At 46.6% G+C, this 115,343-nt stretch carries 100 protein-coding genes, 5 tRNA genes and 7 pseudogenes (2 of these 112 running past the window's edge); 54 read left to right on the forward strand and 58 right to left on the reverse strand.

Annotated features, from left to right (window positions below):
* Positions 1-573 carry the 5' end (the start) of an inositol phosphate phosphatase SopB gene (locus NX722_RS14975; RefSeq protein ID WP_262563643.1) on the reverse strand. Its footprint begins 1,935 nt before the window's first position, so only the first 573 of its 2,508 coding nucleotides appear in the window; it begins with the start codon at positions 571-573; its stop codon lies beyond the left edge, outside the window.
* Positions 574-777: 204 nt separating this feature from the next.
* Between NX722_RS14975 and NX722_RS14980 the strand changes: the two genes are divergently transcribed.
* Positions 778-2,358, forward strand: coding sequence for a peptide chain release factor 3 (locus NX722_RS14980; protein ID WP_262563644.1), 1,581 nt, complete (start codon positions 778-780; stop codon positions 2,356-2,358).
* 148 nt (positions 2,359-2,506) lie between these two features.
* Positions 2,507-3,697, forward strand: a complete 1,191-nt coding sequence (locus NX722_RS14985; protein ID WP_262563645.1) for a CD0519/CD1768 family membrane protein — start codon at positions 2,507-2,509, stop codon at positions 3,695-3,697.
* A 62-nt stretch (positions 3,698-3,759) separates the two neighbouring features.
* Here NX722_RS14985 and NX722_RS14990 read toward each other — a convergent pair whose 3' ends face one another.
* Together NX722_RS14990 and NX722_RS14995 are read right to left on the reverse strand one after the other, a co-directional pair.
* On the reverse strand, positions 3,760-4,293 hold the full coding sequence (locus NX722_RS14990) for a copper chaperone PCu(A)C (protein WP_262563646.1): 534 nt from the start codon (positions 4,291-4,293) through the stop codon (positions 3,760-3,762).
* Entirely contained in the window at positions 4,294-4,788 is a 495-nt protein-coding gene (locus NX722_RS14995) for a hypothetical protein (RefSeq protein WP_262563647.1), read from the reverse strand.
* A 41-nt stretch (positions 4,789-4,829) separates the two neighbouring features.
* Here NX722_RS14995 and NX722_RS15000 point away from each other — a divergent pair, with 41 nt between their 5' ends.
* A complete protein-coding gene (locus NX722_RS15000; protein ID WP_262563648.1) occupies positions 4,830-5,624 on the forward strand; it encodes a TatD family hydrolase in 795 nt (264 codons plus the stop codon).
* Here the strand turns inward: NX722_RS15000 and def are convergent.
* On the reverse strand, positions 5,621-6,133 hold the full coding sequence (gene def / locus NX722_RS15005) for a peptide deformylase (RefSeq protein ID WP_262563649.1): 513 nt from the start codon (positions 6,131-6,133) through the stop codon (positions 5,621-5,623). The two genes, NX722_RS15000 and def, sit on opposite strands and share 4 nt — an antisense overlap.
* 87 nt (positions 6,134-6,220) lie before the next feature.
* Positions 6,221-7,258 carry a CNNM domain-containing protein gene (locus NX722_RS15010; RefSeq protein WP_262563650.1) on the reverse strand — a complete coding sequence of 346 codons (1,038 nt, stop codon included), beginning with the start codon at positions 7,256-7,258 and terminating at the stop codon, positions 6,221-6,223.
* Positions 7,259-7,488: 230 nt separating this feature from the next.
* On the opposite strand from NX722_RS15010, the gene NX722_RS15015 reads away from it, so the two are divergent.
* The 4 genes from NX722_RS15015 (at position 7,489) to NX722_RS15030 (ending at position 7,925) form a co-directional block, all read left to right on the forward strand.
* Positions 7,489-7,565 (forward strand) — tRNA-Pro (locus NX722_RS15015).
* 43 nt (positions 7,566-7,608) lie between these two features.
* A tRNA-Pro gene (locus tag NX722_RS15020) sits at positions 7,609-7,685 on the forward strand.
* Positions 7,686-7,728: 43 nt separating this feature from the next.
* Positions 7,729-7,805, forward strand: a tRNA-Pro gene (locus NX722_RS15025).
* A 43-nt stretch (positions 7,806-7,848) separates the two neighbouring features.
* Positions 7,849-7,925: transfer RNA gene (locus tag NX722_RS15030), tRNA-Pro, on the forward strand.
* 158 nt (positions 7,926-8,083) lie between these two features.
* Here the strand turns inward: NX722_RS15030 and NX722_RS15035 are convergent.
* The 3 genes from NX722_RS15035 to NX722_RS15045 form a co-directional block, all read right to left on the reverse strand.
* Complete coding sequence (locus NX722_RS15035) at positions 8,084-8,446, reverse strand: hypothetical protein (protein WP_262563651.1); 363 nt, start codon at positions 8,444-8,446, stop codon at positions 8,084-8,086.
* Between the two features lie 216 nt (positions 8,447-8,662).
* A complete protein-coding gene (locus NX722_RS15040; RefSeq protein ID WP_262563653.1) occupies positions 8,663-9,022 on the reverse strand; it encodes a helix-turn-helix domain-containing protein in 360 nt (119 codons plus the stop codon).
* A 17-nt stretch (positions 9,023-9,039) separates the two neighbouring features.
* A complete protein-coding gene (locus NX722_RS15045) occupies positions 9,040-9,342 on the reverse strand; it encodes a type II toxin-antitoxin system HigB family toxin (protein WP_262563654.1) in 303 nt (100 codons plus the stop codon).
* A 241-nt stretch (positions 9,343-9,583) separates the two neighbouring features.
* Here NX722_RS15045 and NX722_RS15050 point away from each other — a divergent pair, with 241 nt between their 5' ends.
* Complete coding sequence (locus NX722_RS15050) at positions 9,584-10,603, forward strand: HNH endonuclease family protein (RefSeq protein ID WP_265442358.1); 1,020 nt, start codon at positions 9,584-9,586, stop codon at positions 10,601-10,603.
* A gap of 47 nt (positions 10,604-10,650) precedes the next feature.
* Here NX722_RS15050 and NX722_RS15055 read toward each other — a convergent pair whose 3' ends face one another.
* From NX722_RS15055 to NX722_RS15085, 7 genes are all read right to left on the reverse strand, one after another.
* Entirely contained in the window at positions 10,651-11,244 is a 594-nt protein-coding gene (locus tag NX722_RS15055) for a class I SAM-dependent methyltransferase (RefSeq protein ID WP_262563656.1), read from the reverse strand.
* Positions 11,245-11,414: 170 nt separating this feature from the next.
* On the reverse strand, positions 11,415-12,017 hold the full coding sequence (locus NX722_RS15060) for a C-terminal helicase domain-containing protein (RefSeq protein WP_322740976.1): 603 nt from the start codon (positions 12,015-12,017) through the stop codon (positions 11,415-11,417).
* Between the two features lie 49 nt (positions 12,018-12,066).
* Positions 12,067-12,306: a hypothetical protein gene (locus tag NX722_RS15065; protein WP_262563657.1), complete on the reverse strand. Its 240-nt coding sequence runs from the start codon at positions 12,304-12,306 to the stop codon at positions 12,067-12,069.
* 165 nt (positions 12,307-12,471) lie between these two features.
* On the reverse strand, positions 12,472-13,755 hold the full coding sequence (locus tag NX722_RS15070) for a Y-family DNA polymerase (RefSeq protein WP_262563658.1): 1,284 nt from the start codon (positions 13,753-13,755) through the stop codon (positions 12,472-12,474).
* Positions 13,755-14,186 (reverse strand): LexA family protein, encoded by a 432-nt coding sequence (locus tag NX722_RS15075; RefSeq protein ID WP_262563659.1) that lies wholly within the window; start codon positions 14,184-14,186, stop codon positions 13,755-13,757. Before NX722_RS15075 ends, NX722_RS15070 begins: the two co-directional genes overlap by 1 nt.
* 241 nt (positions 14,187-14,427) lie before the next feature.
* Entirely contained in the window at positions 14,428-15,294 is an 867-nt protein-coding gene (locus NX722_RS15080; RefSeq protein WP_262563660.1) for a YjjW family glycine radical enzyme activase, read from the reverse strand.
* Positions 15,260-16,813 carry a YjjI family glycine radical enzyme gene (locus NX722_RS15085; RefSeq protein ID WP_262563662.1) on the reverse strand — a complete coding sequence of 518 codons (1,554 nt, stop codon included), beginning with the start codon at positions 16,811-16,813 and terminating at the stop codon, positions 15,260-15,262. Before NX722_RS15085 ends, NX722_RS15080 begins: the two co-directional genes overlap by 35 nt.
* 433 nt (positions 16,814-17,246) lie before the next feature.
* Here NX722_RS15085 and NX722_RS15090 point away from each other — a divergent pair, with 433 nt between their 5' ends.
* Positions 17,247-17,438 (forward strand): hypothetical protein, encoded by a 192-nt coding sequence (locus NX722_RS15090; protein ID WP_262563663.1) that lies wholly within the window; start codon positions 17,247-17,249, stop codon positions 17,436-17,438.
* A 50-nt stretch (positions 17,439-17,488) separates the two neighbouring features.
* Here NX722_RS15090 and NX722_RS15095 read toward each other — a convergent pair whose 3' ends face one another.
* On the reverse strand, positions 17,489-18,850 hold the full coding sequence (locus NX722_RS15095; RefSeq protein ID WP_262563664.1) for an IS110 family RNA-guided transposase: 1,362 nt from the start codon (positions 18,848-18,850) through the stop codon (positions 17,489-17,491).
* 469 nt (positions 18,851-19,319) lie between these two features.
* Complete coding sequence (locus NX722_RS15100; protein ID WP_262563665.1) at positions 19,320-19,958, reverse strand: TetR/AcrR family transcriptional regulator; 639 nt, start codon at positions 19,956-19,958, stop codon at positions 19,320-19,322.
* Positions 19,959-20,118: 160 nt separating this feature from the next.
* On the opposite strand from NX722_RS15100, the gene NX722_RS15105 reads away from it, so the two are divergent.
* The 3 genes from NX722_RS15105 to NX722_RS15115 all read left to right on the forward strand — a co-directional run bounded on the left by NX722_RS15105 (position 20,119) and on the right by NX722_RS15115 (position 25,432).
* Positions 20,119-21,345: an efflux RND transporter periplasmic adaptor subunit gene (locus NX722_RS15105; RefSeq protein WP_262563666.1), complete on the forward strand. Its 1,227-nt coding sequence runs from the start codon at positions 20,119-20,121 to the stop codon at positions 21,343-21,345.
* A gap of 15 nt (positions 21,346-21,360) precedes the next feature.
* Positions 21,361-24,531, forward strand: a complete 3,171-nt coding sequence (locus NX722_RS15110) for an efflux RND transporter permease subunit (RefSeq protein WP_262563667.1) — start codon at positions 21,361-21,363, stop codon at positions 24,529-24,531.
* 226 nt (positions 24,532-24,757) lie between these two features.
* Positions 24,758-25,432: a type 1 glutamine amidotransferase domain-containing protein gene (locus NX722_RS15115; protein ID WP_262563668.1), complete on the forward strand. Its 675-nt coding sequence runs from the start codon at positions 24,758-24,760 to the stop codon at positions 25,430-25,432.
* 279 nt (positions 25,433-25,711) lie between these two features.
* Here NX722_RS15115 and NX722_RS15120 read toward each other — a convergent pair whose 3' ends face one another.
* The gene (locus tag NX722_RS15120; protein ID WP_262563669.1) at positions 25,712-27,343 is read right to left on the reverse strand and encodes a trypsin-like serine protease; all 1,632 of its coding nucleotides are present in this window, start codon (positions 27,341-27,343) and stop codon (positions 25,712-25,714) included.
* Between the two features lie 129 nt (positions 27,344-27,472).
* Between NX722_RS15120 and NX722_RS15125 the strand changes: the two genes are divergently transcribed.
* The 3 genes from NX722_RS15125 to NX722_RS15135 all read left to right on the forward strand — a co-directional run bounded on the left by NX722_RS15125 (position 27,473) and on the right by NX722_RS15135 (position 28,917).
* Positions 27,473-27,778: a hypothetical protein gene (locus NX722_RS15125; protein WP_262563670.1), complete on the forward strand. Its 306-nt coding sequence runs from the start codon at positions 27,473-27,475 to the stop codon at positions 27,776-27,778.
* 155 nt (positions 27,779-27,933) lie between these two features.
* On the forward strand, positions 27,934-28,521 hold the full coding sequence (locus NX722_RS15130) for a transposase (protein WP_262568676.1): 588 nt from the start codon (positions 27,934-27,936) through the stop codon (positions 28,519-28,521).
* Between the two features lie 42 nt (positions 28,522-28,563).
* Positions 28,564-28,917 (forward strand): hypothetical protein, encoded by a 354-nt coding sequence (locus tag NX722_RS15135; protein ID WP_262563672.1) that lies wholly within the window; start codon positions 28,564-28,566, stop codon positions 28,915-28,917.
* Here NX722_RS15135 and NX722_RS15140 read toward each other — a convergent pair.
* Together NX722_RS15140 and NX722_RS15145 are read right to left on the reverse strand one after the other, a co-directional pair.
* Positions 28,807-32,229 (reverse strand): TM0106 family RecB-like putative nuclease, encoded by a 3,423-nt coding sequence (locus NX722_RS15140; protein WP_262563673.1) that lies wholly within the window; start codon positions 32,227-32,229, stop codon positions 28,807-28,809. The two genes, NX722_RS15135 and NX722_RS15140, sit on opposite strands and share 111 nt — an antisense overlap.
* Before the next feature lie 54 nt (positions 32,230-32,283).
* Positions 32,284-34,644, reverse strand: a complete 2,361-nt coding sequence (locus NX722_RS15145; protein ID WP_262563674.1) for a DNA polymerase II — start codon at positions 34,642-34,644, stop codon at positions 32,284-32,286.
* Positions 34,645-35,300: 656 nt separating this feature from the next.
* On the opposite strand from NX722_RS15145, the gene NX722_RS15150 reads away from it, so the two are divergent.
* The 3 genes from NX722_RS15150 to NX722_RS15160 are packed head-to-tail and all read left to right on the forward strand — an operon-like array spanning position 35,301 to position 40,809.
* Positions 35,301-36,755: a hypothetical protein gene (locus tag NX722_RS15150; RefSeq protein ID WP_262563676.1), complete on the forward strand. Its 1,455-nt coding sequence runs from the start codon at positions 35,301-35,303 to the stop codon at positions 36,753-36,755.
* Positions 36,755-38,551: an Hsp70 family protein gene (locus NX722_RS15155; protein WP_262563677.1), complete on the forward strand. Its 1,797-nt coding sequence runs from the start codon at positions 36,755-36,757 to the stop codon at positions 38,549-38,551. The genes NX722_RS15150 and NX722_RS15155 overlap by 1 nt, the downstream gene beginning before the upstream one ends.
* 5 nt (positions 38,552-38,556) lie before the next feature.
* The gene (locus NX722_RS15160; protein ID WP_262563678.1) at positions 38,557-40,809 is read left to right on the forward strand and encodes a DEAD/DEAH box helicase; all 2,253 of its coding nucleotides are present in this window, start codon (positions 38,557-38,559) and stop codon (positions 40,807-40,809) included.
* Between the two features lie 168 nt (positions 40,810-40,977).
* Here the strand turns inward: NX722_RS15160 and NX722_RS15165 are convergent, their stop codons facing one another.
* Positions 40,978-41,211 carry a hypothetical protein gene (locus NX722_RS15165; RefSeq protein ID WP_262563679.1) on the reverse strand — a complete coding sequence of 78 codons (234 nt, stop codon included), beginning with the start codon at positions 41,209-41,211 and terminating at the stop codon, positions 40,978-40,980.
* Between the two features lie 88 nt (positions 41,212-41,299).
* A complete protein-coding gene (locus NX722_RS15170; protein ID WP_262563680.1) occupies positions 41,300-42,529 on the reverse strand; it encodes a transposase family protein in 1,230 nt (409 codons plus the stop codon).
* Between the two features lie 169 nt (positions 42,530-42,698).
* On the opposite strand from NX722_RS15170, the gene NX722_RS15175 reads away from it, so the two are divergent.
* On the forward strand, positions 42,699-43,172 hold the full coding sequence (locus tag NX722_RS15175; RefSeq protein WP_262563681.1) for a cupin domain-containing protein: 474 nt from the start codon (positions 42,699-42,701) through the stop codon (positions 43,170-43,172).
* Between the two features lie 20 nt (positions 43,173-43,192).
* Here NX722_RS15175 and NX722_RS15180 read toward each other — a convergent pair whose 3' ends face one another.
* Complete coding sequence (locus NX722_RS15180; protein WP_262563682.1) at positions 43,193-43,894, reverse strand: epoxyqueuosine reductase QueH; 702 nt, start codon at positions 43,892-43,894, stop codon at positions 43,193-43,195.
* Positions 43,895-44,092: 198 nt separating this feature from the next.
* Between NX722_RS15180 and NX722_RS15185 the strand changes: the two are divergent.
* The 3 genes and pseudogenes from NX722_RS15185 (at position 44,093) to NX722_RS15195 (ending at position 49,013) form a co-directional block, all read left to right on the forward strand.
* Positions 44,093-44,665, forward strand: a pseudogene (locus NX722_RS15185) (TraU family protein).
* 347 nt (positions 44,666-45,012) lie between these two features.
* On the forward strand, positions 45,013-47,016 hold the full coding sequence (locus NX722_RS15190; RefSeq protein WP_262563683.1) for an autotransporter outer membrane beta-barrel domain-containing protein: 2,004 nt from the start codon (positions 45,013-45,015) through the stop codon (positions 47,014-47,016).
* A gap of 11 nt (positions 47,017-47,027) precedes the next feature.
* Complete coding sequence (locus NX722_RS15195) at positions 47,028-49,013, forward strand: ExeM/NucH family extracellular endonuclease (RefSeq protein ID WP_262563684.1); 1,986 nt, start codon at positions 47,028-47,030, stop codon at positions 49,011-49,013.
* Positions 49,014-49,279: 266 nt separating this feature from the next.
* On the opposite strand, the gene NX722_RS15200 is transcribed toward NX722_RS15195, so the two are convergent.
* The gene (locus NX722_RS15200) at positions 49,280-49,624 is read right to left on the reverse strand and encodes a hypothetical protein (protein ID WP_262563685.1); all 345 of its coding nucleotides are present in this window, start codon (positions 49,622-49,624) and stop codon (positions 49,280-49,282) included.
* A 25-nt stretch (positions 49,625-49,649) separates the two neighbouring features.
* Here NX722_RS15200 and NX722_RS15205 point away from each other — a divergent pair, with 25 nt between their 5' ends.
* The 4 genes from NX722_RS15205 (at position 49,650) to NX722_RS15220 (ending at position 52,322) form a co-directional block, all read left to right on the forward strand.
* On the forward strand, positions 49,650-50,177 hold the full coding sequence (locus tag NX722_RS15205; protein WP_262563686.1) for a conjugal transfer protein TraN: 528 nt from the start codon (positions 49,650-49,652) through the stop codon (positions 50,175-50,177).
* Positions 50,126-51,199: a conjugal transfer protein TraN gene (traN, locus tag NX722_RS15210; protein ID WP_262563687.1), complete on the forward strand. Its 1,074-nt coding sequence runs from the start codon at positions 50,126-50,128 to the stop codon at positions 51,197-51,199. The genes NX722_RS15205 and traN overlap by 52 nt, the downstream gene beginning before the upstream one ends.
* A gap of 107 nt (positions 51,200-51,306) precedes the next feature.
* Positions 51,307-51,927, forward strand: a complete 621-nt coding sequence (locus NX722_RS15215) for a hypothetical protein (RefSeq protein WP_262563688.1) — start codon at positions 51,307-51,309, stop codon at positions 51,925-51,927.
* Entirely contained in the window at positions 51,924-52,322 is a 399-nt protein-coding gene (locus NX722_RS15220) for a hypothetical protein (RefSeq protein ID WP_262563689.1), read from the forward strand. Before NX722_RS15215 ends, NX722_RS15220 begins: the two co-directional genes overlap by 4 nt.
* Before the next feature lie 92 nt (positions 52,323-52,414).
* On the opposite strand, the pseudogene NX722_RS15225 reads toward NX722_RS15220, so the two are convergent.
* The 3 genes and pseudogenes from NX722_RS15225 to NX722_RS15235 form a co-directional block, all read right to left on the reverse strand.
* Positions 52,415-52,660 (reverse strand): annotated as a pseudogene (locus tag NX722_RS15225) (transposase); the annotation flags it as partial.
* 19 nt (positions 52,661-52,679) lie between these two features.
* A pseudogene (locus NX722_RS15230) lies at positions 52,680-53,120 on the reverse strand (IS30 family transposase); the annotation flags it as partial.
* Positions 53,121-53,146: 26 nt separating this feature from the next.
* Positions 53,147-53,440 (reverse strand): hypothetical protein, encoded by a 294-nt coding sequence (locus tag NX722_RS15235; protein ID WP_262563691.1) that lies wholly within the window; start codon positions 53,438-53,440, stop codon positions 53,147-53,149.
* A 433-nt stretch (positions 53,441-53,873) separates the two neighbouring features.
* On the opposite strand from NX722_RS15235, the gene NX722_RS15240 reads away from it, so the two are divergent.
* Entirely contained in the window at positions 53,874-55,226 is a 1,353-nt protein-coding gene (locus NX722_RS15240; protein ID WP_262563692.1) for an AAA family ATPase, read from the forward strand.
* Entirely contained in the window at positions 55,227-56,198 is a 972-nt protein-coding gene (locus NX722_RS15245; RefSeq protein WP_262563693.1) for a hypothetical protein, read from the forward strand.
* Between the two features lie 1,550 nt (positions 56,199-57,748).
* On the opposite strand, the gene NX722_RS15250 is transcribed toward NX722_RS15245, so the two are convergent.
* Complete coding sequence (locus NX722_RS15250) at positions 57,749-58,984, reverse strand: ISL3 family transposase (RefSeq protein WP_262563604.1); 1,236 nt, start codon at positions 58,982-58,984, stop codon at positions 57,749-57,751.
* 86 nt (positions 58,985-59,070) lie between these two features.
* Between NX722_RS15250 and NX722_RS15255 the strand changes: the two genes are divergently transcribed.
* The 5 genes from NX722_RS15255 to NX722_RS15275 are packed head-to-tail and all read left to right on the forward strand — an operon-like array spanning position 59,071 to position 64,127.
* Positions 59,071-59,697: a protein kinase domain-containing protein gene (locus tag NX722_RS15255; protein WP_407647997.1), complete on the forward strand. Its 627-nt coding sequence runs from the start codon at positions 59,071-59,073 to the stop codon at positions 59,695-59,697.
* On the forward strand, positions 59,685-60,518 hold the full coding sequence (locus tag NX722_RS15260) for a serine/threonine protein kinase (RefSeq protein ID WP_262563694.1): 834 nt from the start codon (positions 59,685-59,687) through the stop codon (positions 60,516-60,518). The genes NX722_RS15255 and NX722_RS15260 overlap by 13 nt, the downstream gene beginning before the upstream one ends.
* 10 nt (positions 60,519-60,528) lie before the next feature.
* Positions 60,529-60,969 carry a hypothetical protein gene (locus NX722_RS15265; RefSeq protein ID WP_262563695.1) on the forward strand — a complete coding sequence of 147 codons (441 nt, stop codon included), beginning with the start codon at positions 60,529-60,531 and terminating at the stop codon, positions 60,967-60,969.
* A 20-nt stretch (positions 60,970-60,989) separates the two neighbouring features.
* Positions 60,990-62,693: an IS66 family transposase gene (locus NX722_RS15270; RefSeq protein ID WP_262563696.1), complete on the forward strand. Its 1,704-nt coding sequence runs from the start codon at positions 60,990-60,992 to the stop codon at positions 62,691-62,693.
* A gap of 12 nt (positions 62,694-62,705) precedes the next feature.
* Positions 62,706-64,127, forward strand: coding sequence for an AAA domain-containing protein (locus tag NX722_RS15275; RefSeq protein ID WP_262563697.1), 1,422 nt, complete (start codon positions 62,706-62,708; stop codon positions 64,125-64,127).
* A gap of 66 nt (positions 64,128-64,193) precedes the next feature.
* On the opposite strand, the gene tnpA (NX722_RS15280) is transcribed toward NX722_RS15275, so the two are convergent.
* Positions 64,194-64,625, reverse strand: coding sequence for an IS200/IS605 family transposase (tnpA, locus tag NX722_RS15280; protein ID WP_262563698.1), 432 nt, complete (start codon positions 64,623-64,625; stop codon positions 64,194-64,196).
* A 100-nt stretch (positions 64,626-64,725) separates the two neighbouring features.
* Here tnpA (NX722_RS15280) and NX722_RS15285 point away from each other — a divergent pair, with 100 nt between their 5' ends.
* Genes NX722_RS15285 through NX722_RS15295 form a run of 3 tightly spaced genes read left to right on the forward strand, consistent with a single transcriptional unit; the run spans position 64,726 to position 67,740 of the window.
* Positions 64,726-66,015 (forward strand): DEAD/DEAH box helicase, encoded by a 1,290-nt coding sequence (locus NX722_RS15285; protein ID WP_262563699.1) that lies wholly within the window; start codon positions 64,726-64,728, stop codon positions 66,013-66,015.
* Positions 66,008-67,243: a hypothetical protein gene (locus tag NX722_RS15290; RefSeq protein ID WP_262563700.1), complete on the forward strand. Its 1,236-nt coding sequence runs from the start codon at positions 66,008-66,010 to the stop codon at positions 67,241-67,243. Before NX722_RS15285 ends, NX722_RS15290 begins: the two co-directional genes overlap by 8 nt.
* Entirely contained in the window at positions 67,240-67,740 is a 501-nt protein-coding gene (locus NX722_RS15295) for a hypothetical protein (protein WP_262563701.1), read from the forward strand. Before NX722_RS15290 ends, NX722_RS15295 begins: the two co-directional genes overlap by 4 nt.
* A gap of 12 nt (positions 67,741-67,752) precedes the next feature.
* Here the strand turns inward: NX722_RS15295 and NX722_RS15300 are convergent, their stop codons facing one another.
* The gene (locus tag NX722_RS15300) at positions 67,753-68,346 is read right to left on the reverse strand and encodes an IS630 family transposase (protein WP_322740969.1); all 594 of its coding nucleotides are present in this window, start codon (positions 68,344-68,346) and stop codon (positions 67,753-67,755) included.
* The gene (locus NX722_RS15305) at positions 68,309-68,800 is read right to left on the reverse strand and encodes a helix-turn-helix domain-containing protein (protein WP_262563702.1); all 492 of its coding nucleotides are present in this window, start codon (positions 68,798-68,800) and stop codon (positions 68,309-68,311) included. Before NX722_RS15305 ends, NX722_RS15300 begins: the two co-directional genes overlap by 38 nt.
* A gap of 36 nt (positions 68,801-68,836) precedes the next feature.
* Between NX722_RS15305 and NX722_RS15310 the strand changes: the two genes are divergently transcribed.
* Positions 68,837-69,634, forward strand: coding sequence for a hypothetical protein (locus NX722_RS15310; protein ID WP_262563704.1), 798 nt, complete (start codon positions 68,837-68,839; stop codon positions 69,632-69,634).
* 78 nt (positions 69,635-69,712) lie between these two features.
* On the opposite strand, the gene NX722_RS15315 is transcribed toward NX722_RS15310, so the two are convergent.
* From NX722_RS15315 to NX722_RS28890, 8 genes are all read right to left on the reverse strand, one after another.
* Entirely contained in the window at positions 69,713-70,429 is a 717-nt protein-coding gene (locus tag NX722_RS15315) for a M48 family metallopeptidase (protein WP_262563706.1), read from the reverse strand.
* A complete protein-coding gene (locus tag NX722_RS15320; protein ID WP_262563707.1) occupies positions 70,422-71,708 on the reverse strand; it encodes a type I restriction enzyme subunit R domain-containing protein in 1,287 nt (428 codons plus the stop codon). Before NX722_RS15320 ends, NX722_RS15315 begins: the two co-directional genes overlap by 8 nt.
* A gap of 15 nt (positions 71,709-71,723) precedes the next feature.
* Positions 71,724-72,479 (reverse strand): IS21-like element helper ATPase IstB, encoded by a 756-nt coding sequence (gene istB / locus NX722_RS15325; RefSeq protein WP_262568678.1) that lies wholly within the window; start codon positions 72,477-72,479, stop codon positions 71,724-71,726.
* 10 nt (positions 72,480-72,489) lie between these two features.
* Complete coding sequence (locus NX722_RS15330) at positions 72,490-72,951, reverse strand: hypothetical protein (protein ID WP_262563708.1); 462 nt, start codon at positions 72,949-72,951, stop codon at positions 72,490-72,492.
* Positions 72,952-72,963: 12 nt separating this feature from the next.
* On the reverse strand, positions 72,964-74,598 hold the full coding sequence (locus NX722_RS15335; protein ID WP_262563709.1) for an IS1634 family transposase: 1,635 nt from the start codon (positions 74,596-74,598) through the stop codon (positions 72,964-72,966).
* 46 nt (positions 74,599-74,644) lie between these two features.
* On the reverse strand, positions 74,645-75,787 hold the full coding sequence (istA, locus tag NX722_RS15340) for an IS21 family transposase (RefSeq protein ID WP_407647998.1): 1,143 nt from the start codon (positions 75,785-75,787) through the stop codon (positions 74,645-74,647).
* Between the two features lie 183 nt (positions 75,788-75,970).
* Positions 75,971-78,148, reverse strand: a complete 2,178-nt coding sequence (locus NX722_RS15345) for a type I restriction endonuclease subunit R (protein ID WP_262563710.1) — start codon at positions 78,146-78,148, stop codon at positions 75,971-75,973.
* A 119-nt stretch (positions 78,149-78,267) separates the two neighbouring features.
* Positions 78,268-78,360, reverse strand: a complete 93-nt coding sequence (locus NX722_RS28890; RefSeq protein WP_407647999.1) for a DUF2442 domain-containing protein — start codon at positions 78,358-78,360, stop codon at positions 78,268-78,270.
* A gap of 212 nt (positions 78,361-78,572) precedes the next feature.
* Here NX722_RS28890 and NX722_RS15350 point away from each other — a divergent pair, with 212 nt between their 5' ends.
* Positions 78,573-79,844 carry an AAA family ATPase gene (locus tag NX722_RS15350; protein WP_262563712.1) on the forward strand — a complete coding sequence of 424 codons (1,272 nt, stop codon included), beginning with the start codon at positions 78,573-78,575 and terminating at the stop codon, positions 79,842-79,844.
* 195 nt (positions 79,845-80,039) lie between these two features.
* Here the strand turns inward: NX722_RS15350 and NX722_RS15355 are convergent, their stop codons facing one another.
* Both NX722_RS15355 and NX722_RS15360 read right to left on the reverse strand, forming a co-directional pair.
* Positions 80,040-81,242: an ISL3 family transposase gene (locus tag NX722_RS15355; protein WP_262563714.1), complete on the reverse strand. Its 1,203-nt coding sequence runs from the start codon at positions 81,240-81,242 to the stop codon at positions 80,040-80,042.
* Positions 81,243-81,312: 70 nt separating this feature from the next.
* A pseudogene (locus NX722_RS15360) lies at positions 81,313-81,549 on the reverse strand (IS1 family transposase); the annotation flags it as partial.
* 79 nt (positions 81,550-81,628) lie between these two features.
* Between NX722_RS15360 and NX722_RS15365 the strand changes: the two are divergent.
* A complete protein-coding gene (locus NX722_RS15365; protein WP_322740909.1) occupies positions 81,629-82,669 on the forward strand; it encodes an IS1595 family transposase in 1,041 nt (346 codons plus the stop codon).
* Here NX722_RS15365 and NX722_RS15370 read toward each other — a convergent pair.
* Positions 82,655-83,224, reverse strand: a complete 570-nt coding sequence (locus NX722_RS15370; RefSeq protein ID WP_262563715.1) for an IS1 family transposase — start codon at positions 83,222-83,224, stop codon at positions 82,655-82,657. The genes NX722_RS15365 and NX722_RS15370 overlap by 15 nt on opposite strands.
* A gap of 95 nt (positions 83,225-83,319) precedes the next feature.
* Between NX722_RS15370 and tnpC the strand changes: the two genes are divergently transcribed.
* Positions 83,320-84,873: an IS66 family transposase gene (gene tnpC, locus NX722_RS15375; RefSeq protein WP_262563716.1), complete on the forward strand. Its 1,554-nt coding sequence runs from the start codon at positions 83,320-83,322 to the stop codon at positions 84,871-84,873.
* 30 nt (positions 84,874-84,903) lie between these two features.
* Positions 84,904-85,038: pseudogene (locus NX722_RS15380) on the forward strand (IS701 family transposase); the annotation flags it as partial.
* 55 nt (positions 85,039-85,093) lie between these two features.
* Here NX722_RS15380 and NX722_RS15385 read toward each other — a convergent pair.
* The 5 genes and pseudogenes from NX722_RS15385 to NX722_RS15405 all read right to left on the reverse strand — a co-directional run bounded on the left by NX722_RS15385 (position 85,094) and on the right by NX722_RS15405 (position 93,784).
* Positions 85,094-89,557 (reverse strand): hypothetical protein, encoded by a 4,464-nt coding sequence (locus NX722_RS15385; protein WP_262563718.1) that lies wholly within the window; start codon positions 89,555-89,557, stop codon positions 85,094-85,096.
* Between the two features lie 269 nt (positions 89,558-89,826).
* Positions 89,827-89,964 (reverse strand): hypothetical protein, encoded by a 138-nt coding sequence (locus NX722_RS15390; protein ID WP_262563719.1) that lies wholly within the window; start codon positions 89,962-89,964, stop codon positions 89,827-89,829.
* A gap of 645 nt (positions 89,965-90,609) precedes the next feature.
* Positions 90,610-90,726 (reverse strand): annotated as a pseudogene (locus tag NX722_RS15395) (IS110 family transposase); the annotation flags it as partial.
* Positions 90,727-91,574: 848 nt separating this feature from the next.
* Complete coding sequence (gene tnpA, locus NX722_RS15400; RefSeq protein WP_262563698.1) at positions 91,575-92,006, reverse strand: IS200/IS605 family transposase; 432 nt, start codon at positions 92,004-92,006, stop codon at positions 91,575-91,577.
* Positions 92,007-92,233: 227 nt separating this feature from the next.
* Positions 92,234-93,784, reverse strand: coding sequence for a transposase (locus tag NX722_RS15405; protein WP_262563720.1), 1,551 nt, complete (start codon positions 93,782-93,784; stop codon positions 92,234-92,236).
* A 75-nt stretch (positions 93,785-93,859) separates the two neighbouring features.
* Between NX722_RS15405 and NX722_RS28895 the strand changes: the two genes are divergently transcribed.
* The 3 genes and pseudogenes from NX722_RS28895 to NX722_RS28900 all read left to right on the forward strand — a co-directional run.
* Positions 93,860-94,075, forward strand: coding sequence for a type II toxin-antitoxin system HicB family antitoxin (locus NX722_RS28895; protein WP_407648072.1), 216 nt, complete (start codon positions 93,860-93,862; stop codon positions 94,073-94,075).
* Between the two features lie 103 nt (positions 94,076-94,178).
* A complete protein-coding gene (locus tag NX722_RS15410) occupies positions 94,179-95,171 on the forward strand; it encodes an IS30 family transposase (protein WP_262563592.1) in 993 nt (330 codons plus the stop codon).
* Between the two features lie 25 nt (positions 95,172-95,196).
* A pseudogene (locus tag NX722_RS28900) lies at positions 95,197-95,406 on the forward strand (type II toxin-antitoxin system HicB family antitoxin); the annotation flags it as partial.
* A 170-nt stretch (positions 95,407-95,576) separates the two neighbouring features.
* On the opposite strand, the gene NX722_RS15415 reads toward NX722_RS28900, so the two are convergent.
* The 5 genes from NX722_RS15415 to NX722_RS15435 form a co-directional block, all read right to left on the reverse strand.
* A protein-coding gene (locus tag NX722_RS15415; protein WP_262563721.1) for an IS3 family transposase occupies positions 95,577-96,684 on the reverse strand; the annotation gives its coding sequence in 2 pieces (ribosomal slippage) (positions 95,577-96,417 and positions 96,416-96,684; 1,110 coding nt in all).
* Between the two features lie 71 nt (positions 96,685-96,755).
* Positions 96,756-96,968: a hypothetical protein gene (locus NX722_RS15420; RefSeq protein WP_262563723.1), complete on the reverse strand. Its 213-nt coding sequence runs from the start codon at positions 96,966-96,968 to the stop codon at positions 96,756-96,758.
* Positions 96,969-97,201: 233 nt separating this feature from the next.
* Positions 97,202-97,278, reverse strand: a tRNA-Pro gene (locus NX722_RS15425).
* Between the two features lie 60 nt (positions 97,279-97,338).
* A complete protein-coding gene (locus NX722_RS15430; protein WP_262563724.1) occupies positions 97,339-97,866 on the reverse strand; it encodes an O-acetyl-ADP-ribose deacetylase in 528 nt (175 codons plus the stop codon).
* A 6-nt stretch (positions 97,867-97,872) separates the two neighbouring features.
* Positions 97,873-99,234, reverse strand: a complete 1,362-nt coding sequence (locus NX722_RS15435; protein ID WP_262563725.1) for a class II 3-deoxy-7-phosphoheptulonate synthase — start codon at positions 99,232-99,234, stop codon at positions 97,873-97,875.
* A 590-nt stretch (positions 99,235-99,824) separates the two neighbouring features.
* On the opposite strand from NX722_RS15435, the gene NX722_RS15440 reads away from it, so the two are divergent.
* Positions 99,825-100,061 carry a hypothetical protein gene (locus NX722_RS15440; RefSeq protein ID WP_262563727.1) on the forward strand — a complete coding sequence of 79 codons (237 nt, stop codon included), beginning with the start codon at positions 99,825-99,827 and terminating at the stop codon, positions 100,059-100,061.
* 24 nt (positions 100,062-100,085) lie between these two features.
* On the opposite strand, the gene NX722_RS15445 is transcribed toward NX722_RS15440, so the two are convergent.
* The 3 genes from NX722_RS15445 to NX722_RS15455 all read right to left on the reverse strand — a co-directional run bounded on the left by NX722_RS15445 (position 100,086) and on the right by NX722_RS15455 (position 102,090).
* Positions 100,086-100,937, reverse strand: a complete 852-nt coding sequence (locus NX722_RS15445) for a sulfurtransferase (RefSeq protein WP_262563728.1) — start codon at positions 100,935-100,937, stop codon at positions 100,086-100,088.
* Between the two features lie 81 nt (positions 100,938-101,018).
* A complete protein-coding gene (locus NX722_RS15450) occupies positions 101,019-101,549 on the reverse strand; it encodes an acyl-CoA thioesterase (protein WP_262563729.1) in 531 nt (176 codons plus the stop codon).
* A gap of 205 nt (positions 101,550-101,754) precedes the next feature.
* Entirely contained in the window at positions 101,755-102,090 is a 336-nt protein-coding gene (locus tag NX722_RS15455; protein ID WP_262563730.1) for a hypothetical protein, read from the reverse strand.
* Between the two features lie 172 nt (positions 102,091-102,262).
* On the opposite strand from NX722_RS15455, the gene NX722_RS15460 reads away from it, so the two are divergent.
* The 4 genes from NX722_RS15460 to NX722_RS15475 are packed head-to-tail and all read left to right on the forward strand — an operon-like array spanning position 102,263 to position 106,006.
* Positions 102,263-103,213, forward strand: a complete 951-nt coding sequence (locus NX722_RS15460; protein ID WP_262563731.1) for a glycosyltransferase family 2 protein — start codon at positions 102,263-102,265, stop codon at positions 103,211-103,213.
* A gap of 3 nt (positions 103,214-103,216) precedes the next feature.
* Positions 103,217-103,582, forward strand: coding sequence for a GtrA family protein (locus NX722_RS15465; protein WP_262563732.1), 366 nt, complete (start codon positions 103,217-103,219; stop codon positions 103,580-103,582).
* Between the two features lie 8 nt (positions 103,583-103,590).
* Positions 103,591-104,406, forward strand: a complete 816-nt coding sequence (locus NX722_RS15470) for a ChbG/HpnK family deacetylase (protein WP_262563733.1) — start codon at positions 103,591-103,593, stop codon at positions 104,404-104,406.
* Positions 104,407-104,452: 46 nt separating this feature from the next.
* A complete protein-coding gene (locus tag NX722_RS15475; protein ID WP_262563734.1) occupies positions 104,453-106,006 on the forward strand; it encodes a glycosyltransferase family 39 protein in 1,554 nt (517 codons plus the stop codon).
* A 102-nt stretch (positions 106,007-106,108) separates the two neighbouring features.
* On the opposite strand, the gene NX722_RS15480 is transcribed toward NX722_RS15475, so the two are convergent.
* From NX722_RS15480 to tadA, 3 genes are all read right to left on the reverse strand, one after another.
* A complete protein-coding gene (locus tag NX722_RS15480) occupies positions 106,109-106,579 on the reverse strand; it encodes an outer membrane lipoprotein (RefSeq protein WP_262563735.1) in 471 nt (156 codons plus the stop codon).
* 180 nt (positions 106,580-106,759) lie between these two features.
* Positions 106,760-110,677, reverse strand: a complete 3,918-nt coding sequence (purL, locus tag NX722_RS15485; RefSeq protein ID WP_262563737.1) for a phosphoribosylformylglycinamidine synthase — start codon at positions 110,675-110,677, stop codon at positions 106,760-106,762.
* Positions 110,678-110,860: 183 nt separating this feature from the next.
* Complete coding sequence (gene tadA / locus NX722_RS15490) at positions 110,861-111,430, reverse strand: tRNA adenosine(34) deaminase TadA (RefSeq protein WP_262563738.1); 570 nt, start codon at positions 111,428-111,430, stop codon at positions 110,861-110,863.
* A 320-nt stretch (positions 111,431-111,750) separates the two neighbouring features.
* Here tadA and NX722_RS15495 point away from each other — a divergent pair, with 320 nt between their 5' ends.
* The 5 genes from NX722_RS15495 to sctQ all read left to right on the forward strand — a co-directional run.
* On the forward strand, positions 111,751-112,239 hold the full coding sequence (locus tag NX722_RS15495) for a type III secretion system chaperone (protein ID WP_262563739.1): 489 nt from the start codon (positions 111,751-111,753) through the stop codon (positions 112,237-112,239).
* Positions 112,240-112,330: 91 nt separating this feature from the next.
* Positions 112,331-113,662, forward strand: coding sequence for a type III secretion system ATPase SctN (sctN, locus tag NX722_RS15500; protein WP_262563740.1), 1,332 nt, complete (start codon positions 112,331-112,333; stop codon positions 113,660-113,662).
* 9 nt (positions 113,663-113,671) lie between these two features.
* Positions 113,672-114,133 (forward strand): type III secretion protein, encoded by a 462-nt coding sequence (gene sctO, locus NX722_RS15505; protein WP_262563741.1) that lies wholly within the window; start codon positions 113,672-113,674, stop codon positions 114,131-114,133.
* A gap of 71 nt (positions 114,134-114,204) precedes the next feature.
* A complete protein-coding gene (locus tag NX722_RS15510; RefSeq protein ID WP_262563742.1) occupies positions 114,205-114,942 on the forward strand; it encodes a type III secretion HpaP family protein in 738 nt (245 codons plus the stop codon).
* 2 nt (positions 114,943-114,944) lie between these two features.
* A protein-coding gene (sctQ, locus tag NX722_RS15515; RefSeq protein ID WP_262563743.1) for a type III secretion system cytoplasmic ring protein SctQ crosses the window boundary here: on the forward strand, positions 114,945-115,343 show its start. The gene runs 639 nt beyond the window's last position; the window shows 399 of its 1,038 coding nt (coding positions 1-399); the start codon lies at positions 114,945-114,947; the stop codon falls past the right edge of the window.

Raw genomic sequence — 115,343 nt, forward strand, 5'->3', positions numbered from 1 at the left:
GATGGGCGGCTTCAGCCCTTGATCTTCAAGAACCCGGGCAATCTGCGGCGCCGACCCGGCAAACAGTGTCTGATGAGTCTCCAGACTGGTCACGCCCTCGTGATCAATGTCATCAAAAGTGAGTACGCTCTGTTTTGCCTGCATACTGATCCGGACAGACTCCACCATATACTCCTGCTCATGTTCTGGCAGATAATTCCAGCCAACTCCCGGCTTGTCGTCGTTCGGCTCCGTCTGCAAGAACTCAAACAGCCTGCCAACCCATTCCACAGTGACTTCAGATTGTATCAGCTCCTGGTTTCCACCCCTGACTTCACGAAATATCTTTCTGGCCTGCTTGTCAATGATGGCAACATCCCTGTCACTCAGGGTCTGCATGCCCTCCAGATGCTGCTCTATCTCACGCTTCACAAAAGACCCGTAACGCTCTTCCAGCGCCCCGGTCACATCTTCCACAGCCACTTCATCGCCTTCAGACAGCCCCAACTCCCGCCCAAGAGGGAAAGGCTGGACGCTATGCCCACGCCATACCCCAACGGGCGCATGCTCGTTCTCCCCTGCAATGTCGGCCATACTGCCGACCGGAGTGGTTAACAGTCTCTGAAGTGCGTCCATAAATGCGTATAAAGTCTAGCCACTTTGATTAAACAGGTTATCGGCGCACAGTCTGAAGAAAACAGCCTGCCGGAAACTGGTTATTCAGGACAGGTCACTGGTTTTAGCTGCCAGAGCCTATATAATGCAGCTAGTTTTTTTGAGTATTCTTGGCAGGTATCAATGAGCGCACTGGCTCAGGAAGTGGCAAAACGCCGTACTTTCGCAATCATCTCCCACCCTGATGCGGGTAAAACCACCATCACTGAAAAGCTGTTGCTACTGGGTGGCGCTATCCAGATGGCGGGTACCGTCAAGGGTAAAAAGTCCGGGCGCATGGCCACTTCTGACTGGATGAAGATGGAGCAGGAGCGCGGTATCTCCATCACCACCTCGGTGATGCAGTTTCCATACAAAGGCTGCACCGTCAACCTGCTGGACACACCGGGACACGAAGATTTCTCGGAAGACACCTACCGAACCCTGACTGCCGTAGACAGCTGTCTGATGGTGATCGACGGTGCCAAAGGTGTCGAGGACCGAACCATCAAACTGATGGAAGTCTGCCGTCTGCGCGACACTCCGATTTTCACCTTCGTCAACAAGATGGACCGCGAAGTACGAGACCAGATTGAAGTACTGGACGAAGTAGAAAGCATCCTGAAAATCCAGTGTGCGCCTGTCACCTGGCCAATCAGCATGGGTAAACGCTTTAAAGGCGTCTACAACCTGTACACCGATACCATCCATGTGTTTACACCGGGTCAGGGCCATACGATTCCGGAAGACATCCGCATTCAGGGGCTGGACAGCGACGAAGCCCGGGAACTGCTGGGTGAACTCTATGACGACTTTGTTGAGGAAATCGAGCTGGTTCAGGGAGCCAGCCATGAATTCGACCTGGAAGCCTATCAGGCGGGTCGGATGACACCGGTATTCTTTGGTACCGCACTGGCAAACTTTGGTGTACGTGAAATGCTGGACGACTTTGCCCGCTGGGCTCCGGCTCCCCTGCCCCGTCATACGGATGAACGTGCTGTTGAGCCTGCGGAAGACAAGTTCTCAGGCTTCGTTTTCAAGATTCAGGCCAACATGGATCCGAAACACCGTGACCGTATAGCCTTCCTGCGCATCTGTTCCGGTAAGTACACCCGCAACATGAAGATGAAACATGTGCGTATTGGCAAGGATGTTAAAATCGCCGACGCTGTGACCTTCCTGGCGGGTGACCGTTCTCATGTTGAAGAAGCGATGTCCGGCGATATTATCGGTCTGCACAACCACGGCACTATCCAGATCGGCGACACCTTCAGTCAGGGCGAACTGATGAAATTCACCGGTATTCCGCACTTCGCGCCAGAGATGTTCCGCCGGGTTCGTCTGAAAGACCCGCTGAAGCTGAAGCAACTTCAGAAAGGTCTGCAGCAACTGTCGGAAGAAGGCGCCACCCAGCTGTTTATGCCGCTCAACAACAATGACCTGATTCTGGGTGCGGTGGGTATCCTGCAGTTCGATGTGGTTATGCGCCGTCTGAAAGATGAATACAAGGTAGAAGCCCTGTATGAACCGGTGAACGTTAACACCGCTCGCTGGATTGAGTGCAGCGACGAGAGAAAACTGGAAGAGTTCAAGCGTAAATGCGCTGAAAACCTGGCCATAGATGGTGGTGGTCACCTGACCTACCTGGCTCCAACCCGGGTTAACCTGTCGCTGTCTCAGGAACGTTATCCGGACGTTGAATTCCGTACTACCCGCGAGCACTGATTTCTGTAAAAGGCCGGGACTTCCGGCCTTATTATAAGTATTAAATAACCGCCTGAGTCACTGTTTTATGTAGCATAACTGTTCAAAATTCTGCGTAATCGCCTGTTTTCACCTAATCTTTACTCTCCAGCCCCCTCCCGGAGCCTATATGAATGAATTTGTCTCGGTGTCTGATAAAGACAAAACCCAAACGAGCAGCCTTAGTGCTCGCCAGATCATCGAACCTCTGGGCCTGATACTGTTTCTGGTTCTGTTTTTTGGTTACCTGGGCTCTGAAATGGGGCTCTCCAATATGTTCAACACACTGTTTAACACGGCGCACGACCTGCTTTTACATACGGTTCTGTTCCTTATGGGTATTACCGTACTTGCAGGCGCCCTGAGTCGGCTTCTTACTGAATTCCATGTCATCAGCCTGCTGGAACGCCTACTGATGCCGCTGATGCGCCCTGTGTTCAACTTGCCCGGTCGAGCCGCCATGGCCGCCATGATGACCTTTTTCTCGGATAATCCCGCGATTATCAGCCTTACCAAAGACAAACGCTTCAGCAGCAGTTTCAAGCCCCATGAGCTGATTTCCCTGACCAACTTTGGTACAGCCTTTGGCATGGGACTGATCGTTATTACCTTTATGGCCACACTGGAAAGCGCTCCCGGCCAGAACTTTCTTAATGCGGCACTGGTAGGGCTGGCGGGCGCAATGGTCGGCGCAGTCATTTCCACACGCCTGATGCAGCGACTGACCGCCTCTGATATCAAAGCCATCAACCTGAACAACCTCAACTCAAAAAACTCAGAGCTGCCCGAAGATCATGACAACAGCCCTGTCTGGCTACGTGGCCTGAATTCGATTCTGGACGGGGGAAAAAGCGGCGTAGAAATGGGCATGGCAATCATTCCCGGCGTACTGATTATCAGTACCATCGTAATGGTACTGACCTTCGGCCCTTCTGCGGAAGGTTATACCGGTGCGGCTTACGAAGGCGTCGCCCTGTTGCCGAAACTGGCGGGTGAATTGTCCTGGCTGTTCCAGTTGCTGTTTGGTTTTGACCACCCTGAACTGGTCGCGTTTCCGATTACATCACTGGGCGCTGTCGGTGCCGCCATGTCACTGGTGCCTAACTTTATCTCCCAGGGCATTATCAGTGAAAGCGATATTGCCGTGTTCACAGCTATGGGCATGTGCTGGAGTGGTTATCTGAGTACACACACTGCCATGCTGGACACTCTGGGCTTTCGCAAGCTGACCTCCAAGGCGATCATTGCGCATACCATAGGCGGACTCTGCGCCGGTGTGGCTGCCCGTTATATTTATCTGCTGGTTCAGAATCTGTTCTAAGTCGGTAACAATTTGGCTGTTGGCTTTTAGCTGTTCATACGGCCAAGCCAACAGCCAACATTTTAATGAGAATGACCGTGTGAATCTTTCGACATGGTTTTCATCAACGGCTTGACCGGAGCCATGATATCTATGGCATCTGAGTCAGAAAAATGCAGAGTTAATGGCACTTCTTCGCCTGCCTCCAGCGTTCTTTTTAACCCCATTAGCATAATGTGGTAGCCGCCAGACTTAAGCTCAACCACTTTACCCACAGGTAGCGACAGCTCATCCGCTTTAAACATCACCATTTTGTCTCCCTCATGGCGATGACCGTGTATCTCTACCCTTTCGGCCACGCTGCTGTCTGCGCTGACCAGTTTGATATCGTCCTTGCCGTTGTTTTGCAACGTCATATACGCTGCCGTATTGGTGGATGTCGGCGGTACGGCTCTCACCATCGGGTCGGAGATATCAACAACAGCAGCATGTGCGGAACCGATACAAACAGCCATTGATAAGCCAGCCATCGTCAAGCCGGAAATTGCTAAGCCAGAAATTGCTAAGCCGGAAAAGGATGCTTTAAAAGAGCGAAAGGCAGGTGCCAGATACTTCATTTACTTATTCTCCAACTCAAAAACCATTATTCTTGTTAACTGATCAAACTCAACCACTACCTTTGCCAGCCAGACCATGTTCCGGTCAGCCGGACAAAACGTAATCATTGCCGAACCCTCAAAATGCCATTGACCGGCCGGGTGCTGATCTGCTGAGCCTTGCTGCAGCGATAAATGATACGGCATCAATCCCATTGGCATATCCCGCCCAACAAATTCCAGGCTCACCGATACCGGCTTAGCGCCGTCGACAAGCGCATCAACCTGCAATGGCTGCAATACTGGCATAGTATAAGGCTTAATGACAAGATTGACGGAGCCTTCCTCAAAGTCCAGCAGACAACCCGCTGAAACCCGACAGTTCGAGTGATAATATTCTCTGGATTTATCTTCAGATGAACGAAGAAATGGTTGTTTTAATAATCCGGGCAGCGCTACCAGCACGACAATAAAAATCAGTACCAGCAACACACCGCCATACTGCTTATAATTCATGGCAGCATTATACGCACAATCACCTACAACATTGAACGACAATGATAACTTGCTCCCCCTTGATAGACAGCCACTGCCACCTTGATTTTCCAGAGTTTGACCCGGATCGGTCACAGGTTCTAACGACTGCCTTTGAACAGGGGGTTGAAGTTATCTGCGTTCCCGGAACTGAATCGGAACGCTGGGAACCATTGCTACAAATGTGCTCAGACATACAGAAACCAGTGAAACTGTTTGCCGCACTGGGTATTCACCCATGGTTTGTGGGTCAGCACGAACCAAACGACCTGCAAAGGCTGGCAGAGTATTTTGAAACCAACGAACACATTGTCGCTGTTGGTGAAGCAGGTCTGGACTTTGCCCTGCAAAGCGTTAATCGTAAAGCTCAGATGTTCTGGCTTACCGAACAACTGGAACTGGCCCGGCAATTTGGAAAACCCGTTATTCTGCACGCCCGTAAAGCCCATGACCTGATACTGAAACAGTTGCGACAAAAGCCAGTTAAACAGGGTGGCATAGTACATGCCTTTTCCGGCAGCGAGCAGCAAGCCTACCAGTATATTGAACAAGGATTCTGTCTTGGTTTTGGTGGCGGCATCACCTACCCAAGAGCGAAGAAAACCAGAGCCCTGGCCGCTTCCCTGCCCCTGAGTTCATTAGTACTGGAAACCGACGCGCCCGATATGCCGCTGTGTGGCTTTCAGGGCCAACGCAATGAACCCGCACAACTGACTGTGGTGCTTGAAACTCTGGCTGAGCTTCGTCGGGAACCTAAAGCGGAGATTGCAGAAGCGACTCGTCTTAATACGATCAAAATACTGTCACTGCTCCCCTAACCGCGTCGCTGCTGTTTCTTTAATGCTTTCTTAGCCCGTTGCCGCACCATCTTTTGTTTGAGCGGAGATAGCTTATCGATGAAAAGAATACCATCCAGGTGATCGATCTCGTGCTGAAATGCTTCGGCAAGAATCCCCTCACCTTCCATTTCAAAAAATTCACCATTACGATCCTGCGCCCGGACTTTAACCCAACCAGCACGTTTAACCGCAGCCCAGCAACCGGGTAGCGACAGGCAGCCCATTTCCATATTCTGCTCACTGCCTGAGTCAATAATTTCCGGATTAACCAGAACCAGCGGCTGGCTGCGATCAGAGCTAACATCAATAACCGCTACCCGAATATCCAGCCCAACCTGGGTGGCAGCCAGACCCGCACCGTTTACTTCGTACATGGTTTCAAGCATGTCATCGACAATTGTCTGCAAGCTGTCGCCGAAGTCGGAAACGGGTTGGGTTGGTTGTCTTAAATGAGGGTGAGATTCGTCAACCAGTTGTAATAAAGCCATCTGTTTTCTTCTGATGATTTTCTGAAATGATCACTACACCAATATAGACAGAGCGGCTTTATATGAACAACCCCACCCCATTGTTTGTCAGTGTAATTGCGACGGCAGTCGTTCTGCCCACTTCTGCAGTGCCACCTGCTGCATATCCACCACCTCATCGCTTTCATCAACGATTTCACGACCCAGCAGGGTTTCAATCATATCTTCCAGCGTCACAATACCTCTGATATCGCCATACTCAGTCACCACCATGGCGATATGATTGCGTTGCTCCAGCAGCGTTGTCATCAATCTCGGCAGGGATTCATTTTCAAGCACAGCAATGATAGGACGCTTCAGTTCACCCAGCGTCGCTTTGCCACCCTTCTGATGATAAGCCATCAGGATGTCATTTTTCATTACAAAGCCATTGATATCATCCGGTTCATCGCTATAAACCGGAACCCTTGAGAAGGCATTGTCAGGGTATGTCTGCAGATAAGTTTCTGCATCCATGGATTCAGGCAGAGTGAACAGAACTGAGCGAGGTGTCATGATCTCAACAATTTTCAGATCCCTGAAGCGAAGCATGTTTTTAAGCAGATCCGACTCAATGCCGTGAAGAACACCTTCCTCTTCGCCAATATCTGCCATGGCGCTGATTTCATCACGCAGATAATCACTCTTTTTATGTCTGGGAGTCAGCTGTCGGGTAATCTGTTCAGCCAGCCAGATGAGCGGCATCTGTAACTTGACCAGAAAACTGACACACACTGCCGTAGACGGGGCCAGTTTCTGCCAGCCATTTGCCCCCAGAGTTTTAGGGATAATTTCTGACACAAACAGAATTAACAGAGTCAGAACGGCAACAAACAGGCCAGTCGAACCATCACCAAACACGCTGGCGGCCTGAACCCCTGCCCCGGCTGCACCAACAGTGTGGGCAATGGTATTCAGGATCAGCACGGCTGCCCGTGAACGATCGAGATTGTCGTGCAACCCCCTGACCGCACTTGCCCAGCGACTCTGTTTCTTTTCCAGATTTATGACATAAGCCGGGGTGAGATGATGAAGAACCGATTCAAATACGGAACAGAAAAACGATACCACCAGGGCAACCGCTACAAACGCAATGAGCGCTAACACAAATAACTCCAGAGACTAAGGTTCGGCGGCTATTGTAACGTCATCCAGAAGCAATTGACGACAAGGGAAGTCAATAAAACCGTAAGTGGTAAGATAATCCCACATTCTCCGAAATATTGCCCTGCGGATCTGAAAAATCCATTTTTTCGGTTAATACTTTTGTAATACGCAAATCATTTTGGTAGATTAGCCGCCGTCGTTGAACAGGGCTGGATTCTGTTCAGGCAATTCGGGGTATAGCGCAGTCTGGTAGCGCGCCTGCTTTGGGAGCAGGATGTCGGGAGTTCGAATCTCTCTACCCCGACCACTTTACATACTCATGGTTATGAGTCTAAATAAGCCGCACAATTCGGGGTATAGCGCAGTCTGGTAGCGCGCCTGCTTTGGGAGCAGGATGTCGGGAGTTCGAATCTCTCTACCCCGACCACTTTACATGCTCATGGTTATGAGTCTAAATAAGCCGCACAGTTCGGGGTATAGCGCAGTCTGGTAGCGCGCCTGCTTTGGGAGCAGGATGTCGGGAGTTCGAATCTCTCTACCCCGACCACTTTACATGCTCATGGTTACGAGCCTAAATAAGCCGCACAATTCGGGGTATAGCGCAGTCTGGTAGCGCGCCTGCTTTGGGAGCAGGATGTCGGGAGTTCGAATCTCTCTACCCCGACCAACTTTTTGAAAGTGAAGAAACCTGCAGTTTTGCAGGTTTTTTTGTATGTGTCTTTTGCTCACGGATGTGGTATCAACCTGTTTGAAACGTGACCCGCATTAGACTCCAGATGTACAAAGGTTATCTCAAATGGCTTGGCTTCAAGGCTTATGGGAAGATCAGGAATCGAAATGAAACAAAGAAGGTGTTGGTCGGCGTGAGATCGCACCGCTTTCAATCGCCATATGAACGCTTTCCTCAGCCCAGCGCTTTCTGAAACTGCGGGTAAAGTCTTTAAGAGACTCAAAACCCGGGTTTGAAAATAACAGCACATAACGGCTTCGGGCTTCCACAGCCAGAACATCTGTCCTCTCGCCCAGGGAGGTTTTTCGTTTTACGGCATGACACTGCCAAGCTACACAGTCGCGGGAAGTCTGAACTGGCTGGGTACCAACCCGCTTTCCATCGGGACTGGGCAGCCTGTCCAGTTCGACCTTGAAATATTTGCAAAATGCATTAGAGGCTGAAATCAATACATCCATTCTATTACCTGTAAATTATCTGACTGTCCTGTTCTCTGGCCTTGTAATGTAGCAGATTAATAATGCGTAAAGTCGCCAGCAGCCTGCCCTCTATTTACCAACATGTAGCTGGACGGTGCATATCCCGTATTACCGCCAAAAAACTTCTCTGTCTGTGATCCTGAAGATCAGACTCAGGGCGTTGAGTGCCGGGAGAACAAGGAAGAAAAGAATAATTTATAGCGGTTGCTTTATAAGCGACTCTGCTGGTATACCAAGCATCTGATGCAGTCTCCAGATCATTTTTAACGTCAGCGGGCGTTTACGATTTAATACTTCATAAACGCGATTACGTTTACCTATCATTGGTTCCAGGTCTTTAGCAGACAAGCCTTCCTGCTCCATCCGGAACTGGATCGCAGCAACCGGATCAGGCAAGTCGAGCGGACAGTGACGACGCTCGTAATCCTCTACCAATGTAACCAAAACATCCAGCCTGTCGCCTTCGGAAGTACCAGACTCGGCCATCATAAGTGACTCGATTTCTTTCAGGGTGGACTGATAGTCTTCAGTCGTTTTTATCGGTTTAATATCCATCCTTTTCATCTCCATCGTTAAATAGTCTGCGCATCAATTTTGTCATATTGAGCATGGGTACCCAAAAAACGGACATACACAACCCGGTATGGGTAGTTTACCCAGACGATCAGCCTGTATTTGTTCCCGGCAATATTGAAAACAGCCCTTCCGCCTTTTAGTATGCTGGCGTTACGGTAATCACGCTTTACATCAGAAGGTGAAGACCAGTCAGCCTTTAGGGTCTGTCGATACCAGGCTAAAACCGGCTCAATAACATCGGAATACTCCGGTTTCTTGAGCCAAAAATTCTTTAATGTCGATAATGCAATAATTCTCATGCCTCATTTATAGTCCCAAAACGGGACTATGACAACATTTTTCCAATAACTCCTCTCTCGGATAGCAACTTTCCTTCAGTCACTGTGTCAAAAGGACATATTTTCTTGTTCGTTCGTTCCACTTATAAAGTGGTTTTTACTTATATAAATAAATGAAATTACATATTAATTTTTAATAGCTATAATTATTAAATCATCATGGATTGATAATCGGTTGTCATGGACGATCATTGAGGAAACTTTGTCACGCTTTTACGAAATAGAACCCACTCTGGAGAATTATTGGCGCGGAATTATCCTTTTTGGCAAAAATGTTGCGTCGTATAAATTTGCACTTGCAAAATCACTGCACCAGTTAGCCAGCAGCAATCATCACACTGTTACACTTGAGCAGTTGGCTGTTCCGTTTTCGAGACACATCTGTCAACATCTGGAAACCGCAGAAAAACAAACCACGTCTCGTTCAAGTCGATTTCTCGACGTCTGCACAGCGTTCAATCGGGGAGAAATTGACCATGACAAACTGGTAAGCCAAACAGTGAAGTTTGGTTTTGAAAATGTCATAGATGCATTTCATAACGTCAATAGACAAGAAATCGGTATACGTTTTTTTGAAGATGGCAGAAAAAAAGCAGATAAAAATATTTACTTAACAGATAACTTATTCAAACTGTCAGAAAGTTCTGGATTTAACTGTTTAAACCAAGAAACTGAGGCACGCTGGAAACTAGTGGAAACAGCATGGCAAATGGGTATATCGAAGAATCTCCTGTCAATTAACCATGACATTGAAAATAATAATCTATTTTCCAGAATAAATGACCGACGCATAACTATTACCAGCTCGCGAGATAGCCTGAATGGTTACCAGAAAGGGCGGTGCTTCTACTGTTACGATTCGATTTCAATTGAAACAGGCCACCCTGAATTGGCTGATGTAGATCATTTTATGCCTTGGATGCTACGTAACGAACTCCCATTAATCAATGGAATATGGAACCTGGTATTAGCATGTAAAGAGTGTAATAGAGGCGTTGGTGGAAAGTTTGAGCAACTTCCCTCTATAAACCTTCTGGAGAGGTTGCATGACAGAAATGAATACTTCATTAATAGCCACTTACCTATCAGGGAAACCTTAATAAAACAAACGGGAAAAAGTGAGCAACAACGCAGGGCATTTCTCCAGGATTGTTACAATAAGGCAAAACCAATGATTATCCACACTTGGGAGCCAGAACCAAAGGCTAGTAAACATTTTTGAATTTATATTGAGCAGCTCAGGAAACCCGGAGCTGCTCAATATAAATTCTAATTTTGACTCAGGCTTGCCTTGTAAAATATGGCATTCATCCATTTTTCTGATTTACGATCAGTTCTTAAATCCCTAGTAATCCATTTTTTATGAATCTTAAGACTTGTATTAAGAATTATTTTTTGTAAAGTATTTTCATCAACATTTGTAAACTGCCTTCCATCTCTGCTTGTAACTCCACTCCCGTATTTGAAGGAACAGTAAAAAATGCCTTCAGGCTTAAGAAATGATGCCAAGTGATTAAACACATCTGGAAGGTTAAGGGGCGGAACATGCAGCAAAGAAGCACATGCCCAAATAGCATCAAATAAAATATTACTTTGAAAGTTGGAGAACTCAGCTACTGCAACAGTCTGACCTGTATGCTTGCTGGCCAATTCCGCTAAGTCTTTACTGGCATCAAATGCTGTAACCTTAAATCCCGATTGAATGAACGCTAATGTATCACGTCCGGATCCACACCCTGCATCAAGTATAAGAGACTGAGGCTTTAAAAGCGGTAAAAACTCTTCGTATAAATCAGATGCATCAACTTGATAAGTCGATGAAAAAAACTCTTTTGCATTGTTATCGTAATATGGAACAGACATAGAAATAGGCACCTGATGGCTAATGAAAATGTCTATTTTACACAATTAAGTGCTTTTCTCATTCAGACTCTTTCCAAAAAATAGATTATCCAATCTGCATTCACCATACATTGGATATTATCCAGCAGTTTACAGTGCTAAATGTGCCACCTTGACAACCGCAAACATCTTCAACCAGGCTTCTGCCCATAATCAACCAGAGCGTTATACAGGTTGACAAGCTCCATCTGTTTGACACTGTTGACGTTAAGATTACCCAGCTCCGGGTTTCCGACAACGACAGCCAGTGATTGCGCCCGGCTTATCGCTACATTGATGCGGTTTCTGTTAAACAGAAAATCCATGCCCCTTTTGGATTCACTGGCGTCGCTGGCGCACATGCTTAAAAAGACGACAGGCGCTTCCGGTCCCTGAAACTTGTCGATACTGCCCACTCTGGCTGCTTTTCCGAGAGCATCACTCAGCTTTCGAACCTGATGGTTGTAGGGTGCGACAAGCAGCATATCGTCCCAGCCGATGGGTCTCTCATCACCATTTTCATCCACAAAAGTTCTGCCAATCAGGGAGTGTGCCAGTAATTTAATCTCTGCCACTTCGTCCTCTGAAGCTTGCGTATTGCCTTCATGATCCACCGGAACAAATACAATACCCGCTTCCCGATCCAGAAATCCGGAGCCAGTATCAGGCACTCTAATCACTCGTCGATCATTATCAGGGTTGTGCCGGAGTTTGCCCTCATAAATGAATTGACTGATAAATTCGTTGCAGCACAGCCAATATTGATTTTTTGATTATTCATTCATCAACCCAATAGTAAAGTGTTCAAAACTCTACTGAATTTTGCAACTCAGTATACAGCTCTATAAGCAACTCAATGGCTTTATGATGACCTTTTATGCCCTTAAAGTGCTTATGATGTCTGGCAAAAGTAGGAATATGGGAAGCTGCTTTAAAGCCCGAGAAAGGCTCAGTGATTTCTACCATGATATCGTATGGTTTGCAGTAGGTGACTTTTCCCTGAACAAGGGTTTCATCAATATAGAAGGAAAGTATCTGAGGCATGATTCGATCTCCTGTTTAGCGATATTTGTTAAGCGCCTGCAAGTGGGAATAAATGAGCGCTACACATTTATTTTAGAAGCCCCGAACTGAGTGTCAAATCTATCCGCTCTATCCTGATAGCAAGGGTTGTAAAGGATTGCGATGATGACGAGCATGCAAATATTACTACTTGGCACCCACCGTCATAATATCACTCCACCTCGTCGTGTATTTTGGACTCAACGATTGCTGGCTCATGCACCAGCCTGCGGGCTGAAAACCAATGGATGCCGGTTTCAGCGTCTGTTGCCCAAATCGTTGATTAACCGCATCCAGTACCTTCATTATTTCACTGGCTTCAGGCAGGCTGTTCATACTCAGCAAGTCACCCTGAAAACTCTGGCTGCCGCACAGGTCAAGCAACATAAAGCCTGCTTTTTTGTACACGTAGCCTTGCTGATAGAGTGCGTCTAATGCAGGAGTAATCTGCTGTAACCAGAGACGAGTGTCATTGGTTCGGCTGGGTGCTACTAAACGAATGCTTTGGCAATATTGAGGCGCTTCTTTAAAGGGATCGGTACGAATAAAGACAACGGCTTCACGGGCAAACTTCTGTTGTGAGCGCAGCTTTTCACAGGCTCGGGTGGCAAAGCTGGACAGTGCGGAATGTAAATCGCTTTTTTCTGTGACCCTGCCACCAAAACTGCGGGAGCAGATAATCTGATGTTTATTGCCAGTGTTTTCGTCTTCTCTGGGAATACAGCTTTCCCCCTGAAGCTCACAGACAGTGCGTTCCAGTACCACAGAATAATGTTTTTTAATCCAGCTTCGTTGGCATTTGACCAGGTCTGCCGCTGTGTGAATGCCTTGCCGTTGCAGGCGCTGGCTGATTTTTCGCCCTACACCCCAGACTTCGCCTACCGGCGTGATCGCCATTAAACGTTGCTGTCGTTTGGAGTCCGTTAAGTCCACCACACCACCGGTAGCTCGATATTTTTTCGCGGCATAGTTGGCGAGTTTGGCGAGGGTTTTGGTGGTGGAAATGCCGACGCCGATGGGCAGTCCTGTCCACTGCTGTACCCGCTGTTTTATCTGTTGCCCCATCATCAATAGCTGTTCTTTCGGGAAGCCCGCCAAGTCCACAAACGCCTCATCGATGGAATACACCTCTACGTCCGGGCTGAACTGCTCCAGCACCCACATAAAGCGGGAAGACATATCACCATAAAGGGTGTAGTTGGAGCTTTTCAGAACAATGGCACCCTGTTCAACCAGATGCCTGACCTTAAAGGCAGGCGTTCCCATCTTCACGCCCAATGCTTTGAGTTCAGGGGTTCGGGCGACAATGCAACCATCATTATTACTGAGTACACCTAAAGGGATATTCAACAGAGTCGGATCAAACACACGTTCACAAGAACAATAAAACGAATTGGCATCACAGAGTGCGATGACCTTGTCGCTGCCCATTACGACCGCAACTCATGAATAACCTGTGTAACCACGCCCCATACATCGAGCTCCTGTTCTGCCGTTAATCGTACCGGGGGATAATCGGGGTGTTCCGAATGCAGTTCGGCTTTCTTATTGTTCAGCTTCAGACGTTTAACCAGCAGTTCGCCGTCCAGCAAGGCGATGACAATATCTCCGGAACGGGCGGTCAGGGAACGATCAATTATCAGCAGGTCGCCGTCATGAATGCCCGCACCTATCATCGAATTACCCTGAGCCCGGGCAAAAAAGGTTGCGGCCGGATGCTGAACCAGAAGCTGGTCAAGGGATAGCCGGTCTTCCAGATAATCCGCCGCAGGGCTGGGAAAACCACAGGCAACAGGGCTTTGGTAAAAGGGAAAGGATGTTTTCCCAGACGGGGGTTGCAATAGTTTTGGTGTTATAATCATGCTTTTATCGTATACTGTACATAGATACAGTATACGATAAATTCACAACCCTGTTGCTGTCAACTCGCTCCCGATCTGTTTATGAACACCAGCAGCCACCCCTTCATTCAAAGGCAAGCCTGGTTCCGGTTTTACTCAGGAACTACTGAAAAAGTTGAAATTACCAGATCAGAGTGTTTCTAGCCTGCCCTCCCGGGTCTGAACTAATACCAGGTGCACCAACTTCTGGGTGCATTTTTTATCACCTATTTATTGACTGAAGATACAGTGCTTTCTTTTCCTCAGATAGTGACAGCCAGTCAATAGCTTCACCTTTTACCGCTTTATTACTGAATGCATTTACCTTGATATTAATGTTTGTATTGAGTGATGACAGATAATCTTTTACTGCCATCTTCTCCTCAGCTGTATCATTAATGTTTGGTATTATCAGCAATCTGACCTCTATCAACTTACTCACTGAAGCCAGATATTCAATCGTCTGAAAAACCCTGAAGTTATCTCTTCCCGTCAGCCATTTATGTAGGTCAGCATCCATCGCTTTAAGGTCGATCATAGCGCCATCCATTACAGGCAGTACAGACTTCCAGGCCGATAGCGGCAAGTAGCCATTACTATCGATCAAACAGGTTAAATGATTTAAAGCTGAGTCATTTTTAACAGCGGTAAAGAAAGCTTTCACAAACTTCAACTGAACCGTCGCTTCACCGCCTGAAAGGGTAATGCCATCAATAAAAGGCGACGCCACTCTAATCTGCTGTAGCAACTCCTCAACCGTTTTCTCTTCAACCATTGGGGAGCTGTTAACCGGACAAATATCAAGGCACTGATCACAACTTTCACACTGCCTGCTATTCCAACTAATTTTACCGTCATTTAAACTCAGTGCTTCCGAAGGGCACTGCTCAACACAATCACCACAGTGATTGCAGAAATTGATGGTTTGAGGGTTGTGGCAGTTTTTGCAGTTAAAATTGCAACCCTGCAGGAAGATTACAAACCTGTTTCCCGGCCCGTCAACACAGGAAAATGGTATCACCTTGCTGATCAGGCCGGAAACAGTCGTTCTGCCATTACTCACCCATGGCAACCCAAGGCTGAAACTCATTACTGATAACCCGTGATTTTCTGTCAAGAATGCCACAGTTCTCTGCAGCCTCAGCACCAAATACAGTACTGTTTATTCTGGACCCTTCTTCTTTGTGCTTTTTAATATCGGAACGACGAACCATATAACCTGTGACACGAACCAAGTCATTATTCGCGACATTAACCGTAAACATTCTCAAACCCTGCGCAATAGCACCTTTACAGATAGTAGCTAATGCCTGAGGATTATTCTTAATGGTTTCATCAATAGGGAAAATATCACTGACACCTGCCGTAAAGTGACGATGATGAGGTATAACCGTAAGAATATGTTCAAGAGTACTTGGCTCAACACCATAAGGAATACGACAGCCCGCGCTTGTTGCTGCATCAATACTTATGCCGCTCTGGGAATGAAACAGCGCCCTGCTATGCCAGCAGTTTTCCAACTTTGTACTCTCAACAATAGCGGCTAGTTTTTCAGTAATTCTGATCGCGAATTCTTTCGCTTCAATGGTATGCCCATACCCTTTTTCAGCTTCCACTCCCAGCAAGTGGTTAACGGCTTCAGCCATTCCAAAGACACCGAACATTGCTGTGAACCGGTTTGGATCAATGAATCTTTCCCGAACCAGAAAACTCTCTTTATAAAATCCTGAATCATTAACCAGATAGTTCACTCTAGCCTGAATGATTTCATACATTTTCTCACTGATTTCAGGAATTACACGCTCAAGAAAGTCTTGTTCACTGCCTTCAGATTGTTGCGCCGCTTTCAGCAGGTTCATACGAACCAACGTATGCGCCCCACCCGCCAATGGCAGGCAGTTATAGCAGCTGGCGATACCATAGCCTTGGTAATCCCCAAGCGCTTTAAAATCAGCAACATTTAAAGCTTCATTAGCGATGTGTGGTTTGTTTGTTTTTGAGATATTTTCAATAGCCTGATTCAGCAAACCGTCAGAGGTGATTTCAGGGTCATATCGCAATGTCAGGTTCGGTACAACCTGCTCTAACTCACCGTCAACACTGAGAATGGCTCTGGCTACCCGGTTATCTTCAGGACCTATATTTGCGTGGAGAAAAGCATCCGGCAGGGTTCGGTCAATCATCTGCCACATCAACTTAATTTTCTTTTTCAACTGGTCATCACTGATACCATCATTGACAAACGGCATTAGTAACTTATCAAGCCGCCCAACAAATACCGGCATACCGGTTACCGAAGGAACATGATTGAAGAGAATCAGTAGAAAGTTAATCGCTTCATCAAGATCTTCCGGAGCTTCCAGCTCCAGATAGTCAGACCCCTTCTTTAACGCTTTTTCATAGTCTGGCATCACGTATCTGGGCTTGAAAGGAGCATTCCCCTCAAACATATCGCATACCACGCCAGAATCTAGAAGTTCTTGCGCCCCCTCCGACCACCTTGGGCAATCCAGCATGGATTCAGCCTGCAATGATAAATAGCGAGCTTTCTGTTGAGTGTTTAATCTCGAATCATTAACGATTTGGCGCAGGGCTTGCTGATAACTCACGGAGTCCCTCCAATAGGAAATCAATACTTCGCTAGTCTATTAAGCTATTTTACGATCAGGTATCAGTATTGACCCTGAAACAACCGCTTTTCAGGAATGAAATTATAGAGCTATCCCTATGATGGTCCCCATAAACCGTACAGCTATTCTGTGGCGTTAGTCAGTCACACGTTACAGACAGTTAACGGAGATGTTGATAATAGAACGTTAATAAATACTCACCATGGATAATCAGTGAAATAAAAGGGTAGGACTTACGCATTGATGGCACCTGCTAATTGGGTGAAAGTCTCATATTGACTCTCTTTTCAGGGTCTGCAGCCCAATAAGTATGCAGTAGCAACAAATTTTCCCTGCCCAGCAAGGGTAACGGCCAAACACCGCTATGATGTTTACTGATAAAACGACACCATATTAGTGAGAGGCCGCCCCGATGGAAGTATGTCAGCCACTGACTGAAATCGCCAATTCTTCCTGTCATGCAATTCAGCAGCTTGATCATAAACTGGAAGCTCTACGTCAACAGTTCGACCCCATTCAGCACTTTGAAGACTATGAAGGCGAAGTTCACAAGCTTTTTGCTCAGGCAGAGCGAGGTGTTCTGAAAGAGAAACCGGTCATTTAAGAACGTCTACCTTCTGAGTAACTCCTTCGGGACTAGTTATTTGCATAGAGTCAAGATGGTGAGGCTGTTTCAATTTCGACCAGTTTGTAACCCATGTCTTCAGCGCGCTTTCTCATGTTTTTAATGACTCGGTCACGGTATTGCTCCTCGTAGTAATCCTGACCTCTATCTACGTACTCTGAGCCGTTTTTCAGCATGCTGTAAATCAGCCGGGCAAGTTTATGTGCAGTCGCTGTAATCGCTTTTGGTGCCCCCAGCTTACTTCTCATTCGACGATAATAGGCTCCCAGCGCACTTTTCGAACTCACCAGAGTCAGTGCAGCCATACGCAGAGCAGAAGCGGCCCGGTTAGGGATTCTTTTGGTCTTGCTGCTCAACACTTTGCCTCCTGATATCTTGTTTCCCGGGCTCAGTCCCAGCCAGGAACAAAAGTGCTTCACTGTCGGCCAGCGACTCATGTCTGTACCAATTTCAGAAACTACCTTCAGGGCGGTATTTTCCTCTATTCCCTCAATCGATGTCAGATCTACCCCTGTCACCCGGTAAAGGTGAGTTCTTACATCAAAAGCAGGGGCGCTGGCTGATTTGCGTTTTGCAGGCAGAGAGATACTCTCGGACTTATCATCAAACTGGTTCAACTGGTCTTCCAATGCCTTGTCACAAGCTTCAATTTGCTTTTCGTAAAAATCATAAAGCTCAACAGACTGCTTTAAGGCAAATAGGTGTTCCACCCGGTAATGCCCATGCAGTGACTTAGCAATGACTTTCTCTGATTTTTTACAATGAGAGTCCCGGTGTTTGGCCAGTACCTCTGGGTCACGCTCTCCCGCGAGAATGGAGAGAATGATACCCATCCCCGTTTTGCCAGTGATATCCGCAACGACATTGTCCAACAACAGGTTCATTTGCCGTAAAGCTTTCTGCATGTGCTGTATGTGCGACGCCCGGTAACGGATCAGGGTTTCACGCTGACGCATATAGGCACGCAAGGCACACACCTGATCTTCAGGGCGAAAAGCTCCCTCAAGCAGGCCATGAGTATGCAGTTGTTGTAACCACTGACAGTCCTGCACATCACTTTTACGACCAGGGACGTTTTTAACATGACGAGCATTCACCAGTTTGACGTCAAGGCCGTGCTCTTCAAGCATTTCGAAAGCGGGAATCCAATAGATTCCGGTAGACTCCATGACCACGGTCGTAATTCCGATTTTCACGAGCCATTGAGTCATCATTTCGAGATCAGAGGTAAAGCAGGCAAAAGACCGAACCGACTGTTCATCGAGCTCTTTAGGGACAGCAACAAAGTGGAACTCTGAACCAATATCAATGCCTGCAGCATAGAGGTTCACGGTTTTTAGATGGCCAGATATCCGCTTTTGAACTTTAGCCGGATTTGGGTTGTGTTTCATGACTGCGTTCCTACACTACTGAACGAAGGCATATCCGGGTATGGGGCTGTCGATCATATGCAGTCTTCTGAACGAGATCGCCAGGCGTCATCAGTGATGCGGTCGCCAGCCTCCCGACCACGCTAAACTTCGGGCAAGAGCACCAGTGTGCGTTCGGTCTCTGGCTCGGATATGCCTCCTTCCTTATCGTAGGACGAAGAATTGAGGTTGGCAGCTAAGAGTTACTCTGGGTTGTGTGCCCGCCGGGCGGGCTAGTCCGCTAAACTCGAGTATCATAAATATCCACTCCAAATTCCAAAGCGTTAATCAGCAAACCAATCATAATATCGTGCATCTAAACTCGAGTATCATAAATATCCACTCCAAATTCCAAAGCGTTAATCAGCAAACCAATCATAATATCGTGCATCTTGTCTATTTTGGAAAAACAGGAAATGTGCTTACCCACACATCTGACCCACTAACCAACTTATTCCTGATCCGGGCGGTGAGTTGCGGATACATTAATACAATAAGAGTGTAAGTTTTCGATGGCCATACGGGAGACTGCATGGATCATTTGTTTGGAAGTATCATCTACGGAGTGGACTGATAACCCATTAAGTACAGTGGTAAGATAGTGACACATTACCTTGGGATTTGCTCCATCAACCAGCTGGCCTTCTTTTCGAGCTTTCTCAAAGCGCCGTTGAAGCACTTCACTCATCTCGTTGCGACACTTAATGAGGGCCTGTTTTATGGTGCTGGCTTCCGAACTACAAACCAAAGCTCCTTGAATTATCAGGCAACCTTTGGGTTTCTCTTCACTACAATTTGCCTGTGCTGAGCCTTGTAAAATGCTTGTGATGACTTGATGTATATCATCCAGTTCTAATGCCTGAAAAAAGAATTCAGTTTCGCATCTTATGTACATATCGACAGCTTTAAGAAACAGTTCCTCTTTATTGCCGAAGGTGTCATACATACTGGGCTTGTTAATACCCATAGCCTTAGTCAGGTCTTTGACTGAGGCTCCTTCATACCCTTGACTCCAAAAAATTTTTAATGCTTCTTCCAAGGCTGTCTCTTGGTTAAAAGAACGCGGGCGGCCAGAAGTTCCAACTACCATGATTTTTCTGTCATTTACTATGAAAATGTTTAAATCTTAATGTGGCTGTCATACGTTGTCTATAGATAATAACTACTCATTTTTATAGATTATTCTTGATTTAAATCAATATATATACTTATCATACCGATCGGTACAAAATCAGTCTGAGGATGGTGAGATGATAGGTAAATACCTTGGTTTTCCCCTTTTTCTTATCTCAATTGCAGCACTTTTTGTGCTGTCGGGATGTCAGGATTCACATGCAGTATCATCTGAGAAAACACCTCCGCCTCCAAGGGTTGAAGTGGCTCAGGTGTTAGTTGAAAAAATAACAGAGCTAGATGAGTACACAGGTCGTTTGGAATCTCCGCAGACAGTGACAGTAGTGCCTCGTGTGTCAGGCTACGTTGACAGGGTCGATTTTAAAGAGGGAAGCATGGTTGAAGTGGGTGATGTCCTCTTCTCTATTGATAGTCGATGGTTCACAGCTGAAGTTACACGGATCAAAGCTGAACTAAGCAGCGCTCAAACGAGTTTGAATCAAGCGATTAAAGATTATGAGCGTGTTCTGCGCCTGGGTAAAACTAAGGCTATTTCGCAGGAAACCATTGATGCACGATTTGCTGACAAGCAGCGCAGTATTGCAAGCGTATCAGCGTTAAAAGCAGCCTTGGCCAAGGCAGAGCTGGATCTGGAATTTACACTGGTTCGCGCACCTATCGCAGGTAAAGTATCGAATGCCGAAGTCACTAAGGGTAACTACGTTACGACTGGTCAAACAGTGTTGACCTCTTTGGTATCTACGTCTCATATGTATGCTTACTTTGATGTTGATGAGCGAAGTTTTTTTAAGTATCAAAAGCTTAATGGCTTCCTGCCAACAGGTGGTGAAATGGATAATAATGTAGTGCAAATGTCCCTGGCGAATGATACTGGCTACCCGCACGTTGGTCACATTGATTTTGTCGACAATGCCATTGATGAAGCTACTGGAACCATTCGTGTTCGCGCAGTCTTTGATAATAAAGCACAAAACTTACTTCCAGGTATGTTTGCCAAACTGCGTATCGCTGGATCTGAGAGCTATCAGGGCGTGCTGATCGATAACAAAGCAATTGGCACCGATCTGAACAATAAGTACGTACTGGTTCTTGGTGAAGACAACATTGTTCAGTATCGGGCAATCTCTCTTGGTGAAGGTGTGAATGGCTTGCGTATCGTGTCCTCTGGCCTCAATGCAGGTGACAGGATTGTCGTAAATGGCCTGCAACGTGTGAGACCCAATATGGCTGTGACGCCTGACGAGGTTCCTATGGTTGATGACAACACCTTAGTGAATATTCGTCAGCAACAGGCACTACTTGATAAGCAGCGCAGTCAGCTTCTGACTTTGCAAGGGAACTGATAGGGAATCGTTGCAATGTTTTCTCAGTTTTTTATACGTCGGCCGATCTTCGCTTCCGTTCTATCAATACTGATTTTTATCGGTGGTGCGATTGCTGTGTGGCAACTGCCTGTCACCGAGTACCCGGAAGTGGTTCCACCGACAGTGGTTGTTACAGCAACGTATCCGGGAGCAAACCCTAAGGTCATAGCAGATACGGTTGCCTCTCCACTTGAAGAAGAAATAAACGGTGTTGAAGACATGCTGTATATGTCTTCACAAGCGACTTCAGATGGTGTGATGACCTTAACGGTGACATTTGCCATTGGTACGAACGTAGATAAAGCGCAGACTCTTGTTCAGAGTCGTGTAGATCGTGCTTTACCTCGTTTACCGGAAACCGTGCAGCGACTGGGTGTGGTGACGGAGAAGTCATCGCCTGATTTGACGATGGTGATTCACCTGATTTCACCAGACGAGCGCTATGATTCGCTGTATCTGGCTAACTATGCAGCGCTAAACGTCAAAGATGAACTGGCTCGGATTGAAGGTGTGGGTGCTGTTCGTCTGTTTGGTGGCGGCGAGTACAGTATGCGCATCTGGCTAGATCCTGACAAGGTTGCCAGTCTGGACATGAATCCAGGCGAAGTCATTGCTGCGATTCAGGAACAAAACCAACAGGCTGCGGCTGGTAGCTTGGGGGCTCAGCCCAGTGGTAGCTCTGACTTCCAGTTATTGATCAATGTCAAAGGCCGTCTGAGCGAAGTTGAAGAATTTGAAAATATCATCATTAAAGTGGGTGATGATGGTCAGGTAAATCGTCTCAAAGATGTTGCTCGTATTGAGCTGGGTGCGGAAAACTATTCTCTACGTTCTTTATTGGATAACCAGGATGCTGTTGCTATTCCTATTTTCCAGGCGTCCGGGTCGAATGCTATTCAGATTTCTGACGACGTAAGAGCAAAAATGGCGGAGCTATCAAAAAGTTTCCCCCAGGGTGTGAGTTACGAAATTGTTTATGACCCGACGGTATTCGTACGTGGTTCGATTGAAGCCGTTGTACAGACATTATTTGAAGCGTTGTTGCTGGTCGTACTGGTTGTAGTCCTGTTCTTACAAACCTGGCGCGCCTCGATTATCCCGTTAGTAGCAGTACCGGTTTCTCTGGTTGGTACGTTTGCCTTCATGTATTTGATGGGCTTCTCGTTAAATGCTCTGTCATTGTTTGGTTTGGTTCTGGCGATCGGCATCGTTGTCGATGACGCCATAGTGGTGGTAGAAAACGTAGAGCGAAACATTGAAGAAGGGCTTGCACCCGTTGCAGCTACGGAAAAAGCGATGCGCGAAGTTACCGGGCCGATCGTCGCGACAACGCTGGTACTGGCTGCTGTGTTTATTCCAACAGCCTTTATGTCCGGGCTGACCGGACAATTCTATAAACAATTTGCACTAACAATTACTGTCTCAACCTTTATTTCAGCAATCAACTCCCTGACATTAAGTCCTGCGTTGTCAGCCCTGCTGTTGCGTGGTCACGATCAACCGAAAGATTGGTTAACTCGTGTCATGGATAGCCTCTTTGGCCGCTTTATCTTTACGCCATTCAACAAGCTGTTTAAGCGTGGCTCCATAGCGTATGGCTATACAGTGAAGAAGGTCATCCGCCTGGGGGCTGTGATTGGCTTGATGTATATTGGCTTGTTAGGACTGACAGCGTATCAGTTTGATCAGACACCAACGGGTTACGTGCCAGGTCAGGATAAGCAATATCTGGTGGCCTTTGCGCAACTGCCAGATGCTGCATCACTCGAACGTACCGATGCGGTTATTCGAGAAATGTCGGAAATTGCTTTGGCTCAACCAGGGGTTGAACATTCAGTCGCTTTCCCGGGTCTGAGTATTAACGGCTTCACCAATAGCCCGAATAGCGGAGTTGTGTTTACCCCTTTAGCAGACTTTGATGAGCGGCAGGCCCCGAACTTGAGTGCCAATGCGATTGCTGCGCAGCTAAACCAGAAATTCGCTTCGATTCCTGACGCCTTTATCGCTATTTTCCCTCCGCCACCCGTTCAGGGGTTGGGAACGATTGGTGGTTTCCGTCTTCAAATTCAGGACAAAGCCAATCATGGTTACGAGGCTTTATATAGAGTGACTCAGCAAGTGATTATGAAAGCCTGGGCTCATCCTGCGCTAACGGGTATATTCTCAAGCTATCAGGTCAACGTACCACAGCTGGATCTGGATATTGACCGTACTAAAGCGCTCAAGCACGACCTGTCACTAAACGATGTGTTCTCCACTTTGCAGTCATATATGGGCAGTACCTATGTGAATGATATTAACCGCTTTGGTCGAACTTACCAGGTCAATGTTCAGGCTGATGAAGAGTTCCGACAGACGCCAGAACAGATTCGGCAACTGAAAGTCCGCAATGCAGACGGGGAAATGATTCCGCTCGGTGCCTTTGTTGACGTGAACTACAGTGCAGGACCAGATCGTGTGATGCATTACAACGCTTACACAACGGCTGAAGTAAATGGTAGCCCGATGCCTGGTTTTAGCTCTGGAGAAGCTCAAGCTGCAATTGAGCAGATTCTTGCTGAAACGTTACCTATAGGTATGGCTTACGAATGGACTCAACTGACTTATCAGCAGAAGCTGGCAGGCAATACTGCGACCCTGATTTACCCATTGGTGATCTTATTGGTATTTTTAGTGCTGGCCGCACAGTATGAGAATGTTCGTTTGCCAATGGCTATCATACTGATCATTCCGATGACGCTGCTTTCAGCTATCAGTGGTGTGATTCTATGGGGTAGCGATAATAACATCTTTACCCAGATTGGTTTGATTGTACTGGTCGGTCTGGCAACTAAGAACGCAATTTTGATCGTTGAGTTCGCTAAGGAACTGCAGGATAAAGGTTACACACTGATGGAAGCGATACTAGAGGCTTCACACCTTCGTTTGCGACCGATTCTGATGACGTCAATCGCCTTTATTATGGGAGTCGTCCCTATGGTGTTCTCTACTGGCGCAGGCTCAGAAATGCGACAGGCGATGGGGATCGCTGTATTTTCCGGTATGATTGGTGTGACTGTATTTGGTTTGCTACTAACTCCATTGTTTTACTACGTGCTTGCGAAAAACAGCACAGAGAAGAAAAGTGAAGCGCAGCAAAACCTGATATCTGAGTCAGTGAATTAGTCCATTGACTGATCCCTCTATTCTGAGTGATTAGAGGGACTACCCTGATGATTGAGGCGAATGCCCTGATTGCTGATACCGGAGACCAGATGGCCATGGAGCGATGGCCGGACAAAACCAGTGACAGCACTTACTGTAAAGCTTCGCCAATTCTACTTACGAAATATTGGAAGCCTCTGGTTACAGAGACTGTGTACTTGGTAATACGAAGTTAGGAAACAATAAAATGAAGATTCTCTTTATTCTGACATCCCATGATGCTCTGGGTGATACGGATAAGAAAACAGGGTTCTGGGTTGAAGAGTTTGCCGCTCCTTATTATGTTTTTAAAGATGCAGGCGCCGAAATTACTCTCTGCTCCCCCGCAGGCGGACACCCACCCATTGACCCAAACAGTGCGCTTCCTGATTTTCAGACAGACTCAACCAGACGCTTCGACCATGATAATGAAGCACAGCAACAGCTGGCCAATACACTAAAACTGTCTGACGTATCAGCCTCTGACTTTGATGCAGTTTTTTATCCCGGAGGTCATGGACCACTTTGGGATTTAGTCAGTGACCAAATGTCTATCGCACTCATTGAGACCTTTATCCGACAGAATAAACCAGTCTCTGCCGTATGCCATGCATCAGCGGTGTTATTGAGTGCCAATGATAATGGACAACCGTTGCTCCAGGGTAAAAAGGTAACTGGCTTTAGTAATACTGAAGAAGAGGCAGTGGGTCTGACCAATGTAGTCCCCTTCCTTCTGGAGGATGAGCTGGGCCACAAAGGTGGCTTATACAGCAAAGGAGAAGACTGGGAACCTTATATTGTTGAGGATGGCTTGCTGATTACCGGCCAAAATCCCGCGTCTTCCGAGGCTGTTGCACAAGCCGTTCTGATGAAAGTCAAATAATGTATTTTCAGTCAAGAGCTCTCTCTGACTGGGGCGCTCTTGACTGTTCAACCATGATAAGAAGCTGTTCACGATCCTGTTTTTGCTAAATCACCCTCTTCATCCTTGTTGTTATCCGTCATAGACGAGAGGGCAGAAAAGCCACGCAGCCTGTGCTTGCTATTACATCGGGCGCTGCGGCAAAGCTGGGAACGGACATAACGATATTGCGTTGATCGCGACTAATACAAGCGAGAGCCAGGGGGCTGAACTTTAAGCCTGGCTCTCATATGAGTGTATTCAGTGACCCGCTGCAGAGCTCTCAATGGAAAGCACCCAGAAAGACCGATTTTTACCGGGGCTGTTGCGGAACCCTTTGTTTCCGATCTTGCATCGTTTTGAGTGTTTACTGATTACTCCGAATTCACCGTTGTCCAGATGGACTGCGCTGTCATTTTCGTTGCCTATCAGTGCGCACAGGTAAAGGGGGTTACCATTAGCATCATAATCTATGGCGATTGGGGTGGCTGAAGGTGACGTCAGGTGCTTCTTGTGCAATTTTTTCCAAACGATTCTTGCGTCTGCTTCGTTCTGGTTTTTCCAGCCGGAGGCTATCTGGAAGCCCTGGTTGTAAACCTGCGCTTTCTGATCTTTACTGGTTCCATGAAAATAGTTGAAGCGGCAGTCTTTTCTATATCCATCTTTAATCATGATGCCATAAGACCAGTTACCGTCAGTGTTTCTGGCTCTGCAGACAGCACCCGCAGGTATTTCCGGGTTATCCATTCTGTAATGCAAAAGCGGAGAAAAGTTCTGTCCTGCCGGTATGGATTTATGGTCATTCCAGTGAAGCCCTGCATAACTAGTGATGAAATGCTTATGGTATGCCAGCGGCTCGAAGTTGGCGCGTTTCATTTCGAAGACAGCGGCACCTTCATTAGTCATAAAGCTGGAATTAGGGTAAGTATCTCCCCCATACAAAGAGCCTACAATCATGTTTTTACTGACCAGAGGACCGCCGCTGTCTCCATTGGAAGGAAATGGGGCACCTGTGTCGCATATCATAATGCGGCCATTAGCTCCGGCAGGCAGGAGTCTTTTGCATCGTTTAGGGCCGGAATTAACTTTTCCGCGATTAACCTTTTTTTTCACTGGTAGCGACAGAGTCTTTAAATGACCGTCCTTGAATCTTCTTAATATGCTCGTGTAGTAATGTGGAGCATGCTTCTGGTTTGTACCGTACCCATCTCCGTATCCTCCCATTGTGGCTTTGAGGCGCGGCTTGATATCTACTTTATTGAAATGAAGAGGTGGCGTGACGTTAATTATCTCCGGAGGTAAAGGAGCGTTTAACTCCAGAAGGGCTACGTCATTAACGCCCACTTCATCTGGTGTAGAACTTGTTGTCCCGTATGTAGTGGCTGCCCTTTGGGTAGGAGCAACACCTGATGACTTATCTAGTTTGGCGGCTTTTGATTTCGGATGTTTGACAATTCTTTTAACAGTGATCGTAGAGCCGAGAGCCTGACTGTGTTTTCTGATTGCCGTGGCTATTTCATCCTCGGTCTGTTCTCCCAGATTAGCTGTATAGTCTATAGCCAGAACCCCCGCTGTTTCATTGGTTGTGCAGTGCGCAGCCGTCAGAACCCAGCGCGCGTTCAGAGGTATGCCAGTACAGGGTTGCGCTGTTGATGATTTGACGACTTTAACCATCCAGTACCACCTGCCAGAGTCGGGCGTTCCATTAACAGATCGTTTTTGGCGGGAAGGCGGCTGCCCGTCAGGCCATTGTTCCAATGGTTGTTCCCATGGTTGTTCCTGTGCTTCTGAATCTCCGGAGACCAGAGTTGCCTTATCTGCGAGAGCATCAAAGGAAAGAAAAGAACTCTGACAAACAATTGCAAGCATGCAGAGTGAACGATTAAATTTCATAGAGTCATACCCCAATGGCACTGACTTAAGACACTATTCCTTAGACACTATTCCTTAAATACCAAGGCTTGCCCGAGAAGAAAAACGACTATAACAGTCAGTACACATTAAACTCTCCCCGAGCAGGCCATGACCAAGTGTAGTCCTGAATTTCTGTCACTCGCTGATGATTGTCTCCGTCAATTTGCCATGATAGGTAATGATGCCCTGTCAGCGATTCTTACCCCTCACGATCTCAACGCCTTCCAGGCCAGTTATCCGGGCTTCAGAGCCGGAGACTTTCCTCCAATCAAAGCCTTAACCTTGTTCATGAGGCAGGTTGCCAGCGATACCAAGTCGTGCCGACATGCTCTCATTGATGAAGCAAGAGATCAGGCCGTAAGGGGTGGCAAGCCATCCAGTAACGAAACCAGTGCATATACCAAAGCACGATAGCGGTTAACAGAAGAGTCAATAAAAACGCTGCTTTGTAAGTCAGGCAACAACCTCGACAATGCTTCACCAGAGGCATACCCCTGGCATCAACGCCGGGTTCTGATCACTGACAGCTCAGCACTTTTAATGCCAGATACCGAGAAAAACCAAAACGAATACACTCAGCCCAGCACCCAAAAAAAGGACTTGGTTTCCCTATTCTCAGAATCCTTGTTCTGATGAGCCTTGGCAGTGGTGCGCTGCTGGATTTTGCGGTGGCTCCCTATGAAGGCAAAGAAACGGGTGAGCAGGCCTTGCTCAGAAAGCTGCTATTCCATTTGCGTGTTGACGATATCCTGTTGGGTGATGCGAACTTTAAAAATTATTTCCTACTGGCTCCGGTGCTTCAGGCTCAGGCAGATGTCGTGTTTGAGAAAAACGGCTCACGGATTATTGATTTCAGAAAGCACCACCAAAAGCTGGGCAACAAAGACGGTCTGTTCCAACTGAAGCGACCAGTCAAGCCGGAATGGATGAGCAGGGAACTCTACGATCAGATGCCCGCAGAGCTGGTTATTCGGGCAGTCAAAAACAAATGTCGTATAATTGTCACCACTTTGCTGGATGCGGGAGAGTATTTCCGGACAGAGATTATTAGCCTATACCTGAAGCGCTGGCATGTTGAGACGAATTTTGATGTGATCAAAACCACTATGAAAATGGACATGCTTCGCTGCAAAAGTCCGGAGATGGTGAGAAAATAAATTTCGGTTAACCTGCTGGTTTACAACGTGATATGTGCCCTTATGGGTAAAGCTGCAGAGCATATTGGAAACACTCCCAGAGAGGTCAGCTTTAAAGCGGCACAGGAAACGCTTGTATCTTTCCATCAGACGTTACTTGGAGAATCCGGTGACTGGCTTGAAGAGAAGATCGCCAACATGCTGGAAATAATAGGTCAGCATGTTGTTGGCAATCGTCCGGGAAGGTCAGAGCCAAGGGCGGTTAAGAAACGGCCAAAGCCGCATAAAAGGCTGCAGCACCCAAGATCACAAGCACACATCAACCAGAGCGTTATACAGGTTGACAAGCTCCATCTGTTTGACACTGTTCACGTTAAGATTACCCAGTTCCGGGTTTCCGACAACGACAGCCAGTGATTGCGCCCGGCTGATCGCTACATTGATGCGGTTTCTGTTAAACAGAAAATCCATGCCCCTTGGGGATTCACTGGCGTCGCTGGCGCACATGCTTAAAAAGACGACAGGAGCTTCCTGTCCCTGAAACTTGTCGACACTGCCCACTCTGGCTGCTTTCCCCAACGCATCACTCAGCTTTCGAACCTGATGGTTGTAGGGCGCGACAAACAGCATATCGTCCCAGCCGATGGGTCTCTCATCACCATTTTCATCCACAAAAGTTCTGCCTATCAGGGAGTGTGCCAGTAATTTAATCTCTGCCACTTCTTCCTCTGAAGCTTGCGTATTGCCTTCATGATCCACCGGAACAAACACAATGCCCGCTTCCCTATCCAGAAATCCGGAGTCAATATCGGGTACCCGGATCACTCGTCGGTCATTATCAGGGTTGTGCCGGAGTTTGCCCTCATAAATGGATTGACTGATAAATTCGTTAACCTGTGAGTGCATCCGGAAGGTGGTTCCAAGAAATACCCCCATATCATCAGCAATGGTGGGGCTGTCGTGGAGCAGGTAATCCAGTATGGATAATCCGCTCTCCTCAGGATGGGTTCCCTGAGTTGGCTGCCCCAGCTGCATCTGGTCTCCCATCAGGACGAGGTTCTTTGCTGCCCGACTCATGCCGACAAGGCTTGCTACAGACACCTGCCCGGCCTCATCCACAAAGAGATAGTCCAGTGTATTAACCAGCTCGTCACGGGCAAAACCCCAGGCCGTCGCGCCAATAATGCACGGTTGATCGATGTAGCGGATGAGTTCATTATTTTTCACCACCGGAATGCCCGCTTCTTCAATGTCCGGCCCGGTATTTTTCGAACATACCGCTACCACATCAATCCCCTGCTCGTGACACTCTTTCACCGCTTTAACCAGCAAGTTATTGATCGCTTTGTGACTGTTGCTGGAAATACCCACTTTGGCTCCGGACTTAACCAATTCAGCAATCACAGCTTTTCCGGTAAAGGTTTTGCCGGAACCCGGAGGTCCCTGAATAGGCAGGTAGCTATTGTCTAACCCGGTAACCGCAGAGATGATTTGCTGACATTTTGTATCCGGGTCAGTGCTGGGGGCAATGGCACTGTTATCGGGAGTGTTACCCTGAATATTGGGTTTTGCCCTGTTCAGAAAATCCAGTATCGCTCCGGATGTGAGTTGCCCGGAATCGTACTCAGACACCACCTGACTGATCGCTTTTTCAATGACCCCTGCATGAACATATTCATTGGGTATCAGCGAGATTTGTAGCGGTGGCTCTTCCCTGCTCTGAACAACCACCAGACCGTTCTCAAGGTCGCTGCTCTCCCTGATAAAGGTCACTTTGACCGGCTTGCCGTCGTCTGTTTCCTCTCCCAGAAGAAAAAACTCTTTGCTGGCTCCCTTAAACTCCTGATGAGGATCAAAAGAATACTCGTAAGCCATATTCTTCGCATTAGGTGTTGGAGGAAAAGCGGCTCGCTCTGTCCGCTGGCACAGTGCCAGACAATCAAGGTCGTCTTCCAATTCAAAAGGTTCCAACCCCAGGCGTTCAAACTGTTTCCAGAAAACCGGTTTGGATTCCCGTCGATGAAATTCCAGCATCCACGCCAGATTAGCTGTCAACTTTGATTGAGGTTCATCAACCGTTGCCTGCTGTTCCGCTTTTTGCAGCATTCGGTCACGCAACTCCAGACGTTCAGTCAGAGTGTCGGCCATGTTGGGCTCGACTATTTCGGTCTTACCAATGTAGGCAATGTTCTGCTCTTGTTGCCGCTCCCTGAGCCACTGCGCCAGCTCTTGCGTAGAGTCGCAGTCATCAATATTGTAATCACGGATACTATTGAGCGTGGTGGAGGTTTGCCATGTATCTCCCTCATCGCCTCGCAAATAAGCCTGCCGCCAGGCATCGTACACCACCACTGAGTCACCGCCGGTTCCTACTTCAGTTTGACGTTTCGGTCGGTACAAATGCTCGACGTTTTTTATGGAATAACGAGGTTCGCCAATCAGCAGCCCACCTTTGACGACTTTATATAAATCCACAAATACTTCATTGCGCAGAAGCTGATCCACTTCATACTCACAAGTGCCGTAGCGCCCCATCAACTTCTTGCAGGCGGCTATTTCATAGTTGGCATAGTGGTAAATATGCATAGTCGGGTCTTGCTGCCAGCGCGCATAAACCCATTGGATAAACGCTTCGAACGCTGCTTTTTCCTGCTCTTGATCGTGAGCCCAGAAATCTATGAACTGTCGCTGGCCGGAATCATCAAAATAGGTATTGCCCCAAAGGTACTCCAATCCGCCTTCATCCAGAGGGAAGCCTTCTATATCGAAAAACACATCCAGTGATGATGCCGGGGGTAACAGTGCCAGACCTTTCCTGTCACCCGGAGCATGAGGCAGAATTTCATAATCCGGTACCGCTTTCCCTGCGCTTTTCTTTTGTATCGCAGCCTGCGCTTGCAGCCGCTGCAAGACTTCAGTCTGTATGCCTTTTATACGCTGGCCGGGATTCAACTCAGCCAGTGCCTGCATGGTTTCGGTCCCGGCCTGATTCAGCTTTTTAATCTGCCCTCTTGTGATCGTTGCAACCTGAAACAGGTGATCCCGTTCCGTCAGCACATTTTCTGCGTATTCAGACCAGTTCCCCCAGTTTTTGGATTCAGCAGGGTCGGGCTGGCAGGAAACATCAAACTGCTGCTGGTCATCAATAAAGCGATCCAGCTGCTTCATAAAATAAGCGAAGTAGTCATAGACCCTGAAGGATTCTTTATTCCCATTGCCCAACATCACTCCAATCACTTTCACATGAATGCCATAGCTTTTTCTGAGCATCAGGGCGTAGCTGCACAACTGCAGGAGATGGGCAGGTTTTACTTTTGTACTGAGTTTGGCGTCCCATACTTCGTACCCCTGTCCGTCAGCCGTTTTTACCAGAAAGTCCGCTATTCCGGTAAACTGGCAAACCCCGAGGTTACAGGCAAGGTATGCCTGCCCGATGACATCAACTCGACGGTTTAATGCCTGCTTGGTCAGCTCAAGTCCCTGTTCACTGTTTTGTGTATCAATTCGCTGAAAAGAGAGCCCCTCTTTGGCAAACCCGGCTTCAATATCTGCTTCCAGGGCAAGACCTTTTTGTTGCAACACCTTCATTAGCGGGTCTACAGGGTCTTTAGCTGGAGTATTGTCGGGGTGTTCCAGAGCGAAGCGATCCATCCAGGAAGCAAAGGGGCTTTCAACGTAGCGGGTCAAATCTGAAGGAGAAAGGATGATCCGGTTCTTACATTTACGCATAAATGAAAAATGCTCCTAATTGAGCTTTTTGTTTGTTATATCGCTATGAACACTTTAGAACAGACCCATCTGATCATCTGCCAGCATCGAAAAATCCAGCCCGACAAAGGGCAACACCCCATCAGCCACCGGTTTTAGTTGCTTAAGAATATAGTGCTGGTAGTCGATGGGGCTTTGCCGGTACTCCACCGCTTCGGGTCCGTTTACCGTCATCAGGTAACTGATCCAGCCCCGGTTCTGGTATTTCTGGGGTTTACCCTGCTTTTTGTTCAGTTCATCAGCCTGCCGTGCAGCCCGTACCTGAGGCGGAATGTTTTTGACGTAATGGTCGAGCGGCCGTCGGAGTCGTTTACGGTAAACCAATTGTTCATCCCGTTCACCACTCAGGGTTTGCCGGACATAATCACGAACCAGTTGTTCCGGAGGCTGGTCACAGAAAACGTGCAGAAAGAGTTCTGTCTGAAAGGCTTTTGCCAGTGGCGTCCAGTCTGAGCGAACGGTCTCCAGACCTTTGAAGACCAGTCGTTCGCCATCTGTTGTATATTTCATTCCGGCATAGCGTTTTTTGCTGCCAGTTTCTGCACCACGGATCGTGGGCATCAGAAAGCGCAGATAAAGCGTTTCAAATTCAATTTCCAGATGACAATCCAGATTAAACTCATCCCGTAACCGTTGCTGCCAGAGCTGGTTGATCGTGTTGGCAATGGAGTGTCCAATTGCGTTGGCTTCTTTCGCCGACAATGACTCATCCACTAACACAAAGGTAGAGTCGGTATCACCGTAGATCACCTGATAACCTTCAGACTCTATCCAGCGAGTGGTTTGCTGCATGATTTCATGACCACGGAGAGTGATGGAACTGGCAAGGCGTGTGTCGTAAAACCGACAACCACCGGAACCCAGGATGCCATAAAAAGAGTTCATCAGAATTTTGATCGCCTGAGAGCGAGCAGCATCATTATCCTGCTTGGCTTCGTCCCGTTGCCGCCAGAGTGAGGTGATAATATCGGGCAAAAAGTGTTCAGTTCTTGAGAAACTGGCTCCCCGAAATCCGGGGATAGCGGTTTCAGGATGCTTCAACCCTTCAATCAGTCCCATCGGATCAACCTTGAAGGTTCGGATAATGGAGGGGTACAGGCTTTTAAAATCAAGAACCAGTACATTGCGATACAGTCCCGGCTTTGAATTCATCACATAACCACCGGGGCTCGCCAGCCCTTCACCTTCAGAAAGGTTTGGCGCGATATAACCCGCCCGGTGCAGTCTGGGCAGATACAGATTCGTAAAGGCAGCGACAGAACCCCCAATCCGGTTCAGCTCCAGCCCTGTCAGCTGGCTGCGTAGCCGGAGAAACTCCAACAGACGGGTCTGTTCAAATATCTCCTCAACCAGACGACAATCCTGAAGGTTATATTCTGCCAGCTTGACCTTATTGTGAAGAAAGTCATGGGTAATCACTGACATCCGGTTATCAACGTCTTCTGTCTGTTTTCCCTTGCCCAGCAGTTGCCGGGCCACTGCCTCCAGACTAAAACTGTCAAACTGGTAGGTTGCTGTTTTTAAAGCATCAATACCGTCTACCACGACCCGCCCCGGTACTGTGATAAAACCCTGCCGGGTTTTTCCCCTCTCCCGCCAGCGTGCTGGCTGATGGTCACGCCCGATTCTCAGTGGCAGGCTATATTTTTCCGCCCGTTTCAGCAACAACCGGCAGTCAAAGTTAACGACATTCCAGCCAATAATAATGTCGGGGTCACGCTCCACAACAGCCTGCTCAAAGGCTTTTAACAGTGCCGGTTCGTCCGCTACCCACTCAATCCAGTCCGGGCTGTGTGGCTGGCGTTCACCGATCATCAGCACCACATCAGACGCCATACCCGACAACCCAATTGAATACAGCTCGCCTCTGGCAGAGCATTCAATATCCAGAGAAACCACCTTGAAAGTGGGCTGATAATCGGAGGGCTTCAGTCGTACATTGCGATATTCAACAAATCCCTGTCTGGGTATGGGATTTCCCATAAAGGCAACCCCACCACGAGAGAACCGTTCCATTAAATAACGTTCATGCAGACGAATATCCCCTTCCAGCACCGTGATGCCACGCTGTCTGAAAATATCCTGAGCGCGGTAAAAAGCATCCTGCGTAGAAAAATAAAAAGCGGTCACGGGCTGATGCTGAAACGTACTCAGCGGAAGGGTTTTAGTCTCATGGGGAATGGCAGCCGCCTTCAGGTGTCTGACTGCTTCGTCCTGTTGTCCTGTCTCCACGAAAAACACGCATCGTTCCTGCTGAATCAACAGGCGGGCTGGCCCATGGTCAGTCACTACCCAGCAGGTAATCTCAGTCTGTCCATGGGTATCCCGGCTATAGCGGTCAATGATGAACCCCTGACGTATAAGGTGCTTACTCAACAGGATTTCCAGCAGTTAAACAGTGCAAAACGATAGACTGGAATGGTATCACAACACCTGCTGTATATATAAACAGCTCTTGCAACCTTAAGTCCCGCTGGCTCTTTTTACTTTCGCATGGGTGCTTGATCTGTTCATGGATGTTCAAGATGGCGAAACAACTCTGAAAAACTTGGGGCAAGGTTTTGAAATCATGGAAATTGAAAGGAAATGTATATTTTATTGGCTGGTGAATTTTTGAAAGAATCCGTACAGCAGTTTTACAGCAGAGTTTAACGGGTAAACTCTCCATGCGTAATCCGGTCTTAACTAACTGACCAAAAAGAAGTATTTATCCATAACCTGCCCTATTTTTTACTACTTGCAATATTATTGCCATAAATCAATATTTCCTTAGCCGTGCATCGGTTTATACGCATATAAATGCCGCAACTACGCATTATAAAATCAGTGCGGTGGAGGGCACGACCTTTACTCAAAATACATAGCCCCAGCAAAAAACCCTCTGGATATTGCTAGAAAAGCCACATCAGGTAAAACTTCAAGCCCTCCCGTCATTTGCAATAAGCCGCAAGCTTCCAAAACTGTTATCAATGAAAGCTATTATTGTAACTCTTATATTTTTATAGGCTGTTGATGCCTGAGATGGTCAATTTATGTTTTACGAGGTGAACACACCTGAAGAAAGAGCTAAGGCTCTTAACGAAATGATTCGCTCAAGAGTTATTTCTTCATCATTAGACAGATCGAAACTGGAAGAAATCATATATATTCTGGTTGACGATTGTCGCCGTTCAGCATCAGACAGGGGAGCATTAATATCATTAGCAAGTTTGGCCAAAGTTTGCTCTGTCGCCCGGATTGTTGAAAACTTTACTGCCCGACTTGTAAAAAGAACTACTATCTCATTGCCTGGTAGCTTTGAGGGTGTCCAAGAATTAGAGCAACGAACCTATGCCGCTAAAGCTTTGCGTTGGCTAATGCCTGAAGAAGCCGTTCGGTTTGCTGCCAATGCGGCGATCATAGAAGAAAGCAGTGAAGTTGTTCGGGATGAGTTAGTAAAATCGCTCTTTATCCAATCGAACTCTCAGCATGATGCACTGTCTGAAATGCTCAGAGCGACAACAGCATTTGTTTATACTCTACGCAAGCAGCCTAACAAGGCAACAGAGAAAACTATTGCTAATAAGTTCCGTAAAGTGTTTTCCAGCTTGGGTAAGGCAATACATAATGTTGCTATTCCTTCGGGTGACTCTCCCGGCAAGATTCTAGCTGCATTGTTTGAGAAACCATTTGCTCATTTTCCAAGATCATCAGCAACTGCTGACCGGTATGACCTTACTGATGAGTGCTTAGCCGTCATTACGTGCCTCGTAAAAAGTCATTTCAGCCTGGCTATGGATGCCAGCAGCTTTCATGGCGCAATTAAAGTCAATCACTGGTATGCCAATCAGAGTTGGAAAGCTTTCTCAGCACAATCTAAAAACATACAGCTATTTTCCTGTACCCTTCTGGATGTACTTTTAACTCTGGCAAAGCTTGGGCACTCCGATGATCAGATTATGCGAGCCTTCGTTGCGATATCTGGTGGCAGGGAAAGCGCCAAAAAGAAATTGCTGGTTTTATCAAATGAACATTCTTCGATATCAGCTGAAGTCAAAGATTGGCTAGAACATGCAGGGGTCGTAAAGAGTTCCACACAAAAAATCTCTCAACCCAGCAAGAGTGAGGAAATGAATACTGATCAGCTAGTTGCAGACTTGTTGATCAGCGGGGGATTCCTCACTCCGAGGCTTAAATCTTTTGCCGAAATGGCATTACCCACTGTTGAAATGTTTGATCCTGGCGCTGCTGGCCAAATAGGTTCTTTAATAACTGCAAATAAAGAGCTTTTATCACTACTGCAAAAGCTAATCCGACAAAGAAAGATGAAAACCAAGGGACAGCTTAATGAGCTACTGGAATATTTACCGGCTGAACATGAACTCATTGAAGGTCATCGCCCTGGCGTACGTAAAGTCCGTTTAGTCAGGCCTGCTGTAGAAAAGCACGATAGCAAAAACACTCAACTTATTCGCAAAGCCTTGGTACGTGCCGAGGAAAGTATATAATGGAACTACAAACTGCAGAGCTTATTCTGCAAAATTTCCTGGATAGAATCGAAACTGATGTTCACTCCGGGCAAAAAAAATTACCCGGTATAGTGACAGAACTAGAAATCAGCTCACTTGAACTCGCTCTTGCGCAAATAAAGTCTGAGAATACAGAATTTCAGGATGGTAGACCAGACGACACTGAGGATGCTTCAATAGATAGTGCTTTTGCTACTGAAGTAGTTTTTGATGAGACATTCGAATTACCTGAGCTCGATATCACGTTGCCATCGGTACACGTTGAAACAGATCTGGGTGAAAAACGACATGAATCTAATATTACTCTCAACCTGAAAAGCCTTGAATACGAGAGCCCTCGAAACCCGGAAACATTTCTTTGCATTGACTTCGGTACAGCCATGTCTAAGGCCTGTATGGTTACTTATGATGATGGCTACGAAGAGTTATTACCCCTGCCTCTGGGAGCTGAGGCAGGAGAAAGTGGTTATTCATTTCCTATTACATCATCCGTTTATATAAGTCTTGATGGCAGACTGTATTTTGGCCAGAAAGCTATCGAAAAAAGTCTTGAGGAAAGTGAAAAAACTGAACATTCAAGATTCGATTCTCTGAAGACCTATATAATGAAACACCCTGAAGGCGAGAGCTTGACTGACATAGCAGCCACGCCGTTTGAACCATCGCCAACCGGTCTTAATGTAGGCGCGTTGATCGCATTTTACCTTGCGTATGTTACTGATCTCATTGATCAGACCATAGATAGCGAACATGGTATGGAGCCTTACACATTGAGACGGTTTGCCATACCCTGCTTTGAGCCAGAGCGAAGTCAGTGGGTTCAACGTGAGTTTTCGAAATTATTATCATGTGCCCAGGTCCTTGCAGATACTTTCTCTGAAGCTTGGGAAGATGGAATCACAATTACTGATGCCCTTGCAGCATGGCAGCAGATTTCAAAGCAACCTGTGCTCCCTGAATATTTAATCGATAGATCAGTAACAGAACCCCTGGCTTCAATTTCAAGTCGTTTGAGTCCGGATAAGGCAAATCAGAGTTCTGGATTGATGATGGTGGTCGATATTGGGGCTGGTACGACGGATTTCTCTCTTTATCAAATGAATGTAAATTCTTCTGATAATCGATATTTAGCCATTGAAGTCGAAGATTCTAACTGGGGAGTTAATCTGGCAGGTGACCACATTGATCTGGTTCTGATCAGTCATATCCTTGAACAAGCAGATATTAATTCTAGCTCTCAGGATTACAAGGCAATTGTCCATGATCTGAAGCTTAAAGCCCGTGCCTACAAAGAGGAGCTGTTCAAGGAAAATGAAGTAACTGCTTATCTCTTTAATTTTGATTTAGGAATTAATGTCACTCTCGACGAGTTTCTGGCTCACCCAGAAATACAGCGCTTTGAAAATGAATTGGAAAAAAATTTCAAAATTGTTCTGGAAAATGTTCATTCCAGTTGGCTGATAGACTGCCCTCAACGAAATATCGGTGTTGCAATAACAGGCGGGGGTGCCAGTATGCCAATGGTTAAAAAATTGACTCAGGGGCAAGTGGAAGCTCACGGAGTTTCGGTTACAAGAACATCCCCTAAAGCAATCCCTGCATGGTTGGAAGAAGAATATGATGATGACATTATTGGTGAATATCACCAGCTGGCAGTATCAATCGGCGGTTCACGACGGAATGTGATTGAACAGATGTCCAGTCGACAAGAGTATGCTGGATCTATGTCAAAACACTCTGCTGTCGGGCTTGGTATTGAATCTGGCTGGACATGATTTTTATGAAGGAATCCATCAAAAAGTTATTGTCCAATGGGCACCTTGATTTGAGGAGTATAGCTTCAGAACTGAATTCGACCAAACGATCTCTCGGGGAAATATTACGAAATAATGAGGAGTTTGTCTGGTATTCAGATGATAAAACCTGGGGGCTCAGGGAGATAGCTCTTTCAAATAGTATCAGCAGTGACTCAACCTCGCATGAGCTCAAGGCCAACACCGATGATTTAGAGCCTGAAGATGCCAAATTAAGTAACCGACGAAAAAACCGCTGGAGAGTTTCTGATGGCAAAAAGCAAGAGCAGCCGTCACCAGCTGAAACTTCCTTGTCGCCAACTGCATATCGAATTCAGGAAGCCTTACGACTGGAGTCCGAAGCCACACCAAAGACTGTTCGATTAAAGATAAAAAAACGTGACAAAATCGGTGATGTCTGGAAGTTGGTCGTTACTCCGAACGATAAAATTTCAACTACTATTGATGAATCATTGGAAGGAGCTGATGCTTGGTGGCCACATGATCAGGGAAATGGCAAGGCGGATGTGCTTGCTGTCTTACCTGAGGAAAGCACCATACATCTCAGATATTGCAACCAAAACCCGCCTCAGGTAGATGAATGTATTTTTATCTACTTGCCGAGATACATTGATGCAATCATTGATATTTGGCGCAGTAACTGGGGAGAGAAAGCCATCTCATGGTTGAAAAAATCCACTTCTGATAACCAGTTTATTGAAGGTTCCACCCTCTCAGGCAAATATTTCCCGACTCTGCGTACAGGTCAGCAAAATATATTCGCCAAAGTGGGTTGGCAAATGTCGTATATGTGGGGACCGCCGGGTACAGGGAAAACTTTCACACTGGGAGCGTTGTTAGCCAGTTACCTTTTGCAGAATCCAGATAAAAAAGTATTGCTACTATCAACGACTAATACTGCTGTCGACCTGGCGCTGGTATCTATCGATAAGTCTTTAGATTACCTGCAACAAGCGCCTGAGCTGAGAGAATGGGTAAAGACTGCACGAACGCGCATAGCTCGATTGGGTAATAATTTCAAAGCATCTTATTACGAAAATCGAAATCACCTGATCCCAAACTCAGATAAAGCACTTCTCGATGAGTTGCGGAAACTTGAAGCAAAGGAACCCGACAAAGAAAAAATTGAGGAATACTCCATCTGGAAAAAGGGGATAGAAGAGCTTCGCAAGAGAATAAAAGCTCATTCCCTATTGCTTTTAAAGCAATGCCAACTGGCAGCCCTGACCACCACCAGAGCATGCTTTACATTTGATGAAATTTCTAACTTCGAGTATGACCTGGTTGTGTTTGATGAGGCCAGTCAGGTAAGTATTCCTCATGCATTAGCCATTGCGCCTCTTGGCAAGCACTGCCTGTTTACTGGTGATCATAAGCAACTTGAACCTATTTGCCTTGCTGCAAAAAATCATCAACTGGCCAAAGACTGGATTGGAACATCAATGTTCAAATTTTATCGGGATGCTTGTGATTGGTGCTGTATCCTGGATGAGCAGTCTCGAATGGCGCCTCAGATATCTGATCTGGTCTCAAACCTTTTTTACAATCAAAAATTGCATGTGGCTGAAGATGCGATTAATAGCTCAAGCTGGTTTGAGGAAAGGGCTGTCAATGATAGTTCTGTGCTGTCTGTTTGTAGAATAGAGTCAAAAAGCGGCTGGTCCAGTCGTTATAATGGCCCTCTCAGATCCGAGTCAGCGGAGAGGGTTGTTGAACAGGTGCAGCTTATGCAACAAACCACTGATTTGGTCGACATTTTAGTGCTCACTCCTTTTAGAGCTCAGCGTGCTCTGATAAAGATGAAGCTAAAAGAAGTGGAGCTTGGAAAAGTTCATGTCAGCACTGTACACCGTTCTCAAGGCTCAGAGTATCATACCGTCATTTTTGATCCTGTTGATGGTGCACATAATTTCTTTATTGGTCGGGAATCGCTGATAAACGTTGCAATTAGCCGAGCTAAGGCAAGACTGGTTGTAATGCTATCTAACACGGATATCGAAAATGAGTTATTTCACAGAATGGCATTTCTGATAGGTAGATCAGAAAACAAGATCGAGCCGATACAGGTATCACCACAACAATTGCTAGCTTCTCCAGCTGAGTGGCTAAATCAGTGGGTTGATTACAATGGTTGCACTGGTCGTGTTGAGCATATAACAGACAGTAAATTGTTTTTATGCGATTACAGTACAGGTAAAACTCGTGCTTTCATTTTGTAAATCCTGCTCGACCAAATTAAAGAGGCTCTTTTGAATTTTAAGTGGGTAAGCAGGATTTATTCACTCGGGTGAAGTCCAGCTTCTTAGGGTAGACATTAAGCACCACCCAGCATACATAATCCCAGACGTGTACGCCCTGAGCATCCGTCCCGTGCAGGGTGTTCACGTTTAGCGTTCTGCTCCCAGAATAACAGAAGCTTTCTGATACAGGACATCAGACGCTTTCCTGACTCCATCAAAGATGAAATCAGGGGCTTTTACAGGTTGGCTGATCAAGGTGAGTTCTGCCGCTGGGAATACTGTTTTCTTGAGCTTAATGTCTACCCTAAGTTGAGCGACTACGCCACGAAGCTCAAGCCACTTCAGGGGAATCCTTTTTGCCCCATACATCGCTCCAGCCATACCGCATGCATCATCCTCAGAAAAAGCCCCTGAAACCAGTATTTTCTAATCCCAAAATGAGCCTGAAAGAGGTGTCAAGCCAGTGCTTTCAGGCCTTTCGTTCAAAAATTGATTGAAACAGTGATTCTTTGGCAGCCTGTAGCTGCTCTGCTGCTTCATTATCGCTCATGCTGGTAGCTCTTGCCTCAAGTTCTTCAAGGGTGATTCCCTTTTTCAGGTATTTCTTGCAGTTTGAAATGCTTCTGAATTTTTCATAAGGAGTCATCATGTTTTCGTAACGATATTTTTTTCTTTCTTTGCCCTTCTTATCAACTTCCGTTTCAGCAAAGAAGCATGGCCGATGAAAGTTCAGATATGGCGTAAGGTAGTTTCTATTGAATTCATTTATCTCTGTCGCATACTTCTGAGGAATATGGGCATATCCGAGTATCTTTCTGATAACTGCGCCGTTCTTGCTTTCTACAAGCGCATTGTCGTTTGTTTTTCTCGCTCTTGATTTCGTAAAATTTATACGAAGCTTTTCAAGTAATTTGGCTACACGACCATTGATGTATTCAGAACCGTTATCTGAGTGAAAACCCCTTAATTTGAAGGGAAAAGCAGCCAGCAGTTCTTCCAGAACAGGGATGAGAAACGTCTCGCTGATCTTCTCAACAGAGCAAACGACTTGATACTGAGTAACCTCATCGACCGCATTGATATGGTATACGCCCTTCACTCTGTCCTTGTCCCCCTGATGCACAGTATCAATGCGAATGAATCCTGGCTGACCTTCCGGTCTGGGCTTGCGTCGTATTCCAATCGCCCTGTTTGTCGGTTTGGTAACGTCTTTAGGTGTCCTGATGTTACGGTATGTTTTTGACTGCCTCAGGTTGTATATATGCGAGACAGATATGTCCTTCAGTCGTACAAACCTTTGATCACCTTGCTCGTAGGCCCTTTCACAGAGCTTTTTGATAGCTGCACCATTCAGGCCATTGTGAAGCTGATCTGTAGCAGCGAGGAGCCTTATATCGGCTTTAGTGTACTGACGGGTAAAACCGTTGCTTGTACGTTGTTTTCGCTTCAAACGGCCTTGTGAGAGACAAGCGCTGATGAGGCGGGTGATTTGGGCTCTTGAGTAGCCTGTGGCGAGCGTTAGATACTGCTTGATGAGCCCTTTTTCTGACCGGGTAAGCGATTTATATTGGAAGTGCCTCAAAACACCTTCAACCCATTGATAGCACTCATCTTTTGACTCCCACTCGGGTTCCAGTAATGGCGCTTGAGCGATTAGTTCTCGTACGTGTTGAAGGGTCTTAATGAGCCTCGTGTTCATGATTATTTTCATCCTGTAACCATGGACGATAGATCCAAAAGCGTGAGGCTCATTTCATGTTAGAAATACGGGACTCCTTTAGGCTCATTTCATATTGGAGAAGACTAAACCTTGCGAATGTTCAATTTATCACCAATTCTATATCGCAAATAAAATTGGGCAGTCACTCATGCGAAGCATTATCAATCTCAAAGATGCTCTGAATCAGGCCAAACCGGATGATCATGTAGGCATCGCCATAGCCCCACTATCAGCCGGCAAAAATTTTTGCCTGTTCAGTGCTGAAATAAAGAGCGGTCATAAAGTTGGGTGCCACTATCATACTGAGGGTGAAGAGATTTACTCTATCCTGTCAGGCGAAGGTATCATCTACACGGCCAATATTGACAATACGGGGACTGTGGGAGAAACCAGGGTACATACAGTGACCAGCGGAGACAGCTTTACCATTGAAGCTGGTACCGCACATCAGTTGCAGGCCACTTCAGATTTAGTACTGATGTTTGTTTACCCACCATCACATATTGACTCAGACCGGATTATGATTCCGTCTATTATCTCGCAATCATCAAACCGTAGTTTTAATGGTAAAGGCAAGTTCGCAAACCAGTTCACAGCCTATTGGAGATTACTTCATTCATAGTCTTGCCTTTACTTTGCTGCTCATGACGAAGCAATGATTTCAGCATCAGCAGAACAACCACCATAAAAATTAACCAGCCGTTTTACTCTTGGCCTGCCATTCGCCAGCCGGTGCCGATTTGTATCTCGCAAACTATAAACGCATCCACAATACTCTTGCTGATAGAAGGCTTCCTGCTTGGCCAGTTCTATCATTCGCTGGCTTCCACCCTGTTTGCGCCAGTTAAATGTCCAGTAGGTGATATCAGGATAACGGGATGCTGCCCTGACGCCTGAATCATTGATCTGTTCCATATTTTTCCAGCGAGAAATACCCAGCGTACTGGATATTACCGGAAAGTCATGCTCACTGGCATACAGTGCTGTGCGCTCAAAGCGCATATCGAAACAAGCTGTGCAACGCTTGCCTCGCTCAGGCTCATTTTCCAGCCCTTTCACCCTATCGAACCAGTTATCTTTGTCGTAATCAGCATCGATAAATGGCAGCTTCAGCTTATCGCAGAAGCGTTTGTTTTCATCTTTGCGTAACTCGTACTCTTCAACAGGATGAATATTAGGGTTGTAGAAATAGACGGTCTGCTCAATGCCTGAAGCCCGGATGGCCAGCATGACTTCTCCGGCGCAGGGGGCGCAGCATGAATGTAGGAGTACCCTGTTTACTTGCCCCGGCGTATCCAGCACTGGCCGATGGTATGAATCAATACTTAACGGTTGGCCTGCCATAGTCTATCTGCCTGATTTGAACTCGAATATTGTGGCTACAGTATGGCAAACTCAGGGGTATCTGGCTTTCGGATGGGCTGTTTAGTACAAAGAAAGCTTCCGGTTCTGTGGATTTCCGTGGTGTCACTGTGGTCTGTGCCTGCTCTCCGTTATTCCCTCTGGGGACACGATCACAAGCTGTAAAAGCCCTTGATAGAAATGCTGAATATGTTTACTGGCATTGGTGGCTGCACCAGCGATCTGGTGGATTTTGACCTGATGAACCTGTCCGAAGTCGATCCATCGTGGAATCATCCTGAACTGGCTGCCCTGCTCTCTCCGGATCTGGCGGCTTATGCCAACCCTGCGGCGATGAATGCCTGTACTGCTGACGGTCTGACTGCTTTGAATTCACAACCAATGGACAGCTTGCACTGGTGCGCTGGTAGTTGGGGTAATATCTATCCACTGTCCGGCTTTACCAGTACCTACGGACACTTTGCTGACAACACCAGTCTTCTGGCAACAAGAGCTTTAACCAAGATTCATCGCATCGGTCTTGCTCGAAAAACCGTAGGTGAGGATGCACAGTGCCACAGTCGTATTACCCCCTGACTACCCAAAAGCCAGTACAAGATGAGCATGTTCTGGCCGGAACCGGAAAAACAGAAAGCCCACTGGATCGGTGCCTCTGCGGCAACATGGGGAATGCGTAGGCATCCGTTGGGTAAGGACGATGCGATGTATCTGGTGTGGCAATACCGGGATTGTTGCCAGACTGCCAATCAGTAAATCTATTTAGCTTGCTAAAGTGAACTCAAAACTGAAACAGAAAATTTGTGGCATAAACTCTGAAATAAGCTATGATTTCTGGTCGTTAGTATACTTCTCATTAAATATTTCAGTTCGATAAACAGATCCTTCCCCGTTAAGTCAACTACCCGCCCCAAGGTGCGGAATATGAACCATAGAGATTAAACTTCTAGCTCCATTTTCCCCCACAATTTCCCCCACAATCTATCGCTTGAACATTTTGTTTCAGGGTGTTTTTCATGAAGTCTGTCGCTCTTCAATATCTCTTCATCTCCAGTGTATCCCTGTCCCACTCTGCTTATGCTGCAAGTTGCGGCTCTGATATAATGTCCAGTTGCACAATCGACGTTTCGAAATCAGCGAAAGGGACACTTTATACGGTCAAAGATGGGGCCAGCGGACAGCTGACCCTGACGGGGTTTCAGGAAGCATTGTACAGGGGATCTGTATTGCGCTTTGAGGGTGATTCTTCTGCTATGACGGTCAAGATACTGCCGGAAGCACAATTATCAGCTGATTACGATGCTATTGAGATTACGGAAGGAGCCAAAACAGGGATTATTACAATACAGGGTAAGGTTAACTCCCGCTTTCAGCACGCCCTGAATGTCCATGCAGGAAGCCAGCACCAAAAAATCCAGATAGACCAGAATGCTGTACTCAGTAATCAGTCCCCCTATCATCCAGCTGTACATATTGATAATACGGCTACAGGCGAATTGCTATTCAACGGAAAGGGGGAATCAGAACAGAGTAATGTTCTGATGTATTCAACGGACCCAAACCACCTCTGGGGTATGGATAAACTTCCGGCAGGCATTCACAAATTAGTGATGCCAGACACTGCCGAGCTGGATTCTTCAAAAAGCCCTCTAGTGCTCGGAAATAAAGAACATGTGTTGATTAGTGATACGCCATCGTCCTGGTGTTTTGCAGATGACTCTGTCATCCGGATGGATGCCAGTTTTTTGCCGGGAAACTATATAGAAGGGACAGCACTGATTGAAGGCTCAGACATCGTTTTTGGCAAAAACAGTAAACTGTTCTTCAAAGGTTTACCGCCAATAGGAAAAACATTCACGTTATTTTCAGCGACAGGTCAACTGATTCCTCCCGAGGTGATTTCAGCCAATCTATTCTGGATAGTAGTTACAGAACTAACGACAAAACCCAACCATTTCAACATCACCTTTGTTGCACGCAATGACAAGGTAGTAATTAACGACCTTCAATCTATGGGACTTTCCCATAATCAGGCTCTGGTCGTGCTTAACAGTTACAAATATGCGCCACAGGCTGTGAAAAAAGAAATAAACCGTCGCATAAATGATAACAGTTACAAATATGCGCCACAGACTGTGCAAAAAGAAATAAACCGTCGCATAAATGATAACAATGCCCTGAAGGCCCTGGCAGAAGAACTTACTCCCCGGCTGGCACACACAGGTACCATTGTCCTCGATATGAGCCGTAAAACCAGTTCAGTGGTTGACAACAGACTGGCTCTTATCCAATCGAAAAATACTGGTGTTAATACTGGCGATAACATGTCGGGCAGGCATTTCTGGTTAGAGGCTTCAGGCTCCAAAGCTGAACTGAAAAGCCATCAGGACGATCCCGGCTATGATGCCAAACAGTACGGTATTACCCTGGGTTATGACCACGATCTGCCCGACACGGAGCATCTGGTTGGCGTTGTATTTGCCTACCGCAAAAGTGACGGGGATTTTGCTGCCGGTAACAAGATCGATACCAGAGCGTGGCAGCTGGGAATCTACGGCAACGTCAATATGAACACTTTCGGTCTGGAACCCCAGTTTATTTACACCAGAGCCAGGCACAGCAGCAAACGAAGGTTTAACAGACAGGAGGATAAAGCGGATTACAATGGCAACGCCTATAGTTTTCGCATGCTTGCCTGGTGGCCAATGCCGATACAGCCTCTGGCCGGTTTGAACATAACTCACGTCAGCACCGATAAACATCATTTCAGGCTGACGGATCAACAAATACAGAGTACCAGCCAAACAGCCTATGAAGCAGGCGTGGGTGCTCGCTATTTTCCTAACCGAGCTGGTTTTTCGCCCAAGGCGCAGGTGATGCTCTGGTACAACTTCTCTAATGATTCACTGGATACCCATTATCGCATCGGCAACGGTCCGGTATCAGTCGTATCACAAAGCCGTGATAAGCAGCCTCTGAGTCTGTCGGGATTACTTGGGTTTGATTATACCAGCGGACAAATTACTTCAGGCTGTGATATCAATGGTGTTTATCGAAAGAACTTCAGCGACATGGGGTTCAGCTGCCGCTTCCAGTATGACTTTTAGGAGAATTTACGATGTTCAGGCTTTTTTCCTATGACATTCTGCTTTCAGGTAGCCTGCTGGCAGCGTTGGCACAACCGCCCGCCATTGCCCAGGTGCCTTATCGAATACATGATGTGCAGGGTAGCGGTGGAGAGAGTCCCCACAAAGGCGAAAGAGTCAGTATAGAAGGTATACTAACCGGTTTTTACAGCAAAGGTAGAAAAAGCCCTTACGGTTTTTTCCTGCAGGAACCTAAAGAGCGGGAAGATGATGATGACAAAACATCAGAAGGAGTATTTGTCTATTTCCCCAAGGAATGGGAGCAGGTAAAACAAAATGACCTGGTTCAGGTAAATGGCACGGTTAAGGAGTATTACGGTGAGACACAAATCAGTAAGATCGAAGGCAATGCCATTATTAAGCCAGCTGGTGAGCATAGCTTTACGGTCAGTACACCGAAAATTCCCGCAGAGCGTGACTTTCAATCCGGGGAAATGGAACGTAACGAAGGCATGACGGTGGTTGTTGATGGCGTCATTACCCGCTCCTACGGTTATGATTATGATGCCTTTCGCAATAACATGGTTCTGGCAAAATCCCTTCAGTTTAATCCTACCCAAAAGTACCGCCCCACCAGCGTTGAAGCTGAAGCTCTGGTCAAAACCAACGCCAAAAATCGTATTGTCCTTGAAGAATCTGGAGGCCAGATCAAAGGTGAAATCGGCTACTACCCTCAATTCAACCCACAAACCTACCCACTGCGAGTCAGTAGTCAGGTCAGAGACATAAAAGGAATCCTAGCCTATGCCTATCGTAAATACTTTCTGGTAATGAATGAAGCCTGGGGTGACAACAATGTTCAACAACCAGACAATGACTCACTGATACGTGCTCCCAAACCGGCATCAAGAAAGAATAACGATGATCTTCGTATTGCCGGTTTTAACCTATTGAACTTTTTCACCGATGCTATGGTCGAAGGGGCACCACAAACCACCTATGCAGGGGGAAATCGAGGTGCTAAAACTATTGCTGAAGGTGTGTTGCAGCGCCAGAAACTGGCTGAAGCCATCCGGCTGATGGATGCTGATGCCATAGGATTTCTGGAAGTAGGTAACAACGGCAAAACGGATAAATCCTCGATAGCCAACCTGGTTCGCTACCTCAACAGCCGACAGCCCGACAAAAATTTGCATTATCAGTATGTTTATCCGGAGGGGGACTCTTCTATGGGTACTGATGCTATTTCGGTAGGTCTTATCTATCGCCCTGCTTTTCTGAAAGCATCAGGTTCGCCGGTACTCCTCCCTATGCCACGGGAAGTTAAGGTTGAACTTGAAACCGATGAGGGATCTTCGATTATCGGGCAACGCAGCACATTAATACAGAAGTTCTGTCGTAAAGATCAGGACGACTTTTGTTTTACCCTGGCTGTCAATCATTTCAAATCCAAAGGCTGCAGAGGTTGTGTGGATGACCCGGTTGATGAGAAAGGCAAATCCTATGGCGGCATTCAGGCGTGTTGCAATAATCTGAGAGTGTCTGCCGCCTACTGGCTGGGGGAATATTTCAAAACCCACACCAACCCGGAAGAGGACTCTGTTTTACTGATCGGGGATTTTAATGCCTACGCACAGGAAGACCCGGTTTATTTGCTGACAGCCTCGGAGATTGATGAATCGGAAAATGTCAAAACATCCAGTTCTGCAAAGGTTGAGGGTTCAGAAGGTGAAATACCTCTCGGTAAGGTACTCACAGAAGGTTATGGGTATAAATCCCTTCTCACCGAAGGAGACACATTCAGCTACAGCTATGGCGGAGCACTGGGAAGTCTTGATCATGCCCTGGCCAGTGCCGGGCTGGAGGAAAAAGTAGTTCAGGCATTTGACTGGCATATAAACTCTCTGGAAAACTCTTTGTTTGAATATCCAGACAAGTATTCCGGCGATTTGCCAAAAGTGCCGGGCCAATACAGTTCCAGTGACCATGATCCTGTGATTATCGATATAAGACGATAAATAATCACTTAACCCCATACAGTGATTGCTTTATGGGGTTCAGTACTAGCAACGTTTACGCCAACATGAACAAATGGAAATTCAAGCCCATCGATCGGAACACGCCCCGTTCTTTTCCCTGCCAGTATTCATGATTACCTTCCTGAAGATCACATGGCTCGGTTTGTTGTCGACGTTGTTGAGCATTTGGACTTGACTAAACTCATTAAATCCTACCGGAGCTCGGGTTCAAAGGAGTGGCATCCGGCTATAATGGTGCCATTGCTTTATCCATTACCAACCAAAGAAATAAATAGATTCCAGACCACCAATGATACAGCACCCAGCCAAAAGTAAATTCTGGATACCAGATACTGATACGCTTGTAAATCTTCACACCCAGCCTGAGGAACTGTTTCACTGTTAAAAATTTCTGTTTTCTTAAGCGTGCCAAAAGGAGCCATACTCTTGCATGCACCCCAGAATAGTTGACTTTCCAGTGGTGTTCTGTAAGAAAGTCCACTCTCATTTTGCTCACTGCTCTCGCTGACATAGACAGCATTTATTCCCATATCGTTATAGTATTCAGCATCATCGTTTTCGATGTTCAGCGAATCTACCAAACCAAGCATTTTGACTGGTGTTTCCTGAGAATCATTGGCATACAGATACTCTACGTCACGACAACTACCCTCTGACTGCAAAACAGCAAGAGCAGAAGCTGACTGTTTTTATTACAAGACCACAACCACACAACAGCCTCCCGATAACTGCGCCCAGTTCGCCAACAATCCTGATTGTGAATTTCTCAGCAGCCGATGTCTGGGAGACTCTCCATCACAAAAATATGGCACCTGCTACACCTCGGAAGACCGCTACGACTGTGGGTATACCGGTTCACTAAATCGCATCGGTATTGAAGAAAGCATTCACTGTGAAGGCCAACCCATGAAGTGCATGTTAGGAGAATGCCAGGCGGATATTACCGACGCTGATAATACGGATTTTGCCAGTGCGGTCAGTGGACTCCACGCCGCAAAACATATGGCCCACGATATGGAGTGCGACCCTTATGAGGGCGGCTGCCAGATATTCAGCGGTAAAGCCTGTACCTGCAAAAAGGTATTTTCAATATGGTGGACTGCTGCAACCTGCCCACCAATGTCAATTTTGGAAGCTACCTGAACCTGCTGTTGATGGGCTATTTGTTCGATAAGTCTGCAATCCATCTTCAATCGAACTACCCCAACCAGTTAACCGGCCAGTACCAGAAAATGCGGGAACCTTTGATGCAGGGCATCAACAAACTCAGCCAACCCGCAAAAAATCTATGGTCAAACGTGGGAAAGAGTTGGGACAAGCTCTCCAAAAAACTATGGCCAACACCGGCTGAAGTCCACACGCAAACCGCTACAGCCCAACCTATTGCCGGAGAGCTGTCGCAAGAAGCGCAGTCATCTCTGTTGGGCAATATGCAGCAACAACTCATGCGAAAAATGGCCGAAGTCGTCCAAAAAATACTGGGAGAAGACGCTACCAACCTGTTGTTCCGAACAGCAGGCAATAACCTGGCCTCACAGGGCGGACAACTCAGTCAGCAAGCTCTGATTATGAATCCAGCCATTACTTCAGCGATCAGTGCCGTTACCATGCTCTACACCGCCTACACCATGACCAAACTCATCATCCAGATCACCAACAAATGTGAAGACGAAGAGTTTGAACTGGCAGCAAAGCGGGAAATGAAAAACTGTCATAAGGTCGGCAGCTACAGAAAGTCCAAATTACTGGGACTCAGCAGCATGAGCTTCAACAGCTACTGCTGCTTCAACTCACCACTATCACGCATTCTGCAGGTACAAATCAGACAGCAGTTAAACATGGGCTGGGGTTCCGCCAAACATCCGGATTGTTCTGGTATCACTCCCGAGGTTTTACAAGCGGTCGACTGGAACCAAATTGATCTGAGCGAATGGCTGGCACTGCTGAAGCTGCAAAACAAGTTGCCGGAACTGAATGCCGATACACTGAAGCAGCTCAACTTGGAAAGGCTGACAGGTAAAGGCTCACGGCTGGATTTTAATGAACAGCGGGAGGATAGCAGGCAGCGGTTGGAGGTTCGATATAAGAATCTTAAGCCAGAGCACCTTAATCATTTCCAGAGTGAAAAAGCGCTCAACCTTCGCTCTCGAACCAATCACCGCTGAGTCAGGCAATGGTTCTATCTTGACAAAAACAGGGTCTCAAACCACAATTGCTTCATACCAGTCGTCCCACGTCCTAGGACATAGGACATGCCAGCAAAGGGAGCAACATGAAAGGTCAGGATATCGGTTTATTGTTAAAACTCTACTGCCTAAGCCTTGGAGAAAATCAGTCGGTCATCCCTATTCCAGCGGGTCAATGGCAGGACTGGAGTGTGGAACAAGAAAATAGTGCAGAGTCTTCTTCTCCTGATGCCGTTGATTCTTACGGGGTTCGTACGCTGGCTCAAATGACCGGTATCAGTAAATCTCAGGTTAATCTGGCATTAAATCGCTGCTATAGCGTGGGGCTGGCAAAAAAAGACCGTCGATCAGGTACTCCTTCGGTGAACCGAAAGTCCCTGTTTGAGTTTATTGTTTATGGTTTAAAATTTGTTTTCCCTGCCTCACCGGGTGCAGTAACACGAGGAATTACTACTTCGCTGGTTGCTCCTGTTTTTGATAATGAACTCATGAGTGCCGGAGAGCTGGTTCCTGTCTGGCCCGATGCCCGTGGGCTCAGCAAAGGTCAGGGGATTGAGCCGCTGTTTAAATCCGCTACCTACGCTATCCGTAAAGACCCTGCTCTTTACGTGTTACTGGCTCTGGTGGATGCTATTCGTATGGGGCAACCCAGAGAGCGAAACCTTGCCATCCACAGGCTGGAAAACTATTTGGGTCTGGCAAAATGAGCCAAGCCAATCAACACCAACAGATGCTTATTCGTGTCGCCACCGCACTGGGGGCTGACCTCTTGCAGCAAATGGCTTTTGTGGGAGGTTGCACCACCGGGTTATTGCTTACCGATGCTTTCAGTCTGGAGCAGGTGCGTCATACTGATGACGTAGACCTGATTGTCCATGTAATGGGGTACGCTTCTTTTGCCGACTTACAGGCTGCATTGCAACAAAAAGGGTTCTGTCATAGTACCGTAGAAGGAGATCCTCTCTGCGCTATGAGACTGGGCGAGATGAGAGTGGATTTCATGCCCGACGATGCAAGCATTCTTGGGTTTTCAAACCGTTGGTATCCGGATGCTCTGTCTACGTCAGAACCCTACCCCCTTTCGGATAACATCATTAAGTAGTCATGCATACGAAATCATATATTCCTGACCGACCCCATCAAAAACTCGCTTTACCTCTTTCTCAAAGCCTCTGAAATTCACAATTCCTGAATTCAAGTCATAAGTGCATAACCCATGACTTTTCTTGCATCTATTCCAGTTGACTCTTTAAATGCCTCATAAGGAGTCTTGTAGCCCAGGCACTTTCTTGGCCTGTTGTTCAGCTTATCCACTGCAATGATGACATCTTTTTCTGTCACGCCATTAAGCTCCATCGACTTGGGGAAATACTGCCTTAGCAAACCATTAGCATTCTCATTCTGGCCTCTTTCCCAAGAATGGTAGGGGGCAGCAAAGTAGCTGTCACATTTCCTGAATTCAAGTAATAAGTGCATAACCCATTAACTTTCTCACATTGACTCCCGTAAGTTCTTCAAAGACTTCATAGGGAGTCCTAAATCCGAGACACTTTCTTGGTCTGTTGTTCAGCTTGTCAACAGCACTGAAAACCTGATCTTCGGTCACCTTATCCAGCTCCATTGATTTCAGAAAATATTGCCTGAGTAACCCATTGGCATTCTCATTCTGCCCTCGCTCCCAAGAGTGGTAAGGCTTTGCGAAATAACTGTCGCGGGATATGGCTTTTGAAACGGCCTCATGCTCAAAAAACTCCTTACCATTGTCGTATGTTAGCGTCTTGATGAACTTGTCCAGAGGCTTCAAAAGCTTAATCATAGCGTTTTTGACATCCTTAGCTTTCTTCCCTGGCTGAGGCATGGCAAGCCGTAGCTTTGACTTCCTGTCATCCATTGTCAGGATGTTAGACGACAAGCTGAGATTTTTCCTCATGTACCGGTTTTTGAGCTCATACTACCACCGGTATATCCCTGCTCCCTGATCTCTGCAAAGATTACGTCTGCATTCCAGACATTTTCTGCCAGTAAGGCATCAATGACGGGTTTAAAGTCATCAAGTTTGCTGGCACGTATGCCTGGCCTGCGCCTGGGTGGTGGTCCCTGTCGTTTCAGGGCACGCTTGACTGTGCTGACAGAGCAGCCAGCCTGGCTTGCAATATCTTCAAGGTAACAGCCTTTTTCTCTGGCTTGTTTTATCATGAGGTAGTCCTGTCGGTTGATCATGGCTCTTTTCTCTTAGTGCTGATAATACTTTGGAAATCGGCCATGAAGTGGTTAATTGAGAGGTCATATCAAACCGGTGATTTGGTGGTGTTTATTGCCGGAGGTAACACCAACGGAATGAACCGTTGATAATCGCCCATTCAAACAAGTGAAAAGCCAGTTTTTTTGACCCATATCGATTGCCAAAAAATATTAATTATCGATAATAGCGAATACTAAAATCCTCTAAAAACAGGAATAAAAGAACAATATTTAGACGATTGGCATTTATGGAACTGCAATAAGGCGGTAGTGTGAGCGCTTTACTGCTCTATACAAAAACAATGTTCATTAAATATCCAAATCTCCTATTTTGTAATGTCTATTAAATAGTCAATCTGGTTACCAATCGGGAAATCCTTTTATTTACAATACAAAAATTACAGGCATATTAATGATCACTGAGTTCAATATAAAAAACTTCAAATCATTTTCGAAATCACAGACTCTTCCTCTAGCTCCTATTACGTTAATTTATGGTCCTAACTCAGCAGGTAAAAGTTCTGTCATACAATCACTGATGATGTTGAAGCAGACACTGCTTGAGAAAGAAAAAGACAGTGATCTGGTAACATCGGGTGAAGACATTGATCTGGGTACCTTTGAGTCATTAATACATGGACAAAACCCGGTTAAAGAGATGTTATTTTCAATTAAGTACAAGAATCAGCTGGATGCAAAGGAGTTTCAGCAAAAATACTCTTACAATATGCTCTACTCTAACAACGATATCAGAACAGTTGAGCTTGCCTATAAGCAATTTGAGACCAAAGCCAGTCTGAACCATTATAAGTTCATCTGCAGTGATAAGAATGGTGAAAAAGTAAATTATCATGTTGAAAGAGGGCATAAAACTTCAAGCGGCACTACATTCACTCTGAAACATAACAAAAGCTTGAGACAAATCATTTCAAAACGAGTAAAGCTCTCATCAGCCGATGGCCATGGGTGGAACCTACTGGAAGACTGGTTATCTGAACCCTTTAAAATTGGTTCACATCTTAACATTCCAAGCGTTATAACTGATCTTGGTACACCATTAAGTGACTATACCGATAAAGTTCTGGATGATATCCGCTCTAAGTTTGAAGATATAAAATATCTGGGACCGCTAAGAAGCTCTCCCAAGAGATTCTATTCGGATGCCATCAGCAATTATCAAAAGAGTCAGGGAAAAAATAATCTTGGTCTTGATATTTATACAGCATCCAGAGAAACAAAAGAAAAAATCAATATAACGCTGGACAATTTTCATATCCCATACGCATTAAGCGCAAAGGATGTTGGTAATATCAATACTGGCCCCCTAATTTCTGTTCAGCTCAAAGATTTACGCAATGGTGCAGTAGTAACCCCTAGAGATGTAGGTTTTGGTATTGGTCAGGTGCTCCCAATCATCCTTGATGCCATTGTATCCAAAAAGAAAGTGATATGCGTAGAACAACCAGAAATACACCTTCACCCAAAGCTGCAAGCACATTTAGCTGATTTGTTTATTGATTCTAGTTCACCCCAAAATGGCAATCAGTGGATCATCGAAACCCATAGTGAAGCACTGATGCTAAGAATACAAAGGCGCATAAGGGAAGGGTTAATAAGCAAGGATTTGATATCAGTCTTATATGTCGATGTCGGACAAGATGGTGCTCAAGTCACACAGATAAGCCTGGATGAGGAAGGTGACTTCACAACAATTTGGCCTGCAGGTTTCTTTGAAGAAAGACTTGATGAAGTATTTGGTGAATAAATGCTGACGACGTTTTATTTTGATCAGGAGCTGTTTGATGACAGCGCTCTCGAGTATCCAGCGATCAACAATGCCATATTGGAATCATGGCGCAATTATGGTTGTCTGGCGGTATGCACAGAGAACAGTAAAAATATTATCTCCGCTATTAACAAGGTTCCACTTAAATACAAGCAGCGTTGGATCACAGCTCTTTCTTCCAAAACTTTTAAAAAAACAAAAGTCAGAATAGACAACCCTGTACTTTCAACATTGAGCAGCATCGATGACTTTAAAGAAAACTATTTCAAGAATGACATAATCACAGGTATACTTCCTTCAGATTATAACGAGCTGTTTACAACTAGAACTATTGATGTCAGTAACCATCATTTAGAAATAATCAACCCAACAAATATCAATGAATCAATCAATTTCACAACCAGCAAAGATAGTTGTGAACAGGATATAAAAGCCAATGAAGACTTCTCAGAGCTCTGGTGCAGACGGTTTGATGGTCTGGCAAAACATACGTCTATCATCACAATAATTGATCGATATATGGCTTTAAACATCGAATACGATCTAAACAGAAGAAAAGCCACATCACTTGAAAGATTGATTGAAAAGCTATTTGCTTATGACAAGAAGTTTGTCATAGACATTTACAGCGCCTGTGATATACCCAATAAAAATATTAATGCCAGCAGCATCAAGTCCTACATAGAAAGCACTGTCAAAAAAAAGCCGTATTACAAAGATAAAAATTTTGAAATACGGTTTTCTCTTTGCAAAGATAGGATTTTCAAAACGAAGGCTCATGATCGAATGATGTGTTTTGATGATCATGTGGTGCAGATTGGAAAAGGTATGGAAATATTTCGATCCAATCCTATTGAGAACAATACATTCACAATAAAAGCAAGGCGAGCTACATTCTTTGATGAAGCCTACAAGGAACTTACCAAGAACAGAGACTGGGTGTACCGATAAATTTCCACAAATAATCTTAGAACTATTACACCTCTTTAGAAAACAATAATTTTCAACAATAAAACAGCAGCATAAAAATCAACCATTCATCGATCAAGATAATATGGAATTACATTTTCAAAGCGTTTCAGGAAAAGAAAATATTGGTGACTTTACCTGGATACACCATACAGGACGACAGGCCATCATTACCGATATGGTTTCAGGTACCGATGCCAATCATGGACTTCTATTACTTAGAAACTGGCTAAATGAGCGACAGAGCAATGAGCTTTTTGACCCAATATCGTTGATTAATGATATTCACACACTTTTCCTGAGTGAGAACGTTCAAACCGTATTCGGAGTGATTACTCAGTCTGGTTCAGGGTATCTCTGCCATTATGTTGGGAATCTGCGGCTATTCAGTATTTCAGAGTCAGTGACTCTCTACCCTGAAACGACAGTAGAAAGTCAACCTAATGCCGTAGTGGGCCAGCCTACCACACCTCCAATAGCCAAATACGTTCTCAAGCCAGACAGTGACAGCTTACTGATGCTGACCAGTGATGGTTTGAACTCGGAAATACTGTGCTCAACTGAAATGAGTTACCAATCATTAAAGTCAGGTAACTTATACAGACAGTTTTTGCCTGCTGTTTCCGACAGGGACTGGTCAGCTCTGCTATTCCCAATGACCAATACTCATACCTTTGTTCGCCCTGAATGGCCGTACAATCCATTTGTTGGCCCACAGGAGGACAGGTTTCATGAAAGGCGTGGTCTGGCTGACCTGGCTACTGCATTGTTCAACTGCCCGCAGTTTGATGGTTTCAGGATTGTGTCCTGCCCACCAATATTAAGTGACAGTTCATCAAGACTGTTTGATGGCTTGTTGATATACCCCTTTGGTGTAATACCTCTGGAGCTCAAAGATCATCATGGCAACATCAAGGTTGACATCTCTACATCCAAACGACAAAGCCTTTATATTTCAAATGAGCGTGGTGAAAACACTTTTTCAAACCCAGTTCATAAACTACGAGAATCATTAAGGCGTTTTGGTGATTTACCAGCGCTTAAAGGTCTGGACCCAATGCTAAAAAATACTGGTCTGGTTATTTTTACATCGCCTGATGCCACTGTCAGCTGTATTTATAATGAAGAAACATTACCAGTGCCTTTTATACAAGCTGGCGAAGTTCTGGTAGCCCAGCCTGAGAATATTTCTGAAGCTTTGATGAGCTTTTGTAAAAAGCGCTTTGGGAAAAAACTCAGGCACCGCCTTGATGAGTCTGAGATCAACCTTATTGTTGACCAGCTGGTTAATTCATATCCAGCTCAGGAGAACGGTGCTCAGTGGATAGGTGAGTACCAGTGCAGTCGGGATGTCAATACAAAAGAGTCCACGGATTATTATAAGGTGTTCGATGCTTGGGAGTATGGTAACCGAAGGTGGGCAAAATGCTTCTCGTTTGACCACTTAAGCAATATTCACAGACAGGCCGAAATCCAGAGCCTTGGTCGGGAGGCGCAAATTTTGGTTCTTCCCTGTTTTAAGTGGGTAGTTTTCAACGATGTACGCCAGTGGGGTACAAGTCCAAGCCTCCAAGATGAAAGTAGATCGCTGTCTTATATCTTTCACGGTTTCGAAAGCCACAAGCCCGATTCTTCAAACTCTGAATCTTGCTGTTCACTCCCTCTGCTCGACCGTTATTAGCCTCAAGGACAATAGCGTTGATGATACCCCACAAGTGCTCTTTGACCGTTCTGGCAACTTCTTTTATGGGCTCAAGCCGACATCTCTGCGCCCAGCATAGCCACCTCTTCCAGGCCTTGATTGCCCAAGCTCTGGACTTGTAATTCCATAAGCTCATTGCCATTTGCCGGATGGCCCAGGCGCGAGCTGTTTTAAGTGTCGAGTTTCTCAGTGGTTCGAAGTTATCCCACTGCTCTTCAGACATGTTTTCAGGGTTAGTCAGCCAGTCGTAGCGAGTCCCCTTAAGCAGCTCTACACCTTGGTTTACAAGGGCTTTGTTCTCTTCTATCCGAACCTTGTTGACAGCTTTACCCAGAGACTGAGCAACGTGAAACTTATCAAATGCAATCTTCTGATCTGCGTCTGGAACATTCTCACTGACTGACTTGATGTAAGCCTTGGACATGTCCATCGTCACGCATTCGATCCCCTCTTTATGGTCATAGGGCAGTGTGTCAAAGTACTCGTTGAGACTGTCACTTTTACGGTCATCAGAAACGTGAATAACAACGCCTTGGTCGTGGTCAGTGACCACTGTGACGTATTCATGATGCTTTTGAAATGAGGTTTCATCAACAGCGATTCGTTTTGGTGGCTTAGCATCACGACGAGCCAGTCCTCTCTTCACTGCACGCTGCTGAATACCGTCTATGGCATTCCAACCAAGCTTCATTTGTCGTGCAACTGCCTTCGTAGTTGCCTCCTTTAGCCAGTCAATAACAAGGGCTTCAAACAGAGCTGTATATCGAGAGTCAGATTCAGCCCAGGGCACATTGATGGCTAACACCTTATGCTCAGGGCACTGGGTCCGTGGAACCCTGGCAACTAGAATAGTCTGAAACTGACAGGTATCCAGATGACGCCACTTCTGAGTGATGTGGTCGTAGCCAGAGCAGGGCTTATCGCAAACACTGCATTTGCAGGCCTTTTTACCATTGTGTTCAATGAATACCCGAACCTGTTGATCCTGTAATGACAATTCAACTTCAGAAACGAACCAAGGAGACTCAATACCCAGTATTTGAGAATAGAGTTGCTTATCACGCATCGGTGCATCCTTGCATTGAGTGCTTCAGAATATAATAAATCACCCACTCAAATTGAGGAAGAGCCCAAATTTTAAACCGGCTCGGAATGAAACGCCTGCATGGTGTTCAATATTATTGCGGAAAGGAAGTCACAGATGATCATCTGTATATCTTTCTGGAACCTGCTCCAGAGTTAAACCTGACAGAGTGGGCAAAGAACAAGCCATCCCGGCAAGAGATTACCTCATTGTTGCTTTCAGTCGCAGAGATACTGAAAAACATTCAAACAGTAGGTGAGCCAGCGATCATACACCGGGCGATTAATCCCGAGAATATACGGATTGATGAGAATGGCCAGCCAATGCTGATTAACTTTGAACTTTGCCAGCTTGAAACTGTTGCCACTTTGCCCATTAACGCCAGAAGAACCTTCGCTCAGCAATATCAGGCACCGGAGGTGAATGAACCGGGGCAAACTCTGACTTATGCGGCTGATATTTACAGCCTCGGACTGATCGCCTTCCAGATGCTCGCTGGCAACTTACCCTTCGAAGACTCATCAAAAGAGCTGATTGCCAAAGGGCGAAGGCCCGTATTCTGGAACAGGTTGTGTAAGGAATTGGACATAGATAAATCCAATGCTCAGTTCCTGCAGCGTCTCCTGCATAGCGTTGCGAAGCATAGACCTGGTATCAATGAAGTCATCGAGGTATTCAAATCATGGGCCAACTAGCTGTCAAAAGTGCTATAAAATCTCCCTCTACAGGCTACGAAATAGATAAAATTATTTATTCTAATCCGGTTACCAAACGAGCATTTTACCGTGTCAAAAATACGAGCTTATTCGGTACAACCTATGGTTTAAAAGTTATTGAGGTAGAGGACGGTCATCAAGTTAGGACAATAAAAAATGAAGTCGTTGCTCTCAACCGGTTACCTTTTGGCATCACATCTAAGTGCCATTTGCATTGGAACCAAGGAAATAAACATTTTCTGTTAATGGACTGGATAGAGGGAACACCTTTATCTGAATACCTCGCTTCGAATAGCGAATCCAACATACCGTTGGTTCAGAAGTTAGCAATAGCTGAGCAAGTTTGCAAAAAAGTACAACAGCTGCATCGCTTTAAATTATTACATAGGGATATCAAGCCAGACAATATTATCCTCCAACTGGCAGGAAGAAACGTCACCAATGTTTACCTTATTGACTTTGGCTCATCCACACAGAAGCGGGAAACAGAAGAAGGTACCTATCATTACCGATCTCCTGAGCAAAGTATTGCCAGAAACATAAGGCTTACTGAGACAAGCGATATATTTTCACTCAGCCAGGTTATTCATTTCATTTTAACCGGTAATCCTGCCGAGCTTGAGCCAAATTTTGAGATATCTGACTGGGAGACCGAGATAGATACCCAGCAGAACCCTGCACTACCTAAGCAAATAGCGACAGTCCTCTCAAAAGGGTTACGTTTCAGCGCAAGTAGAAGAACTCAACAAGCACAAACTATTGCCAACCAGCTTCGTGACGCATCCAGACGAATAAAATAGGAATTAAAGGATGACTGATATAATCAACACATCTGTGCCATTCTGGCCAGAGCAAAAAGTGGCTAAATACGATTCTGAGATTCCACTTCTTTATAGAGAGGAAAATAATTATCTGGATAAGAATTGGCCTGATAATGGACCCAGTCAGGACCAGGCTATCGACCAGCTGAAAAATGTTAAAAAAGGCTGGATCAGCTCTTTCAAACTAAAGAATAAAGATAGCGTAATGATTACGCTATTAATCAGTAAGTACAAAGTTAATGTTTCAGTTGGTAATAGCAATGGCAATTCAAGGCTATGGTTAAGCAGGATTTTCTTTGCCAACAATCAAGATCGCCAGCGTATGCTAGAAAATGGTGCATTAGTTTCTTTTGATGGACTGAGTATTATGAGTAACTGCTCAAAATTGACTGGCAAATCAACCTCTACAGGTCAAAGAAAGTTATCCTGATCTTTCGTATATTTCACCGTATGCACCTGCCTGACTCACTATTCTCCAGTACAGACAATGAACAGTTGCGTTCATTCGTCAAAAACCTTCTCGACACGGTCGAGAAGCAATCTGTGCAAATTGAAAGGCAGCGCGTTCAGATCGAACAGCTGGTCGAAGAGAACGAACAGCTTCGAGCAGAAATTCGCCACCTGAAGAAGCACAAGGGCAAGCCTAAAATCAGGCCTAATGTCTCGGACAAGGGCGATGATCAGGAAGACAGCTCTTCTGCGGAAGACACTGATCAGGCTGCCGGGAAAAGTGACACTGATCGTCCGCCGAAAAGTAAACGACCACGATCACAAGAAGCCGGTGAAACCGCTGCACCACCAATGACTGTTGACCGAGAGGAAATCTGTTCAATCGCTGCTCCCGGTGAGAACTGGCGCTTCAAGTGCTATATCGACTTTTTCCATACTGAGCTGGACTTGCGTTTTGTCACTACTCGCTACAGGCGTGAGTATTACACAACTCCGGAAGGCGGGGTGTCAGCCCCGCTACCTGATCATGTGAAAGACCGTTTTGGCGACAACCTGAAAGCCCATCTGCTGGATTTTTATCATTCATGCAGTACGACACAGCCACTACTGCTATCTTGGCTGCACGACCATGGATGCTCAATATCAGAAGGTTCCCTGAGCAACATCCTGACGAAAGGCCATGATATTTTCCACCAGGAAAAAGAAGAATTGCTGGAAGCAGGGCTGACTTGCTCTGATTATCTCCAGGCCGACGACACAGGTGCTCGCCACCAAGGAAAAAACGGCTACTGCCTGTTTATCGGCAACCCTTATTTTTCCTACTTCCATAGCAGCGACAGTAAGAGCAGGATTAATTTCCTGGGCTGTCTGCAAGGGCAGCAGCGGCTTTATCTTCTCAACGACGTTGCCATTGACTACATGGAGAATCAGGTTGATGTGTCGAAGAAGTGGATCACTGCGCTATCCGAATGCGGCGAGAAGCGTTTCTCAACAGAAGAAGAGTGGGAGAGCTTCCTTAACAGCATTGGTTGTGCTGCCCCGCAACAAAGGCGCTGGGCGACAGAGGGTGTTTTAAAGGCCGCATTGATGCTCAATCATCGCCTTGAGAACCTGATTATCCATAGCGATGGAGCCCGGCAGTTTGATACAGCCTTTCAGCATTCGCTGTGTTGGTACCATGCGGGAAGAAACATGGACAAGCTGATACCGGCCAATGACCTGGAACGAGCCGCCCGTGACACCGTGCAGGATCAGTACTGGTGCCTCTACGACGACATTGAGGCCTACCAGAAAAAACCAACGGACAAGGAGAAACAGAAGCTCTACCAGGAGTTTGATCGTTGGGTAACACAGCGGGTTGACTACCCTGCCTTGCAGGCTGAGTTGGGCAAACTGATGGTTGTCAGGGAAGAGCTGTTATTGGTTCTTGAGTATCCGTGGCTGCCACTGCACAACAACCTGAGCGAGAGGCAGATCAGAGAGTATGTGAAACGGCGAAAGGTTAGCGGTGGTACCCGGAGTAAACTTGGGAGGAAATGCCGCGACACCTTTGCCAGTTTGAAAAAGACCTGTAAACAACACGGGGTGTCCTTTGCCAACTATCTCAGGGACAGGCTGACTGGAACCAATCTGATTCCGCAGCTGGGGCATCTCATCCTGAAGGCATCAGGCTATCAGGAAACGGTTCTTGCCAATGGAATATGAGCAGTTACTATTATGACCGGTCGAGAGTTTGGTTTTGGACTTGAGAAGTCAGGTTCAAGATACAGCTCTGGAGCCTACGCTAATGAACTTCTTGAAATCATTAACTCTCCCTGGACTACAGATGGGGAAGAAATATCCCAGCAAGATACAAAAGAAGAGTTAAGCGCTGAAATGCGGGAAAGCGTTGATATGCTTCGTAGCTTTATTGATGCTGAGCATGAGATTGAACAAGCGAAAGCATTGCAATGCCCTCCTTTCTTCGCTACATCGATCACTGCGCTTAGCAAAAAAACGCTGTATCGGTTGCATTATGAATTAACGATAAATGAAAGTGACTATAAAAGGTTATGTGAAGAGCAACCCAGTTTGCTATTAATTTTATCGGAACAAAAAGAACCCACTGATATATTATTGGAGCTTGTAGATCTTAATCCGGTTGAGAAAGAACCCATCATTCATGTGAGTATCGAGAAACAAACCTCTGATACGCTGATTCCTCAAGAGGCAATGCTTGGTGTCGCTGCTCTTCCGACTCTCAATAAAGTTCGTAATGCCGTCGTAGATTCCCTTGAGGAGATGACTTCAAAGAACCCATGGTTACTGCCCCTGGCCGCTGAGGAATATGAGCACCCTCCACTACAAACAGTGGATGTTCCTCTGCCACCCAGCAAATTCCCTCCGACTCCATCCCAGGTAAAAGCCATTAATAGCGGTGCAGGTAGTGATGACTACACCCTGGTATTAGGACCTCCGGGAACGGGTAAAACTACCGTTATTCTGCAATGGGTAAAGTACTTTGCAGCACAAGGTAAACGAGTATTAGTCACATCGCAGAATAATAAAGCCGTAGACAATGTTCTGGAGCGGTTAGCCGAAGAAGATGATTTTGAGTGTCTTAGAATCGGTAATGAGAATAAAATAAGCTCCTCTCTTGAAGCCATAACACTGGACAATAAGGCAACTGAGCTTCAGATGAAGATGTTTTCTGATGCTGATGAAACATTAGAAAAACTGAATTCTCAAAAAAAATTATTACAGAAAATTATTGAACAGAAAAAAGAGATAAGTGTCCTAATATCTCAAAGGGACAGTCTTGATAGAGAATATAAACGATCATTCAAATCTATCCCTGATATAGAAAAAAAACTTTCAGACCTGACATCAAAACAGGTCTTACTAGACGAAAGCTTAAAAAAACTACAAAAAAAACTATCAGGTGAAGAAGTTAAAGTGTGGCCAATTTTTAGGTTCATGTTTGATATTTACGATCAAGTCCGCTGTCAACGATTAAATGAAAAAAAAGACAGAATTCTTAATATTAGTTCTGTAACCAATTCAGAAATATCAACAAACCGAGCTCATCTTTCTAACCTTGAAAAAAGAAGAATTGAACTTCCAGTCCTGATTGACGAGTTAAATAATAAAGTTAACTGACCTCCGGCATAGCCGGAGGCTTATCAGATTACGCCCTCTAAGGGCTTTTATTGCGCCCAAGGGCGCTTACCAGTCAAGATCATACTGATCTCTATTTCCATCATTCTTTTCTTGATCTCGGATATATGCCCGAACCACTTCTTCATCAAGTCCTACTGTTGAGACAAAGTAACCTCTTGCCCAAAAATGCTCTCCGTTAAAGTTACGCTGCTTGCCTTTGAAATTTTTCGCAATCTCTATTGCACACTTTCCTTTCAGATATCCAACGACATGAGATACCGGATATTTGGGTGGAATACTGATGCACATGTGAACATGATCAGACATCAAATGCCCTTCGAGAATTTTGCAGCCTTTCCTTCTGGCAAGCTCATGAAATATTTCTCCGAGAAACTTTCTCAAATTCCCATAGATTACCTTTCGTCTTCTCTTTGGGATAAAGACAATATGGTACTTACAATCCCAACGCGTATGAGCCAAACTCTTGTAGTCTCTCATTGGTTTTACCTTCAATTTTCTTGGTCGGAAACTGAAGGTTAGCTACTGTCGCTACGGTTAAACCTATGAGAGTCTCCCCGGCATAGCCGGGGGTTTATCAGTGTTAATTAATATGTATTTTCCTGATTCAGAGACACTGATTCAGGAAATATGCGCCCCAAGCTCAACGTTGAAATCAATAAACCTCAGGGATCTTGAAGGTTTAGATCCAACTCTAAACAGGCTTAATAACGTAATAACAAATCTAACCAGCTGGTTTGATAAGTTAAGGAAAGAGCGTCAGCAAGCATTATATAAAATTCTTATTGAAAATGTGAATGTTGTAGGTGCCACATGTATTGGAATTAACACTAAATCATTATTCAGAGAACTGGATTTTGATGTAGTGATCGTTGATGAATCCGGTCAAATTCAGTTACATAACCTGATTGTTCCTCTTTCCCGGGCAAGTAAAGCGATTCTTGTTGGTGATCACAAGCAGCTCCCACCAGTGGTAAGTGATGAAGTACTTGATGAAATCGCTGCACACGGCTTCGAAGATTATAAAGACCTGTATCGATTAAGTTGGTTCGAACACCTTTGGGAAGCTGCACCTGAAGATCGAAAAATCATGCTGGACACCCAGTTTAGATGCCCTTCAATCATCAGTGACTTTGTCTCTGAGGCTTTCTATGAAGGACAGTACTTTGCAGGAGCTGGGATGGAAAAAAAGAAGCCCTTACTCTCCTTCTGTCCTCAACCCATGATTTGGATAGACACCTGCCGTTTACCAAACAAAACAGAATCTTCCTTCAACCAGGATGGAAGATCTGTTGTTGAAAATAATGTTTGCGAAACCAGCCTTATTATCAACATCCTAAAGAAAGCAATAAAGGAATACCCAGAGCTGGCAAAAAAGAGGGAAATAGGGATTATTGTTCCTTATGCTAACCATGTTAAGGCTATTCAAAAAGCCATTCGACAGCAGCAAAAGAAAGGAATTCTTCTTGAGTTAACCATGCCATTAACTGAGTTGGTAGCCTCCGTTGATAGCTTCCAGGGTCAGGAAAGGGATCTCATTATCTTTACGTTTACTCGCTCCAATCCTCGTGGAAAGGTTGGCTTTTTATCTGACTGGCGCAGACTGAATGTTGCTCAGACACGCGCCAAGAAACAACTGATTATGATTGGTGATTCCAGCACATTAACCAAAGGCGCAAATCGTGAAGGTGCTCATGACAGGCAATTTAAAAAGGCTATGTGTCTGTTGAAAACACAATGTATTGAAAAAGATGCACTACTTGAAGGTTCAAAGTTTCTTGAAGTAAGAAAAATTATAAAACCTAAAAGCACTCACAAAAAACACAACAGTAAAAGCAACGAATCTAAAACGGTAAAGACTCATGCCTAAGAAGATCAAAAATAAAACAAAAGCAAATCGTTTTAGCTTAATGAATAGTTACTCAGAAGTGTTAAATAATAAACTGAATTCAGGTGAAACGATTTTTTATGCCCGGAATTGCATGCTCCCAATAATAAATATCAAAATATTAGTAAAAGAGCGCAGCCGTGAAGAGTTAAGTGATACTGACATCATGTTATTCAAACTCATCCAACAGGGTATCAGTTCAATAGAGTCTATTGTGCTCTTAACGGGTTTGGCAGAAAAGCTGGTGCTAAAACATTTGAATGAAATGGATGGGCGATCATTTATTTCATATAAACATGACAAATTTGAATTAACCAGCCTTGGATTAGAAAGTTTACAGCATGGTGTACCTGTAAGAAAAGTTCTAAGATCATTCAGATACTGTGCAGTTTCTTCACGCTTACTCCCTAGATCAGCTTATGAGCTTGTTTACTCTGAAATGAATGAATTGCGTGATAAAAACACCCGCAACTTCTTAAAATACAGCCATATTTTACAAGAAGAACAAATGGTCAGTCTATCAGGCATGGATTTAGCTCAGATTGAATCCAAAAGAGCGCTAAACATTACTGACGAGGCTATATCATTCGACGAAATCAACGGATACACTTCCGGCTATCTTCAGACAAAGCTATTTTTAGTTGGAAAAAATAAACCAGAACGTGCGATAGTGGCTTTTGGCAAAAGCTGCCTTGAATATAATGCAGAAGATATAATACCAGTGATCCAAAAAATTGATACCGTCCGAACAATTGATGTGATCAAGAATCAGTTGGATAAAGATGGTATTGTTTATTCGGACATCCAGCTAGATGAATATGGATTACCAAAAATATCTATTGAGAGTGCAAGTAATACCTGGTTCCAGAAGAAAATTGAATCGGGTCAGCAAGCAATACTGATGTGTGGTACAAATCATCACAAGGCAAAACCTGTAAGCTCATGGATATTAAAAGGTTATACGCTGCGCTATGAGTTAACGGAAGATCACTTGATTCAGGAAGCTAACTTGCTGAGGGATTTTATTGAAAGCAGTGAGCGATATTATAAAGTACCTTACAAAGAAAGAGAGGATAAAAGCATCCGTCGTTATGTCTCAAAGAAATACCCACCTGAGCAATTGCTTGTTCTGAAACACCTTGTAGACAAATACAATATCCGAAGGCTTGCATCATGGTTGCCAGATGATCTTGAGGATGCTGCTGTATGAGTAATTATAAATGGTCAGGCTGGGGCTTCCTGCCACTCATGCTATCAAAAAAACAAACCCAGACTCTATTATCTTCCCAGCCATGGAAGCATTGGTCTGAGGGGCTGACAATAGATCAAATCAAGGACATAAGGCGCTTCTACACTCGCTCAGGCGCTACCACTCTCAGACCGATGGACGGTGGCAGATACATTTTAAACCTGAATGAAGCGTCTTCGGGCTGTTTAATTTTTTCAACGGATCTCTATGAGATTAAACTCGAAAAACTTCAACTGTTACTCATAAATGATATTGGTCTCATATATTGTCATCTGACTTCATCATCATCTTACAACTCCAAGACTATTTCCATTATTAACCGCACAGTCTTTAGCTGGCAGCCAAGAACAAATTCCAGCCAATGCCCGAAATGGAAAAGTACATCAGAAGAAAACAAAACCCTTTGTGAACATATTTCAGATATTTTATCAGTACCCGTCGATGATGACAGTTATTGATCTGCGCACACCCTATGCATGAACTTTTTCTAAGCAAGCATAGGCAGTGTTCTCAGCTCGGAAGAACCCTAAAATCATCTTTTTCTTCCTCTGTATGGATTTCAAACCAGAACTGACCGCTCTGAGAAACTGATCTTTGGTTTTCAACGCCATACGACCTATGCGGCCCGACTTTAATACACTCCAAATGAGTTCTACGGGGTTCAGTTCCGGAGAATACGGAGGCAGTATCTGGATACCCAACAGCCGCTCTTCCTTGCTGAGATATTTCATCACCTTCTTGGCTTTATGTGCCGAGTGTCCATCTGTTACGACCATAACCGGACGATCATGAGAACTGACAATTTGCTTCAGAAACTTGATGAAAACATCGGCGTTGAAGCGACCAGGAATGGTCATGTAGCGCATATGTCCCTCACCACTCACTGCAGAAATCATGTTGATGCCAAACCGGGCTCCTGTCTTTGTGACAGTCGGCGTATAGCCTTTTCGGCTCCAGGTTGTGCCACTGTGATAGTCAGAGCGTATGCTGGCTTCATCAATAAAGTAGATAATTGCTTTCTTTTCTTCAGCCAGTTTGCGAAGGGTCGGATAGCGTATATCCAGATACTCCTGTACTTTTTTTTTTGCTCTGCTGCCAGGCTTTTCGCACCGGCCGCTGAGGAGTTAATCCCATTCTCCTGAGCATCTTACTAACGGCTGCAGGGTGCATGGTTACATCGAATTCTGTTTTTATTACTGAGGCTAGAATATCCCTCGACCAGAGCGTTTTATAAAATCCGTAAGCGGTTGGGTCTTTGGTCAGAATGATTTGGGTCAGGGACTCTCGTTGCTCAGGTGAGAGCTTAGCGTTTTTGCTATGGGCGATGGGTCGAGTTTTTAGGGCTTCCATCCCGCCATCGCGGTACCTTCCAGTCCACCGATAGATGCAGGATTCATCAGTTCCATACTCTTCAGCAAGGCTCTTTACAGTCGCACCATCAAGCCATTTCTGAATAGCTTCCATGCGAATGGCTTCTCTCACTTCGTGGGAAATTTTGCGACCGTCAACCTTGCTCATAAACACCTCAAAAACAGAGGTGTCACAATACAGACTTTGCACCTGCAAAGTATTGGCTCACATCAATACTATGGGGAAGATGCCTTTGGTCATGAGCTTATAAATTGCAGCTGGATCAAGAAGGAAAAACAACACAGTTCTGAAAACTTATGTGTCAGTCAATTAAGTGCTGGAATTGACCTATCTAACCCAAGATACACCCTTTCTGACAGAGAAATTGTAAACCTTCAGAAACGTCAGTTTTCCTACTGGAAAGACTGGCGTTGCCAGTTCAATCTAAATCGTTTTGTATTTCTTGATGAAACACCAGGCATTTCTTCGCTACAATATAATCTTTATGAATACCATTACTATCTGGATTTATTCGCAATAGTTATTTTCCAACAAATTTCTCTCAATTATTTCAAAGATGAGTTGATTCTTCAAAACCACAAAGAAAAAACCATTTTATTTAAAAAAATATCCAGTTTCCGCAGTCAGTATAAAATGTCACATATCTCGACATACCCTTTCGCAGAAAAATTATACAGATACCTCTGTGATGAAGCCGGACTGGATAAAATCGAGGAAAAGTCATTATCGGAACTAGAATACAGCTACGCCTTGTGGCGTCAGGAAAAGCAAGAAACGAATGACTCCGTATTATTGTTTATATCCTTGATTGCAGCTTTGCTATTGCCTGCAAGTTCACTGGCTACAATTTTTGCATTAACCAACGAACAGATGAGTGTTAATTTTTGGTCTTCTACCTTATTGGTTACTTGTATTACTGTTTTGGCCGTTATATCACCACCATTAAGAAAACATATAAAGGACAATTATTTAAAAAAATAATAATTTCATACTCTGGAGGTATGAGCTGACCCTCCATGCAGGGTAACCTGTATGGTCTCTAACTCCCACGCAGTTTCCCTACAACCCCATCCCTGACCCATTATGCCGCAGCCAGCTGACATGCCTCTGATAATCCGGCAAAACCTTATCAACAGTGCCCCAGAATCTAGCGTCATGGTTGCGGTGTAACCGGTGGGCAAGCTCATGAACAATGATGTAGTCCAGCACGGCCAGAGGAGCCATAAGGCAGCGCCAGTGAAAATTAAGATCGCCTTTGCTAGTGCATGAAGCCCAGCGGTGCTGTAACTCCATAACCCTGACAGAACCAAAGGTGACACCCATTTTAGGTGCGAAGTGAGTAAGCCTCTGGTTGATCCTGTCCAGCCCTTTAGTCCGGTAGAAGTTTTTAAAAATTTCCATGCCGGAATCAACGTGATCCCGACGTAGGAGGAAGCGCCCATTCTTTAAAACAAGCGCTTCATCCTGCTCATCAACCAGCTGCAGGCGGTAGTTGCGCCCCAGATAAAGAAAGCCCTCGCCGTTTACAAACTCCCGATGAACCTGCACACGGTTCAGGTCTTCCCATTCCGCCAGGTTGCGATAAATCCAGCTGCGCTTCTGCTCGATAATGCTCTCAATTTTCGCCATGTCATAAGGCAGAGGAGCACGCACCGTAACAGAGCCATCCCGTTCAATAAACAAACTGGTTGTCTTGCGGTTGCTCTGCTTCAGGCTGTACTGAATATCCTGATATTGATGCAGGCTGGCTTCGTTATCAGTACTGGAATCACTCACCGGTAGTCATACCCAAAATATCTTTTTCTCTTCTTCGTGCTAACGCCACAACCTCTGTAGCCAACAGCTCTCTCTGAGCTTTCAGCTGGGGAACCTTACTGAGGATCATGCGTTTCTTGATTTTGCCCTGTAGCTCTGCCACTAAATCTTCCCGCTCCCAGAAATCAAGGTTGCCAATATGCTCATTCAGATCGTCCATTATGGCGACAATGGTCAGTTTTACCTTATCAATGTGTGCTGCCATATCGCCATCTTTAAAAGCCAGGCTCACGATCAGATCGAAGAACGGGTCTTCCACTTTAGCATCAGGGCCACGACCTGCCAGTATCTCATCCCTTAATGCACCAAGCTTGAGTGCCATCTGTTCCCAGTTATCACTGTGCTTTTTAATGATCTCATCAAGCTTTTCACTCATGCTTTTGTAGAACACAGGGTCATCATCGGCACTGACTTTACAGTGCTTGCGGATAGCGTGTTCCATCTCACTGGCCTGGGCCTTAAGGTCAGGTTCTTTTTTAACTGACTTGATGAATTCATCGCTGAACAACTCAACAGGTTTCACCCTGGGGCTCATTCCCAGGCTAATCAGATGCTCATTGACCAGACTCCGCACTTTCTGGCCGACACCATGGAAGTTCATAGTCTCATCTTTATACCGTTCGCGAGCCCTGGCCTGAATATGAACAAATTGGTACATAGGCAGCTTGTACGGGTTCGCCAAAGCATTAGGCATAACAATATCCATACTCTGCAGAAACTTCTTGAGATAAACGTTGAAACTGTCTCTCAGGCGGATATCTTCCAATAACTCCACCGCTGCCAGCAAAACCTGATAATGATCTTCCGGTGATAACTTCTGGTTGACCAACCGTTCTATCTGACTAACTCCACCTTCCTGGAACAGCTGCAATAGCCGACGATAACGGCTTTCCAGAACAGGCACTTCACTGTCGATACTTTGCAAACCATTGAGAAGGTCTTCCTGATCCTCACCGGCATAAAGCGACAGGGCTTCTTTCAGGTTTTCCGTCAGACCGATGTAATCAACGATGTAGCCCCTTGTTTTCTCCTTGTAGGTTCGGTTCACCCTCGCGATGGTTTGCAGCAGATTATGCTCACTGAGTCGTTTATCAATGTACATAACCTGTTCAATCGGAGCGTCAAAGCCTGTCAGCAGCATATCGCAGACGATCAAAAAGGCGACGCCCGTTTCATGCATATTCCGGTCAAAATGAACACCTTCTCCGGAAAGCGTGAACACCTCCGCTTCCCTAAGCATTGCCTCTCTTAATTTTTAGCTTGCGTGTTCACGATCATCCAGTTTTGCTTTTATTTTTCTCATAGATTCTCCCTTGAGTTCTATCCGGTGTGCGTTGTGGGTCAGGCGATCCAGAATCGCGTCTGCCAGGGTGGCGTCACCGATGCTGTCATGCCATTTCGACACTGGCAGCTGGCTGGTCACTATGGTTGAGCTCTGGTTGTGTCGGTCGTCCATGATTTCCAGCAGGTCGTTGCGCTGGCTCTGGTTTAGTGGTTCCAGTCCCCAGTCGTCCAGAATCAACAGGTTTACTTTGGCCAGCTGTTTCAGTTGCTTGCTGTAACTGCCGTCACCGTGGGCAACAGTCATGGCCTCCAGCAACCTTGAGGTGCGGAAGTAGCGAACACTGAGCCCCCGCAGGCAAGCTCCGTGTCCGAAGGCACAGCTCAACCAGCTTTTCCCTGTGCCGCAGGGGCCCGTGATCAGGAGGTTTTGTTTTCGCCGAAGCCACTCGCAGGTGACCAGTGTCGCCATTTGGGATTTCGTTATGCCCCGTGGCTGTTCGTAATCAATGCCTTCCAGCGTGGCTGACAGCTTGAACCGGGCCGCCCTGAGCAACCTGGCCAGCCGTTTGTTGTTGCGGTCTGCGTCCTCCTGGTCAACCAGCAGGGCAAGACGTTCTTCGAAGCTAAGGCCTTCGTAAGTACCGGGCTGCTCCTGCTGCAGAGCAAGGGCTTCGGCCATGCCGCTGAGCCGCAGACTGCGTAACCGGGTCATCGTCTGGTTAATCATGTTCTGCTCCTCATCGGTAAAAGCCTGCACCACGAATGTTTTCATGGCTGATGGTGACTCGCTGGCTGTCGTTTTCCGGTGGCTGCTCAACAGGCACCTTGTCCAGCCCTGATTGCAGGATGGAGCGTACGTTGCCTACCCTGCGACCTCCGGTTTTGATCGCACGGTCACAGGCAGCGTTCAGCCGCTTCTGTCCGTACTCACGCTCAAGGTTTAATAGCCCCAGGCAGGCCCGGCAAGCCTGTTCCTGATGCTTTTTGTCGTCCAACAGTTGTCGGGTAAATTTCAGAACCTGCGGCCCCAGCTTCTGTGCCCAGCGCAGCAGTCTTCCCGGTGTCCACTGTTGCTGTTTCTGGTGGCTTTTAGGCATATGCTCCGGCTTGGTGGTGAAACCTCCTTCTGAGTATTGCCGGACGTGGCTGGTTACGGGCTTGCCCTTGTAGAGAATCTGGACAGTGTTGTGACCCGTCATTCACCACCCTATTCAGGAATAAATTTCTTGGTACGTTGAGCCCAAAATAAAAATGATCGTCGATTGCCTCTCCGATATTCCAACCATGTGTTTCTCCGTCCCGTTAACCGACAGCACATGAATCCCATCAAAGCACAGGAAAACCCATCTGCCCGTTGGGTTCTGGGCTGGTTTCTTCTTCATGTCCGGGAACGTTCGGCTCTGCCTTTTCAGTTCATAGCGGATTCGATGCTGAATTGCAGCATAGACCATAAGGCAGAGTGTCATCACCATTAACAGGGCCTCAATACGCTCAGGTTTTTTGAGATACAGTGAAGACACCAGAAAATCAGGGCTCTTCAGGAAGCGAAAACCTCTCTCAACCTGCTGCTGGGATTTATACGTCCTCAGTAGTTCGCCAGCGTCAAGCCGGGCTGTATCTGTATCGTTGGTTGCCAGAACAAAACAACCCAACGATGCTTCTGCATCACGACGAGTCTGTACAGCAACCGCGCAGGAGCCTGTCACATAATATTCATAGTGGTCGGGAACTGTCCCATCAGCAGGACGGCCTTTGGTTTTATAGCAGGGACTCTCGATGATCTCAGGTTCAGCCTGGCAGTATACGGACTGTTTTTGCCATAGCTTGAAAGCTTCCATGGCATCCGATTCGCAACAGAATGGCTTCTTGCCCAATTTCTCAAGTTCCTTGAATTCCTTCAGGGACTTTTTCTGCATACGCCTTGTCAGTGTCTTCTGTTCTGTTTTCTGGCTTTGATTATTTCGAAACAGTACCCAACGTTGTACGACACCTGCATAGTCAGACAGAGTCTCTACAGATTCGTAATGCTCAAACCCTTCAACCTCAACCATTGAGCGCAATGGCGCACTTTGAACCAGTTCTTTGGCTGCACCAATGTTGAGAGGAACTCTGGAGATAAACAACTGATCCTGCTGACTCAGTTCCTGAACGGTTTCAGCCACATACAATGCGGCATCACCGATGAAGTAACGGGCATTCAGTGCCGCTTTGAAGCTCTTTATATGCTCAGAAACCACTTGTTTGAAACTGGTCTTGTCCGTCACATTACCGCTGGCTGCTTTCATAAACATCGGAATGCCTGCCCGGTTTTCGGTCAGCAGGAGCAATATGGCCTGGTTCAGGTCAGGACGATGATCTCGGCTGTAGCCCTTGCAAAGCCTGATGCAATTGAGGTCTTCGTCACTGACTTCCTCCTCGCTGTTATAACGGCCATCGACGTGAAATCCTGTGCCATCAAGGTTGAGTGCATCACATGGCAATTTGAGATGCGTAGCCACCTTGATAGCCAGCTCAAAATAGACTTTACTGACACCCAGTTCAAACAGTTCATCCAGTGCTCTTCCAAGAACTTTGTCGTTTATGTGTTCGGGCTCAATCCCCTCTCTGATCAGTTTATCGAGGGGTTTATTGGAGAAGAACTGAGGGAACATGTGGAGAGACTGCCCCGTAAAGCCGAGGCCATTGATAATCATCGCGACAACGGCCTCACCGTGGGAGATGTTCCATTCGTCAGATACTTTGGGCGCGCGCCTGTCGATATGGTCGGCAATGCCCAGCTCTTTGCACATTCCAGCCACTAGACCGAGATGATCCATGACCTGAGAGCGGTATTGAATAGGAGGCATAACAAGGCTTCTTGATATTTGCTTATCTGATAATAGATAGCAGGTATTAGGAAAATGTCATGCTGGGTGGTGAATGTCGGTTGTGACTGCCACGGATCTCCACCTGCTCCCTCACCAGCTGGTGAGGCACGGAGTAATAGTGGCTGCTGAACTGAACGTGGTAGTCAATGTTGACCTTGGCCATCCTGAACTCAAGATATTCAAAGGGCTGCCTGGGCAGCGGTGCCATCGCAGGCCTGTCCAATAGTTCAAACTGACTGCGGCGGCAGCCGGGCAGCTGCTTGAATGGCCGGCTGTTCAGCTCTTCCAGCAGGCGTCGTATTTCCCAGTTCAGTTCGGAAAGGGAGAAGAACGTCGTATGACGCAGGCGCATTAGAATCCAGCGCTCTACCAGTTGTACGCCGACTTCTACCTTGGCCTTGTCTTTTGGCTTGTAGGGGCGCGCCGGCAGGATGGAGCAGCCGAAGTGTTCCGCCATGTGCTGGTAACTGCGGTTGATTTCCGGGTCATAGCGACAGGCTTTGGTGACAGCGCTGCGCAGGTTGTCCGGCACCAGCATTTCCGGTACTCCGCCGAAGAACTGGAATGCCCTGACCTGCGAGCCAATAAAGTCCACCGAGCCCTGGGTCCAGGAAGCGTCTGCATAGGTGTAATTGGATGCCCCCAGTACCGCCACGAATATTTGCGCAGGTGTTGTCGCTCCGGTCTCCTTGCTGACAATTGGAACTGTCAGGCCTGCGTAGTCAACAAACAGCTTTTCACCGCCCTTGTGCTGCTGGCGCATTGAGCGCTTCTGCTTTTTGCACCATTCGTTGTAGCGATGGCAAAACTGGCTGTGGCTGTAGGCATTGTGGGGATAAACCTCACAGTACTCTTCCCAGAGCAGCTGTTTGGTCATGCCCTTTTGCTTAAGACTGCTATGGAGCTCGCTCCAGTCAGGCTCAATAAAGCCCTGATGCTTACGGGACGGCGTGTCAGGAGACAGCCGGTTTATAAGCGCGGAGTCGTCCATATTGTCTGGCAAAGGCCAGGAGAGCCCGGACACTTCAAACAATTTCAGGTATTTGCTGACCGCACCGACACTCACCCTGACACTGGCGGATATCTGCCGGGTAGACAGTTTGCACTCACAGCGAAGTCGAAGAATTTCCCGAATCTTGCGCATTGATAACCTCTTTTCCTTTGGCATAGCCGCTTTCCCTGTTGTTGTGGAATTAGGGAAAGCGGCACAAGTTGAATGAAATCAATGCTTAAGGAGGGTTTTTTGGTTCATTTCGGAAATCATTCCGGTGTCGTGAACACTCATTCCGGCATTGTGAACAGTGATTCCGGAAATTCGCAAAAAGTGTTCACGATTAAGCGGAATAAGTGTTCACGGTTTTTCGGAATAGGCGTTCACGATAAACCGGAGTGGGTGTTCACGGGAGGCCGGAATATGCATTTCAGGCTTGTCGTCGTTGAAGGCCTTCTTGAAACTCTCCACGGCATCCAGGCTCTTTGACTCATTTCTTGCAGCAACAAAGTCAGCCTTTTCATTCGTCCCGTCGCTGGAAATGATGACCGCTGTTTTCAAAAACTTCAGTCGTTTCAGTATTTCAGAGTTTTGTTCTGTCGCTGCCAGTGCTGCGTATTCTGAAATCTGTTGAGTAATCGCTTTGCGAATATAGGTCTGGTAGTGAATGCAGGCTTGTTTGGAAGAACACACCACCTGAGCCTTGAAGCCGGATGGCATAATGCCGCGCACGTAATGTCTGACCAGATCATTGGCAATTTCTTCTATTCGCTTTTCAGCATCAAGAATATCGCCCTCTGCGCCATACTTTTTGCGAATTTCCAACAGCTCTTCTTCGGTTCTGTCTTTGAACAGATTTTCAAATTTAGTGTCAAAGCCAGACCGGTCATATATCGCCGTGTCAGCGGTACGCCCTTCATACAAAATCTGCAACGTGGCATTATCATCGACCGCATCCTGCAACTTATATTTGTCGATATAGGCATCTCCCTGACTGGCTCCAAAGCGCTTCCATGTGGGGTCTGTGTGATGATCGGCGATCAGCGGGGTTCCGGTGAACGCAATGCGAGTCGCATTGGGAAATGCATCAAACAGGTTATCAGAAAGACTGGCTCTGCCTTTGCCGCTGCGCTGTGTTCTGTGTGCTTCATCGATCAGGATCAAAACCTGATCACGGTCATTAATAACACCAAAGTCATTAAAATAGGCGACTTCTACCTGATAATTGGCAGCGGCTTCCGCCACTCTGGTTTCATCCTCAGAATCCAAAGCCACCTTATACTCAGCAGACAACGCCTTACGCACACTGTCTGGCAGAAATGAGGCATCTTCCTCCCGAAACTTATGAATCATCACCATATTCAGGTTGGACGCATCAGAAGACAGTTTGCTTTTAGCTTCCCTGCTACTGCTGATTTCTACGACGGTTTCACCGGTCAAGCCAGCGGTTTGGGTTAGCTGCTCCTCAAGATCCCTGCGGTCATTCACCATCAGGACTTTGTAATCTTTCAGGCTTTGCATGCGCCGCAACTTGCGCACCAGAAAGACCATGGTCAGGCTTTTTCCGCTTCCCTGGGTATGCCAGATAACCCCCGAACGCTGGAGAGAAGTCTCCCCCTCCCCCATACGCTTAAGAATCTTATGCACCGCACGGAACTGCTGATAACGACAGATGACTTTAATTCGGTTTGAACCCGCTGCCATAAACAGGGTAAAGCTGCGAGTGATATCCAGCAGCCGTTGAGGATGCAGCATTCCCTGCACAAGTTGCTCCTGAGAACGATGCAGCATAACTTCCGGAGCATGATAGGGTTCATGGTCCGGATAGATGGTTTTCCAGTTAAAGTAATACTCTTCTGATGAAGTAATCGTACCGAACTTGCAGTCATCGCCGTAGGTGCTGATCATCAGCTGATTCGTGTAGAAAAGCTTTGGCTCACCTTCCCGGTTCTTCGAAGTTTCCGGTTCACGCAGGTCAGCATAACGGCGCAACTGCTCGATCCCTTCAAACATCGGGTTAGTACAACTGCTGCTCAGCTCCTTACACTCAATCACCACGAGGGGGAGGCCGTTCACAAATAAAACGATGTCAGGACGGACATGCCCTTTGGTATGCCCCGGAGTATCAATGCGGAACTGGTTGATGACCGTAAAGGTATTGTTTTGCCAGTGCTCAAAGTCAATGATTTTGACAACCGGACTGTCCTCACCGGTCAGCTCGTTCTTATCCACTTGCCATTTGTAGAGCCGTTCCAGAAACTCCTGATTGGCTCCAAGTAATTTGTCAGTACCAAAATCGGTGAAGTCTTCCAGCAATCCATCCAGCTGCTCCGGAGTCAGCCATTGAGTCCCCTCCTCCGTGGTATTAATTTTCAACACAGCACTTTTAAACTGCTCCGCCAGCACCACTTCCCTGAAACTACTGCGGAAGCTGGTTGCCGGGTCTGAAGGGATGCCTGAGCCCAGGTCATAAACGTCCCAGCCCATTGATGAAAGCTGGGTTAACAGGGGACGTTCGACATCCTTGTATTCACTCATGAAAAACAACTCCGGACAGGGGCAACTATCTTGAAAACTCCGATCCGGACATAGTGATAGAAAGCGAAGGTCACATGCAAGGGGTGGGGAGCTCAAAAAGCGTGAAAACATCCGCTTATTCAGTGAACCCCCAGCAATAACCCCTTAACGCTTAAATCCTTATCAAGATCAGGCCAGTGAATGCCCATGCAGGACGTACCCAAAACCTTCAAACCGATGCGCCTTCGGCGCGCGGCTTAAAGCGACGTTGTGTGCTACATATTAGCCAAGCTATCACTTAACAAGCAAAATCGTTACATTTTTGCAAATATCGCTATTAAGTGCTACTGTTTAAGCAAACATAGCCTCATATATGCCATAAACAATGCTTATAGATTTTTCTCTACAAAATTTCACATCATTCAACTCCAAACAGGAGTTGAGTATGGTTGCTTCAACTTCAACAAAAGAAAATTTCAACTTAAGCAACATCAAAGAAATTAATTCTTATGGTGTTAAGAATGTTTTAAAAAGTGCCACAATATTTGGAGCGAATGCCTCTGGGAAGTCCAACTTGTCAAGAGCAATTGCTACTTTAAAAAAAATTGTGCTTGAGTCACTAGACTCCATTAGTGACAAAGCAATAGATAATGCAATTCCTTTCTTACTGAAAGAAGATCTTTATGATCAGCCGACTGAATTTGAAGTTACTTTTTTGGCAAACGGCAATATGTATCGATATGGCATCTCTATTGAAAAAGGTTTAATTGCTGAAGAATGGCTTTATTGGACTAAAACATCAAGAGAAACTCAATTATTTCACCGAGAAGGTCAGAAAGTAACATTTAACCAACGTTCATTTAGTGAAGCGCGATCCTTCGTTAACAAAGATGGCGATTCATGGAATATTGAAAAAACAAAGCCATTTGTTCCATTTATCTCTGTTCTCTCTCAGTTTGATGGAGAAAAATCCGTTGTTGTAACCGACTGGTTTCAAAGCCTAAATGTCATATCTGGTTTGGATGATCATGGTTTCAAAGAGTTTACAATAGGTTTATTTGAAAACAACTCTGATTTTAAAGAGTGGGCACTTGAAATACTAAAATCACTTCAAATCGAAGATATTATCGTTGACGAAGTAGAAGATAAAATTCCACTACCGACTAAAAGAAAATCCCTAGAGGACTCTGACTTAGATGATGCTCTAAACAAACTTCAGGGTTTTATAGAAAAAAATAATATTAAAAAGAAATTGATTAAGATTATTAAATTAAATCCTGAGACTGATAAATTTTATTCGTTCCCCCTTGCCCTGGAGTCTGAAGGAACGAAGAAACTAATTTATTTGCTAGGCCCTTTATATGAGGTGATAAAAAATGAAGAGGTCTTGATTGTAGATGAATTTGATAACAAGTTTCACACTCTTTTATGTAAATTTATTCTTGATCTTTACTATGCAAGTAATCATGGCTCAAGCCAGCTGATCGTTACTTGCCATGATACTAATTTATTGACTAAAAATTTATTTAGAAGAGATCAAATTTGGTTCACTGAAAAAAACGCCCTCAATGAAAGTGAAATATACTCACTTATTGAATATAAAGAACATTATACGAGAAAAGAAGGCAGCTATAGTAAAGATTATCTTTCAGGGAAGTACGGTGCAATACCCCTTTTTGGCTCTATCGCAAGTATAGGGGATATCCTAAATGGGTAAGCGTGACAGAAGTAGAGGGCAGATAAGGTCACGTAAAGAAAATACAAGAAACGAAAGAAAAGTAGTTCAAAATAGAGAACTCATGACTTTTAGTTTCAAGTATTTGGATCAAACTCAACCGTCTAAAAAACCTGAAACAATAGAGGGTAGTGGGGCAAACCTGTTATATTTCAGGCTCTTTTACAGGTTGGCTGATCATTTTACAGCCTCCTGCCTGATTTTAAGATAGAGGTAATCAAGATCATTGTAGCCACAAGCTTTGTAGATAATCCGTTTGATGACTCCATTGAAAGCTTCAATCTTCGCGCTGGTTATACGATGATGGCAGTACGACAGCAAGCCCTCTCTTGCCCTGTCCAAGCCCTTAGCAAACCTCTTAAGTTCTGCAATTCCGGTTTCTTTTGCTAACTCTATCCATCTATCCAGAAACTTGCCGGCACACGCTTTGTACGTGTACGTCCATAGCTGTTTGAGCATGTCTTTCAGGATGTAAGCCTGATTGAGATCCTCGTTCATGCTCAAGAGCTCTTTCAGACTGCTTTCTCGCTTTGGAGTCAGGTTCTCAGGGTTCATGAACAGGTTGAACCGCTGACCCTTGATAAAGGGCTTGTTCTCTTCTTCAGCCTGACGCCACTCCCTGCGCCTTATCTGATCTATCACATCATTATAATTGGCAATAATGTGAAACTTGTCGTATACAATATCCGCATTGGGCAAGTGCTCTTTCACCGAAGCCTGATAGCTGCCACCACGGTCTATGCCAACACACTCGATGCTCGCTTTTTGCTCTTCAGTCAGGCTGCTCAAGAACTCATCCAGAGTCTCTTTTCGCTTGCCTTCACCAAGGAAGAGGGTTTCTCCTGAGTCGGCGTTAAGAACAACGGTAAGATACTGATGGCCTTTGCCAATGGATTTTTCGTCAATGAGCAGAGCGCGAATACCGTCACGCTTTGGAGCTGGAAGCATTCTCAGCAGCATCTCTTTATCCCAACGACGGGCAGTACCACCGGATATAGCAATGAATTCAGGCACCTTGTCGCAGGGCATATAGCGACATAAATGGCTGACGTGTCGTTTAAGGCGATCGGTTGCCTGAGCCTTGGGAGTTAAACCAGGAATAGTAACGGTTTCAATATTGTTGCAGTGTGAGCAGCGGCCCTGAAAAGCTGTGAAGAGAAGATTTACCTGTAGAACTCCCAGTGGTAAATCCTGGACACACCGATCTTTTGTCTTCATTTGTCCCATAGGGGTTTCACATTGACTGCATTTCTCGTGCTGAATTCGGCCATCCCTGCGGAGATAGACAAAAGCTTGTTTGACTTCCCAATCAATATCAATCTGCTCGATTACCCAGCCGGGAAATGCGAACATAGGACGTAGTGAGGGTGTTGTACACATGTCTGATCCTTCAGAAATTTTGATCTGTTCAAATCAATCTTTCCTGAAAGGCTATTTCTGTTGCAACCCCTCATTTTCCATCAGCCAACCTGTAAAAGCCCCATATTTCATGGATGTCAATGCCAAATTCGATTTTGTTGATCAACAGGCCAATAACAATATCGTGCATTTGTTCTAACTTTGAAAAGAATAGTGTCTTTCTGGCCAGACGCTTAATCCAAGTTCTAAAATTCAGGTTTTTACGTTCAATTTTCTGAGTATTTTCTTTTCCGATGATGTGTCTGCTTTCGTCGAGATTACGTTCATAGGCTCCCCAATGGCTAAGTTCGTGTTAGCAGTTGAATGAGCTATACTTCCCATGCCTTCTAGTTTTCAGGCACAGCGTTATGCAATTCGAGATATTTAAGAATTTTGTTGATGCCATTTCGACATTAACCCTTGAGCAATATGAAACCCTCAGCAGAGCAATGACAGATGCTCAAATAGGTTCTGATGAAGCAGAAGAATCCATTGGTTCTGTCGCTATAGAAAGCGAATACTCCTCCAATACTAAAAACTCTACATCTGAACTTGAAACCTGCATTTTGTCTCACTTTGCAGAACAGCCAGTTTGCCCTAAGTGCCAAGGACATGATATTGGTCGGTGGGGTTTTCAAAACGAGCGTCAGCGCTACCGTTGCAAGACATGTAAAGCTACTTTTAACGCTTTCTCTGGTACGCCTCTAGCAAGACTTAGATACCCCGAAAAATGGAATGACTATCTAACTGGGATGACTTACTCCATGACATTGCGAGCATCGGCCAGTGAATATGGCGTTAGTCTTGAAACAGCGTTCCGCTGGCGTCACCACTTCCTTGAGGTCATAAATAATGATCAGGCAGAAGAGCTCAAAGGCATTACAGAATTAGACGAGACTTTTTTTCGAGAGTCATTCAAAGGTCAGAGAAAAGACCTGCCAAGGCCTACGCGGAAGCGTGGCAATGATCCCAATAAAGCGCGAAAGGTGCCGGTTTTAGTGGCTCGAGATCGTGAGAAGAACACTGTAGATGGCATACTCGAAAACGAAAGTGCTAATGAACTATGCCGTCATTTAAACGGCCGCATATCGATTGAAGGTACGGTCTGTGCCGATGCACACCTTGCCCACGAAAAGCTTGCTGAGAAACTTGGTTTTGAGTTCAAGGAGCTGGTTACTTCTGCTGGCCAGCATGTTATCGAAGGTATTTACCACATTCAGCATGTCAATGCTTACCACAGTAACTTAAAAACATGGATTGGCGGTGTATTTCATGGTGTTGCTACCCGCTATCTCCCGCATTACCTAGCCTGGAGGCGTGATCTGACTGCATCAGTAAAGTTAAATACTGACCAACTCGTCAGAAGAATTGCGGAACATTGGTGCTTCCAACTGCTAACAGGAACTTAGCCCTCCCCAATCATCAGTATAAAATTTCTTGATACCAAATGGTTCAAGAAGTTCTTTTAGTTTTTTGAAAACCTCATCCTTTCGTTTCCCAAAAACGTAAGCCAAAACAGTATTGGTCGCATGATCAACTGCATGCCAAAGCCAACGCTGGTTACTTTTTTCAAACACATACGACCACTGTTCATCTATCTCTGCCTCTTGGCAGGCGCGGCCTACGTGAATCACAGCACCCGTTCCAAGATCCATTTTCTGAATATTTGGATTAACTTGAACTAAGCCTTTCTCTTTTTTTAATGTGTTTATTACTGTTTTTTTATTGATTCCCAAAACCCTGCTTGTATCCCTGATGCCGCCACCATTAATTGCCATATCGACGATTTTTTCTTTAACGCCTGGCTCATAAGCTTTATACCGGTACTCAAGCATAAAGGACTTGGTTTCACATTCAGCATTACAGCAAAAGTAGCGAGGAACATTATGAACACTGTAACCAAAGCTTTTAACGTCATTACCGCCACATTTCGGGCAGTGAACTGGTGTGGAGCACATTTTCATATCGCACCATGACAAATACGGCATACGCCGTATTTTAGCAAACAACTACAAAATATCAGGTTTACCCCACTACCAAGCCGCTATAGTCATACCCCATGAATTATTCTGAAGTCACCAATCCCGTTGACCCGCAACTGCAAATACAGCAGTTGCAGTCAGCGTTGGATGCAGCACTTCAGGAACTCTCTTCTGTCAAGCAACAGCTCAACTGGTTTAAACGGCAGGTGTTTGGTGAGAAATCCGAAAAACGACTGACCATTGATAACCCTGACCAGATAGACCTTGGTGAGATTTTCGCCAAGCCAGAGACAACGCCGCCCCCTGAAACAGAAACCATCACCTACGAACGACGCAAGAAACAGCGTTCCGATGACTGTGTCACCGATGAAGGGCTTCGCTTTGACGAACGGGTGCCTGTTGAAGTCACTGAATTGCCAGCACCGGAACTGCAGGGTGAAGATGCGGATCAATACGAAGTCATTGACTATAAAACCACCAGAACACTGGTTCAGCGCCCCGGCAGCTACGTCATTCATGAACAGCGTCGCCCAGTAGTCAGGCATAAACCCAGCCAGACCCTGACGACAGTAGCCGCCCCTTCCGGCATTTTTGACCGCAGCATTGCCGATGTCAGTTTGCTGGCCGGCATCTTGATCGACAAGTTCGTCTTCCACCTGCCTTTATACCGCCAGCATCAGCGCATGGCACTCAGCGGAGTCACACTGAGCCGGACGACACTGACCAACCTGGTGTATAGAAGCATTGAACTGCTCAAGCCAATACACAACGCTTTATTAAAGAGCGTTCTGGAAAGCCGCATACTGGCAATGGACGAAACACCGGGCAAGGCAGGCCGCAAGGAAAAAGGCAAAATGCAAAAAGCCTGGTTCTGGCCAGTGTATGGCGAACAGAACGAAGTAGCCTTTACCCTGTCACTGACCCGCTCTACACGACACATTGAGCCATTACTGAAAGACTTCAAAGGCGTATTGCTCACCGATTGCTACGGTGTTTATGACAGTTACTGTAAAAAACACCCTGAAATCACACAGGCTCAGTGCAGGGTTCATACCCGCAGGTACTTTGACTGGGCGAAAAACGATGAACCGGAAGCTGTCGCTCATGCACTGGCACTGATCGGCAAACTGTACCGCATAGAAAAACGTATCCGGGATAACGGCACTGCCGGAGACGAGAAAAAGCGCATTCGTCAGGAAGAGTCATTACCTCTGGTTAATGAATTTTTTGACTGGTGCCATAAGGAACGACAGAGACCGGAACTGACCAAGACGAACCCATTGAGCAAAGCACTGGCGTATGCCGAAAACCATCAAACGTCACTGAGAGTGTTTCTGGATGACCCGGATGTTCAGATGGACACCAACCATCTTGAGCGATTACTCCGTTGTATCCCGATGGGAAGAAAAAACTACCTGTTTAGCTGGACAGAAACGGGTGCAGAGCATATTGCTATCATCCAAAGCCTGCTGGTCAGCTGTCGCCTGCAAGATATTGATCCCTACAAGTACCTGGTTGACGTCCTCCAAAGAGTCAGCTTCCACCCTGTACGACAAATCAATGAGCTGATTCCCCGGAATTGGAAAGAGCGTTTTGGGAAAAATCCGTTAAAAGCGCCTCTGGACAATTAGGGGGAGTCTGATCCCTGTTTGAACGCTTACATAGCGCAAGAGTTTACGAATATTTATCAGCACCAGCGTAAGCTGTTTAAAGAAGTGGTTGGTGCCTTCATTAAGATTTTTGCAAAGGACAAAGATGACCTGTTACCAAAATTTGCAGGTGCCATCAATGCGTAAGTCCTACTTGAATATTCAGGTTTTATGTCAAAGTAATTTTTTTGTTGGCGTAGCTCTAAGTGCGTAGTAGCGATAATGCCTGATCTTTTATTTTTTGAACAAATGCGTATCGCTCTTGTTCATAGTTGTTATTAGGTGTTGTGTTTGTCAGCCAGGATTCCAGCGCTTTAATAAAACCCTTTGCTTCGGGGTGTTGTTTTATTTTGCTTTTAAGTGGTTCCATACTCGATTTGAGTATCTGTTTATACCTTGCATTCAGTGGAGGCTCTTGCTCCAGAAGGAGCTCTTCAGCTTTATTCAAGCTCATCATTGTATGCATGAGTATTGCAAATACACTACTGCCATCATCGTAAAAGATCACGGACTGCGGCACGTACAGCTTCGTACTTAAGAACTCCGGGGTTAGCAGGTGTTCATTAAGATGATTGATTCGCTCAGCTAGCAGTACCGCTTCATCTTCTAAAGAACAGAAAGGAATTGAAGCTATTGGCTGAGACTGTCCCTGTAGCCCGGTTCCGGCATCTTCTGTCACTACCGGCAAGACCGGATAGGTCTCCGCTTTGACCACCAGTTCTGTCCTGATCCGGGCTGTTGTAAAAGTCATGGAGACTTTTCGTGGTAAATGCAGCTCTCTACTGCCCGGTGTACTCCAGAACAGGCACTGTGAAGGTATTTCAGGCTCATCGTCATTCTGGCTGTTAAACTCATTGTGTATTTTCTCTGCCAGTTTCTCGATACCTTCATCTGTACCAATCAGGTTGATCTGGTCATCATTTCCTTGCGCGTAGTTGGAAAGACACCTCGTAGTGACTATCACCGGGCTGGGATAAAGGTTGTTAATCTCATTGATCAGGCTCAGAACTCTGGATGACGTACTGTGACGGCTTTCAGGTGCCATCATGCTCAGGGGGAGTGCGCCAGCCGCCTGAACTGTCGGCTGCGTTACCTGTGGTGCTGGTGACTTCCTGGCAGAAGCTGGCTGAGTGGCTTTTTGCTGTTCTCTTTTCCGGTGTTTATCACTTCGTTGAGTTTTGACCGGGTTGTCTTCAGGTGCAGGAGGTTTCTTTTTTCCAGGTTGCTGACATTGTTCATCAAACCAGTACAAAAGGGCTGTTTTGACTTTAGATGCAGAGAGATCCCGCAAGGAAGCCTTTACCTGCGCCCGGGATACCAGAGTTCCGTCAAGGAGCCATTGTTGAAAATAACACTCTGCCAGAAAAAAGAACCTTAACTGGATGGTCTGCTCCGATACGGGCATTTGCCTTATGTCTCTGGCGATAGTATCGGGTGTTAGTTCACTTCCGGCCGGGTAAGCCGGGAGCCCGTACAGCAAAGCGCGGGTTTTGACTAAAACAGAGTAGTAACCTTTGTCAAAAGTATAATTATTGTCGTCTATGAGGCGCACTGCTTCCTGGTATAGCTGAAGCCTTTTCTCTTCATTGCCGGAGGGGAGGGTCTGGATCCGTTTCAACAGGTAGTCAATCTGGTGTGCTTCTGTCGAAACCGGCAGCTCATAAAACCCTTTTAGCACCGAGTCATCAGAAATTCTTATGTCGGTGGCTTTGCCGGATACTGCCAGGCGCCCAATGAATTTGGTTTTTTCCAAATGACAGCGATTTTTCTGGTAATAATCTATAACTGTTTCAGGTTTTACAGGTTGTCCGTTAAGAGGTATCCCCCTGAAGCAGAGTTCTTCAAGAAAACACCCTTGCTCCAGAGTGGCTCCTGCCTGTTTTAGCTTTTCAACCACAGCCTCCGGTTTTACCAGCATGCCGTTTATCGGGCGTTTTTGCAGACAGAGTTTTTGTAAGAGCAATCCGTGTTGCAGAAACGCATTTCTCTGTTCCAACTGCTGTATTATCTCTTCAGGGGATACCGCTTTACCGTTCAGGTTTATCTTTTTCAGGCAGAGCTGCTGAAGAAAGCAGCTAAGCCCCAGGCGCCCTTCCCCGGTATCCGGGAAGAGACTCGCCACTTTCTCGGGAGAGACCTCTTTATGATTCAGTTTTATGCCCTTCAGTAAAAGTGCTTGCAGGAAACGAGCCTGTTCCAGTTCACAACCAGTCTCCTGTAATTTTTTCATGACGGTCTCTGGCTTAACAAACCTTCCGTTCATTTTGATGTTTTTAAGGCATAACTCCTGAAGAAAGCGTGCCACCCCAAGCCTGCCTTCGTTTGTTTCCGGGAATGCGCTCACTACGTCTTTTGAGGCAATCGGCTTTTTATCTAACTTCGTGCCTTTGAGAAAAAGCTCCTGAAGGAAGCGGGCCAGGTCCATTCTTCCGGACATCGTTGCTGGAAAAAGATCCCTCACTGCTTCCGGGGTTGGGCACTGACCATTTAACATGATGCCATGCAAGCATAAGCGCCTCAGAAAGTAAGCCCTTGCCTGTCTGAACGTCTCTGTTTCCGCTTTACCAAAGGCTGCCTCTACGTGCTCTGCTGCAACGGGGTCATGATACAGACAGGTCCTTTCGAAGAATAAATATTCCTTAAAATGTGCGAGTTCCAGCTGTTTGCTGTCGATATAGTCAGGAACAGCCTGATACGCTTCGTATACGGTTTCTGGTTGGATAAACTCACCATGCAGTTGAATGCCAGCTGCATACATTTTTCTGTAAAATCTGGCTAACTCTAACGAGTTGCCTGGTTGTTTAAGTTTTTCAACGATGGTTTCTGGTTTTACCTGATCATGATCCAGTAATCTTTCTTTCTGGCAGAGTTCACCCATAAACCAGTTCAGTTCTTTTTCTGCTTTTGCGTCTTCATAGGCGGTTATCACGGAATTGGGAGAGACCAATTCACCATTCAGTTTGATTTCCTCCAGGCATAAGTCCTTTAGGAATCGGGCTTTAATTTCCCGTGTACTGGTATGCTCTCCCAGCTCTTTGATGACCATTTCGGGCGTTACAAGTTGTCCGTTCAACGGCATTTTTGCGAGGCATAACTTAGCGTGAAATATGATTTGAGACTGAGGACTTTGCTGATAGAACTGTTCCACCGAGTCGCCTGTCACAGGGCCGTTTTTCAATGGAATTCCATTCAGGCACAGCATTTCAAGAAAACGCCCCTGTGCTTCACTGTCCAGTGATTTTTTATACTCTGCTACTACCTGGTCTGCTGATATGGATTTTGACCACAGTGGAAACGCCCCCCAGAACAGTGACTCAAGAAAACGGGCCTTCATCACAGCAGTGCCCTTCTGTTCTATCATCTCCATCACGCTTTCAGGGGTGACAGGATTGCCGTTAACGGGTATCCGGTTCAGGCACAGGAATGAATAAAAGTATGCCAGCTCTTTTATTCCCTGGGCTCTTTCAAGTACCGATATGACGTATTCTGCCGTGACGGGTCTGCCATTCAGCAGACGGTTATGAAAAAACAGGCTTTGTAGAAAAACGCCTTTTGCCAAAGTGCATTTTCTTTGATTCGGAGACTTGTCGTACTCCTCCACAACCATCAGTGCGGTAACGGGGCCACCGTAAATCGTTCTACCCTCTTCGTACAGTTCCCTCAGTAAGGAGGCTCGCCTGTAGCTGGTTTTATCACTGAGTTGTCGTTCATATTTTTGCTCAGGGGTCTCAGCTTCTGGCTGAGTTTCAGAATGGTCACGTTGACGGTTGGCAGAGGGGGTGGTGAGTTTTTTGGGTCGACAAACAAAGGCTGAAAAGACTTTTGGTTCATGTTCAGATGTGCTTCTGGCCTGGTGGAATGATGGGGTGATATCTTCGTAGGGTCTGGCTTTTTCTAGGAACTGGTCTATCTCTCTATCGGCGTCCACACGTGTATATTCGTCCAGCACCATCTGTGACGTTACAGGGCCTGACTCCAGAGGAATTTTATTCAGGAATAATCCCTCAAGGAATTTACCTTTTACGTAGGGCGACTTTATCGGTGCCAGCAGTGACATGACCTTTTCGGGTTTGACAGGCTCACCGTGCACTCTGATTCCCTGAAGGCAGAGGTTTCTGTAAAAGTACGCAATTTCCTCCGATGCTTTTGCCATTTTAAACACGGATAAAACATCCTCGGGGGGCACCGGATGACCGTTAAGCGTGTGATTGTTGAAAAATAGTTTCCTCAGGAAGACGCCTTTTTGCAGGACGCATTTTGTCTGGTTAGGAGATTTGTCAAACTCCTCTATTACCTGTTCTGCCGTAACGGGTTTGTTGAACAAGGTTTTGTTTTGAAAATACAAGTCACCCAGAAAGCAGGCCATTCTTAAATGGGTAGTATCATTGCTCAACCGTTCGTGTTTTTGCTCAGGGGTTTCTACGCTACTGCTGGAAGCTTGTTGCCTGGTGCTTCGGGTAGCTATAGAAGCTTCCCGCCTCCCGGAGTGACTGCTAGCCGTTTGAGAGGCTGGCATTGATGTTGTTGTCCGCCCACGGAAATGGCTTCTTCTTCCTCTGGAGCGATCACGCATGCCCTGGTAGTTCTGGTTTTCGCTACGATCATGAAGAGAGGGGGGCGAACCAGACAAACCAAAGTGACTGTTACGACTAGTAGTAGAATCCATTCCTGAAACTTCCTTCTAATTGGTTATTAGGGTGGTGGTATGAATGCCAATCTTTCTTGCGTTATTTAGAACTGAGACAGGATAAAGAGCCAGAGGTTCCTTCCAGAGTGCTGAGGTCGGGCGGCGCCAGCCCGGTATGGAAGTCAGCAAAGCAGATAACACCCTATACATCGTTTTGAATGTAAGGGGAAACATAGTCTGAGACCACGGACAGCTCCAGTGAGACACGGGTATACCTGCATAGCTCAGGGTATAAGTGGTTGGAAGGGTCAGCAATCACGCCTGAAACTGCTCCGGAAGCTGGTTGCCGGGTCTGAAGGGATGCCTGAGCCCAGGTCATAAACGTCCCAGCCCATTGATGAAAGCTGGGTTAACAGGGGACGTTCGACATCCTTGTATTCACTCATGAAAAACAACCAGTAACAATTGAGGATAGGCAACATAAATAAGCAGCAGCTTGAAGCCTGTGCCCGTGAGGCAGCCAAATCCATTAAAATTGAAAATTAAAGTGACCTAAACGACTTCCGCCAAGTTTACAGGGTTGCATCCGTGATTCCAGTCCCGCGAACCAACTGAGCAACGGGCACATTACAGGGTGGCATCATTCTCTGAGTAATGAATACCTTCAGCTCTTCTGAATACCGAGCCATTGATTAATCTCAGGCCATCCACTGGCTGAGGTAATCCATCTTATTGCTGCATATTCGAACAGTAAAAAGCCTTTTCAGATCATAGAGTAACCATCACTGAATTCCCTTCTACAACTCGAAACCAGATATAAGTACAATTGTTCCGTTTATAAAATCCGACTTCCGAGCTACCGAGGCCCATGCTCCGCCACGTCAATAACAGACCATGGTACACCTCCGGGCGGTAGCGTAAGTTATCAACAAGAAGATTATCACTCTATCCACCTTCCGCTAAGCCGTTGGCTTGGGGTCAAAAGCACTGTTGAAAACGGGCCATCTCAAACCGGTGGAAGAAGGTCATTTCAAAGCGTTGTTAACACAAGCCTCCATACCGATCAGAGCTGGTGGTAATTTGGCTACTTAAGGTATCAGTTGCTGGCGTTTTAGCGTTTTACGAATGACGATTTTGCCCTTCCGGTTAACACCATGCAGGCTGAACACATTTTTGGCCAGATCGATACCGAAGGTTAATGTATTCATGAGCTTCTCCTAATGGAATATGTCGCTGGCTACACCAGTCTGGCATTATTTGCCAAAAGTGAGAGGAGCCCATTTCATTCGTTATGTGCTCTTCATATAGGCCAGTAGGACAGCAGGCCAGATTCTTTTAAAATGAATTTTTACCACTCCTGTCTCATTGAATATACTCATGAAAATTCTTTACATATCGGCTCAAATATGAAAATTTTGCGCATAGTGTGTATGCGTGTGTATACTTTTTTATATGCAAGTTTAGGGAGGTCGAATGACTTCGGGCGAACTAAGAAAAGAGCTTGAAGCCAATGGCTGCAAGTTCTTAAGGCAAGGTAAAGGTTCTCATGAGATATGGTTGACATCCTCCCCGCCCTGAAGGACGGGGATTCCTGTTAGTCACCTAACAGGTTCCTGTTTCACAGTTCGTTGCTCAGGGAACAGCTTGGTTATCGCATAAAAGTTCCACAGTGGGAACTTTTACGGTGACGAGCCAACCCATGTTCCCCAAGTCTCACACGAACTCCGCAGGCTTAACATTCCTCTAGCCCAGAGGTAGGTCTGCAAGAGACAAGAAGAAAATAGTGCATAGGCTTGCTCTACGCAAGCCACACTTACATCCCCGCACTAAAAGTACGGGGTTTTACGTGGATTCGATAAATAAGGAAGGGAAAAGAACCTCTGTTCCTCATCCGAAAAAGAAACTTGGGAAGGGGCTTGTAAGAAAGTTGCTGGCATGGGCGGGGGAGTGATCTCTTCCCCCCTTCAGCAACGATAAAGAAGTTAACTGACCTCCGGCATAGCCGGAGGCTTATCAGATTACGCCCTCTAAGGGCTTTTATTGCGCCCAAGGGCGCTTACCAGTCAAGATCATACTGATCTCTATTTCCATCATTCTTTTCTTGATCTCGGATATATGCCCGAACCACTTCTTCATCAAGTCCTACTGTTGAGACAAAGTAACCTCTTGCCCAAAAATGCTCTCCGTTAAAGTTACGCTGCTTGCCTTTGAAATTTTTCGCAATCTCTATTGCACACTTTCCTTTCAGATATCCAACGACATGAGATACCGGATATTTGGGTGGAATACTGATGCACATGTGAACATGATCAGACATCAAATGCCCTTCGAGAATTTTGCAGCCTTTCCTTCTGGCAAGCTCATGAAATATTTCTCCGAGAAACTTTCTCAAATTCCCATAGATTACCTTTCGTCTTCTCTTTGGGATAAAGACAATATGGTACTTACAATCCCAACGCGTATGAGCCAAACTCTTGTAGTCTCTCATTGGTTTTACCTTCAATTTTCTTGGTCGGAAACTGAAGGTTAGCTACTGTCGCTACGGTTAAACCTATGAGAGTCTCCCCGGCATAGCCGGGGGTTTATCAGTGTTAATTATATTAATGTGAGGCGAGGCAAGACATGTTATTTAACCTAAATTCATCAGTTGAGAGCTAACCCACCGCTCTCGGCTGATGCAGTGTTAAGCATTAAGCTGGAAGACTCAGTCTGGCTTCAACTTGAATTTATTAACCTTACCGGAGTAATAACTTGGCCTTTTGTTAAAAATTTCGATACTGAACGAGTTAAAATACGACACCAGATATCAATTGGATTCAACTGCGTCGCAATTTCCTTAATTGAATCAAAAAAATCACACAATCCTTCCTGCATTTTTTGTATCTTCTGCATTAAATTATGCTGACTGGTAATCATTATTTTTTTCTGCCGACCACTCTCTGTCAGTTTGCCAATTGCACTCATTAACAATGGCCTGCTGGTGATAGATTCTTTATGCGAATCAGGGTTGCTTAATCTCACAAATAAAGTCCACCAGTTGTAAGCTAATGCCACCATCCTTGATATAAAGCGACATCGCTTTAAGTCATTGGTTGTATAGCCTCCCCAGCCCCATTGGTTTTTGATCTCATCAAAATTGTTTTCACAGTCAGCTCTATCTCTGTAATGATTTATAATCGACACAACACCATCATCAAGACTTGTGGCTAATACTGAATATTCGAAGAGCTTAATGTTTTCAGGATCTTCAACAAAGGCAATCTCTTTTTGCTTTTTCTTATTTTCTTTTTCCAGCAAAAGTGAATCACCAGACAATCGCCTTCGGACAATAACAATTCGCCTTGGTTTTTGCCAACCATCCAGTCTTAATTCAGACTCTTTACCTTCCCAATGCCTGTCGTAGCGCTGCCAGCCTCCGCTACAGTGCGCATGGTGTATAGCTTTCTTGGTATTAGGGGTCTTTTTGATTTTGAACAAATAGCCACACCCTGATTGTTCAAGCTCCGTCATAACTCGGTCGCTTCCCCAATCACAATCACCCCGAACAAATTCAGGCCAGCACTCTCTCGGAAGGCGGTTCAATAAATCCATTAGGCCTGGTAATGAGTGTTTACTATTTCCTTTGTCACCTGGTTGAACTTCAACATCAAGAACCAGCTTTAAATTAGCCATCATGTAAGAGTGATAGGTATGAGAGGGTCGTCCTTTTTTATGGGGATTATATCCCTTCTCTGCACCCTCTTGGCTACCGTAAATGGTTTTAATCGTAACATCTACATCCAAAATCCACGGTATTTTTAATAAAGGTTCATAGCATTCTTGTAAGTGGTATTGCAGCCACTCGACACCTTTTTGCTCATCTATTTTAAGTAATCCTCGCCGGGCAGAGTCATCGCTGACAACTTTCGTCATACCAAGCAATTTAGAATTGACACCATCTCCAGTTAATGTAGCGATATGAGCGTAACGCTTATGCCCTGAAAGTATTGAAAGAAAAAGAGAGCCAATTACATCGACTTTTTTGGGAGCGTTATTGCTTTTGTAGACCAATGGACAATCTTCTACCCAAGGCTCGAACCGATAGCCAGTTTTTAAAAATTGAATAAAAAATGCAAGCTGACCCATTGGGGTGACTGAAGCCCCAGGCTCCCACTCAACATGAACTTTACCTTCAAATGTGTCAACTTCAAGAGTGGTTGGAGCAACCTGTTTGCTGAGCTCTTTGGGCTCACCCTTTGGGTGAATGGGTTCTGGTGGTAGTAACATACTGTAACCCTCTTTGCAGAAGGGTTTACAGTTTAGTCGGTATTTTCAACTGATGATTTTAGGTTTAAAATTGGTATAGAGAAAACAGAGGACAATGATACTGCCTATGGCATTGTAATTCCTGCTCTGTGCAATGATAAATACTCAGCCTATTCCGCATCTGATGAGTTTGACGATATTGTAAAAAATGCAAAAGATGCTGCATTTACTGTAATGGAAGAGATGGCTCTTAACGAAGAGTTGGATTTATCTCAAATTTCATTATTAAACAAACCTGAATTCGTATCATAAGTGCATAACCTCTGTAACCAGAGGATTGTTTCAGAACCTTTGAAGTGAATCAGAACTCAGGGGTATTCTGTAAAGCAACCAAACCATACAGAGGAAGCCAAGGATGGCCTATACACACCTGAGCTCTGAAGAGAGATATTATATCGAAACTGAACTCAAAAATGGGACTTCACAAAACAAAATTGCTAAAAAGCTTGGCCGTTCACAGCCTACCGTGTCGCGAGAAGTAAACCGCAATAAAGGGCAAAGAGGGTACAGGCACCAACAGGCTAATCGCACAGCTCGGCAGCGGCACAAAGATAAGCCAAAAGCTATTAAGCTGACAGACGACATTAAACAACGTATTTCAAACGATATCCGTTCAGATTGGAGTCCTGAACAAGTGGCTGGAAGGCTTGAAAAGGACGGTGTAATCAAGCTGCATCATGAGACGATTTATCAATTTGTAGCGGATGATAAACGGCGCGGAGGCTCGCTCTATAAGCACTTGAGGCACCAGAAAAAAACTTATCGAAAGCGATACGGTTCAGCTCATAACCGAACCGGTATACCAAATCGGGTTGGCATTGAAGAACGCCCCGAAGTGGTCAACAACAGAGAGCGAGTTGGTGACTGGGAAGCTGATACTGTAATAGGTAAAAATCATAAAGGAGCCATCGCTACATTAGATGAACGAAAAACCAAGCTTCGCCTTGCTGTCCCTCTACCAGGCAAGAAGGCAAAAGCGGTTAAACAGGGAATAATTGACGTACTCAAGCCTCTGAAAAGGTTTGTAAAGACAATAACATACGACAATGGAAAGGAGTTTGTTCAGCATGAATCAATTGCCAAAGCTTTAAAATGTGACAGCTACTTTGCTGCCCCCTACCATTCTTGGGAAAGAGGCCAGAATGAGAATGCTAATGGTTTGCTAAGGCAGTATTTCCCCAAGTCGATGGAGCTTAATGGCGTGACAGAAAAAGATGTCATCATTGCAGTGGATAAGCTGAACAACAGGCCAAGAAAGTGCCTGGGCTACAAGACTCCTTATGAGGCATTTAAAGAGTCAACTGGAATAGATGCAAGAAAAGTCATGGGTTATGCACTTATGACTTGAATTCAGGAAACAGGATTATACAAAAAATCCTGATTACCAAGATTTTATCGAATGGGCTTTTATAGATATTGAAATAGATGAGGTATTAGGTAGACAAAAGAGAATCAATGTGAGTATGTCTGATCTTCTTATTGCTCATATAGATCAAATAGTTAAGAGTGGCGGAAAGTACAAAGATCGCAGTGATTTTTTGACACAAGCAGCATTACACCAAATAACTGGCGCAACTAGTTAGAAAATACGCCTCCCAATAAATGTCTATACACGTATAAGCAACGCACATAAACCGGGTAAGAGCTGGTCTTTCTCCAGCTCTCACCACCACACTAGCATTATGGTGGACCCCACTGTCAAGACAGTAAACCAACAAATTTAAGTTAAGTCCTGGCAGTGGTTTAAAGTTCCTCATGCAAAGTGAATTGCCTGAGGTGTTTTATAATTCAGCGACTGGTGCAACCGTTCAGTGTTGTAAAACTCAAAGTACTCATCCAGCCCTGTAAATAGCTCAGGAACAGTCTGAAACTCGTGCGTGTACAGCCATTCATACTTGACGGAACGCCACAACCTTTCGACAAAAATGTTATCCAGTGCTCGCCCTTTTCCATCCATACTGATGCGTATCTTTCGCTCCTGCAGAGGTGCCAGAAAATCATAACTGGTGAACTGGCAGCCCTGATCTGTATTGAATATATCGGGCTCACCTCGTTCAAGCGCACAATTCAACGCATGAATACAGAAGTCTGCATCCAACGTGTTCGACAGCTCCCAGCTGACCACGTAACGGATGTACCAGTCAATGATGGCGACAAGGTACATAAACCCCTGAGGCATCGGGCAGTACGTTATGTCAGTGTTCCACACCTGGTTAGGCCTTACAATGTCAACACCGTTCAGCAAATACGGATAAATCTTGTGCTCCTTGTTCCTCAGGCTGGTGCCTGGCTTTGGGCCGACAGCCTGTATGCCCATCAGCCTCATAAGCCGCTGTATACGCTTCCTGTTAACCGGGTATCCCTGAGCATTCAGCCACGCAGTTATCTTACGACTGCCGTAAAACGGTGTTCGTGTATATTGTTTATCAATCAGCCGCATCAGGTTCAGGTTTACAGCACTTTCCTGGGCTGGAGAAGCTTGGTAATACCAGCTTGACCTGTTTAAGCCGATCAGTTCGCATTGGCGCTGAACGCTCATCTCTGGATGATCCGGTTCTATGCACCTCCGCTTATCATCAATGGACATTGCCAGATTTTTTTTTCAACCAGTCCAGCTCCATTTTGAGTCGACCGATCTCTTGGTACAATGGCGCTGTGAGCGCATCTGGATCGACCTCAGGCTTTGTTCTGCCAAAGACCTCTGGAACTCCCTGGAGCAGTTGCCGCTTCCACCGGCTGACCTGAACAGCTGCGACTTCATGCTCGCTGGCCAGCTGATTTATGGTTTTATTTCCCTTGTAGGCTTCCAGTGCCACCTGTGCCTTAAATTCGGGCTTGTGTCGTTTTCTTTTTGCTGCCATGACTCCCTCCTGAAAGGGTATTTTATAGCCAGAAAACTTAACTTAGCTACCTGTCCAGTTTATGGGATCCATCATACATCTTCCGGATCCTTTTTATTCGGGCGAATCTTGGGTTGCCCTTTGAGCTTTTTCAGATGCCGGACTTCCTCACGCAGAGCAGAGTTCTCTGTGGTCAGTTTGCGAATCTGGGCATCCTGCTTTTCGATTTTGTCGAGCAGGTTATTGACCAGTGCTTTGAGTTCACTGACTTCAGTTTCAAGCGATGAGGTTTTTGATGGGTTCATGGGCTGGGATTATGCCCAATCTGGATGTTCAAAGTATTGATGTGTGTATGTTGACTTGCCTACGAATTTTGAGCAGTTACAAGAAAATCTACATCCGAAAAGCCCCTAAGATAAAGGGCTCAAGATGAACGACACATCAAAATTAAACAGCCGTTTTGTTCTCAGTTTTGTTCTCAAACGTCTTTTTTCAAGTATAAAAAAAGAGCTACATTTCTGTAACTCCTTGATTTGACTGGTCGGCGTGAGAGGATTCGAACCTCCGACCCTTTCGTCCCGAACGAAATGCGCTACCAGGCTGCGCTACACGCCGAGTATCATTTTCTGGTTCATTCTAGCGACTTGATTATCACTGTCAATCCTTACAGCCAAGCTAGCTCTGGACAATTTCATGTAAAAGACGACGATAAATATCAGTCATTGCCTGATCAAACAGAACAAATAAAACCTTTTCAGGATAAGGAGACTTTTTTAACCACTCAACAACGGTGGTGATAGCAATTTGTGCTGCTTCTTCGTGAGGGTAACCATAAACACCACAACTAATAGCAGGAAAGGCAATACTGGTCAGTTGTTCCTGCTTAGCAAGTTCCAGCGTCTTTTGATAACAGGAGCGAAGCAAGCCGGCTTCGCCTGACTCTCCACCCTGCCATACAGGACCAACAGTATGCAGGATTCTTTTTGCTGGAAGATTAAAGGCCGGAGTCGCTCGCACCTGCCCTGTAGGGCAGCCGTCGTATTCCCGGCAGGCCTGTTGAAGCTGTTCAGCTCCTGCCGCACGATGTATGGCTCCATCAACCCCGCCACCACCAGCCATACGGCTATTGGCAGCATTCACAATGCCATCGACAGCGATTTGGGTAATGTCGCCCTGTACGACTTTGATCCGACCTTTAATCATCACGTTTCACTTATTGCGCAGCTTGCGGCAATCCTTCATTGTTTCAGCAATCAGGTAGGCCAGCTCCAGAGCCTGATCTGCATTCAGGCGAGGGTCACAGTGAGTATGGTAGCGGTTGCCCAGGTTGTCGACCGTTACCGGGCGAGCTCCACCAATACATTCAGTGACATTCTGCCCTGTCATCTCAAAGTGAACACCACCAGCATAAGTACCTTCAGCACGGTGTACTTCAAAGAACTGCTTCACTTCACTCAGAATTTTTGAAACTTCACGGGTTTTATAGCCGTTATCAGCTTTAATCGTATTGCCGTGCATTGGGTCACAGCTCCACAGTACTTTTTTACCCTCTCGTTCAACGGCTCGAATCAGATCAGGCAGCCCTTTTTCAACGTTATCAGCACCCATGCGCACAATGACATTCAGGCGACCGGCTTCATTCTCCGGGTTCAGAAGATCAATCAGGCGAATCAAGTCTTCCGGAGGCAGAGTTGGTCCCGCTTTCAGGCCAATCGGATTATGGATACCCCTGGCAAACTCAACGTGCGCGCCGTCCACCTGACGAGTACGATCACCAATCCACAGCATGTGGGCAGAGCAGTCATACCAGTCACCTGTCAGGCTGTCGCGGCGGGTCATTGCCTGTTCATAAGGCAGCAACAGTGACTCATGGGAGGTATAAAGATCCGTTTCGCTGATAGCCGCCGAGTTTTCAGCCGAAATGCCACAGGCTTTCATAAAGTCGAGAGCTTCATCAATCCGGTCGGCAAGGTGCGAGTATTGCTCCGATTGAGGGCTGTTTGCCACAAAATCAAGGTTCCAGGCATGCACCTGCTCAAGGGAGGCCAGACCGCCCTGCGCAAAGGCGCGCAACAGATTCAGGGTAGAAGCCGCCTGATGGTAAGCCATCAACATACGTTCCGGGTCGGGTGTACGACTCTCTGCCGAAAAGTCCATGCCGTTGATAATATCACCACGATAGATAGGCAGTTCCAGACCATTAATGGTTTCCGTACCGAATGTACGCGGCTTGGCAAACTGACCCGCTACCCGGCCAACCTTGATCACTGGTGAACTGGCACCAAAGGTCAGAACCACCGCCATCTGCATCAGGACTTTAAAGGTGTCACGGATATTATCGGCACTGAACTCCAGAAAGCTCTCAGCACAATCTCCACCCTGCAGCAGGAAGGCATTACCCTCTGTCGCCTGAGCCAGGCGTCTGCGCAATTCGCGCACCTCACCAGCAAACACCAACGGAGGCATTTTACGCAGGCGGTTTTCAACCTGCTGCAGATGAGCCTTGTCTGGATACTCTGGCAACTGGATAACAGGCATCTCTCTCCAGCTGTCAATATTCCACTGCTTCATTCACTTCTCTCATGAATCAATTTTTAGTCAGCCCGCAATACTACAACAGATGTTTCAACAAAGCTGTGTCTTATACGTAAACATTTTTGCAGTTGCATAGGTAAACACCGTCGCCAGCATAACCCAAAAGACTCACAGACTGGCACATGAAAAAGATTACTAAAGTACCAATTTCAAATCCGTGCTTTACACAGAAAAAAATCACTGTTATACAGTGCATTACGAACCCAGCTAAGCAGTTTTACCTAAAGTGATTTTCCATCTATCTATGATCAGAGCCACGATGAAACGCACCATGATTATGCGATGCGGGGTCTGTTGTGGATAGCTGAAAGGCACAGAACAGGCCCCCGCATCGAAAACGATCCGGGGGCTTTTTTTCGGGTAAAAAAACCTTGCAGACTTTTTCAGCAAGGGAACCGGTGCAAAGTTAACAATCACCATGTGCAGATAATGCCGTTAATTCAGAACAAGCCAGTGTGACAAGGCCTGATTAACAGCATTTTCACAGACACAGCCATGAGCGAAAAATACGGTTTTCGTCACCTCTGGCGATGAAAATTGCATTTTCATAGTAAAAGGACAAGACAGTGAGTTATCTGAAACTGAGACTGGTCACCACAGGCAGCCTCGGCAACCTGGAAAAGGTTCTTCATTCCGACACCAGCTATGAACTGAAAATCAACCATTTATCGGCGGAACACAATATCGACCGTGACCACTATGAAGTAGAAATGTGTGTCTCCGGTTTTCAGACTCAGGATCAAGTCATCATGAAGCTGGCGAGTGAAAAAGAGATTCGTGAACTGACACCACTGCGCCGGTAACGACCACCATGGACATCAGAGAATTTATCCCTGATGTCCATGGAACGCTGCAACCGGGCGAGTCTCATCAGTGATCCATTCACTCCATGATCCCGGATAAAGTTTTGCCCCCGGCAGCCCGGCATACTCCATTGCCAATAGATTGTGGCACGCCGTAACGCCCGACCCACAATAGAAAACCGGCTTCAAGCCAGCAGGTAACAAGGCGTTAAAGGCCTGTCTGAGTGACTCTGCCGCAAGGAAGCGCCCTTCATCATCCATATTATCTGAAAACGGATGACACAGAGCCCCGGGAATATGCCCGGCTCTGGCATCAATGGGTTCAGACTCTCCTGCAAAACGCTCATAAGAGCGTGCATCCACAAGGCTAAAACAAGGGTCATCAAGCTGGCTGAGAATGTCCTGTGCAGAAACAGTGTTATCGTCGTTTAATTGGCTGATAAAGTGACTGATGTGGATCTTTGGCAGTTCTGAAGTCAGCGGATACCGACCTGCGAGCCAGGCTTTAAAGCCTCCATGAAGAACACTGACATGCTGCACACCAATCCAGCGCAGCTGCCACCAGGCCCTTGCGGCCATGGCATGACCGCCATCGTCATACACAACAACATGAGTATCGTCGTCAATCCCCCAGGAACGAACTCTTTCTACAAAAACATCGGGTTCAGGCAACGGGTGCCGTCCTGTTTTTCCAGGGATAATATCGCCTGACAGATCGTCTTCCAGATCGGCATAACAGGCACCCGGCAAATGGCTCTGGCTATAGAGAGAATGTCCCGCAGAGGGATTGGCAAGGTCATAACGGGCATCAATGATGATAATGCGCTCATTATTGAGCAGCGTAGCCAGGACTTCTGGCTCTATGAGTGGCGACATAACTATCCCATCAAATGCTGAATTAATGAGAGAATATCACGGGCAGAAGGAACACAACAACGACGCCTCAGCTCAGTCAACTTAAGGCTCTGGTGGCCAGGGCCGCAGCGTGTCCCCTGCAACCCAGGAGCTGACCCATTCAGGCAATTCTGTCTCCCACTGCTCCAGCCCCATTTCATCCAGAACCTTATGAGTTGGAACACTCCCGCTTTTACTGGTCACCGCTGTTCGCAGCAAGACTGACGAAGCTGGTTGTCCCTTAACCCACATAGACTGGGCAACGTAAGTCCATCGGTCATCTATCCCAACCAGCTGAGTCCGTATGGTGACCCGGTCAAACATTCTGACCCGTCGGCGGTAACGCACTGAGCTGCCCGCCACCGCAAAGCCCCAGCGGTTGCGTCGCAAGACCTCAGACAGACCTGTGCGAATAGACAGATCGAACCGGCCAATATCATATAAAGTCAGCATCCGTCCATTATTGACCTCCATAAACATATCCAGATCCCACGGACGACAGCGAAAGGTGGTCTCACAGAGATCATTGATAGAAATGGGTGAAGAAAATCTGGCTTTAATGCTGGACGTCAATAGACGTATAAGAGGGTACATAAATTCTTTTTCGGTGAAACAAAAAAATAACCCGCCAAATCCCTGGCAGGTTGTATCACGTCCTTGTGATAAATGCTGTCCTTGCATTTACAAGATAACAACACCGGGACAGCGCCAGCTATAGGCAGATTGCGGCATTTACTGTAAGACATATCCTACATCCTTCTTTTTCAGCTCTCTTTTCAGAAGAGCGGTCTTCAGCAAACTATTGTGTGAGCCTACCGGACTTATCCACCACCTGATTATCAATAATGACTTTTTCAGAGAGGATATTTGAAATTTCATCAGTATCCCCTGTGCCATTTTCAATCACAATTCGGGTAATGGCTCCCGCATTATCGTCTGCGTCAAAATCATAATCTTCTGGGAAAACCGGCTCAACGCCAACCGGCTCTGGAAAAATCATGGCTTCCTCAATAATGGCTTCTGTCGGCAGCTCCGTCACAGACTCTTTTGTCTCACCGGGCAGTAGAAACAGTCCCGTCACAATTGCGCCGATGCCCACTGCCAGAGCTGCGCCCCAAAGCACTTCCTTTCTCATATCAAACCTCAAAGCCGAAAATATGGCGATAACCCTATAGCCTTGCCATAGTAGGGCTACAGGGTTATGTAGTCAGGGTTTACAACAATAACCGCTTATAACCATAACCGGTTATAATGCCTGTTTAATTGATCTGCCACCAACAATTATTGAAAGAATTGCCGGAGCCCTGATGACCGACAACACTTCCTTCAGCCTGAGCTGCGTCGTCCCCGTTTTTAACGAAGGACCGGTCATTGCAGAGTTTCTTGAGGCTTTGCAGCCGCGTCTGCAGGAAATCACGCCAAACTATGAAATCATCGTGGTGGATGATGGCAGTCAGGATAACACCGTTCAGCTGGTAGAAAACTACTGCGACGGCCAGCATATCAAACTGATTGAACTGTCCCGGAACTTTGGCAAGGAAACCGCTCTGACGGCAGGTATTGACGCTGCGGAGAGTGATGCGGTTATTCTGATTGATGCTGACTTCCAGCACCCGCTGGATATGCTGCAGGTTTTTGTCGATCACTGGCGTCAGGGCTATCAGATGGTTTATGGCGTACGTCAAAGCCGTCACAGTGAATCTTACCTTAAGAAAAAAGGCGCTCAGTTTTTCTATCAGATAATGCACCATAGTACAGGTATTAATGTACCTGCCCACGCCGGTGACTTCCGCCTGATGGATCGGGTGGTGGTTGAAGCACTCAAATCCATGCCTGAACGCAACCGTTTTATGAAAGGTATCTACGCCTGGGTTGGCTATAAAACCATAGGACTGCCGTTTGAGGTTCAGGATCGAAAGGCGGGAGAATCCGGCTGGGGCTTTGCGAAACTGGCCAGTCTGGCTATTTCGGGCATTACGGCGTTTACCACCCTGCCCCTGCGTATTGTCGGCGGACTGGGGCTGCTGATTTCCATGGTTTCGATGCTTTATGCCTTTTTCATCATATTTAAAACCCTGTTCCTCGGTGCACCTTTGCCTGGCTGGCCAACGGTTGTTGTTGCCATTACCTTTATCGGAGGCATACAGTTATTGTCTCTCTGGGTGCTGGGTGAATACATCTCGGGGATATTTAACGAAGTCAAACAAAGACCGAAATACCTGATTCAACGCCAGCTCGGTTTTAATAAAAAACAGTAATTTATGCAAATTATCAAATTCATCGCGGTGGGTGGACTGGCAGCGCTGGTCCACCTTTCTTCTCTGTGGCTGATGGTTAACTTTCTCGCCCTTGATCCTGTTATCGCCAATGCCCTGGCCTTTATTGGTGCCTTTATTGTCAGTTTTACAGGCCAGAGCCTGTGGACATTTAATCACAAGTCCCATGACCACAATACAGCCCTGCGGTACTTGATGATCCAGTTGCTTTGCAGCTTTATCCTTAACCAGGCGTTGTACACATTGCTGGTGCTGTATACACCTCTGCATTATATGGCAGCCAGTTTTATTGTCCTGATTACGATTCCTGTCATCACCTTTACTCTCAGCAAATATTGGGCATTCCGATGACGCATCCTATGAAACAAGTGACCCTGTGCGCTGATGATTATGGTATGCACCCCCGGGTGTCGGGAGCGATTGTCGAGCTGATTCAACAGCAACGAATTCAGGCCACCAGCTGTCTGGTGACATCCCCGTTCTGGCAAGCGTCAGCCCGGTCCATTGCCGGCATCCGGGCTCAGGCTGATATTGGTCTGCACCTTAACTTTACCGAGGGCAGCGGGCTCAGCAGTACGTTCGCTAACGGCCTTCCCGGCCTTGGTAAAATGCTGGCAATTAGCCAGTTAAGACTTCTGAACTCAGCGAACCTGACCGAAGAAATCAAAGCGCAGTTTGAAGCCTTTACATCAGCCACGGGTTTTTTCCCCGACTTCCTGGATGGTCATCAACATGTACACCACCTGCCACAGGTTCGTGACGCTCTGTTAAAGGTTCTTGCCGATTATTCACTGCCGGACAGTTTCTGGGTTCGCAGTGTTCACCCAATGTGTTCCAACACCTCAAACATAAAAACCCGGGTGATTGTACACAGTGGTGCCAGAGCCTTTCGCAGGCAACTGCAAACCCACCGGATTCATCACAATCAGGCATTTGCCGGTGTCTATTCATTAGGTCCGAACCAGCCGTTCCGGCACTATATGAAACACTGGCTGAGCCATTTAAAAAACTCCGGGCTGATAATGTGCCACCCTGCACTACCGGCAGCCTCCAATACGATTGACCACGCAGAAGCCAGACTTCAGGAATACAGCTACCTCAAAAGCGCCGACTTTGTTTCTGACTGCACTGCAAACACAGTTAAACTCGTAAGGCTTTCTGAAAGCGCTGCCTAAACAACTATGACAACTATGACAACTGAAATAAACATTACGAAAAGCCATGGATGACCTGCAGAACAATACCAACAACACCTCCGAATCTCTGAAACACCCTCTGCGCTGGCTCAGCCTCCTCTGCCTGTTCCAGTTAACGTTTTGGACACTGGCCCCCAACTGGGTTCGGCACTCCCTGAATTCTGACACCCTGGAAGGGATCGCCTGGGGCAACCTGTGGCAGTGGGGTTATGACAAACATCCGCCTCTGGCAGCCTGGATAACGGCACTGTTTGCCAATTTAAGTGACACTTCAGACCTGCCGGTGTATTTCCTTGCACAGTTATCCATCGTTATTGTATTTATCGCTGTCTGGCGTCTTGCCAGAGAGTACCTGCCGGGCCAGGGGGCTCTGCTGGCTGTCTTCCTGCTGCAAGGTGTCTTGTTTTACAGCAACCGGGTCGAGCGGGTGACGCCCGATACGATTCAGGGGCCGGTCTGGGCATTGCTGGCCTTAACGTTTTATTTCGCCGTTACCCGTGAGTCCCTGAAATACTGGCTGTTAACGGGTGTACTGGCCGGTCTGGCGGTTCTTGCCAAATATCAGGTTGCGGTTTTATTTTTGCCGCTACTGATCGTTCTTCTGATCACCCGGGAAGGCCAGAAAAGCCTGAAAACTGCAGGTCCCTGGCTGGGAGCCATTGTAGCGACACTGATCGTTCTGCCTCATCTGCAATGGCTGATGGAGAATAACTTTGCAGCGGTCTGTTATCTCGAAGAAATGTACGTTGACAACCCGGACAACCAGCATGGCTCCGGCTGGGCCGATCGTTTTTATTACCCTCTGTCATTCACTGTCAACAGTTTCAACAACATTCTTCCTATGTTGCTGTTGTGCATACCGCTTTTCCGGGCAAAAAAACTCAACATTCAATACGGTTCATTTAAAACCCTGTTCCTGACCGCCATTGCCCTGGGACCTTTTGTGCTCTCAATAGTGTTTGGTCTGATGACAGGCGAGAAGCTTATTCCACGGTGGGCGACGCCCTACTTTGCCTGGCTGCCGCTGTTCATTCTGGTGACGCTGAAACCGGAAATCACCTATAAACGGTTTCGTACCCTGGCCATTTGCTGTCTGGCACTGGGAATGACTACTTGTGCATTAAGAACGGGCTTCCAGTATTACAAACCTCTGCAAAAAGAGAGGTACTGGGAATCCGATGAATACATGCCTGCCCGTGAAGAAATGGCTTACGCTGAAAAACTCTGGCAGCAGCACCACACCTACCCGATGCCTTATCTGGGTGGCCTTCATTATCACATTGCAGAACTGATTCCTTACAGCAAGACCGACCCCATTCCTTTCTTTGGCCTGAATCCGGCTGAAAGCCTATGGATGGACGTTAAAGACTTCCACCGCCGGGGAGGAATGATTCTTATACGCCATGGCAGAAGAAATACCGGCAAAGTGCAACAGCGCCTGAAAGACCATTACCCTGACGCTGTCTATATAGGCAGCCACAGCTTCAAGCCGGTCAGCCGACTAAATGTTGATCCACCGATTGAGTTCAAGACGGATTACTACCTGCTCGAACCCCGGACTGCTCCACAAAACCGCTAACAAAAAAAGCCGCGCCTTTACTTCAGGCGCGGCTTTTTTATTCGGGCTACGGACTTCGGGCTACGGACTACGGGCTACGGGCTACGGACAGCGAAAAGCGAACTACTGAACACGAACCACCCGACTGGTTGTCCCCTGGGTCAGCACCTTCACACGATCCCCCGCATTAAAAGGCGCTGCCGGATCATGCTGCTGAACGACAGACACATAGGAACCATCTTCCAGGCGCACGGTGATTTCAACGCCTTGTTTCTCGGTCAGCTTCTTCTCAGCCATATGACCGAGGACGCCCCCGGCGACAGCACCGGCAATACCGCCAATGATGCCTTCGTTGCGCCCACCAATCTGGGAGCCGAGTACCGCACCGGTTGCACCACCAGCCAAGGTGCCGATCTCGCCTTCTGTACCCTCAAGCTTTACAAACCGTGCTTCCGCGACCGTACCAAAACGTACGATCTGCATCTGCCGGGCTTCACTGCTGGAATAGGTCGTACCCGTCAAATCGGACATACACCCGGTCAGGGAGACAGCTATAAGAACGGCAAGGCCTGCCTGTTTGATTTTGTTGGTCATTAATGTCTACTCCTGCGTTATCTTTTATTACCAGTGTATCCAAGGGTCTGACAGCTGTGTTTTAAAAGCTGTAATTTTTTAAAAAAAAAGGAGCCGCTTTTTTCAAAGCCAGCTCCTTTGCTTATCGGTTTGGACTCCCTGAAAGGCAGGGAGTTCCTTAACTCTTTAGTCAACCCACTTTTAATCCACCCAGGTTCGCGCATTGCGGAACATTCGCATCCAGGGTGCATCATCCTGCCAGTTATCAGGGTGCCAGCTGTTCTGAACGGTTCTGAACACTCGCTCAGGGTGAGGCATCATGATCGTTACACGGCCATCGGCAGAGGTCAGGCCGGTAATGCCCTTAGGAGAGCCATTGGGATTATACGGATAACGTTCAGTGACCCGACCCTGATTATCCACATAGCGCAGAGCCAGCTGACCCGCTTCCTGCAATCGCTCAATATGATCAGGCTTACCGAATTCGGCATGCCCTTCACCATGAGCTACAGCTATCGGCATACGGGCACCTTCCATGCCACGCAGGAAGATGGAATTGTTCTTCTGCACCTCAACCATGGCGACCCGGGCTTCAAACTGCTCGGACTGGTTGCGGACAAAATGAGGCCACAGGTCAGCACCGGGGATCAGCTCATGGAGGTTAGATAACATCTGACAACCGTTACATACACCCAGAGTAAAACTGTCTTTCCGATCAAAAAAGGCAGCAAACTGCTCACGTCCGAGCGGATTAAACAGGATGGATTTAGCCCAGCCTTCACCCGCACCGAGTACATCTCCGTAAGAGAAGCCGCCACAAGCCACCAAACCTCTGAACTCGTCCAGCTGGCGGCGACCGCTGAGGATGTCACTCATGTGAACATCAACAGCGGTAAAGCCTGCTTTATCAAAGGCTGCTGCCATTTCCACATGACCGTTGACACCCTGCTCCCTCAGAATAGCGACCTGAGGGCGAACTCCCGTGGCAATAAAAGGTGCTGCAACATCATTGTTGATATCAAACGGCAGGGAAGCATGCAGGCCACTGTCCCTGTCGTCCAGCAGATTATCGAACTCCTGACGGGCGCATTCCGGATTATCGCGCAGAGCCTGGATGCGATAGCTGGTTTCTGCCCACCAGCGCTGATATTTCACACGGCTTTCAGAGATCAGAGTCTCGTCTTTGAACAGCAGGTTCACACGCTGGTCATCACGAAGGGTACCAATCGTGTGAGTGCAGTCGCCCAGGCCGGCTGCCGCAAGAATATCCTTAACCCGGCCTTTATCTTCCGCACGAACCTGCAGCACCGCACCCAGTTCTTCGTTGAACAGTGCAGGCAGGATTTCGTCAACGGACTGAGCTATTTTTTCCAGATGAATGTCCATACCGGCACGACCGGCAAAGGCCATTTCAGCCAGAGTCGCAAACAGACCGCCGTCAGCACGGTCGTGATAAGCCAGCAATAAATCCTGTTCCATCAGGATTTGAACGGCGTTGAAGAAGCCTTTCAGGTCAGCAGCTGAATCAACATCAGCGGCATCATCACCAATCTGCGCAAATACCTGAGCCAGCGCTGAACCGCCGAGTCGATTCTTACCGCGACCAAGGTCAATCAGCAGCAGGCGGGTGTCCCCCTTGTCCAGACGCAACTGAGGCGTGACCGTTTTGCGAACATCAGTGACCGGAGCGAAGGCTGAAATCACCAGAGACAATGGCGATGTCACGCTCTTGTCTTTATCGCCGTCTTTCCAGCTGGTACGCATGGACATGGAGTCTTTACCCACAGGAATGGCAACACCCAGCTCAGGACACAGCTCTATCCCCACTGCTTTTACGGTTTCATACAGCTTTTCGTCTTCGCCCGGGTGTCCCGCTGGTGCCATCCAGTTGGCGGACAGTTTGATATCACCCAGTTTTTCAATTCGGGCAGAAGCAATGTTGGTAATCGCTTCACCTATAGCCATTCGACCAGAAGCCGGGCCATCAATAATGGCTACGGGAGTTCGCTCTCCCATGGACATGGCTTCACCGGTAAAGGTGTCAAACGAGGTCGTCGTTACCGCACAGTTGGCAACCGGCACCTGCCAGGGTCCCACCATCTGGTCACGGGCAACCTGACCGGTAACGGTTCGGTCACCGATGGTGATCAGAAAACTCTTGCTGGCCACAGAAGGCAGCTTCAGAACACGTTCGCTGGCTTCTTCCAGGGTAATGCCGCTCAGGTCAATGGCATCCTGTTTAACAGCAGCGGATTCCACATCCCTGTGCATACGGGGTGGTTTACCCAACAGAACATCCAGAGGCATATCTACCGGATTATTGTCAAAGTGAGAATCCTCAACCAGCAGGTGTTTTTCTTCGGTGGCTTCACCCACTACCGCATAAAGGCAGCGTTCGCGCTGACAGATGGCTTCAAACAGCTCCATATTTTCCGGAGCCACCGCCATCACATAACGTTCCTGAGATTCGTTGCACCACAGCGCCAGAGGGGACATACCCGGTTCGTCGTTCAGAATGTTCCGCATCTGGAAACGACCGCCCCGGTCACCATCACTGACCAGTTCCGGCAGAGCATTGGACAGACCACCCGCACCCACATCATGGATAAAGGCAATGGGGTTGTCGTCACCCAGCTGCCAGCACTGATCGATCACTTCCTGACAGCGGCGTTCCATTTCCGGGTTATCACGCTGCACACTGGCAAAATCCAGGTCTTCCTGTCCCTCACCAGAGGTCATTGAGGAAGCGGCCCCACCGCCCAGGCCAATCTGCATGGCCGGACCACCCAGAACAATCAGTTTGGCACCCACAGGGATTTCACCCTTTTCCACATGATCAGCGCGGATATTACCCAGACCACCAGCCAGCATAATGGGCTTATGGTAGCCACGCACTTCTTCGCCAGTGGCTGCTTTGGCTGACTGTTCGTAGGTACGAAAGTAACCACACAGGTTCGGACGACCAAATTCATTGTTAAAACCCGCACCGCCCAGTGGACCCTCAATCATGATATCCAGGGCCGATACGATCCGGTCAGGCTTGCCATAGCCTTTTTCCCATGGCTGTTTGTAGCCGGGAATATTCAGGTTGGAAACGGTAAAACCGGTCAGGCCCGCTTTAGGTTTGGAGCCTCGCCCCGTCGCACCTTCGTCACGAATTTCACCACCCGAGCCGGTTGCTGCACCGGCCCAGGGGGCAATGGCAGTAGGGTGGTTGTGAGTTTCTACTTTCATCAGGATATGGATGTCTTCCTGATGGTAGTCGTAGGCTTTGGTTTCAGAGTTCGGAAAGAAGCGCCCGGCTTTAGAACCTTTAATAACGGAAGCATTGTCTTTATAGGCAGACAGCACACCCTCACTATTCATAGCGTGGGTGTTGCGAATCATCTGAAACAGGGAGTGATCCTGCTTCTGTCCGTCGATGGTCCAGGAGGCATTGAAAATCTTATGGCGACAATGTTCAGAGTTTGCCTGGGCAAACATCATCAGTTCCACATCGGTCGGGTTTCGTTCCAGCTTTCTATAGCTCTCGAGCAGATAATCAATCTCATCGTCTGCCAGCGCCAGTCCCAGTGACTGGTTCGCCTGTTCCAGAGCCTTTCTGTCCCCATCAAGAATGTCTACGGCAGTCAGAGGAGCGGGTTCGGATTCTGCAAACAGGGATTCGGCAGCTTCCAGGTTATTCAGTACCGCTTCCGTCATTCGGTCATGAATCAGCCCACCAGCTTTCTGAACCTGCAACTCACTCAGCCCTTCTTCAGCGGTAATGTAATAGGCGACACCACGCTCAATACGCTGAATTTTGTTCAGGCCACAGTTATGGGCAATATCAGATGCCTTACTGGACCACGGGGAAATAGTGCCGGGACGGGGAACAACCAGTAGCAGTGTTTCAGTGTAGGTACTTTTGTGCAAACTCTTGGTTGTCTGCCGGGGACCATAGGTCAACAGTTGTTCGAGAACTGCCAGTTCCTGTTCAGACAGCGCCTCACTGCTCTGAATGAAGTGTTGGTAGTCAGCAAAGACCCCCGACACTTCCGGAATAGCGTTTTGTAAGGTTTCCAGCAATTTTTTGCTGCGAAACGGAGAAAGAGCGGGAGCACCACGCAATATCAGCATGCTTTTACCGTAAAAATACAGTTTATGAAGCTGAAAGCTCGCCACAAACAGCCTGTTCACTGCCTATGACACACTTTTCAGCAGAACTCAGGGGGATCAAGGCGGCTATGATAATCGAAACTGAGGTACGGAAACCAGTCATGGAAAATACACATAACTGCTTATTCCTGCTCCGGGCAGTCGCTAACATAACCGCAAACGTTTCCTTTCTTCTTTCTTCTGCCGCCGTCGTTCCCTGAAAAAAGCCGACATCATTTCGCTGCATTCATCCTGTAATACACCCTGGGTCACTTCCACCCGGTAATTCATCTGGGGCTGATCCAGCACCTGTGTGACACTGACAACAGCACCAGACTTGGGCTCACAGGCACCAAAGATTACCCTGCGAATGCGGCTATGAATAATAGCACCTGCGCACATGGTGCAGGGTTCAAGAGTGACATACAGGTCGCAATCCACCAGCCGGTAGTTACCCAACGCTCTGGCCGCCTGCTGCAAAACCAGAATCTCGGCATGGGCCACCGGATTACACCCGGAAATAGGCTGATTATGGGCGCGGGCAATGATTTCACCGTTATGAACAATTACAGCCCCTACCGGTACTTCCTGTTTTTCCCAGCCCTTGTAAGCCTCAGACAGGGCTTCCTGCATCCAGACACTATCTGTATTTTCACTGGCACTTTTGCCGGTACTCGTTGTGCCGCTACTGGTTTTGCCGCTACTCGTTTTGCCGCTATCAGTTTTTCCTAACACCCGTCTCAATGCCCTGTATTTGGCTCAGTCAATTAACAACAGGGCAGTATACAACGAAAACACGGCAGACCGGGGACACCTGTCAAATCGACGACAGCGCCAGTGTTCGCAAAAAACTTTACAGCCGGCTATTAATTTTACCGGCACCCGACCGATGCCCATTATTACGGTTCTGTAACTGCTGTGAATCAAGAGAACACCGGGAATGAAAATTAGTTGTTAAATCCTCTACGCTCTTGGCAACAGCCATATATACTGAATGAAAGAAGTTTTTCTTATTCCAGATTTGATGACTTGATACCAGCGGAGGGTAGGGTCAAATGTCTTACAAGCAGAACGTCGAAGAGAATCTGCAGCATTTTGCCGAGAGCATTGGCCTTGGTGAACTCAGTCTGAACGAACATGACGCCTGCGGCCTCTGTTTCGATGACACTCTTATCGTGAATATGGAGTACCTCGAAGAAGACGAAGCTCTGGTCTTTGTTTCCTCGGTTAAACCCATGGACGCCCACGACGATGCCCGCACCCAGCTGTTCGAAAAACTGCTCTCCCTGAATCTCCAGCATCACAGCATGCAGGGCGCTTTCGTTGCCCTGAACCATGACAAAACGGAAGTTCTGTTGATTCGCTCCATGCTGGCTTCCAGCGACTACGGTAACTTTGAATCCACTCTGGAAAAATTTGTAAACACTCTGGAATGGATTGTGTCTGAAGTGGACAACGTTGACGAAAACAGTACTCCGGCAGCAGGCACCTCTGCACCACAGCCTGGCCCGGGCGGTCCCGGCGACATGGGCATGATGGTCTAATGAAACAGGGTGTTGAAAAAGGGCTTAACAGCCCTTTTTTTCTCTCTGGAAATTGTTTTCTTTAAGCAATGGATGATCAGGAGAATAAGGCTTGCCAGAAGCATTAAAGTATCTGACCGATGCCCTTGAAAGCGCTGTAGGCGGTGAGCGACTGGTGGATATTCGAGGCCGGGTGACCGAAGTACAGGGCATGATCATCAAAGCAGCCGTTCCCGGTGTCAAAATCGGTGAGCTGTGTGAGCTGATCACTCCGGGTGAAGAACAGGCCAGCTATGCAGAAGTAGTTGGCTTTCAGGGACATGAAACCGTTCTTTCTCCCATGGGTGAAATCATGGGCATCTCCTCAACCACAGAAGTGATTCCGACCGGCAAAGTTCATCATGTGGGTGTTGGCCCTCACCTGTTGGGGCATGTGCTGGATGGCATGGGCGATCCGCTGGATAAAACCGCATTCGATGATATTGAGCCAGAAACTTACTACCCGGTCTACGCCGACAGTCCGGATCCCATGACCCGCAAAATTATCGACAAACCATTGCCTCTTGGTCTTCGGGTTCTCGATGGCATCCTGACCTGTGGCGAAGGGCAGAGGATGGGCATCTTTGCCGCAGCCGGTGGTGGTAAGTCCACCCTGCTTTCGATGCTGGTCAAAGGTGCCGAAGTGGATGTCACCGTACTCGCGCTGATCGGTGAACGGGGACGGGAACTGAGAGAATTTATCGAGCACGACCTGGGACCTGAAGGCGTAAAAAAATCAGTCATCATCGTTGCAACGTCCGACAAGTCATCAATGGAACGCGCCAAAGCGGCCTATACCGCAACCGCCGTGGCGGAATATTTCAGGGATAAAGGCAAACGGGTTCTTTTGTTGATGGATTCCGTCACTCGTTTCGCCCGGGCTCAGCGTGAAATCGGACTGGCAGCGGGCGAACCGCCAACCCGCCGGGGTTTTCCTCCTTCCGTTTTTGCCACCCTGCCAAAGCTGATGGAGCGCGCGGGCATGTCCCACACAGGTTCCATTACCGCCCTCTACACCGTTCTGGTGGAAGGTGATGATATGACCGAACCTGTAGCGGACGAAACACGATCGATTCTGGATGGACACATCATCCTGTCCAGAAAGCTGGCAGCCGCTAACCATTACCCGGCTATTGATGTGCTGTCCAGTGCAAGTCGTGTTATGAACGCCATCACGCCTGAAGAACACAAAGCAGCAGCAGGGCGCTTACGGGAACTGCTGGCAAAATTTGAGGAGATTGAACTGCTGGTGAAAGTTGGGGAATACAAACAGGGCTCTGACGCCGTTGCCGATGAAGCGCTGCAGAAAATCAACAATATCCGCAACTTCCTCAAACAGCGCACCGACGAACTCACCCCCTACGATGACACCATTCAGCTGCTCAGGCAGGTGGTGGGTGTCTGAGCCTGAACCATGCTGCACGAACTACTGAAAGTTAAACAGATTCGTGAAAAGTCCGCCCACGATGAAGTCCAGAAGCGCAAATACCGCCTCGAAGAAACCCATCAAGCGGTAGAGCGTGCAAAACAAGAGTTCCATGATTATGTCCAGTGGCGCGGTAAAGAAGAGCAGCGGCTCTACGATAATATTATCAATATGGAAGTAAAACAGAACGATCTGGACCTGCTGAAACAGAAAATCGGTTTGCTGCGGGAAAAAGACGTTCTGCTGGAGCAGGCGATTGCCGAAGCCAGAAAGAAAGTCGCAGACGCCGAGGCTGCTCTTGAAGAAGCGCGGGAAGAACACGCTAAAGCGATTCAGGCAGTCCAGAAGTTTGAAGAATTTACTGCCGTCCTGGACGAAGACGCAGCCAAAGAAGCGGCTCGTCTGGAAGACCTGGAAATGGAAGAATTTACGGTCAGGCCCCGTCATTAAGGCAAAGCCGTTTCTGTCCATAAAACAGAACAACGAAAATAAAAAAGATCCTTCAGATCAGCGAGGCCATCATGGATGGAGTTAACCAAAGCAGCCAGCCACAAGCCAGTCCTCCCCCGGACTCATCAGGTAACCAGCAACAGGTAACCGAAAGGCAGGCCGACGACTTCGCCAAGAAAATGGGCAAAAAGAAAGACAGTCCCAAAACCGCAGACAAAGAAGAAATGACCCTTGAGAGCCTGCTGGCTTCCCGCAGCAAAAAAGGCTCTGATGCTGAGCGCCTGAGAGGCGAGCATGGTTCTTCCCGGCATGACAAGGGTAAACAGCATGAGGACGTCGATACCCTTTCTGCACTGACAGGCAATGAGAAGCAAGAACACCCTTTGCACACCACCCGTGAAGTTCAGGCACCAACGTCAGTCACGGACATAAAGGCCATTGATAAAGTCAGTGGTCCAAAAGAAATTAACGAAGTGATTAACAAACTGGTGGATAAGATCCACGTTTCTGCCAAGGACTCCATCAATGGTGCCGAAGTCCGTATTACCATGAAAGAAAACATCCTGCCCGGCACTGAAATTCGCATTCAGCGTATGGGGGGGGAGCTGACCGTCACCATGAATACCACGTCAGCAGACACCCATAACTTTCTGGCGGTGAATGAATCTTCTCTGCTGAAAAGCCTGAATGAACGCTTTGGCGACAAGGTGCAGGTTAACATCAATATGTCCGGCGGTGACCAGCCCGGAGACGGGCGCTCCCGGGAGCAGTATGAGGGAGAGCAGGAGCAGGATGATAACGAAGGCTGACCATGTCCACAGAACCTCTGGCTTATCAGACCCTGTCAACGGCTCAGTTTGAACTGAGTCGTTTACTTTGTCATCGCCAAAGCGTTTTTACCACCGAAATCAACCAGGCTGAGGCAGAGCTTGAGCTGTGCCACCAGCCAGCCGATACACTGCCCTCCTATACCTTCCATCTGGAACTCAATGGCCACCCGTACCAAATTTATGCCGGTGACAGCCTGCTGGATTCACTATTGCCCGGTAAGCTGGATCATCATGGACTCAATAAATTACCCGACGATTTGCGCATCGCGGTACTGACCCACACCATAACGCCGATTCTTCAACCACTCTCTGAACGGTTAGGTATTTCCTGGTCACTGCAGGAAGTTAAGCCTACGGATTCGACAAATCATCCTGCCACA

It is taken from the genome of Endozoicomonas gorgoniicola (genome assembly GCF_025562715.2).
In the GTDB taxonomy this organism is placed as follows: Bacteria; Pseudomonadota; Gammaproteobacteria; order Pseudomonadales; family Endozoicomonadaceae; genus Endozoicomonas_A; species Endozoicomonas_A gorgoniicola.

Bases quoted from the DNA above. Each gene is read 5' to 3' on its own strand.
- NX722_RS14995 (WP_262563647.1), bottom strand. From the start codon at position 4,788: ATGAATTATAAGCAGTATGGCGGTGTGTTGCTGGTACTGATTTTTATT.
- sctO (WP_262563741.1), top strand. From the start codon at position 113,672: ATGCTGCACGAACTACTGAAAGTTAAACAGATTCGTGAAAAGTCCGCC.
- NX722_RS15405 (WP_262563720.1), bottom strand. From the start codon at position 93,784: ATGTTACTACCACCAGAACCCATTCACCCAAAGGGTGAGCCCAAAGAG.
- NX722_RS15095 (WP_262563664.1), bottom strand. From the start codon at position 18,850: ATGAAACACAACCCAAATCCGGCTAAAGTTCAAAAGCGGATATCTGGC.
- NX722_RS15100 (WP_262563665.1), bottom strand. From the start codon at position 19,958: ATGGTAGTTGGAACTTCTGGCCGCCCGCGTTCTTTTAACCAAGAGACA.
- NX722_RS15475 (WP_262563734.1), top strand. From the start codon at position 104,453: ATGGATGACCTGCAGAACAATACCAACAACACCTCCGAATCTCTGAAA.
- NX722_RS15335 (WP_262563709.1), bottom strand. From the start codon at position 74,598: ATGCCTCCTATTCAATACCGCTCTCAGGTCATGGATCATCTCGGTCTA.
- NX722_RS15000 (WP_262563648.1), top strand. From the start codon at position 4,830: ATGATAACTTGCTCCCCCTTGATAGACAGCCACTGCCACCTTGATTTT.
- NX722_RS15345 (WP_262563710.1), bottom strand. From the start codon at position 78,148: ATGAGTGAATACAAGGATGTCGAACGTCCCCTGTTAACCCAGCTTTCA.
- NX722_RS15120 (WP_262563669.1), bottom strand. From the start codon at position 27,343: ATGAAATTTAATCGTTCACTCTGCATGCTTGCAATTGTTTGTCAGAGT.
- NX722_RS15385 (WP_262563718.1), bottom strand. From the start codon at position 89,557: ATGGATTCTACTACTAGTCGTAACAGTCACTTTGGTTTGTCTGGTTCG.
- NX722_RS15265 (WP_262563695.1), top strand. From the start codon at position 60,529: ATGACTGATATAATCAACACATCTGTGCCATTCTGGCCAGAGCAAAAA.
- NX722_RS15350 (WP_262563712.1), top strand. From the start codon at position 78,573: ATGGTTGCTTCAACTTCAACAAAAGAAAATTTCAACTTAAGCAACATC.
- NX722_RS15390 (WP_262563719.1), bottom strand. From the start codon at position 89,964: ATGAGTGAATACAAGGATGTCGAACGTCCCCTGTTAACCCAGCTTTCA.
- NX722_RS15365 (WP_322740909.1), top strand. From the start codon at position 81,629: ATGCAATTCGAGATATTTAAGAATTTTGTTGATGCCATTTCGACATTA.
- NX722_RS15460 (WP_262563731.1), top strand. From the start codon at position 102,263: ATGACCGACAACACTTCCTTCAGCCTGAGCTGCGTCGTCCCCGTTTTT.
- NX722_RS15150 (WP_262563676.1), top strand. From the start codon at position 35,301: ATGTTTTACGAGGTGAACACACCTGAAGAAAGAGCTAAGGCTCTTAAC.
- NX722_RS15075 (WP_262563659.1), bottom strand. From the start codon at position 14,186: ATGATTATAACACCAAAACTATTGCAACCCCCGTCTGGGAAAACATCC.
- NX722_RS15420 (WP_262563723.1), bottom strand. From the start codon at position 96,968: ATGAACCCATCAAAAACCTCATCGCTTGAAACTGAAGTCAGTGAACTC.
- NX722_RS15255 (WP_407647997.1), top strand. From the start codon at position 59,071: ATGAAACGCCTGCATGGTGTTCAATATTATTGCGGAAAGGAAGTCACA.
- NX722_RS15295 (WP_262563701.1), top strand. From the start codon at position 67,240: ATGAGTAATTATAAATGGTCAGGCTGGGGCTTCCTGCCACTCATGCTA.
- NX722_RS15035 (WP_262563651.1), bottom strand. From the start codon at position 8,446: ATGGATGTATTGATTTCAGCCTCTAATGCATTTTGCAAATATTTCAAG.
- NX722_RS15430 (WP_262563724.1), bottom strand. From the start codon at position 97,866: ATGATTAAAGGTCGGATCAAAGTCGTACAGGGCGACATTACCCAAATC.
- tnpA (WP_262563698.1), bottom strand. From the start codon at position 64,625: ATGAGAGACTACAAGAGTTTGGCTCATACGCGTTGGGATTGTAAGTAC.
- NX722_RS15435 (WP_262563725.1), bottom strand. From the start codon at position 99,234: ATGAAGCAGTGGAATATTGACAGCTGGAGAGAGATGCCTGTTATCCAG.
- NX722_RS15320 (WP_262563707.1), bottom strand. From the start codon at position 71,708: ATGCTTAGGGAAGCGGAGGTGTTCACGCTTTCCGGAGAAGGTGTTCAT.
- NX722_RS15180 (WP_262563682.1), bottom strand. From the start codon at position 43,894: ATGGCAGGCCAACCGTTAAGTATTGATTCATACCATCGGCCAGTGCTG.
- tnpC (WP_262563716.1), top strand. From the start codon at position 83,320: ATGAATTATTCTGAAGTCACCAATCCCGTTGACCCGCAACTGCAAATA.
- NX722_RS15140 (WP_262563673.1), bottom strand. From the start codon at position 32,229: ATGCGTAAATGTAAGAACCGGATCATCCTTTCTCCTTCAGATTTGACC.
- NX722_RS15355 (WP_262563714.1), bottom strand. From the start codon at position 81,242: ATGTGTACAACACCCTCACTACGTCCTATGTTCGCATTTCCCGGCTGG.
- NX722_RS14980 (WP_262563644.1), top strand. From the start codon at position 778: ATGAGCGCACTGGCTCAGGAAGTGGCAAAACGCCGTACTTTCGCAATC.
- NX722_RS15250 (WP_262563604.1), bottom strand. From the start codon at position 58,984: ATGCGTGATAAGCAACTCTATTCTCAAATACTGGGTATTGAGTCTCCT.
- NX722_RS15275 (WP_262563697.1), top strand. From the start codon at position 62,706: ATGACCGGTCGAGAGTTTGGTTTTGGACTTGAGAAGTCAGGTTCAAGA.
- NX722_RS15470 (WP_262563733.1), top strand. From the start codon at position 103,591: ATGAAACAAGTGACCCTGTGCGCTGATGATTATGGTATGCACCCCCGG.
- purL (WP_262563737.1), bottom strand. From the start codon at position 110,677: ATGCTGATATTGCGTGGTGCTCCCGCTCTTTCTCCGTTTCGCAGCAAA.
- NX722_RS15260 (WP_262563694.1), top strand. From the start codon at position 59,685: ATGGGCCAACTAGCTGTCAAAAGTGCTATAAAATCTCCCTCTACAGGC.
- NX722_RS15455 (WP_262563730.1), bottom strand. From the start codon at position 102,090: ATGAGAAAGGAAGTGCTTTGGGGCGCAGCTCTGGCAGTGGGCATCGGC.
- NX722_RS15480 (WP_262563735.1), bottom strand. From the start codon at position 106,579: ATGACCAACAAAATCAAACAGGCAGGCCTTGCCGTTCTTATAGCTGTC.
- NX722_RS15270 (WP_262563696.1), top strand. From the start codon at position 60,990: ATGCACCTGCCTGACTCACTATTCTCCAGTACAGACAATGAACAGTTG.
- NX722_RS15105 (WP_262563666.1), top strand. From the start codon at position 20,119: ATGATAGGTAAATACCTTGGTTTTCCCCTTTTTCTTATCTCAATTGCA.
- NX722_RS15465 (WP_262563732.1), top strand. From the start codon at position 103,217: ATGCAAATTATCAAATTCATCGCGGTGGGTGGACTGGCAGCGCTGGTC.
- NX722_RS15160 (WP_262563678.1), top strand. From the start codon at position 38,557: ATGAAGGAATCCATCAAAAAGTTATTGTCCAATGGGCACCTTGATTTG.
- NX722_RS15070 (WP_262563658.1), bottom strand. From the start codon at position 13,755: ATGGGCAGCGACAAGGTCATCGCACTCTGTGATGCCAATTCGTTTTAT.
- NX722_RS15165 (WP_262563679.1), bottom strand. From the start codon at position 41,211: ATGGCTGGAGCGATGTATGGGGCAAAAAGGATTCCCCTGAAGTGGCTT.
- NX722_RS15135 (WP_262563672.1), top strand. From the start codon at position 28,564: ATGGGTAAAGCTGCAGAGCATATTGGAAACACTCCCAGAGAGGTCAGC.
- NX722_RS15170 (WP_262563680.1), bottom strand. From the start codon at position 42,529: ATGAACACGAGGCTCATTAAGACCCTTCAACACGTACGAGAACTAATC.
- NX722_RS15175 (WP_262563681.1), top strand. From the start codon at position 42,699: ATGCGAAGCATTATCAATCTCAAAGATGCTCTGAATCAGGCCAAACCG.
- istA (WP_407647998.1), bottom strand. From the start codon at position 75,787: ATGCCAAAGGAAAAGAGGTTATCAATGCGCAAGATTCGGGAAATTCTT.
- NX722_RS15080 (WP_262563660.1), bottom strand. From the start codon at position 15,294: ATGAGTTTCAGCCTTGGGTTGCCATGGGTGAGTAATGGCAGAACGACT.
- NX722_RS15370 (WP_262563715.1), bottom strand. From the start codon at position 83,224: ATGAAAATGTGCTCCACACCAGTTCACTGCCCGAAATGTGGCGGTAAT.
- NX722_RS15290 (WP_262563700.1), top strand. From the start codon at position 66,008: ATGCCTAAGAAGATCAAAAATAAAACAAAAGCAAATCGTTTTAGCTTA.
- NX722_RS15240 (WP_262563692.1), top strand. From the start codon at position 53,874: ATGATCACTGAGTTCAATATAAAAAACTTCAAATCATTTTCGAAATCA.
- NX722_RS15305 (WP_262563702.1), bottom strand. From the start codon at position 68,800: ATGAGCAAGGTTGACGGTCGCAAAATTTCCCACGAAGTGAGAGAAGCC.
- NX722_RS15510 (WP_262563742.1), top strand. From the start codon at position 114,205: ATGGATGGAGTTAACCAAAGCAGCCAGCCACAAGCCAGTCCTCCCCCG.
- NX722_RS15215 (WP_262563688.1), top strand. From the start codon at position 51,307: ATGAAAGGTCAGGATATCGGTTTATTGTTAAAACTCTACTGCCTAAGC.
- NX722_RS15065 (WP_262563657.1), bottom strand. From the start codon at position 12,306: ATGCCTCAGATACTTTCCTTCTATATTGATGAAACCCTTGTTCAGGGA.
- NX722_RS15220 (WP_262563689.1), top strand. From the start codon at position 51,924: ATGAGCCAAGCCAATCAACACCAACAGATGCTTATTCGTGTCGCCACC.
- tnpA (WP_262563698.1), bottom strand. From the start codon at position 92,006: ATGAGAGACTACAAGAGTTTGGCTCATACGCGTTGGGATTGTAAGTAC.
- NX722_RS15190 (WP_262563683.1), top strand. From the start codon at position 45,013: ATGTCCAGTTGCACAATCGACGTTTCGAAATCAGCGAAAGGGACACTT.
- NX722_RS15045 (WP_262563654.1), bottom strand. From the start codon at position 9,342: ATGAGAATTATTGCATTATCGACATTAAAGAATTTTTGGCTCAAGAAA.
- def (WP_262563649.1), bottom strand. From the start codon at position 6,133: ATGGCTTTATTACAACTGGTTGACGAATCTCACCCTCATTTAAGACAA.
- NX722_RS14985 (WP_262563645.1), top strand. From the start codon at position 2,507: ATGAATGAATTTGTCTCGGTGTCTGATAAAGACAAAACCCAAACGAGC.
- NX722_RS15195 (WP_262563684.1), top strand. From the start codon at position 47,028: ATGTTCAGGCTTTTTTCCTATGACATTCTGCTTTCAGGTAGCCTGCTG.
- NX722_RS15055 (WP_262563656.1), bottom strand. From the start codon at position 11,244: ATGTCTGTTCCATATTACGATAACAATGCAAAAGAGTTTTTTTCATCG.
- NX722_RS15040 (WP_262563653.1), bottom strand. From the start codon at position 9,022: ATGGATATTAAACCGATAAAAACGACTGAAGACTATCAGTCCACCCTG.
- NX722_RS15235 (WP_262563691.1), bottom strand. From the start codon at position 53,440: ATGATCAACCGACAGGACTACCTCATGATAAAACAAGCCAGAGAAAAA.
- NX722_RS15110 (WP_262563667.1), top strand. From the start codon at position 21,361: ATGTTTTCTCAGTTTTTTATACGTCGGCCGATCTTCGCTTCCGTTCTA.
- NX722_RS15090 (WP_262563663.1), top strand. From the start codon at position 17,247: ATGGAAGTATGTCAGCCACTGACTGAAATCGCCAATTCTTCCTGTCAT.
- NX722_RS15245 (WP_262563693.1), top strand. From the start codon at position 55,227: ATGCTGACGACGTTTTATTTTGATCAGGAGCTGTTTGATGACAGCGCT.
- NX722_RS14990 (WP_262563646.1), bottom strand. From the start codon at position 4,293: ATGAAGTATCTGGCACCTGCCTTTCGCTCTTTTAAAGCATCCTTTTCC.
- NX722_RS15115 (WP_262563668.1), top strand. From the start codon at position 24,758: ATGAAGATTCTCTTTATTCTGACATCCCATGATGCTCTGGGTGATACG.
- NX722_RS15410 (WP_262563592.1), top strand. From the start codon at position 94,179: ATGGCCTATACACACCTGAGCTCTGAAGAGAGATATTATATCGAAACT.
- traN (WP_262563687.1), top strand. From the start codon at position 50,126: ATGGTGGACTGCTGCAACCTGCCCACCAATGTCAATTTTGGAAGCTAC.
- NX722_RS15445 (WP_262563728.1), bottom strand. From the start codon at position 100,937: ATGTCGCCACTCATAGAGCCAGAAGTCCTGGCTACGCTGCTCAATAAT.
- NX722_RS15155 (WP_262563677.1), top strand. From the start codon at position 36,755: ATGGAACTACAAACTGCAGAGCTTATTCTGCAAAATTTCCTGGATAGA.
- NX722_RS15495 (WP_262563739.1), top strand. From the start codon at position 111,751: ATGTCTTACAAGCAGAACGTCGAAGAGAATCTGCAGCATTTTGCCGAG.
- NX722_RS15200 (WP_262563685.1), bottom strand. From the start codon at position 49,624: ATGCTTGGTTTGGTAGATTCGCTGAACATCGAAAACGATGATGCTGAA.
- NX722_RS15125 (WP_262563670.1), top strand. From the start codon at position 27,473: ATGACCAAGTGTAGTCCTGAATTTCTGTCACTCGCTGATGATTGTCTC.
- NX722_RS15330 (WP_262563708.1), bottom strand. From the start codon at position 72,951: ATGACGGGTCACAACACTGTCCAGATTCTCTACAAGGGCAAGCCCGTA.
- NX722_RS15450 (WP_262563729.1), bottom strand. From the start codon at position 101,549: ATGTACCCTCTTATACGTCTATTGACGTCCAGCATTAAAGCCAGATTT.
- istB (WP_262568678.1), bottom strand. From the start codon at position 72,479: ATGATTAACCAGACGATGACCCGGTTACGCAGTCTGCGGCTCAGCGGC.